79 protein-coding genes and 1 tRNA gene are annotated in these 81,243 nt (G+C 45.8%); 53 read left to right on the forward strand and 27 right to left on the reverse strand.

The genetic code is table 11. The features are described 5' to 3' along the window. Positions 1–337: 337 nt before the first annotated feature. The gene (locus tag QUA03_RS09650) at positions 338–1,453 is read right to left on the reverse strand and encodes an SPFH domain-containing protein (RefSeq protein WP_333211607.1); all 1,116 of its coding nucleotides are present in this window, start codon (positions 1,451–1,453) and stop codon (positions 338–340) included. Between the two features lie 318 nt (positions 1,454–1,771). Between QUA03_RS09650 and QUA03_RS09655 the strand changes: the two genes are divergently transcribed. The 3 genes from QUA03_RS09655 to vapC are packed head-to-tail and all read left to right on the forward strand — an operon-like array spanning position 1,772 to position 2,601. Then, positions 1,772–1,948 (forward strand): hypothetical protein, encoded by a 177-nt coding sequence (locus tag QUA03_RS09655; RefSeq protein WP_333211609.1) that lies wholly within the window; start codon positions 1,772–1,774, stop codon positions 1,946–1,948. Between the two features lie 57 nt (positions 1,949–2,005). After that, on the forward strand, positions 2,006–2,206 hold the full coding sequence (locus tag QUA03_RS09660) for a type II toxin-antitoxin system VapB family antitoxin (RefSeq protein ID WP_333211610.1): 201 nt from the start codon (positions 2,006–2,008) through the stop codon (positions 2,204–2,206). Beyond that, positions 2,203–2,601, forward strand: a complete 399-nt coding sequence (gene vapC, locus QUA03_RS09665) for a type II toxin-antitoxin system VapC family toxin (RefSeq protein ID WP_333211612.1) — start codon at positions 2,203–2,205, stop codon at positions 2,599–2,601. Before QUA03_RS09660 ends, vapC begins: the two co-directional genes overlap by 4 nt. Positions 2,602–2,937: 336 nt before the next feature. Here vapC and QUA03_RS09670 read toward each other — a convergent pair whose 3' ends face one another. Both QUA03_RS09670 and QUA03_RS09675 read right to left on the reverse strand, forming a co-directional pair. Then, a complete protein-coding gene (locus QUA03_RS09670; protein ID WP_333211614.1) occupies positions 2,938–3,693 on the reverse strand; it encodes a hypothetical protein in 756 nt (251 codons plus the stop codon). A gap of 112 nt (positions 3,694–3,805) precedes the next feature. Then, on the reverse strand, positions 3,806–5,182 hold the full coding sequence (locus QUA03_RS09675; protein ID WP_333211616.1) for a hypothetical protein: 1,377 nt from the start codon (positions 5,180–5,182) through the stop codon (positions 3,806–3,808). A 437-nt stretch (positions 5,183–5,619) separates the two neighbouring features. Here QUA03_RS09675 and QUA03_RS09680 point away from each other — a divergent pair, with 437 nt between their 5' ends. Genes QUA03_RS09680 through QUA03_RS09690 form a run of 3 tightly spaced genes read left to right on the forward strand, consistent with a single transcriptional unit; the run spans position 5,620 to position 6,654 of the window. Next, positions 5,620–6,123 carry a DNA-binding response regulator gene (locus tag QUA03_RS09680; protein WP_333211617.1) on the forward strand — a complete coding sequence of 168 codons (504 nt, stop codon included), beginning with the start codon at positions 5,620–5,622 and terminating at the stop codon, positions 6,121–6,123. Next, a complete protein-coding gene (locus tag QUA03_RS09685; RefSeq protein WP_333211619.1) occupies positions 6,116–6,475 on the forward strand; it encodes a type II toxin-antitoxin system ParD family antitoxin in 360 nt (119 codons plus the stop codon). Before QUA03_RS09680 ends, QUA03_RS09685 begins: the two co-directional genes overlap by 8 nt. Further along, positions 6,472–6,654, forward strand: a complete 183-nt coding sequence (locus tag QUA03_RS09690) for a type II toxin-antitoxin system RelE/ParE family toxin (protein WP_333211621.1) — start codon at positions 6,472–6,474, stop codon at positions 6,652–6,654. The genes QUA03_RS09685 and QUA03_RS09690 overlap by 4 nt, the downstream gene beginning before the upstream one ends. Before the next feature lie 155 nt (positions 6,655–6,809). Here QUA03_RS09690 and rlmD read toward each other — a convergent pair whose 3' ends face one another. Continuing rightward, positions 6,810–8,222: a 23S rRNA (uracil(1939)-C(5))-methyltransferase RlmD gene (gene rlmD, locus QUA03_RS09695; RefSeq protein WP_333211623.1), complete on the reverse strand. Its 1,413-nt coding sequence runs from the start codon at positions 8,220–8,222 to the stop codon at positions 6,810–6,812. Positions 8,223–8,245: 23 nt separating this feature from the next. Between rlmD and QUA03_RS09700 the strand changes: the two genes are divergently transcribed. Both QUA03_RS09700 and QUA03_RS09705 read left to right on the forward strand, forming a co-directional pair. Next, entirely contained in the window at positions 8,246–8,608 is a 363-nt protein-coding gene (locus QUA03_RS09700; RefSeq protein ID WP_333211625.1) for a hypothetical protein, read from the forward strand. 96 nt (positions 8,609–8,704) lie between these two features. Continuing rightward, entirely contained in the window at positions 8,705–9,190 is a 486-nt protein-coding gene (locus tag QUA03_RS09705) for an allophycocyanin subunit alpha-B (RefSeq protein ID WP_190655955.1), read from the forward strand. Between the two features lie 127 nt (positions 9,191–9,317). On the opposite strand, the gene QUA03_RS09710 is transcribed toward QUA03_RS09705, so the two are convergent. Continuing rightward, positions 9,318–9,701 carry a hypothetical protein gene (locus tag QUA03_RS09710; RefSeq protein ID WP_333211626.1) on the reverse strand — a complete coding sequence of 128 codons (384 nt, stop codon included), beginning with the start codon at positions 9,699–9,701 and terminating at the stop codon, positions 9,318–9,320. 118 nt (positions 9,702–9,819) lie between these two features. Here QUA03_RS09710 and QUA03_RS09715 point away from each other — a divergent pair, with 118 nt between their 5' ends. The 3 genes from QUA03_RS09715 to QUA03_RS09725 are packed head-to-tail and all read left to right on the forward strand — an operon-like array spanning position 9,820 to position 11,054. Beyond that, on the forward strand, positions 9,820–10,200 hold the full coding sequence (locus QUA03_RS09715; protein WP_333211628.1) for a helix-turn-helix transcriptional regulator: 381 nt from the start codon (positions 9,820–9,822) through the stop codon (positions 10,198–10,200). Between the two features lie 32 nt (positions 10,201–10,232). Continuing rightward, positions 10,233–10,634: a helix-turn-helix transcriptional regulator gene (locus QUA03_RS09720; protein ID WP_333211630.1), complete on the forward strand. Its 402-nt coding sequence runs from the start codon at positions 10,233–10,235 to the stop codon at positions 10,632–10,634. Between the two features lie 18 nt (positions 10,635–10,652). Beyond that, positions 10,653–11,054, forward strand: coding sequence for a helix-turn-helix domain-containing protein (locus QUA03_RS09725; RefSeq protein ID WP_172192721.1), 402 nt, complete (start codon positions 10,653–10,655; stop codon positions 11,052–11,054). A 127-nt stretch (positions 11,055–11,181) separates the two neighbouring features. On the opposite strand, the gene mazG is transcribed toward QUA03_RS09725, so the two are convergent. Both mazG and QUA03_RS09735 read right to left on the reverse strand, forming a co-directional pair. Next, the gene (gene mazG, locus QUA03_RS09730) at positions 11,182–12,009 is read right to left on the reverse strand and encodes a nucleoside triphosphate pyrophosphohydrolase (protein WP_333211632.1); all 828 of its coding nucleotides are present in this window, start codon (positions 12,007–12,009) and stop codon (positions 11,182–11,184) included. A 179-nt stretch (positions 12,010–12,188) separates the two neighbouring features. Next, positions 12,189–12,818 (reverse strand): metal-binding protein, encoded by a 630-nt coding sequence (locus tag QUA03_RS09735; protein WP_333211633.1) that lies wholly within the window; start codon positions 12,816–12,818, stop codon positions 12,189–12,191. Between the two features lie 72 nt (positions 12,819–12,890). On the opposite strand from QUA03_RS09735, the gene QUA03_RS09740 reads away from it, so the two are divergent. From QUA03_RS09740 to QUA03_RS09770, 7 genes are all read left to right on the forward strand, one after another. Beyond that, positions 12,891–12,962 (forward strand) — tRNA-Val (locus QUA03_RS09740). A 186-nt stretch (positions 12,963–13,148) separates the two neighbouring features. After that, complete coding sequence (locus QUA03_RS09745; RefSeq protein WP_333211636.1) at positions 13,149–13,532, forward strand: hypothetical protein; 384 nt, start codon at positions 13,149–13,151, stop codon at positions 13,530–13,532. 206 nt (positions 13,533–13,738) lie between these two features. Beyond that, entirely contained in the window at positions 13,739–14,818 is a 1,080-nt protein-coding gene (gene ygfZ / locus QUA03_RS09750) for a CAF17-like 4Fe-4S cluster assembly/insertion protein YgfZ (protein ID WP_333211715.1), read from the forward strand. A 174-nt stretch (positions 14,819–14,992) separates the two neighbouring features. Continuing rightward, positions 14,993–15,370, forward strand: coding sequence for a hypothetical protein (locus tag QUA03_RS09755; RefSeq protein WP_333211638.1), 378 nt, complete (start codon positions 14,993–14,995; stop codon positions 15,368–15,370). 99 nt (positions 15,371–15,469) lie between these two features. After that, positions 15,470–16,219, forward strand: coding sequence for a DUF72 domain-containing protein (locus QUA03_RS09760; protein WP_333211640.1), 750 nt, complete (start codon positions 15,470–15,472; stop codon positions 16,217–16,219). A 1,385-nt stretch (positions 16,220–17,604) separates the two neighbouring features. Then, complete coding sequence (locus tag QUA03_RS09765) at positions 17,605–19,110, forward strand: mannitol dehydrogenase family protein (RefSeq protein WP_333211642.1); 1,506 nt, start codon at positions 17,605–17,607, stop codon at positions 19,108–19,110. Then, positions 19,091–19,834, forward strand: a complete 744-nt coding sequence (locus QUA03_RS09770; protein ID WP_333211644.1) for an HAD family phosphatase — start codon at positions 19,091–19,093, stop codon at positions 19,832–19,834. The genes QUA03_RS09765 and QUA03_RS09770 overlap by 20 nt, the downstream gene beginning before the upstream one ends. A gap of 68 nt (positions 19,835–19,902) precedes the next feature. Here QUA03_RS09770 and QUA03_RS09775 read toward each other — a convergent pair whose 3' ends face one another. Beyond that, complete coding sequence (locus tag QUA03_RS09775; RefSeq protein ID WP_333211646.1) at positions 19,903–21,192, reverse strand: NAD(P)/FAD-dependent oxidoreductase; 1,290 nt, start codon at positions 21,190–21,192, stop codon at positions 19,903–19,905. A gap of 312 nt (positions 21,193–21,504) precedes the next feature. Here QUA03_RS09775 and QUA03_RS09780 point away from each other — a divergent pair, with 312 nt between their 5' ends. The 4 genes from QUA03_RS09780 to QUA03_RS09795 all read left to right on the forward strand — a co-directional run bounded on the left by QUA03_RS09780 (position 21,505) and on the right by QUA03_RS09795 (position 31,463). Further along, a complete protein-coding gene (locus QUA03_RS09780) occupies positions 21,505–23,001 on the forward strand; it encodes a mannitol dehydrogenase family protein (RefSeq protein WP_333211648.1) in 1,497 nt (498 codons plus the stop codon). A 115-nt stretch (positions 23,002–23,116) separates the two neighbouring features. Beyond that, positions 23,117–28,297: a PAS domain S-box protein gene (locus QUA03_RS09785; RefSeq protein WP_333211650.1), complete on the forward strand. Its 5,181-nt coding sequence runs from the start codon at positions 23,117–23,119 to the stop codon at positions 28,295–28,297. 21 nt (positions 28,298–28,318) lie between these two features. Beyond that, positions 28,319–29,761 carry a xylulokinase gene (gene xylB / locus QUA03_RS09790; protein WP_333211651.1) on the forward strand — a complete coding sequence of 481 codons (1,443 nt, stop codon included), beginning with the start codon at positions 28,319–28,321 and terminating at the stop codon, positions 29,759–29,761. A 121-nt stretch (positions 29,762–29,882) separates the two neighbouring features. Next, positions 29,883–31,463, forward strand: a complete 1,581-nt coding sequence (locus QUA03_RS09795; RefSeq protein WP_333211653.1) for a glycosyltransferase — start codon at positions 29,883–29,885, stop codon at positions 31,461–31,463. Here QUA03_RS09795 and QUA03_RS09800 read toward each other — a convergent pair. From QUA03_RS09800 to QUA03_RS09810, 3 genes are all read right to left on the reverse strand, one after another. Further along, the gene (locus QUA03_RS09800; protein ID WP_333211655.1) at positions 31,426–31,563 is read right to left on the reverse strand and encodes a hypothetical protein; all 138 of its coding nucleotides are present in this window, start codon (positions 31,561–31,563) and stop codon (positions 31,426–31,428) included. The genes QUA03_RS09795 and QUA03_RS09800 overlap by 38 nt on opposite strands. A 357-nt stretch (positions 31,564–31,920) precedes the next feature. After that, entirely contained in the window at positions 31,921–32,736 is an 816-nt protein-coding gene (locus tag QUA03_RS09805; RefSeq protein WP_333211657.1) for an FkbM family methyltransferase, read from the reverse strand. Positions 32,737–32,946: 210 nt separating this feature from the next. After that, positions 32,947–33,453: a hypothetical protein gene (locus QUA03_RS09810; RefSeq protein WP_333211658.1), complete on the reverse strand. Its 507-nt coding sequence runs from the start codon at positions 33,451–33,453 to the stop codon at positions 32,947–32,949. 137 nt (positions 33,454–33,590) lie between these two features. Here QUA03_RS09810 and QUA03_RS09815 point away from each other — a divergent pair, with 137 nt between their 5' ends. The 7 genes from QUA03_RS09815 to QUA03_RS09845 all read left to right on the forward strand — a co-directional run bounded on the left by QUA03_RS09815 (position 33,591) and on the right by QUA03_RS09845 (position 40,351). After that, positions 33,591–33,833, forward strand: a complete 243-nt coding sequence (locus tag QUA03_RS09815; protein WP_333211660.1) for a hypothetical protein — start codon at positions 33,591–33,593, stop codon at positions 33,831–33,833. 314 nt (positions 33,834–34,147) lie between these two features. Further along, a complete protein-coding gene (locus QUA03_RS09820; RefSeq protein ID WP_333211661.1) occupies positions 34,148–35,230 on the forward strand; it encodes an ATP-dependent 6-phosphofructokinase in 1,083 nt (360 codons plus the stop codon). A 263-nt stretch (positions 35,231–35,493) separates the two neighbouring features. Further along, positions 35,494–35,643 carry a hypothetical protein gene (locus QUA03_RS09825; RefSeq protein WP_333211663.1) on the forward strand — a complete coding sequence of 50 codons (150 nt, stop codon included), beginning with the start codon at positions 35,494–35,496 and terminating at the stop codon, positions 35,641–35,643. A 4-nt stretch (positions 35,644–35,647) separates the two neighbouring features. Further along, on the forward strand, positions 35,648–36,070 hold the full coding sequence (locus QUA03_RS09830; RefSeq protein WP_333211665.1) for a thioesterase family protein: 423 nt from the start codon (positions 35,648–35,650) through the stop codon (positions 36,068–36,070). Between the two features lie 379 nt (positions 36,071–36,449). After that, positions 36,450–37,898: a slr1306 family protein gene (locus QUA03_RS09835; RefSeq protein ID WP_333211666.1), complete on the forward strand. Its 1,449-nt coding sequence runs from the start codon at positions 36,450–36,452 to the stop codon at positions 37,896–37,898. Between the two features lie 155 nt (positions 37,899–38,053). Next, positions 38,054–38,662, forward strand: a complete 609-nt coding sequence (locus tag QUA03_RS09840; RefSeq protein ID WP_333211667.1) for a Uma2 family endonuclease — start codon at positions 38,054–38,056, stop codon at positions 38,660–38,662. 198 nt (positions 38,663–38,860) lie between these two features. After that, positions 38,861–40,351 carry a DUF697 domain-containing protein gene (locus QUA03_RS09845; protein ID WP_333211669.1) on the forward strand — a complete coding sequence of 497 codons (1,491 nt, stop codon included), beginning with the start codon at positions 38,861–38,863 and terminating at the stop codon, positions 40,349–40,351. 184 nt (positions 40,352–40,535) lie between these two features. Here the strand turns inward: QUA03_RS09845 and QUA03_RS09850 are convergent, their stop codons facing one another. Beyond that, a complete protein-coding gene (locus QUA03_RS09850; protein WP_333211670.1) occupies positions 40,536–41,225 on the reverse strand; it encodes a hypothetical protein in 690 nt (229 codons plus the stop codon). Positions 41,226–41,360: 135 nt separating this feature from the next. Further along, complete coding sequence (locus QUA03_RS09855; protein ID WP_333211671.1) at positions 41,361–42,203, reverse strand: TlyA family RNA methyltransferase; 843 nt, start codon at positions 42,201–42,203, stop codon at positions 41,361–41,363. Between the two features lie 222 nt (positions 42,204–42,425). On the opposite strand from QUA03_RS09855, the gene QUA03_RS09860 reads away from it, so the two are divergent. Next, complete coding sequence (locus QUA03_RS09860; RefSeq protein WP_333211673.1) at positions 42,426–42,665, forward strand: hypothetical protein; 240 nt, start codon at positions 42,426–42,428, stop codon at positions 42,663–42,665. Between the two features lie 253 nt (positions 42,666–42,918). Here the strand turns inward: QUA03_RS09860 and apcB are convergent, their stop codons facing one another. Next, positions 42,919–43,428: an allophycocyanin subunit beta gene (apcB, locus tag QUA03_RS09865; protein WP_293258696.1), complete on the reverse strand. Its 510-nt coding sequence runs from the start codon at positions 43,426–43,428 to the stop codon at positions 42,919–42,921. Positions 43,429–43,765: 337 nt separating this feature from the next. On the opposite strand from apcB, the gene glnA reads away from it, so the two are divergent. Further along, positions 43,766–45,187, forward strand: coding sequence for a type I glutamate--ammonia ligase (gene glnA, locus QUA03_RS09870; RefSeq protein WP_333211674.1), 1,422 nt, complete (start codon positions 43,766–43,768; stop codon positions 45,185–45,187). A 109-nt stretch (positions 45,188–45,296) separates the two neighbouring features. Here the strand turns inward: glnA and QUA03_RS09875 are convergent, their stop codons facing one another. Beyond that, positions 45,297–45,776: a hypothetical protein gene (locus QUA03_RS09875; RefSeq protein ID WP_333211676.1), complete on the reverse strand. Its 480-nt coding sequence runs from the start codon at positions 45,774–45,776 to the stop codon at positions 45,297–45,299. 37 nt (positions 45,777–45,813) lie between these two features. On the opposite strand from QUA03_RS09875, the gene QUA03_RS09880 reads away from it, so the two are divergent. From QUA03_RS09880 to QUA03_RS09895, 4 genes are all read left to right on the forward strand, one after another. Continuing rightward, a complete protein-coding gene (locus QUA03_RS09880) occupies positions 45,814–46,140 on the forward strand; it encodes a hypothetical protein (protein WP_333084935.1) in 327 nt (108 codons plus the stop codon). Beyond that, a complete protein-coding gene (locus QUA03_RS09885) occupies positions 46,137–46,370 on the forward strand; it encodes a hypothetical protein (RefSeq protein WP_333084936.1) in 234 nt (77 codons plus the stop codon). Before QUA03_RS09880 ends, QUA03_RS09885 begins: the two co-directional genes overlap by 4 nt. Before the next feature lie 303 nt (positions 46,371–46,673). Beyond that, positions 46,674–47,570, forward strand: a complete 897-nt coding sequence (locus QUA03_RS09890; RefSeq protein WP_333211677.1) for a ferritin-like domain-containing protein — start codon at positions 46,674–46,676, stop codon at positions 47,568–47,570. 176 nt (positions 47,571–47,746) lie between these two features. Beyond that, a complete protein-coding gene (locus tag QUA03_RS09895; protein ID WP_333211678.1) occupies positions 47,747–48,250 on the forward strand; it encodes a YbjN domain-containing protein in 504 nt (167 codons plus the stop codon). 98 nt (positions 48,251–48,348) lie between these two features. On the opposite strand, the gene QUA03_RS09900 is transcribed toward QUA03_RS09895, so the two are convergent. From QUA03_RS09900 to crtE, 4 genes are all read right to left on the reverse strand, one after another. After that, entirely contained in the window at positions 48,349–48,831 is a 483-nt protein-coding gene (locus QUA03_RS09900) for a hypothetical protein (RefSeq protein ID WP_333211679.1), read from the reverse strand. Next, on the reverse strand, positions 48,828–49,952 hold the full coding sequence (locus tag QUA03_RS09905; RefSeq protein ID WP_333211681.1) for an AAA family ATPase: 1,125 nt from the start codon (positions 49,950–49,952) through the stop codon (positions 48,828–48,830). The genes QUA03_RS09900 and QUA03_RS09905 overlap by 4 nt, the downstream gene beginning before the upstream one ends. A 216-nt stretch (positions 49,953–50,168) precedes the next feature. Further along, on the reverse strand, positions 50,169–50,627 hold the full coding sequence (locus QUA03_RS09910) for a divergent PAP2 family protein (protein WP_190658220.1): 459 nt from the start codon (positions 50,625–50,627) through the stop codon (positions 50,169–50,171). A 14-nt stretch (positions 50,628–50,641) separates the two neighbouring features. Further along, positions 50,642–51,568, reverse strand: a complete 927-nt coding sequence (gene crtE, locus QUA03_RS09915; protein ID WP_333211682.1) for a geranylgeranyl diphosphate synthase CrtE — start codon at positions 51,566–51,568, stop codon at positions 50,642–50,644. Between the two features lie 271 nt (positions 51,569–51,839). Between crtE and QUA03_RS09920 the strand changes: the two genes are divergently transcribed. After that, the gene (locus QUA03_RS09920) at positions 51,840–53,045 is read left to right on the forward strand and encodes a transposase (RefSeq protein WP_333211683.1); all 1,206 of its coding nucleotides are present in this window, start codon (positions 51,840–51,842) and stop codon (positions 53,043–53,045) included. 56 nt (positions 53,046–53,101) lie between these two features. Here the strand turns inward: QUA03_RS09920 and QUA03_RS09925 are convergent, their stop codons facing one another. Continuing rightward, positions 53,102–53,983, reverse strand: coding sequence for a LysR family transcriptional regulator (locus QUA03_RS09925; RefSeq protein WP_333211685.1), 882 nt, complete (start codon positions 53,981–53,983; stop codon positions 53,102–53,104). Positions 53,984–54,093: 110 nt separating this feature from the next. Between QUA03_RS09925 and QUA03_RS09930 the strand changes: the two genes are divergently transcribed. The 4 genes from QUA03_RS09930 (at position 54,094) to QUA03_RS09945 (ending at position 57,291) form a co-directional block, all read left to right on the forward strand. Then, positions 54,094–54,582 (forward strand): GNAT family N-acetyltransferase, encoded by a 489-nt coding sequence (locus QUA03_RS09930; RefSeq protein WP_333211687.1) that lies wholly within the window; start codon positions 54,094–54,096, stop codon positions 54,580–54,582. Between the two features lie 98 nt (positions 54,583–54,680). After that, positions 54,681–55,463 carry a methyltransferase domain-containing protein gene (locus QUA03_RS09935; RefSeq protein ID WP_333211689.1) on the forward strand — a complete coding sequence of 261 codons (783 nt, stop codon included), beginning with the start codon at positions 54,681–54,683 and terminating at the stop codon, positions 55,461–55,463. A 57-nt stretch (positions 55,464–55,520) separates the two neighbouring features. Then, a complete protein-coding gene (locus tag QUA03_RS09940; RefSeq protein WP_333211691.1) occupies positions 55,521–56,300 on the forward strand; it encodes a class II aldolase/adducin family protein in 780 nt (259 codons plus the stop codon). Between the two features lie 109 nt (positions 56,301–56,409). Continuing rightward, positions 56,410–57,291: a TauD/TfdA family dioxygenase gene (locus tag QUA03_RS09945; protein WP_333211693.1), complete on the forward strand. Its 882-nt coding sequence runs from the start codon at positions 56,410–56,412 to the stop codon at positions 57,289–57,291. Positions 57,292–57,546: 255 nt separating this feature from the next. Here QUA03_RS09945 and folD read toward each other — a convergent pair whose 3' ends face one another. Next, positions 57,547–58,416: a bifunctional methylenetetrahydrofolate dehydrogenase/methenyltetrahydrofolate cyclohydrolase FolD gene (gene folD / locus QUA03_RS09950; RefSeq protein ID WP_333211694.1), complete on the reverse strand. Its 870-nt coding sequence runs from the start codon at positions 58,414–58,416 to the stop codon at positions 57,547–57,549. 144 nt (positions 58,417–58,560) lie between these two features. Between folD and QUA03_RS09955 the strand changes: the two genes are divergently transcribed. Both QUA03_RS09955 and QUA03_RS09960 read left to right on the forward strand, forming a co-directional pair. After that, positions 58,561–58,992 (forward strand): DNA-binding protein, encoded by a 432-nt coding sequence (locus tag QUA03_RS09955; RefSeq protein ID WP_333165902.1) that lies wholly within the window; start codon positions 58,561–58,563, stop codon positions 58,990–58,992. A 195-nt stretch (positions 58,993–59,187) separates the two neighbouring features. Beyond that, complete coding sequence (locus QUA03_RS09960; protein WP_333211695.1) at positions 59,188–59,610, forward strand: NUDIX hydrolase; 423 nt, start codon at positions 59,188–59,190, stop codon at positions 59,608–59,610. Between the two features lie 100 nt (positions 59,611–59,710). Here QUA03_RS09960 and QUA03_RS09965 read toward each other — a convergent pair whose 3' ends face one another. Next, complete coding sequence (locus tag QUA03_RS09965) at positions 59,711–60,259, reverse strand: LeuD/DmdB family oxidoreductase small subunit (RefSeq protein ID WP_333042404.1); 549 nt, start codon at positions 60,257–60,259, stop codon at positions 59,711–59,713. A gap of 177 nt (positions 60,260–60,436) precedes the next feature. Between QUA03_RS09965 and QUA03_RS09970 the strand changes: the two genes are divergently transcribed. From QUA03_RS09970 to QUA03_RS09990, 5 genes are all read left to right on the forward strand, one after another. Beyond that, positions 60,437–61,315: a hypothetical protein gene (locus tag QUA03_RS09970; RefSeq protein ID WP_333211697.1), complete on the forward strand. Its 879-nt coding sequence runs from the start codon at positions 60,437–60,439 to the stop codon at positions 61,313–61,315. Positions 61,316–61,848: 533 nt separating this feature from the next. Then, a complete protein-coding gene (locus tag QUA03_RS09975) occupies positions 61,849–64,074 on the forward strand; it encodes a GAF domain-containing sensor histidine kinase (RefSeq protein ID WP_333211698.1) in 2,226 nt (741 codons plus the stop codon). Between the two features lie 443 nt (positions 64,075–64,517). Continuing rightward, positions 64,518–66,197, forward strand: a complete 1,680-nt coding sequence (locus QUA03_RS09980; RefSeq protein WP_333211699.1) for an AarF/ABC1/UbiB kinase family protein — start codon at positions 64,518–64,520, stop codon at positions 66,195–66,197. Positions 66,198–66,421: 224 nt separating this feature from the next. Continuing rightward, a complete protein-coding gene (gene galT, locus QUA03_RS09985) occupies positions 66,422–67,510 on the forward strand; it encodes a galactose-1-phosphate uridylyltransferase (protein WP_333211700.1) in 1,089 nt (362 codons plus the stop codon). A gap of 121 nt (positions 67,511–67,631) precedes the next feature. After that, positions 67,632–68,744, forward strand: a complete 1,113-nt coding sequence (locus tag QUA03_RS09990; protein ID WP_333211701.1) for a M24 family metallopeptidase — start codon at positions 67,632–67,634, stop codon at positions 68,742–68,744. A 276-nt stretch (positions 68,745–69,020) separates the two neighbouring features. On the opposite strand, the gene QUA03_RS09995 is transcribed toward QUA03_RS09990, so the two are convergent. The 3 genes from QUA03_RS09995 to QUA03_RS10005 all read right to left on the reverse strand — a co-directional run bounded on the left by QUA03_RS09995 (position 69,021) and on the right by QUA03_RS10005 (position 73,586). Next, a complete protein-coding gene (locus QUA03_RS09995) occupies positions 69,021–69,272 on the reverse strand; it encodes a TIGR02450 family Trp-rich protein (protein WP_242725377.1) in 252 nt (83 codons plus the stop codon). Between the two features lie 761 nt (positions 69,273–70,033). Then, a complete protein-coding gene (locus QUA03_RS10000) occupies positions 70,034–70,258 on the reverse strand; it encodes a hypothetical protein (protein ID WP_006635912.1) in 225 nt (74 codons plus the stop codon). A gap of 1,492 nt (positions 70,259–71,750) precedes the next feature. Next, positions 71,751–73,586: a caspase family protein gene (locus QUA03_RS10005; protein ID WP_333211703.1), complete on the reverse strand. Its 1,836-nt coding sequence runs from the start codon at positions 73,584–73,586 to the stop codon at positions 71,751–71,753. A gap of 281 nt (positions 73,587–73,867) precedes the next feature. Between QUA03_RS10005 and QUA03_RS10010 the strand changes: the two genes are divergently transcribed. The 5 genes from QUA03_RS10010 (at position 73,868) to QUA03_RS10030 (ending at position 77,699) form a co-directional block, all read left to right on the forward strand. Beyond that, positions 73,868–74,569, forward strand: a complete 702-nt coding sequence (locus QUA03_RS10010) for a V4R domain-containing protein (RefSeq protein ID WP_333084954.1) — start codon at positions 73,868–73,870, stop codon at positions 74,567–74,569. Positions 74,570–74,662: 93 nt separating this feature from the next. Further along, positions 74,663–74,929 (forward strand): hypothetical protein, encoded by a 267-nt coding sequence (locus tag QUA03_RS10015; protein WP_333211705.1) that lies wholly within the window; start codon positions 74,663–74,665, stop codon positions 74,927–74,929. Between the two features lie 170 nt (positions 74,930–75,099). After that, the gene (locus QUA03_RS10020; RefSeq protein WP_333211707.1) at positions 75,100–75,570 is read left to right on the forward strand and encodes a phycobilisome protein; all 471 of its coding nucleotides are present in this window, start codon (positions 75,100–75,102) and stop codon (positions 75,568–75,570) included. A gap of 57 nt (positions 75,571–75,627) precedes the next feature. After that, a complete protein-coding gene (locus tag QUA03_RS10025) occupies positions 75,628–76,290 on the forward strand; it encodes a V4R domain-containing protein (RefSeq protein WP_333211708.1) in 663 nt (220 codons plus the stop codon). 242 nt (positions 76,291–76,532) lie between these two features. After that, a complete protein-coding gene (locus tag QUA03_RS10030; RefSeq protein WP_333211710.1) occupies positions 76,533–77,699 on the forward strand; it encodes a pentapeptide repeat-containing protein in 1,167 nt (388 codons plus the stop codon). 17 nt (positions 77,700–77,716) lie between these two features. Here QUA03_RS10030 and QUA03_RS10035 read toward each other — a convergent pair whose 3' ends face one another. Continuing rightward, entirely contained in the window at positions 77,717–78,187 is a 471-nt protein-coding gene (locus QUA03_RS10035; RefSeq protein WP_333211712.1) for a phycobilisome protein, read from the reverse strand. A gap of 38 nt (positions 78,188–78,225) precedes the next feature. After that, positions 78,226–78,708, reverse strand: a complete 483-nt coding sequence (locus QUA03_RS10040; RefSeq protein ID WP_006635922.1) for a 2Fe-2S iron-sulfur cluster-binding protein — start codon at positions 78,706–78,708, stop codon at positions 78,226–78,228. A gap of 506 nt (positions 78,709–79,214) precedes the next feature. Here QUA03_RS10040 and QUA03_RS10045 point away from each other — a divergent pair. Further along, positions 79,215–81,152, forward strand: a complete 1,938-nt coding sequence (locus QUA03_RS10045) for a serine/threonine-protein kinase (protein WP_333211714.1) — start codon at positions 79,215–79,217, stop codon at positions 81,150–81,152. Positions 81,153–81,243: the final 91 nt, after the last annotated feature.

Raw genomic sequence — 81,243 nt, forward strand, 5'->3', positions numbered from 1 at the left:
AGCTGGATGCACGGAAACTGGCACGTCCAGTTCTAACTGAGAGGTGCTGGGGATAATACCCCACATCGACTCAACCAGGGCGGGGACTCTTGACAACGCGCCTACAGAAACCTGACAGATGAAAGCCGATAGAATTAATTTGTGTTTATCTGCTGTTTAAAAAAACATTCATATTGTTGACGGTAGATTCGGAATCTATTACTTTTATATCGTGATTAAAGCAAGTTACTTAGATTGGGATTTTGCAACCGCAGATGTCAGCAGATAAACACAGATGAACACCGATGGGATTTATCTGTGTTTATCTGCTGTTTAAACAAATCTTCATCTCTCTCACTCACGAATTTTGAAAGATCCATTTTTGGTCGCCGATCACAATTTCGCAGCCATTTGGCAGCCAAAAAGGCTCGTTAGCAGCCAGCCTCTGCCCACCCACAAAAGTGCCGTTGGAACTGCCGCTATCGACAAGCTGATACCGCTGTTTGCCAAGTTCGTCAGTGGCGCGGCGGATTTGAGCGTGGTAGCGCGAACTTTGCGGATCTTGTAATACTAAAGTGTTGGTTGGTTCGCGTCCAATTGTAAAGGGATTGGCCGTTAGGGCGATCGCCTCTCCAGAAAGTTTGTAGATTAAATATGCGGTTGTTTTGCGATCGCTGCTTGCGAGTACCGTTGGTGCAAGTTGGGGAGGATTTCTCCCAGGAGGGAGACTGTTTTGAGCAAGTTGTTGTGTCAGTTGTTGTAAATCTCGATCGAACCCTGCTGCTGTGTCTGAAGCTGGAAGACTCGCAGGAGAATTACCTGAAATTAAGTTTAACTGCTGTACGGGAGATTGAGGAACAATCGGACGGCCTGCTTCGGCAATTCTCATTTGCAGGGCGGCGGCATTTTCTGCTTCCTGTCGGGCACTCATTCCCTCAACTTGGCGAATAACTCCGTTGGTTTCGGGAAAGCTGACATCGCCAATTCGCACGTCTTCTAAGTTAAAACCTAGGGTATAAAAATCTTGGACGCGATCGAGCAAATTTTGGCGCAGCAACAGCCGTCCTTGACTAATAAGCTGTTGTAGGGGTATTTGCCCGATCGCTAATCCCATACAATCCTTAACTGCACTTGCTAAAACAGCTATAGGATCGGACAATTCCAAAGCAACCCGTTTCGGCTCTATAACTTGATAAATAACGGTCAGAGTGGCATCAATTAAAAATCGATCCTTAGACAAAAAATCTCCGTGCGACTGTACGTCCAAATTGCGGAGTTTGGTGTCTACGAGGACAATTTGAGACTGTTCCAGCAGGGGAAGGGCAAAGCTGAAATGTCGCCCGGGTTTTAGGGTACGCACGGCGCGGCCGTTTTTGACCAACAAACCCGTGTAACCCGCCCCTATAAAGTCCATACTAAACCCGGCCCAGCGTTCTGGAGTTATCGTTTGAATCAGGGGAGAAGCGTTGTTCATGGGAGGGAGTTGAGGGAGGGGAGATTCTATTTTTAGGGTAACAAATTGCTGGGGGCGAGCGATCGGGCGGTGTGCCGGTTCCGCAACCTCTATTCTATACTTCTGGACTCCCCCCGATTCAGGCCGGACTGGATCTAGCTTGCATCTAGTTGATGGTGGGGGCGATCAAAATACTGTTCGTAGGGTGCGTCTGATCCTTCAAACCTGTTGAAATTGAAATAATTAATGTCTAAGGCACCCTACCATTTGGTTTAACGGTGACTAAAGGTCAGTGATTTATTGGCTATACTTAAGGCATCATGCTAGTTAGTAAGTCAGATGAATACGATCGCGATCGCCCTTTCTGATGAGCGACTCCTGAAGTTACAAAAACTCGCCAACGACTTGAATGTATCGATAGAAGAATTAGTTTTAATAGGCATAGAAAACTTACTCCTCCCGCGAACTAAATGCAGAAAGCGATCGCCCATTGATAGAGTTTCAGTGCTACACTAAAATTACAGCATTGTTCGGTGGCAATTGCGTGATACCCTACTTGCACGAGGAAAATATATGGTAACTACGCTCGAAATTGACAACAATCTCCTTCAAGAAGCCCTTGATTTGAGTAACCATCCAACACCTACTACATTAATCGAAGCAGCTTTACGCGAGTACATTCAACGTCGCAAACAACTAAAAGTAATGGAATTGTTTGGTACTGTTGACTACGATGAAGATTATAACTACAAGCAACAGCGACAAACTTTATGAATGTTCTTGTTGATAGTTCCGTTTGGTCGTTGGCCTTGCGGCGCAACACAACAAATGATGCGATCGCTATTGTTAATGTACTGCGTGATTTGATTGCAGATGGACGAGTTGTTTTACTGGGGGCGATTCGTCAGGAGGTACTTTCTGGCGTACGCTACAAGGAACAGTTTGCTCGATTGCGAGAGTATCTTCGTGCTTTTCCTGATTTAGAGCTAACAACTGAAGATTATGAGTTAGCCGCAGAGTTTTTCAATACCTGTCGCAGTAATGGCGTTCAGGGATCAAATACTGATTTTCTGTTATGTGCCGTTGCTCATCGTCGCGGCTACACCATTTTCACTACTGATAAAGATTTTGAGAATTTCCGATCGCACATTCCTGTCGTATTACTATAAGGGTGATTTCTCAGTTTATATCTTAACTTAGGGATGCCGATCACACTTTTGGATTTGAGATGTCCTAGAGGCGATCGCACTTTCGGAAAAAGAACAATTGTACACCCAAGACATGATCAGACTGCTTTGAGCTATTGCGTTACAGGCTTCAAATCGATGTCATCGTTGGAAGTCAGTATTTTATATAAATGACAGGGGATGCCCGCTGCAATCAAAGTTTCCAGAGCGCGATCGAGCTTTGACGAGTCCTCGTAGATACCGACACTGAAAGTATCATCGCACTTTGGGAAAAAAGACCATCGCTCCTAAGAATAAAAGGGGCGATACCACTACATTTCAAAATCCAATAGGTGATGGTGGCACATCAGGCAACAAAGGAGGAGAAGGTTCTGGAGGTTGCCCTGGTGTATTTACAGTCCCAGGACTCTCAAGAAGTGGTTGATTAGGCAACAAAAGCCTTGCAGTTGTGATACTGGAAGCCGGAACATTATTCAGTTGGGCTAATGGTTCACCTGTACTTCTAAGACTAAGTAAGGTAAAAGCACTTGTCGATTCAATTAAAATATCACTGATACTTACACCTGCTGGTACTTGGATGAAATCGCTCCCATTTCCAAAGTCGGTGATGATATCTAAACCCCCACCTGTTGACAGTACAAATCTATCGTTTCCCTGTCCGCCTGTGAGGGTATCATTTCCCTGATCGCCTGAGAGAAAATCATCTCCTGCATCGCCAAAGAGTTGATCGTTGCCTTTGCCACCAAATAAACTGTCGTTTCCGTCTCCGCCTCTAATGATATCTTCATTGGCATCGCCTCGGATAGAGTCGTTGCCACTTCCTCCATCTAACTGATCGTTATCTTTGCCACCTATGAGCGTATCGTTACCAGCACCGCCGGAAATGCTATCTTGACCGTCGTTTCCCAGAATTAGTTCGCTGTCGGCAGACCCTATTACTGTATCATTGCCGCCGAGAACCCACACGCCACCTGGAATATTTGTTAGTTGTCCGGGGGATAGGGTGATAGATTCAGACGTGTTATCGCCGAGTAAGCGAATAAGACCATTATTATTGGTAAATGTTAATGTCATTTTTCTTCGCTCCTAAATGTTAAGTAACTAGAGATTGAGAGTTTTTAAATGGGATACAGTTAATATTGAAACCTAGCAATTAAACTGCATTTTTAAATTAACTACATCAACACTAATTGCTTAAATCTGCACCACCTACCGCATTATTCTCAAAAGGATTACGAGGAAAAAGAGCATAAAGGTCTGCATCTATTTTCTTGTTGTCGAAATATGTATCTGACCCCGGAACTGCTCCATTATAACTATACCTTGCTGTCGTACTAAAATAAAGTTGCAGCCAGTTATAATTATCAGGACTGAAAGTTTTAATGTCTGCTTTAACTTGACCTTTTATTTTCCAATATCCAGTTTCAAAAAATTTTCCAGTATCATTATTAGGGCTTAAACGATTAAGTATTTGTAACCAATTCCAATTGTCTTTATAAGGACCATAGTTGTCAATACTAAGAAACTTTGTTCCTGGGTTGTTAGTTTTCAAATTGATTTCTCCTCCGAAGTTAAAAATAGGGTTAGGAGCAATACCAACATTAACTTTACCACCATCAATTACAGTTGAGTTTGACCCAAGTCTGTCAACGACTTCTAATGTCCACTGCTCGGGATTTACAAAATCTCCGTTTCTTACTCCTAGCCATGATGTTAATGGAGGCACAGCATCTGTTGTCTTATTTCCTAAACTTTTACTATAGCCAAAGACTGTATAAGGATTAAGCAACCCGAAAATATCCTTTTTGAAATTATTATAATTTATAGTTAATTCAAAATTAATTACTTCGCCCTCAACAGGATTTGAATCAGACATATAGAATTTAGCATATGTTTGCCATTTAGCTAATTCCAAACCGAACTGATTGGATGCAACTGATGTAGCTGCATCGGTAGGTGTTTCAACAATAGTTTTATAATTTACAGATAGCTCTAAATCAATCTTTTGATTATTTAGCGTTATGGTCAATATATCGTCCTCACTCTTCAACCCCTGAAGCTCACCCTCACTCAACTCCTTCCCCTGAACAACCGCCGCAAAAATCGCCCCCTCATCTCCCGGTGAATCCGTAACATTCAACCGCGAATCAACAGAGTGCCCGATTTCTTCCAGCAACACATCCGCAACCGCCGCCGGATTCGCCGCATTCTGAGCCAAAAATTCCTTAGATAAATAAATCGTATCCGTCGCCCCAGCAAAACCCCCATTTGCCCCGCCAATCTCAGCAGACGAGACAACCTTCATCGGCGGGATATCACTAAAATCTCCCTGAAACCATCCTTCAGCTAAGGCTTTCGCACCCGCAGCATCCCAGTTTTCCCCAAAAGCCAAATTCATCTTCGCCACGAAATCTGGCCCGGCCGCAAACTTACTTAAATCCCCATAAACCTCGGACATCGCCTGACCTGTTAGCAAATCGACAGAGCTATCCGTTAAACTGCTGTTGGAGTCGCCGATCGCCCCATTAGCCATCCGGGTTAGCAAATCGTCAGGCAAGATCATATTGTCATAGGCTTCTGGCGTTAAAGTCGGGATATTAACTTCCTGACTAGCACCCCCGGTTAGGACGCGGTTAGCATCTAGCTGCGGGATAATAGCCTTAGTCGGTTCTAGGCTGGCATTCCAAGGGGCGATCGCACTTTCGTTATTAAATTCAGGCGTGAAAAAATTAGACACGTTATTCTCCCGTGTTGATTAGAGACAAGTACATAGACTTGCCCTGTGTTTGCTTAGATTAAATAAACTGTTTGTTGTAAAAGCCGATCAGCCGATCACGCCCATTGTTGAATCTGAGTATTCCTACTCGGCGTCACACCGCCCCAACAAACTCAACTATATCTGATGTATATAACAATACACTAAGCACAGCTAGCATACAACTAACAAACGCTAGCAGTTTCGGTTATGCTGACGTTAGCCACATCTCAACACACCCAAAAATGGCCTCAAAGGAAGACTTATTTGCCGAAGCAGCGAAACACTGGGACTTAGAAAGACTGTACCAAGCTTTTGCAGAAGCTAAACGGCAAATCTCTCCTCGATCGCGAAGGGGACTAACAGAAACAGAAAAACTTTACCTGCGAGGATTGCTTTCCGGTTGCAGTCCCGCTGAAATAGCCCGCCAACTGTTTCAGAGTTCCAAAAGTGCAGAGGTTTATTTATGTAAAACTTTATACCAATATGTTAAAAAAATCGCAGATGTACCTAACGAACCTGTAGGAAATTGGCGCAATATTTGCGATCGGCTAGAAGAAGCCGGATATAAAACTCAGTCTGCTCCTGAATTTAAAATAAATAATTCTATACCTACAGAAGCATTCGTAAAAATAGTTGGTATCGGTGTGATTGAGAAAAATACAATATCAATGGATATCAACATCCAATTAACATTTCCCTCAACTTCAGAAGCTCCAAAAACAGAAGATTTGGATAAAGATGGTTAGATGGGCGATCGCCCCTCAACAAACCAATCTAACTCAAGGGCGATCGCCTACAATAGAATCAACACTCCTCATCTCAAACACCATGCAAATTGTTTTGCCACCTGAAGTCGAAGCCCTCGTGCAGCGCCAACTCAGCAGCGGCAAATACAACAGCGCGATCGACGTTATCCTTGCAGCCATTAAACTACTCGAACAACAGCAAGATATTTATCAAGGACGACTGCAAGAACTCCAACAAGACGCACTGATTGGCCAGCAAGCATCCCAACGCGGTGAAGTCGTAGACGGTGCAACCGCAATGGTACAAATTCGAGCTAATTTGCGATCGCGTTACAGTTCAAAAGAAACATGAGTCCAAAATTTCGCCTCACTCAACCCGCAATCCAAGACATTGAGCAAATTGCAGACTACATCGCTAGTCGATCGGGACTCGATCGAGCCGATCGCTTTTTAAGCAATCTTGACGCTAAATTCGCCAAAATTGCTCAATTTCCCAATATTGGACGACAAAGACACGAAATTTTACCATAGCTTCGCAGCCTCTCCATAGACAACTATCTCATCCTCTATATGCCGAGCGGACAGGATGTAGAGATTTTGCGAGTTGTCAGTGGTTATCGAGATTTATCCGCCCTCTTCGCCGATGCTGATGATTGAATTTAACTAAACAACGATCGCCCTTTCATTCACCTCACCAAAAAAGCCGCACACTCAACATGAGAAGTCTGAGGAAAGAAATCCGCCGGCTGCACTCGCGCTAACTTATAATCCCCATTTTCGCACAAAATCTTGAGGTCGCGAGCCAAAGTAGCAGGCTTGCAGCTAACATAAACAATGCGATTTGGTTTGATTTCCTTGATAGCTTCCAAAACCGTGCGATCGCACCCTTTCCTCGGTGGATCTAACAGCACAATATCCGGTGTCAATCCCAAGGAAGGCAGCAAACTCTCTACAGTTCCCACCTGAAACTCGACATTTCTCACGTCATTTAACTCACCATTTAATGTGGCTTGTTCTATCGCCGCTGATTGCACTTCTAAACCTATGGCTATTTTTACTTGTTTTGCCAGGGGTAAAGTAAAAGTACCAATACCGCAGTAAGCGTCAATTAAAACCTCGTTTCCCTGCAAATTCAATTCCCCTACCATCACCTCTAACAACGCTTCAGCCGCCTCTGTATTTACCTGGAAAAAAGTATCGGCTCTTAGCTGAAAATTCATCCCAGCAAATCTTTCTCGTAGATAAGAACGACCCGCAATGCAGCGAGTTTCTGCACCAAAAATCACATTAGTTTGAGCGGGGTTTATATTCAAACAAACACCTACCAGTTGAGGATATTGTTTCAGCCACTCTGATGCTTGCTCTTCGAGTCCCGGCAACTCTCCAGTGCGAACTATTAAAGTTAGCAGCATCTCGCCCGTGCGCCGTCCGATCCGCAAGGACAAGTGACGCAATTCTCCTGTATGTTTCTTTTCGTCGTAGACTTGCCAATCCCGCCAGTGGATGTCTTCTTTGACTTCTTTTAACAAAGGATTGAGGCGCGGGTCTTGCACCGGACACTGATTTAGATTGACTAATTTGTGAGTGCTTTTTTGATAGTAACCTGCTTGGACTTGACCTGTTCCAGATATTGCCACAGGATAAGTCGCTTTGTTGCGGTATCCCAAAAATTGAGGAAATCCCTCGATTTTTCCAGTTAAAATTTCATCTACTTGCAGATTGCTAAATCCGCCAATCCTTTCTAAGGCTTGAATGATTTGATTTTGCTTGGCTGCAAGCTGATATTGATAATCTACGTGCTGCCACTGACAGCCACCGCACTTGTCGGCGACAATGCAGTTAGCTCGAATGCGGTGTTGGGAGGCTTCCAAAAGTGTGTCCAGCTTGCCTGTAGCATAGGTAGATTTGACTTGCACGAGGCGGACAAGGACTCGATCGCCCGTCACGGTATCGGGCACAAACACTACTAACTCACCAAAACGACCAACTCCGTCGCCGGTGTCTGTCAAGTCGGTAATCTCTATCTCAATCAGTTGACCTTGCTGGCAAGGGTTTGCCAATTTCGTCGAGTTTGGGGTGGGGAATTTAGATTTGGTCACAAGTAGTCGTGGTAGGATTTGATATGGTAATGCAATATCGCTCTCTCTTTCCTGAGATAAGTCGTAGCGAAGCGGGGTGTAAGCCATCGCACTCAAACTCAATTGCAGGCTGTCTTCCTGCTGCTGAAAGTCTTGGTGCTAAAGCCAAGCTTCGACCTGCAAGTCAAGCCTGCCGTGAGTTGCCCCGATCGAGCCTGTGCGATATGCTGTTGGGGCGAGCTAGCAAAAACTCGTTAAACAGTCAAAGTGTCTGCCGACATCAAAACTCTCAATCGCAGTTTTTGAGTTTTTCCCGCAGTACCCTGGAACACAGGGAAACGGGCTTGAACATCAAGCATAACGTTTGCGGAGATTTACCCGCTACTTCTAATGTTGATAAATGTTAGAAGCAAAGTAAATCGCCCAACCCAGAATCTCATCTTTAACGGATGAGAATGTCAATTAATCTTACTCTCAAATATCCTCAATTTTTTTGAATAACAATGAGCGTAGTTAGCCAACTAATTCTCCAAGCCGACGACGAACTTCGCTATCCCAGTACCGGCGAACTTCAAAGCATCAAAGATTTTTTTAAAACCGGAGAACAGCGGGTGCGTATTGCTACTGCGCTGTCTGACAGTGAGAGGAAAATTGTTGAAGAAGCTAGTAAAAAACTCTGGAAAAAACGACCTGATTTTATCTCTCCTGGGGGCAATGCTTACGGCCAGCGCGAACGGGCTTTGTGTCTGCGCGACTACGGCTGGTACTTGCGCCTGATTACCTACGGTATCTTGGCGGGTGACAAAGAGCCGATCGAAAGCATCGGTTTGATTGGCGTTCGGGAAATGTATAATTCTCTCGGCGTCCCTGTTCCTGGCATGGTCGAAGCTATCCGCTGTTTGAAGGAAGCTTCTTTGGCTTTGCTCAATCAGGAGGATGCTAAGGAAGCAGCTCCTTATTTTGATTATATCGCTCAAGCAATGTCTTAATTGCTTTGGTGATTGCTTTCATGAATGTGGCGGAGCATTCGCGGGTGATTTTTGGGGTGATTTTATCTCGCAATTGCTCGCAAATGTTTCGCTTCTGTTTTTGGAAAGGAAATCTGCCTCATTTTTGCTAGGAAGCAATGCAGTTTAAGCTTTCCCAGATGTTGAGTTCGTGTTGTCTTTCAATGCACATTTGAATTAAAAAGTCAAGTGTTTTTGGGAGAGATTGTTTTTTGAATTTCCGGCTGTCGTACTGAATGGATGTTTTGAGCTGCGAGAGTTCTCCAAGGGTGGGGCTGGTTTGGATATGATGGGCGATCGCATTTTGCCATTCTTCCAGCCTGCGGTAGCTGACAAACAGGCCGCCTCTATCCCGATGGTGGACGAAAACCACGAAAGCCCATGATTCGACTCGCTTAATCAGGTTTTGGCTGATTTTGAGCAGTTGGGCGATCGACCTGACGGTGATGCGGAGCTTTTTCGAGGGTTGGATGCGGCGAAATAGTGGTGTCATAGCTGTCTATCTACTTTGTTCCAACATTGTAACATAAGATAGTCAACTTGCAAACTTAAAAAATGAAACTAGAAAGTCAGGCGTGATAGCTTAGCTTTATGCAGATAGGTGATGACTGATGGTTGTAGCAGAAGCTAGGCGAGAAAAAGAATACTTGAGACGCAGATTTACTGATACCGGGCTGCGGCGGTTGGGTAAATTCCTGCGATCGTGGCGCGAAGCTAGGGGGTGGAGCGTTCACGAACTGAGTGAAAAGACCAAGCAGCATGAGGCTCAATTTTATAATATAGGGGGAGAGCCTTTGCCGAAAGTTTTGGGGGTCAGCATTGCAGGCATTTCGAGAATCGAAAATGGCTATTACAACAAGCCTGCACCCGATCTTTTGTGGCTGTTCCTCGATGTTCTCGAACCAGTTCACCCGGTTGAAAAGCGGTTGCTTACTCTAGAAGACTTACTGTTGATCGGAACTGAATTTTGGAACCCAAACGTCGAGGCGTAGGATTGACTTAATAGTTAAATTGGATCTGTAAAATGCCGGGATTTCTTGACTTTAAGGCTGTCGTCGATCGGGAAAAACTGCGCCCTGTGCGATTTACGGATACGGGACGCGGTAGATTGGGCAAACTTCTGAAAGCAGCTAGAGAGATTCGGGGCTGGTCAATTATTGAAACAGAAATGGTCACAAAAGAATACGAGGCCGCTCTGTTTCGGACAGCCGGAGCTCCTGTACCAAAAGATGTCGGTATTAGTAATGCTACTGTTAGTCGCTACGAACGCGGGAAGTTAGAAAGTTTGGATTGGCGATCGCTCTCTCTGTTATGCTTTGTCCTCAAGCCGATCGATCCGGTGACAGGGGAAGCCCTCGAACCGACAAATGCTTTATATATCGCGTGCGAACATCCCCCATACAACGATGCGAAGCTCTATGACTAGATTATTTGCAGATAGGTAATGTCAGGACTCTCTAACAAAGCTGTGGTAGACAAAGAGCAGGAATTGCGTCCCGTTCGCTTCACGGAAACGGGGCGGATGCGTTTGGGGAAGATTTTAAAAGCAGCAAGACAGACAACAGGTTGGTCTGTCAGCGAAACAGAGTTCAAAACAAAGGGATATGAAGAGGCGCTGTTCACAGCTACAAATCAACCCGTACCCAAAGATGTCGGTATCAGTGCCGCAACAGTCAACCGTTACGAACGTGGGAAGCTAGATAATTTGGATTGGCGATCGCTCTCTCTGTTATGCTTTGTCCTCAAGCCGATCGATCCGGTGACTGGGGAAGCCCTCGAACCGACAAATGCGCTTTATATCGCTTGCGAACATCCGCCGTATAATGACGCGAAGCTTTACGAGTAGTTGATTGCTGACATCGGGACTGATGCAACCAAATTATTGAGATTGGGAGTTTTGAACCGCAGATATTAGCGGATGAACACAGATGAACGCTGATGTCTTTTGATCTGTGTTGATCTGCGGTGATTGATTACCGATCGCCCTTTTGTTTAGCAATTAAAGCTTTAGCTTGCTGCCACAGAGATTCTAACTCTTCTGGGGCATAATCTGACAAAGGTCGATCGCACGCAGCCTCCACCTTCGCAAACCGCTGCACAAAGCGATCGTTTGTTCCTTGCAAAGCAGCCGACGGATCTAAATCGTACCAGCGAGCTAATTGAATCAACACAAACATAATATCTCCCAATTCTGACTGCTGCGCTGCCTTATCCTCGTGTTTGAGAGCGTGTTCAAATTCTGCCATTTCTTCGTGAAATTTATCCCAAACGCCCTCTACACTGTCCCAATCAAAACTCACTTCCGCAGCTTTTTGAGAGATTTTCATCCCGGCGGTTATCGGCGGCAAAGTGCTGGCATAACGGCTCATTTTCGAGGCTAAAGTTGGCGGCTTTTCCGCAGTTGTGCCTTTTTCTGCTGCTTTGATTTTTTCCCAGTTTTCGTTGACTTCATCCACACTGTTGAGTTCGACATCGCCGAAGACGTGGGGATGTCGCCGAATTAGTTTTTCTGTGATGCCCGCAGCTATTTCGGCGAAGGTAAATTGATTGGATTCGCTGGCAATTTGAGCTTGCAGAATTACCTGTAACAGTAAGTCGCCCAATTCTTCGATAATCGCATCTTTATCTCCTTTGCGAATCGCGTCGGCGGTTTCATAAGATTCTTCGATGATGTGAGGAATTAGAGTTTGGGGAGTTTGGGCTAAGTCCCAAGGACATCCGCCGTCTGGCGATCGCAATTTAGCCACAACTTCTATAAGTTCTGCGAGTGCTGTGAGCGATCGACTTTCAGAATTAGACATAATAATTTACCTTTTATATCAACCGCCAAGACGGTTATAACGTTGTTAAGAGATCCAACCATTGATTGTATTACTTCTTCTTCCTTCTTCCTTCTTCCTTCTTCCTAACATCCGTTACATCCGTTACATCCGTGGAGCGAATCCGTTGCCGAACTTCCTTCTTCCTTCTGCTGATTGTATTACTTCTTCCTTCTTCCTTCTTCCTTCTTCCTTCTTCCTTCCGCTATGGATTTGCTAGATGTGCGAGTGGGAGCTTTGATTTTGGGCCTCTTAATTGTCTTAGGAGGCCGCAACCCGCTCAATCCTTTCTTTTTGAATCTTTTGTAAGCCGAGCCGCCCCAATCGCTTAGATAGTGGCTCATAGCGCCTAATTCTAGACCGATGTAAACGGCTAAAATTTCGATGCGGTGTTCCCAGATCGATCGCCCGTAACTCAAAACCACATCCTGCCAATTCCCGCCTAAGTTCCCGGCTTTTTCGGCAATTGCCAATCCCAACATTCCGAAAACCGCGATCCAGATAGCGAGGTACAAGATTCGCAAAGCAGTGCCGATCAGAGGGCCGTGGGACAAAAAAGAGCGGTGGCGCAGGCTTTTTTGGTACGGGAGCCAAATGGGTTTGAACCATCCCCAGCGCTGATACTGGCACGAGTAGATATCCAAGTCGGGGCCAAACATCAGCCCGCCGAATAAGAAACTGCCGGAAACGAGCAAAGTCAGGTTGCTGCTCTGAGTCTGGCCAAAGGTGAGGGCTGCCACGAAGGGCAAACTCCACATGGTTATTTGATCGTGGGTGCGGCCAGAGGGCATTTAAAGTTTAGGATTTTTTTTACTTGATCTTTCTGAGTTACTGTGATATGATAAATCCCGGTGAGTGCAATTGGGTGATTAGCTCAGTGGTAGAGCGCCTGCTTTACACGCAGGATGCCGTAGGTTCAAATCCTACATTACCCATCCGATAACTCAATATCAACAGTTTCAGCCGTTTTTAGCCGTCAAGCCGAGAACGGCTGTTGCTGTTTAGGGTTGACTGTTGAATTTGGTGACGACTCAATTTAACATTCTGTGGCGGATGTCTCAAAAGTTGGCACCCAATGCTAGAAAATTAATTTATTGATTTTCTTTTTTAGAACCCTGTATATGAAGCCTAAAATAACTAGCCCGATCGCTTGGCAGCAAGCTGAACTGCTCATGCAGCCAGCGATGATCCGAGTGCTCGACAACATCCGCAAACAATTAGAGGAGTCAGTTTGGACGGGTACTTATCAAGAAGTGCAGATTCCCATTCCTGGCTATCAACTAATTTTAGAGCTTCAAGGCGAGCAAAGATGTATCGATATTTGGGAACTTTGCTATCGAGTCTGCTTTGTCAACTACCAGCCCGCCCACAGTCAAATCCAAAGCCAAGAAGTTGTAATTGATACTAGCTTGATTGATGATGAGACTGGCGATGTAGATTGGAATCGGCTTGATGCTAAAGCCAGCCAATTAATCCAAGAAATATTCACCAATTTGGGCAAATAGTCAGTTGTCAGTTGTCAGTTGAGAGTTGTCAGTTGAGAGTTGTCAGTCAACAGCCATCAGTCAACAGTCATCAGTCAACAGTCATCAGTCAACAGTCAACAGCCATCAGTCAACAGTCATCAGTCAACAGTCAACAGTCAACAGTCAATAGTCATCAGTCAACAGCCAACAGTCAACAGCCAACAGTCAACAGTCAACAAAATCTTATGATTCAAGAATTGCACGACATTCAAGCAGCGGCCGGTGCTACTTTTGTAGAGTTAACAACCAAAGAAATTGTGCCAGTCAGTTTTGGTAACGACGCAGAAGCGATCGCAGCAACTAAACAAGGTGCGGCTTTGTACGATCGCACTCACTGGGGACGCATTCAAATCTCAGACAGCGATCGCCTGCGGTTCTTGCACAATCAAAGTACCAATAACTTTAATATACTCAAACCCGGTCAAGGTTGCGACACCGTTTTTGTGACTTCCACCGCCCGGACGATCGATCTCGCCACCGCTTATTCTACAGAAGATGCCGTACTGCTGTTAGTTTCGCCCAACCGCCGCCGCCAACTGCTGGAATTGCTAGATCGCTATATTTTCCCAATGGATCGCGTCGAGTTAACAGATTTAACCGATACAACTGTTGCTTTCAGTTTCCTCGGCCCGGAAAGCACTCAACTATTAGAAAAAATAGGAGTTACCGAACTCGAAAATCAACCTTACGCTACTCACAAATTGATAAAAACCCCCCCTCTTTCCCCCCCTTACCAAGGGGGGGATGAAGGGGGGGTTCGAGTTGCGGTGGGTAGCGGTTTAGCAACTCCCGGATACACGTTAATTGCGTCAGCAAGCGATGCAGCCAACTTGTGGAAGGAATTAGTCAAAGCTGGGGCTGTACCGATGGGCGATCGAGTTTGGGAACAACTGCGAATCGAACAAGGACGCCCCGCAGCCGATTTTGAACTCACAGACGATTACAACCCACTAGAAGCCCGCCTTTTACACACGATTACCTATGACAAAGGCTGCTACATCGGTCAAGAAACAATTGCCCGGTTGAACACCTACAAAGGAGTAAAACAGGAACTTTGGGGCGTGCAGTTGAGCGATGCGGTTGAACCCGGAACAGGAGTCACAATCGGAGAGGAAAAAGTTGGCAAACTCACCAGTTTTACGGAAACTGAATCCGGCTTTTTTGGTCTTGCTTACATCCGCACAAAAGCGGGCGGCGAAGGACTGAAAGTGCAAGTCGGATCGGTGTCAGGGGAAGTAGTAAATGTACCTTTTTTGAGTTCGTAGTTGCGCTCGGTAGCCTGTTGACGCCGCAGCGCCCAAAACTTTTTTGTTGAGGTTGATTTGGGAAGAATGCTAATACCATAAATTTGCCCCAAGTCCTATCTTTAGATAGATTTGCAAACCAAAAACCGAAATTATTCTGTATTACAGTCGTCACAGAAAAAACAGAGTTTTTCAATGAAAAAGTTTACATCGCGCTTAGTTACAACTTGCCTGCGAGTTGGAATAATCTTTGCTTTAGGAATAGCGCTGATTTTTAGCTCCGAATTGGAATTGTCGGGCAACAAAATGCAAGCGATCGCTACATCTTTAACCCCTGAAGCTAAGTCTTACGAAGTTGCCCGTCCCGATCGCCCGCCAACAACCGATATCGAGAAGGGAGGAAATGATGCCGTTGACAATATCCGAGAAAAGCTGAATCTCGACCAACCGATCGCCCCCAGTACCAAAAAATTTATAGAATCGGTAAAAGATAACGTGGGCGAAGCAGTTACGCCGGGACAGGAAGCAGTAGAAAAAGCGGCAGAGCGAGGTAGGAGCGAGCGAGCCAAGTAATTCAATCGCATCCAGTTTTAAAATATCATATTCTTAGTCCGCCTGCGCGGACTTTGTTTGTTCAGTAGGGATTTCCAAATCCGAATCATGGAAGGGATAATGAACCCGGATTCGATTGTTCATATTGGCACTTCAGGTTGGAGTTACGACCATTGGGAAGGTGTGCTTTATCCCCACCAGCTACCGCCTCGCTCTAGGCTAGATCGCTATATCCAGCACTATCAAACCGTCGAAGTTAATAGCACCTACTACCGCTGGCCACCAAACACTACCTTTGCTAACTGGCGAGAGCGCCTCCCCCAAGGATTTTTGATGACCGTAAAAGCGCCCCGTGGTCTAACGCACTCCAAGCGTCTTTATTCGCCAGAAAAGTGGTTGGAACGCATGAGTGAGGGACTTCAATCCCTGGGCGATCGATTGGGTATTCTGCTCGTCCAACTCTCTCCCCAGTTCGGCTGCGATTTGGCCCGCCTAGCTTACTTTCTAGAACAGGTTCCCCCTTGGATCAAAGTAGCTGTGGAATTCCGACACCCAAGCTGGCACACGGAAGAGGTATTTTCGCTGCTGGAACGCGAAGGAGCGGCTTACTGCGTCATGAGTGGCGCCCACCTTCCGTGTATCCTGCGTGTAACGGGTTCATTCGTCTATGTGCGACTCCACGGCCCCGACGCCAACAATCTCTACGGCGGCTCCTACTCGGATGATGATTTGCACTGGTGGGCAGATCGCATCCACGAGTGGGAAAGTCAAGGGCAACCTGTGTTCGTCTACTTCAACAACGACGGAGAGGGAAATGCAGTGAGGAACGCTTCAAAGCTAAAAGCTTTTGTGGAGAATGGTACTTCATGACAGACTCTGATTGAGAGTGTCCCCATTCTTTTGGGCGCATTCAAAAACGCTCCGCAGTTCCTTGAAGCTGAATTAGAAATCGGAGGTGGCGTTCGTCTAGGTTATTGTTTGACGATCGCACTCACCCCGAACCCGCACATCCAACTCAACATCACCCAGCACAAGCCGATCGCATTCAACTCAACATCACGATCGCACTTTTGCTTCCATTTCAAACAAATCCCGCAGGGTGCGCTTGACCGAAAGGAAACACGAAATACTCCGTCAGTTTCTCGATGCAATCATTAAACGCTTTGTAGTAGCGTTTGAAGTACAGTTCCACCTTCCCTCAGTTTTCCCACAATCCCAACAAGTTGATGGCAACCTCTGAGTAATGGACTCTCACATCCCGCTGCACTTCGGCTATCCGTTCCTCAATTAGTCGAGTCGTAATTCCAATTTTAGAGAATGAGTGAGGAAACTTTAAAAATTTATGGACAGACTGAAACGGAATTGCAATGCTGTATCAGCCATCCGCTAGAGACAGGACTTTTCCAGAAAAGCGTTGTTTTTTGGACGTTTTATACACAAAAGCCAAACTCTAACTTAACTGCTTGTAGCGAAGTATACACTTGATTGTGGTTATAAGTCTCTCTAAAGAATTATTTGTATATTCTCCTGAAGACAGATGATAGCAGCCACCAAGGTAAATAACATACAAAGTGTACAGAGTTATTAGGTAATCTAAAGGCAGAATTTAAAAGTAGTCTATTTGCGCCCTGTAGGAAAGACATTCGACTTACGCACTTGCCCAAGCTAAACAAAGTGGCAGTATGTGGCGTACTCTTGTGCCTTAATTCAGGATAATGACTACTTTATATTTGATACTTAATTAATTAAGTTTACCTAATTTCTTGTTGTTCTGTTCTACCTATCCGACTCTAATTACCCTGTTGTTATAAGTACCTCTCAAGAATGGTTGGTATATTCTCCTGAATACGGAGGATAGCAGCGACCAAGGGAAATAACATCACAATCTACAGAGTTATTGGGGAATCTAAAACCAGAATTAACAGCACTCTATTTGCGCCTTATAGGGCATAGATTCGGCTTACGCACCTGCCAAAGTTGAACAAAGTTGCAGTAGGTCGCGTACCCTTGTGCCTTACTTCAAGTTAATGACCAATTGAGCTTTGATTCTTAATTAGGTTTACCTGATTTTTTCTTTCTCGGCTCTATCTGTCACACCCTAACCACCATCTGGTAATACGCTTCTTTGTAGATGGCACAAAGGATACCCGAAATTTTCGCAGTTTAAGACATTTGTGTTGCTTGTAGGTCATTGGGTATACCCAGACTGACCAATTTTCCTTTTACCCGATCACACTTATTTAATAAGAAGTCTCATGGTTAACTTACTCAGACCGCCCAGTGTTTCTTCAAGTTCTCGCTTCGGTACTGTAACTGGTTTGTGGAGGCAACAGTCTCTTTACGACAGGAGGGCGCTTAAGACTGGTATCGTCCATTTCGGGCCTGGTCGTTTTTTTAGGGGCCACCTCGCCTACATAATACATAACTATCTTGCACAGCAGGGTGCCCAAGAGCAGAGATGGGGGATTTGTGGGGTTAGCCTCAAGAGTCAACAGACCATTACTAGGTTGAAACCGCAGAGATTCCTTTACACTTTGACCAAACATTCTAGTTGCGCTCAAAATCGTGAGGAAGCGGAAGTTATCGGTTCTATCAGGGAAATAGTTAATGGTAGAGACAAGTGCGAGTATGTGCTTGAAAAGATGGCATCTCCTTCTGTGCACCTGGTGACTCTGACAATTACTCAAGGAGGCTACCACCTAGACAAGAATTTTAATCTCGACACAGCGAATGAAGACATCGCGCACGATCTGCAAAATCCTTCGACTCCAACTACTGCAATTGGTTTTATCGTAGAGGCGCTACGCAGACGACGCGATCGCAAAATGACCCCGTTCACCACACTTTCTTGCGACAACCTCCCAAGAAACGGGGATATCCTGCAAAAAGCAGTGCTAGCTTACGCTGAAGAGATCGATCCTCAACTTGCAGAATACATCAGGGATAACGCGGTGTTCCCTAATTCAGTGGTAGACAGGATTGTGCCTCAAGAACAGGAATCCGACTATAACTACCCCAGCCGACTCTTGCAGGTTCGCGATCGCGCACCCATTGTAACCGAACCATTTTGGCAGTTTGTCGTGGAAGACAAATTCACAGGCGATCGCCCCAAGTGGGAAGATACGGGGGTGATTATGACTAGCGACATCACTCCCTTTCTGTATATGAAGTCGAGATTCTTGAATGCAGTACACTCCTTCATAGCCTGTTTAGCTGTAAGAGCAGGTATAGAGTATATGCACGAGGCGATCGCCCTACCGGAATTCCACTTGTTTACTCGGCATCTCATGGACGATATCGCAGCAGCAACACCAGTGCCTCGCGAGATGTGTGAACAATATATGGAACAAGTGTTACTAAGGCTCAGTAACGAAGATATTCCCGATACTACTGAGAGAATCTCTTCAGAAACAGCGAGGAAAGTAGGCAAGTATATATTTCCGATACTTCAGGATGCCTATTGCCGAAAAGTCAGCATGAAGCGGATTATACTTCCTGTTGCGGCGTGGCTGCTTGCAGTCCGAGAAGAGGCGTGCGAGTCTGGTCAACCCTATCATGCCAAGGATACCCAAAGCGCAATTACAGCGATTCAAGAAGGCGCCGTAATTAGTGGGATTTTGGGGTTGGACAATTGCGAACACACAGAGGTCGTAGATAATGAATGCCAACAAGCTTTGCGAGATATCCAAACCCACGGACTATTGACTACGCTTAAGAATTACTGTGAGGGAGGTCTTTTAAATGAAACAGTTTCAGCATGATTTGGTGGTGCTTTTCGATCATGACGGAACAGTTGTTGACAGTGAAACCATAGCACTTAAGAGCGCATGGAGGCTGACAAATGAAGTGGCTCGTGAGTTCCCTGGCGCTCAACATTATGAGCTTGAGGACTTTGTTAAAAGCTTCGCCGGGAAACCCTACAGGGAAATACTCAAAAAGCTCTACCCAGACTCATCAACCAGTCTTAATGAGCGTGATATTGACTTTCTTGTGGCTGAAGAAGAAAAGAGAGCGATCGAACGGCTTACTGTAGAAGCAAAAGCGACGGTCGGAACGCCCCAAGTGCTGTCTTACCTGCGCGACGACGGAGTTGAATATGCGCTAGTAAGTAATAGCAGCTTACAGCGGCTGAGTGCTTGCCTTAGTGCTGCTGCCCTGACCGACTATTTCCCAAGCGAGCAGGTATTTAGCGCTCACAACTCTCTCCCTGTTCCGCGTCCCAAGCCGCTTCCTGACATCTACCTATATGCAGTGAAATGTCTGGACGCAGAAGTTTCCGATTGCGTGGCAATTGAAGATTCTATCAGTGGGGTAAGGTCTGCCGTTGCCGCCGGAATTGGGCAGATTATCGGTTATGTAGGGGGAACTCATATAAGCGAGGATGAACGAAAAAGCCGTGCAGATGCTCTTGTGTCGGCTGGGGCCGAGCAAGTTATTGATCGGATGCACGACCTTATCGGTCTATTATCACCAACCCCAGTGTAAAGACACGGGGCATCAGGCGATCGCTGGATGCCGTTAGTTAGGATGGTGAAAAATGGCGTTGCTGAATATCAAGAATTCTGGGCCATCGAATGCTTCACTTTATCAATCCAACCTTGGCTCAGACTCAACACCTGCGAATAAGACAAGTCCGTATCTAACACCAAATCAAACACAGACGGCTTAACTAAACGGGGAAACCATCGATGAAATAGCCTTCCTATCGTCAACCGCAAGAAAAACTCAACCACCAACAACTTAGTGCGAGGAAACGAATAATTTGATAACTCTTGCAAGGCATGGGCATCCGGGACTCGCTGCTGTGAAAACTGCGGCAAAACCTTCCCCCAATCATCCCCATACTCCTCCAACAATTGTCCCAAAATTAGCACATCTTCTAAGGAAGAATTACACCCCTGCCCAATCGAGGGAGACACCGCATGAGCAGCATCGCCAATCAGCAACACACTATCGCCCTCATGAAAGCGATCGCAGCGTACCGTTAGCACCTTTGCCACTGGACGCTTCAACAACGCTTCCGCTTCTTCCCACGACATCAACTGACCAAACAGCGGGAAATTTTCCTCAAAAAATGCCTTGACTTCTTCTTTCGTGGATAATCCTTCTAGGGGATTAGTCTGTGCATCAAAAATAATCACGCCATTCAACTGATCTCCTGGCTGGGGTACCATCAACATCCGGGTTTTATTATTCAAATTCCAGGCATGGATTTTATTCGGTTCTAACTCCACTCCAGCAGTCGGATTGAGCCGACTTAAAAACACCGATTTATAGGCATCTGGAACATAGCTTTGGGAACACGACAAGCCTGCATTCTCGACTAAATAGTCTCGAATTTGCGATCGCGCCCCATCGGCACCCACCAGTAGATCGTAGTGAACGGTAAAGCTATCTCCTTCTGAAGGTTTCAACATCACGGTTTTAGCCGTTCCATCCACAGCCGTACATTCACAGTTGAAATGTACTTTAACCTGATTTGGACTAGAGGTTTCGGTTAATTGTTTCAACAAAACCGTCACGAGGCGATTGCGATCGATTGTGAGAACCGGATTTTCACGAGGAATCCGTCGGGATTTGCCATTTTTCCGATAAATAATCGTCCCGTGACAGAACACACTTTGAGCAGCGATCGCCTCCTCTAACCCAGCAATGGCTCGAATGGCTTTTCTGCCCCGTTCCTGAAGCGAGAGCGGAAATGTGCGGTTTCCAAAAACATCAGTCAACCGAGGATCGGGACGACGTTCATAGATATCAATATGGTAGTTGCCCCGACGCAATAAATAATGTGCCAGTAACAGTCCAGCCGGACCCGATCCAATGATTACAACGTTTTGAACCATAGGGGTTTACCAAATAGGATGAGTTGATGTACCGAACTTTATTATGCTTCCCGGCAGAGCCCCGACTTCTGAATCAAATTGATTCAGGGCAATCAGGGTTTCAACAAAGAAGTGGGGGTCTGGGTGGTCTTTTTATCTGCGATCGGCAACCCCTGAAAAGTTAGATATTCTCAAGAATAGCTTGGGCGACAACTTCATCGGCGATCGGTTTTGCGATCGACTTGCCATGCAGATCCGCCAAAATATAGTCCACCTTTTTAAACCATCCTGCAATACTGATAATCAGCCGTCATCACAAGGTCATACATTAAGATGAACAGCAATACCAGCACAGACTCAACAATCAAGCTGAATCAAGCATCCCTGTCTCGTTTACCTGGAAACGTGCGCGTACCCAAGTACGATCGCCATCAAATTACTAATGGAATTGTGCATATTGGGGTTGGTGGATTTCATCGATCGCACCAAGCGCTCTATCTCGATGATTATTTCCATCAGAATCCTGGTAGTGACTGGGGAATCTGTGGGGTTGGATTGCTTGACAATGACTATGACAGGCGAATGCGGGATGCGCTTCTGCCCCAAGATTGTTTGTATACCTTAGTTGAGCGATCGCCTGAGAGCGATCGCGCTCGGATCATTGGTTCAATTACTCGATATCTATTTGCACCAGACAATCGTCAAGCAGTTATTGAAGCATTAGCCGATCCCAAATGCCGAATTGTTACTCTAACGATCACTGAAAGCGGCTACTACTACATTGAAGGAAGTGGCAATTTCGATGTAAACCACCCGACGATGCAGCACGATTTGCAACATCCTGACCAACCAATTGGGACATACGGTTTTTTGACAGCCGCACTCGAAAAGCGGCGTAAACAGGGGTTGGCACCCTTTACAGTCTTGTCCTGCGACAATATCCAGGGCAACGGCAACATGGTGCGGAAAATGCTAACTACATTTGCCCAAATGCGCGATCGGGATTTAGGAAGTTGGATTGCTGAACACGTTGCGTTTCCTAACTGCATGGTCGATCGCATTACTCCGCTGACAACCCCAGCAGATATCAAAATGGTGGCCCAACAGTTTGGTATTGATGATGCGTTTCCCTGCGTCGCGGAACCTTTCATTCAGTGGGTAATCGAAGATACCTTTTGTGCAGGCAGACCCGATTGGGAATCCGTTGGCGTAAAGATGACTAAGGATGTTCATCCCTATGAAATGATGAAAATTCGGCTGCTTAATGCCAGCCATATGCTGATTGGCTATCTCGGCTCTCTGGCAGGTTATAACTACGTTTATGAAGTCATGGCTGACCCTTTGTTTCAGCAAGCCGTTGCTAACCTGATGGATGAGGTGACACCTACGCTTCAACCCGTTCCGGGGATTGATTTAGACGATTATAAAAAAACTTTAATTGAACGGTTTTCTAATCCTAAAATTCGCGATCAGCTTCCACGCCTTTGCCTGAATGGATCGGCAAAAATTCCTAAGTTTGTTTTGGGATCGATCCGCGATAAATTACAACTTGGAGGTGCGATCGATTACCTAAGTTTGACGATCGCTGCTTGGTGTCGCTATCTCAATGCTTACGATGACCAAAACCGTCCTATCGTCATTGATGACCCTTTAGCAGACAACCTCACTCAACAAGCCCGCTCAGGTAAAACAGATCCCACTCCATTTCTCAGCCTATCTGAAATTTTTGGAGATTTAGTAAAGTCCCCACGTTTCGTCGAGGCTGTTGCTGACAAGTTGCGTAATTTGCATGAGTTTGGTTCTCAAGGAACGCTAGGCCGATTGTCGTAAGTACCATCTGCATCCGTATTGCCTCTGGCTAAAGCATCTATCTTAAGGTGGATTCTCCTGAGTGAGTCACTCAGGTTCAATGGAGAAGACCGTGTATGTATACGGATGAATCTTAATGAAGCGCGACGCCACAGGCAAGTTTCTTAGCAATTGGAACTCGGAGACGAAAGAACGAGTGAGCGTATCTCTCACTAATACAGCATGGCGATCGCTCGATAAAGAGGCTCACAGGCGAGGAATTTCTCGCTCTGAAGTCATTGAACGCTTTGCCCGCACTCTTGAAGGCGAACAGTTGTTCCCTGCCCAAGAAACTGAGGGCAAGGTAGCAATAATTCTGGAAAGCATTACGGATGCTTTTGTCGCCTTCGATCGCGACTGGCGCTACACCTACGTGAATGGGGCGGCGGCTCAAATCCTGCACAAAACACCAGAAGATCTACTAGGAAAGCACGTTTGGAATGAGGTTTTTCCTGAGCTAGTTGGTGCAATTCCCTATCGAGAACTCCATCGGGCAATGACGGAACAGGTTCCTGTTTCCTGGGAAGAATTTGGGGAATCTGTCCAGCGTTGGATAGAGGCGAAGGCCTATCCCTCGACTGCAGGAGTAGCAGTTTATTTTCGCGATATTACAGAACGCAAGCAAGCAGAGGCAGAACGAGAACGGTTATTGCACGAGCTTGAAATCGAACGCGCCCGATTTGAAGCCGTTTTGCGACAGATGCCTGCGGGTGTAATAATTGCCGATGCGGCATCCGGTAAGTTAGTTCTAGCGAACGAACAAACCAAGCAAGTTGTTGGGTATGACTATGAACAGTCGCTTGAGATTGAGGAATATGCACCCATTGCTCCCTTTGAAGCCTTTGGCTCAGATGGTCAGCTCTATGCCCCTCATGAGTATCCCCTGGCGCGATCGCTAAAAACCGGTGAGGTCGTTACCAACGAAGAGATGGAAATTCATCAAGATGATGGTAGCCGCGTCTTCATTAACATCAACTCAGCACCAATTCTAAATAGTCAGGGAGAGATTGTTGCAGCCGTTGTTATCTTCCAAGATGTGACGGATTACAAACAGGTTGAACAGGCATTACGAGAGAGCGAAGAACGCTTGCGATTGGCATTAACGGCGGCTCAGATGGTGGTCTGGGATATGGATTTGCCGACCAATCAGGTCGTGTGTTCTGCTAATGCTCTAGACGTTTGGGGTTTTCATGAAGGGACGGGAGAAGAGTTTGTTGCGCTCATTCATCCAGACGATCGACAACAGGTGCTCCAAGCGACGGTAGGGGCAATGGCTGGAGAACAGCCCTACGCACCGGAGTATCGGGTAATTTGTCCAGACGGCGTTGTGCGCTGGCTCAACAGTCAGGGACAAGTCTATCGGGATGAGACGGGGCAAGGAGTTCGCATGATTGGCGTTTCGGTTGATATTACAGAACGCAAACAGATCGAAGCAGAACGCGATCGTCTTTTAAAACGAGAACAAACTGCCCGACTCGAAGCAGAAAGCGAACGCAAGCGGTTGTATGAAATCCTGATGCAGCTCCCTGTCATGATTGGCATTTTGAAAAGTCCCGATCTTGTGTATGAATTTGCCAATCCAACCTATTTGCAAGGGACTGGACGCACTCCAAACATTATTGGTCAACCGATGCGGCAGGTTTTCCCAGAAGTAGAGGGGCAAATTTACTTTGACGTGCTTGAACAGGTTTATCGAACGGGAGAAACATTTATTCGGGAGGAGTCACCTACTTACTTGGATCGCAATGGCGATGGGGTGTTGGAAGAGGCATTTTTTAACTGTATCTTTCCGGCTTGGCGAGATGCTGAGGGAACCATTCAGGGCGTCTTAATTTATAACATGGACGTAACAGCCCAGGTGCGGGCAAGGCAACAGATTGAAGCATTACTGGCAGAACTTCAGCACAAGGAGAGACAGCAGCAATTTCTGATTGAATTGAATGATGCGATTCGTGCCATTCAAGACTCGAAGGAAATTATGTGGCGAGTGGTTAGCTCCGCAGGGCAACATTTCCAAGTCACTCGCTGTACCTACGGTGAAATTGATTCTACTCAGGAATATGTGATTGTCGATCGCGATTATTGCAATGGTGTAATCAGCATAGTGGGTAGACATCACCTAGATTCGTTTGGCCCTGAACTTATTGCTGAATTAAAGCAGGGCAAAACTATTGTCGTAGATGATGTCGATCGCGATCCTCGGACTGCCGGATCGGGGGCTGCTACCTTTGACGCAATTCAAACCAAATCTCTCCTATGTGTTCCATTGGTGAAAGAAGGGCGGTTTGTTGCATTGTTGGTGTTGCACCATGTCTCTGTTCGCCACTGGACGGAGGAAGATAGGATGCTGATGGAGCGAATTGCTGAAAAAACCTGGCTAGCCGTGGAGCGGGAGCGGGCAGAAGAGGAATTGCGCGAAAGTGAAGCTCACCTGCAACTGGCAGTAAGAATCGGACGCATGGGAACGTGGGACTGGGACATGCAGACTGATGCTTTGCTTTGGTCAGAAGGACACTTCACCATCCTGGGTCTACAACCGAATGAGTGCGAACCCACCTATGAAGTTTGGGCAAATCGGGTCCATCCGAATGACTTAGCAGAAGTTGAGGCGAAAGTTCAGCGAGCCATAGCTGAGAAGAAAGAGTATCACCATGAATATCGCCTGTGTTGGTCAGATGGCTCGATTCACTGGGTCGAAGCCAGAGGAGAGTTTACTTATGATTCTCAGGGAAATCCCAAGCACTCGATCGGAGTTGTCATTAATATCACAGAGCGCAAGCAAGCGGAAGAGGCGTTGCGTCAAGCCCTACAAAAGCTCAACTTCCATGTTGAAAACTCTCCAATGGCAGTTGTTGAATGGAATCGAGACTTTCGAGTCATTCGGTGGTCTGTTGGTGCAGAGCGCATTTTGGGCTGGAAAGCCGAAGAAATTCTGGGCAAATCTTTAACCGAGATACCTTTTGTCTTTGAGGAAGACCTAGAATCGGTGACTGAAGTCTGCCAACGGCTGGTCTATGGTGATGAACCCCATATTTTTTCATACAACCGCAATTACACCAACGATCGCAACATTGTGCACTGCGAGTGGTATAACTCCAGTCTCAGGGACGAATCGGGACGGATGATTTCGGTGTTATCGCTGGTGCTGGATGTGACAGAGCGGAAGTATGCCGAACAAGAACGAGAACAACTGTTAGAGCGCGAACGTATTTACCGTTCTCAGGCAGAAGCCGCACAGCGCCAACTGGCAACTATTTTTGACACGTCTCCGGTGGGACTTGCCCTGTTAGATGCCCAGCAGCGATTTATTGCTATTAATGAAGCATTAGCAGAAATTAATGGATTAACCCGCGAGCAACACTTAGGACATTCCATTTCAGAACTTTTTGGTCAATTCGATCCCCAAGTAGTTGAAGTCTTTCATCAGATATACACCACAGGAAATCCCTTCACTTCACCCAACTTTGCGGTGAATGTTCCCGGACGCAGCGATCGCCGTCCCGGCTATTACAACGTTTACTATCTTCCGACTGTTAACTTTAATAGCCAGGTAGAAGGCGTTCTAGTCTATGTGGTAGATGTGACGGAACGGGTGCAGTTAGAACATGCCCAACGCTTTCTCTCTGAGGCAAGTGCGGTGCTGGCATCCTCACTTGATTATCAAACAACTCTAGAGCGAGTCGCGCAGCTTACAGTGCCGGAATTAGCAGACTGGTGTACGGTTCACATGATAGAAGAGGATGGTGCGATCGAGCAGATTGCGGTTGCTCACATCGACCCTGCCAAACTGGAATGGGCATATCAGATGAGAGACAAGTATCCTCTGAACCCCGATGACCCTCGCGGTGCTGCATTGACCCTGCGAACTGGGCAATCTGACTTGCTGCCGGAGATTCCCGATGAACTGCTGGTACAGGCAGCGCGTGATTCAAAGCATTTGGAAATACTGCGGCAGGTTGGATTCAAATCGGTAATGACGGTGCCACTACGAACTCAGGCACGAATTCTAGGGGCCATTTCCTTTATCTCAGCCGAATCTGGACGACGGTATAGCTCAGCAGATTTGCAACTGGCAGAGGAATTGGCGCGTCGTGCTTCCTTGGCGATCGACAATGCTCAGTTATATCGGTTAGCTCAACGCGATCGTGCAAAAGCAGAAGCCGCTAACCGGATTAAAGATGAATTTTTAGCCGTATTGTCCCACGAGTTGCGATCGCCCCTCAATCCGATTCTGGGCTGGACAAAATTGCTACGAACAGGGCGACTAGATACCACAAAAACCCAGCAAGCGCTGGAAACGATCGAACGCAACGCCAAGCTGCAAGCCCAATTAATTGAGGACTTGTTGGATGTCTCGCGCATTCTGCAAGGAAAAATGACGTTAAACGTCGCTCCTGTGAATCTAGCGGCAATGATTGAGGCTGCACGGGAAACGGTACGACTAGCAGCCGAAGCCAAACACATTCAAATCCAAACTACATTTAATCCTATTTCAGGAACGGTTTCAGGCGATAGTAATCGCCTCCAACAAGTAGTCTGGAACCTCCTCTCCAATGCTGTGAAGTTCACCCCAACCGGAGGACGTATCGACGTGCAACTAGAGCAGGTTGGTATGTACGCTCAGATTCGAGTCAAAGATACTGGAAAAGGCATCCAACGAGAGTTCTTACCCCATGTGTTTGACTACTTCCGTCAAGAAGATGGCACCATAACCCGACAATTCGGCGGATTGGGATTGGGACTAGCGATCGTCCGTCATTTTACCGAACTGCATGGAGGAACCGTTCAAGCAGACAGCTTAGGACAGAACTTAGGGGCTACATTTACCATCCGGCTACCGTTAAACATCGTAGAACCGGAGCCCTCTTCTGATGACAGGCATCCAGAAAGTGCGGCAGACTTAGCAGGTATTCAGGTCTTGGTTGTGGACGACGATGCAGATATGCGGGAGTTAGCAGCATTCACCTTGATGCAATCTGGCGCACAAGTTGCCACAGCAGCTTCGGGGGCACAGGCGTTGACCCTCCTGAATCAATCTCTCCCGGATCTACTTTTATGTGACATTGGGATGCCAGAGATGGATGGTTATGCCCTGATTCGGCAAATTAGAAAGTGGTCCCCCCAACAGGGAGGCACGATTCCTGCGATCGCACTTACTGCCTATGCTGGGGAGATCAATCAGCAGCAAGCCTTAGCTGCCGGATTTCAGATCCATATCTCCAAGCCTGTCGAACCTGATGAATTGGTACAAGCGATCGCCCGTTTGCTAAGACACTAAATGATTTGAGGATTAGCTATCATGCTGCTTGGAATTGATTTAGGAACAGGCTCTGCTAAGGCATTGCTCCTAGCGACAGACGGAACCACTATAGGTGAAGGATCAACATCCTATCCTGTTCATGCACCCCAACCTGGATGGGCTGAGTCGGAACCAGAAGATTGGTGGTTAGCGGTTGCCTCGGCTGTTAGGAAGGCAGTGGGAAATCACGCTCAAGAGGTACAGGCGATCGCACTTTCAGGGCAAATGCACGGTGTTGTCCTAGCTTGGGAGTCGGGTCAGCCCCTGCGTCCTGCTATCCTCTGGGCAGATACTCGCTCTAGTGCCACGCTGAACACTTATCATTTGATCGATGCGGCTATTCTAGAGCGCTTGGGCAACCCGATTACGGCTGGAATGGCGGGCCCGACTTTGTTGTGGCTACGAGAACACGAGGCTAATGTCTACACCGAAGCGCGTTGGGCACTCCAGCCCAAAGATTGGCTGCGGTTACGCATGACTGGAGAAGTCGCAACGGAACCATCTGATGCTAGTGGTACTTTGCTTTACGATGTTGTGTCGGATAACTGGGCAGAGGATGCAATCTTAGCCCTGAATCTACGCTATGATTGCTTACCAAAAATTATCCCCTCTAGTGCGATCGCAGGCTACCTAACAACTATTGCTTCTGAGCATCTTGGCTTAAGAGTTGGCTTACCCGTTATTGCTGGTGCGGCGGATACGGCAGCGGCGGCACTTGGCAACGGGCTACTAGAGCCTGGTTTGGTTCAACTAACGATCGGCACAGGCGCTCAAATCATTACACCTCGATCGCAACCAATTATCGATCGTCATGGTCGTACCCATCTCTATCGAACCGCCCTACCTAACCAGTGGTACACCCTTGCAGCAATGCAAAATGCCGGGTTAGCGCTTGAGTGGGTGCGAGGTATCCTCGGCTTGAGCTGGCAGGAAGTCTATACTAAAGCGTTTTCTGTTCCCCCAGGATGTGAAGGGTTGACATTTTTGCCCTACCTCACGGGTGAGCGAACTCCACACCTTGATCCATATATACGTGGGGCATGGGTAGGGCTTGGACTTCATCACACACAGGCGCACCTGATGCGATCGGCTTTAGAGGGAGTTGCTTTTGCCTTGCGACAAGGTTTTGAGGCACTGGAGGCAACAGATTTTAAAGCGACAGAACTGCGTTTAGCAGGCGGTGGAACGGCAGAAATGCCTTGGAAGCAATTACTGACTGATGTATTGAGAATACCCCTCTATGCAACTACAGTTGCTGCGGCTTCCGCGCGTGGTGCTGCTCTACTGGCGGGTATCGGAATTGGCGTATACGCAGATGCTAATGACACCACCAAACTGGCAGCCACACCAATGCTTGCTGCCACTCCCCAATCAGTTGATCCAATCCTAGAAGAGGCTTGGTTTCGATATCAATCGCTTTATCCACGACTTAAAAAAACTTGATAGGAGTTATGCCTCAAGGAGGACGTGCTAGAACCTATCCACAATTTATTCTTAAGCTAAGACTCTTTAACATCAGTCAAATAAAATAACTAACTTTACTACAAGAGGAGGTAGATATTACATGAACATATTAGCTGGAATTAAGCTACCAAAATCAGCCGAGAGTTCGGATGTATATATACGGTGTAATGAATCTGCATCTATAAGCTACCAAGAAGATGACAAAAAAGTTGTTTTATCTCATGGTGGTGTTGTATCCTCAAATTCTTACTTTAATTCGTTTTACGAGAGATATTATACTCAATATACAACTCTTAGCTCTATCTACTATGTGCTAAAACTTGAAGGCGACTTTAAAGTTTGTGTTTACAGAGAATTTGATGGACAAAAAAACAAAGAAATAATTTCTGAAGAGAGCTTTGAGAAATGTCAATTCTCTGAGCCTGTAAAAATCTCACCAATAAATCTCCTTCAAGGCAAAAAAGCGGGCAGAATATATTTTGAAATAACTTGTTCTAGTGAACAGGGCGAATTTAAAGGGGCATGGATAGCAACTGATGAACGTAAAACTAGAGAAGTATCATTGGGGATTGTCATTTGCACCTTTAAAAAAGAGGACTTCATACAAAATACATTAACTGCAATTTTTCAAGATGAATTACTAGAAACTAAGGACTTTAAAGTATTCGTTGTTGATAATGGTAGAACTTTAGATGAAGCTGATTTCGGAAAGCCAAAACTGAGGCTAGTTCCTAATATAAATGCGGGTGGAAGCGGTGGCTTTACCAGAGGGTTGGTCGAAGCTTTAGAGGAAAAAAAATATTCTCACTTTTTGCTTATGGATGATGATATAGAGTTAGAAAGTGAATGTATTTATAAATTATTTCCTTTGTATGAATACGCCAAGTCTGATTTTGCTGTAGCCGGTGGACTGCTAAATTTACAGAAAAAGCATATGTTGTATGAAGCAGGAGCATCGTACAACGCCTATTCTAAAACTAGAGGATTTGGGCCTGGGGCATTAATTGCTTTAAATTATAATATCGATTTACGAGATTCTAATTCTCTCAACAGGTTGCTCAAGGAAGAAGATGTAGACTATGGCGGATTTTGGTTTTTCTCTTTTTCTAAGGAACTTGTTGAACAAACTCAATTACCGCTGCCTTTATTTATCAAAATAGATGATGTAGAGTTTGGTTTAAGAATAAAAGAGTTGGGCAATAACATTGTAGCTTTTCCATCAATGGCGGTGTGGCATCAACCAGCGGTGGCCAAGAATGTAAATTGGGAAAATTATTATTATATCCGCAATGATTTAATAGCTTATTCCATCCATTATTCTCCAGAATACATGGATGCAGTTCAGCATTTGACAAAAGTCATTCTTCAGGCTTTAGCAAAATTTGATTATAATCATGTAGAGATGGTTGTAAAAGCTTTTGAAGACTATCTAAAAGGGCCAGATTTTATCAAAAACTCTGATCCCGAAACCTTTCACATGAGCATTGTAAACCTTAGTAAAAGCTATAATAACCAAAATGAGGTAGATAAATTAGCTGGTACTAACCTTTTGACTAGGTGGTTTAAAGTTGCTGCTGAAGGTATTAATGAATGGTCATCCGTAAGTACACAATGGAAAAGTGCTTCAAAGGAAATGACATCTACTATATTTTGGCAGCAATACCTTGGGCTAAAGAACTAGAACTGAAAGCCTCCATTGGTTGATGGTTGACAGCTTCGACTGCCAGCAACTCAACAATCCACCACAAAAGCGCCTTGGGATTAATTGTGGTAGTTGACACTCCCCCGTAACAGCGTAGGGCTGTTTCGGGACAACCACGGGGGATTGCCCCTATGGAAAACTAGGCCTTTGTAGGGGCGGTGCCAAGAGTGCCCGCCCTCACCCACAGATGATGTCATGGGCATTTCAGGCATCGGGGCAACCACGGGGGGTTTGCGCCTACAAGAAAATGCAACAGCCCTGCCGCATTAGGGCATTCCCACTTTCTGATATCCAATGAAAGCCAATTTACAACAGATTGCTAGCTTATAGACGACAATAGCCGCATTTAGAAAACCAGTTTTTTAGATGTTGAGGATTAATTAAATAAGCGTGCGAAGTGCGACCCGGATTGGGTATCAGATGGAAGCAACTTGAGTTAAATGATGACATAATCTTCGCCCACAACAGATTGAGTGACCTGTGGTTCCGGCTCTACTGGGTCGCTGTAATGAGTGTCAATGTGTTTGATGAAACTTTCCCGATAAGCTTTGAGATGCGAGTTAAGTGCTTCGAGATCCTGCTCTCCTGTCGCGAAACCCCTCTCTCTTCTGAAGTGACCGGATTCCTTAACAAAAGCCATGTCAACTTGCCACAAAGCTTTATCAATCGGGCGATATGCCAAATCAACAATATCGTAAGCTGCGAATCCTTGGGACTTCATAAAACTCATTACATCATACATCTGACCGAACAAAGTAACTTCTACAATTACATATTCAGTCTGCTGCAAAATCTCAGTGGCTCCCGCTAAAACATCTAATTCCTGTCCGTCTACATCGACTTTAATTAAATACGGGCCTGGCAAGTTTCTTTCCCTGCATATTCCATCGAGGGTAATTGCTGGTATGTTTCTCAAATAAGGATTGGTGCTGTCAGTAGCGAGATTTTCATAAAGTGAAGAATGCAACATAGAGGGACAGACGTTAAGCGTGAAAACTCCAGCTTCTTTGGTCGCTGCCGCAATAATGTATTCTGCACTTTTGAGCTTGCGGCAAATTTTGGCTAGATAAGGTTCATTTTCGGCGATGGGTTCAATTAGCAAATGTCGCGCATCGGGGAAAGTTTCGTAAAGGTTAAAAGTTCCCAAGGCGGCACCGACATCAATCACAGTTCTTGGTTGAAAACCTAATTTTTTAGCCAGCAGCAAGCTGCCTGACATGGAGTTTCTGAGAATTCCTGTTTGTTGGTTCACAATTTTTTTTCTACTTTTTTGAAGGTATAGAAACGAAATGTCAAATGTGTGGAAATTTGGGTTAGTTTTTCACTTTCAAATATTTCTCTATTCTCTACAGTTTTTTAGTAATAGGCTTTTGGGTCTGTTCCACAAAAGAATTGATTTGTAATGGAACAGGCCGAAAAGCTTCTGAGATTGTTGCTAAATGTGAGTCAAGCCAACTTACTACTATTTCGCGGATTTCTGCGCCTTGTTTTCCGGTTCAACAGATTGCAAAGCTTCGTCGAGAATTGCCCGTGCTTCTTCGGCTTTACTTCTAGCTTCTCGATAGCGGACGTTAGCTTGAGCAAAGTTTTTGAGAACCTTGAAACCATCTTTCAAACGACCAATTTCCTCGGCACTCACAGCCTCATCTGTAAACAAAATGTCGATCGCCGCCCGGATTTTGAGGGCTTCTTCGCGGGATTCCATGACTTTCAATTTGAGACTTGCCAAATTGCTCAAAATCTGGACTGCTTCTGTAATCGCGTCCTCGCCGTCAGACGCAGCATCTTCGATATCCTTAACTTCAACAAACTGCTTGGGCCCAAATCCCTCCACGAGTTCCGTAGGCAGTTTGCCCTCATCCATGAGATCCATCAGCCGATCCATCGCTTCTTCGCGGGCTTTGGCTGAATCTTTCCCTTTGACAGTTAAAATAATTTCGGGGCTTTGAGGAAGTGTATAGCGAACCATATTTTGACAGCCTGTGCGCGAAAACAATTGAATGATATTTTATCTTTATTCGATCGCCAGTTGCAGCTATCAATCCGCTCCATTACCAACCGCTTGCCAAAACTTGACACATATACACTCAAAAGGAACCCTCGACAATGAAAGATAAATTTCTTAACTTTCTCAACTTGATTTTAGTAGCTGATGTATTTTTCGTCTTTGCCATTTTTGGGTGGTTTGTGATCGCCGTAGCAGGTCGATCGACCGGGGTGAATCTCGGTTTTGATTTGTGGTACAGTCTCTGGCAGCCCGTATTTAATCCCGCCCTGGGAATTCTTATGGGTGGTGCTATTCTCAGCGGTATAATTAACCAAGTTTCTAAACGCCTCAATTCCAAGTAAAATTGATGTTTTGTTGGAGACGGCGATTGGCGATGCTACGCAAGTTAGCGATCGAACTTGTAGGGCGCGTCAGAGATGAGGCACTAAATTAGGTCGATGAAGCTTGAAAATACATAAGTAGTCAAAAACGAGTGAAACGCTCCCCGAAGGAGCGATGTCTTATGAAAGCAATCACAAAAGTTATCAGAGCTTTACATTCTGTTACAGAGTAAACTTGATTTTCGCCTACGTATTTACGTCGAAAATCACGATTGGACGATCGGCATCTAAAAATATCAACTCATATTCAGAGTAACAAAAGTCGGGCATTAATTATGGGAGAACAAAAATGTATCGGTATCCTCACTAGCGGGGGTGACTGTGCAGGCTTAAACGCAGTTATTCGAGCCGTTGTCCACCGCGCAACGGGAACTTACAATTGGAAAGTGATGGGGATTCGTCAAGCCACCAACGGATTGATGAGTCGTCCCCCGGAAGCAATTCCCTTGGATATTGAGAAAGTAGACTCGTGGCTCACCATTGGCGGTACGATGCTAGGCACGACAAATAAGGGCGACCCTTTTGCTTTCCCGATGCTGGATGGGACTATACGCGATCGTACTGAGGACATCATCGAAGGCTATCATCAACTAGGTCTGGATGCCTTAATTGGCATTGGTGGCGATGGCAGTCTTGCCATTCTCAGGAAGATTGCTCTACAAGGCAATTTGAATTTAGTTGCTATTCCTAAAACTATTGATAATGATGTCGGAATTACCGAGCGTTCCATCGGTTTTGATACTGCTGTCAATATTGCCACTGAAGCACTCGATCGATTGCATTTTACTGCTGCCAGTCACAGTCGGGTCATGATTGTTGAAGTCATGGGACGCGACGCTGGACATATTGCGATCAGTGCCGGAATTTCTGGGGGAGCTGATATAATTCTGATTCCCGAAATCCCTTACAAAATTTCTAATATCTGCGCCCAAATCCAAGAACGCCAAGACCGGGGGAAAAACTACTGTTTAATTATAGTAGCGGAGGCAGTTCGCACTGAAGAAGGCGAGTTAGTAATGCACACAAATCGCTTAAGTCAAAGTCGATTAGGCGGAATTGGTCAGTATTTAGCTGATACAATTTCTGAGTGCAGCGGTGCAGAAACTCGCGTCACTGTTTTGGGACATATTCAACGCGGAGGAACTCCTTCATCGCTAGAAAGATTAATTGCTTCTGCTTTTGGCGTCGCAGCAGTTGATTTAATTGCCGAAGAGAAATACGACTGCATGGTATCTTGGCAAAAGCGGGAAGTTGTGAGCGTTCCTCTGGAAGATGCGATCGCCAAATACAGACCTGTAGACTTCGATGGTACTCTGGTTAAAACGGCCCGCGGTTTAGGGATTTGTCTGGGAGATTAAACAATTAGCCCTCCGATTTCTCAAAGATTGAGTCCGGGACGCACTCAGAACCAAGAAACCGGGTTTTTCAACCGAGACGGAGGGTTTTAAGCCAGTGTATTGTCGTAAAAAAACCAAGGTGATGACCAAGAATTTCAAAGGTGGTATCCGCCACGTGATTTATCCGTGGAATCAATCCAAAATCGAAAATCGAAAATCCTCCAGCCCCCGCTTTTATCTCGCGCAAGTCAATCGAAAATCTAAAATCTAAAATCTAAAATCGATTGACCGTCTGTACTTCCAGGACTAAGATTAACCTGGAAGCAGTGACGTTTCAACTATTTAGTGTAACGTGCAATCAGTTTCGAGCGAGTATCCACCCAGAGTGCGATCGCACTCGGAACTACAAAATACCGCAACAAGTGGAAAGGTGAGAAATTGACACCATTTACTACGGAAATTAGAGTGCGACATTATGAAATGGATGCTCTCGGTCACGTAAATAATGCTGTTTACCAGCATTATTTAGAACACGCTGCGATCGAACATTTAGAACATTTGGGATTTACTCTCGATCGCTACCGGGAACTGGGCGGCGTCTTTGTAATGCGGCGGATAGAGATTGACTATTTGCGATCGGCCGCCGCAGGCGATCGATTGGAGATATCCACTTGGATCGAACAAATGCGCGGCCCGCGCGCTGTCCGCCGCTACGAAATTCGCTTAGCTGGAAGTGACGAAATCTTGTTAAAAGCCGAGGCGCTTTGGGTTTGGGTTGAAGTTACCACCATGCGCCCGCGAGCAATTCCCAAACAAATAATTGATATTTTTCAACCGCAGTTTCAAGAATTACCAAAATAAAAGAAAAATAAACTATTCTGTTTGCAACATCCTGTAAAAATTTAGTGTTTGTAGTGAAGATTTAAGCCCTCTATTAATCATATCTTGCACCAGTGTTAATAAGCCTTTCACGGGCGGGTTCTCCGGTAAACCACACAAGAAAATTTACTCTTTGTGGACCAGGCATCTTGCCTGTTCTTGAGAATGGTGCAAGATGTGAGATATTCCCCATTTGTAGAAGTGCAAAAAGTTGATTGTGGCCGGGGCCGCAAATCCCGATGGCAAAAAGTCGGATCGCCCGCCTGCCAGTTTGGATGTCACAGAGGTACGATGGAATATAGGGAGGGAGGCCAAGCCGGCGAAGGTTAAGCTTGGTGACAATACCCACAGGAAGGAAAAAATGACACTTAACTTGCGGCGACCGATTTTAATAGGCGGAATAGGACTTTCAGCAGCGCTGTGGCTGCTGGAAACTCTACAGCATTCGGGTTCAGAAATGGGCGAAACGGCACTCATCGGCTTGGCTGCTGCCGGTGCGGGGTATTGGTGGTGGAAACAACAATCCCCCAAACTCGAACTCGCACTCCCGCAACCCCTGGCGAACCGGGAAGCAGCCGAAAAAGCGATCGCGGCTTCCGAAGCGGCAATTAAATTGCTAGCCTCAGAAGCTCAAAACTCCGCCGATCCTGCCAATCTAACAGCAAAGCTCGATCGGCTCAGAGCCGAATTAGATAGACAAGATTTACGGATTACCGTAACAGGCGGCAAAGCTGTCGGCAAAACTGCCTTAATTCAAGTTTTAAATTCTAATTGGGTCTCTCAACACTCGCAAAAGCTTAGTTTACAAGAAACAGCAGCGCTGTTTGCTAATACAAATGCCGATGCCAAAATCAACGGTGATTTAGTGCTGTTTGTAACAGCGGGCGACATCACAGATTCCGAATTTAAAACATTATCTCAGTTAGCGTCCGCAGGTCAGCGCGTGTTGCTAATCTGGAACAAACTAGACCAATATTTGCCAGAACAGCAGTCGCAGGTTTTGAACTCTTTGCAGCAGAAAATGCAAGGAATATTGGGGACAGAAGAGATAATTGCGATCGCAGCTTCTCCCAATTCTATTAAAGTGCGCCAGCACCAAGCGGACGGCACATTTAAAGAACGGATCGAAAATCAAGTCTCTCAACTCGACGCGCTGACGGAAAGATTGACTAAAATCTTAACTGAAGAGCGGCAACAGTTGGTCTGGGCGAGTGCAGTGCGCGAGGCTGCAAGTATCAAGCTAGAGGCAAAAACCTTATTAAATGCAGTCAGGCGCGATCGGGCAATTCCCATTATCGAACAATATCAGTACATCGCCGCCGCCGCCGTCTTTACTAACCCGGTTCCAGCTTTAGACTTGCTAGCAACAACCGCCATCAGTACCCAACTCGTAATTGACCTCGGCGCTATCTACCAGCAACAGTTTTCCTTAGACCAAGCTAAGACAGTAGCGGGTACTTTAGCTAATCAAATGTTTAAATTGGGATTAGTAGAACTGTCTACCCAAACTATTACTGGACTGCTGAAAAGCAATGCCGTCACCTATGTAGCAGGAGGCGCTGTGCAGGGAATTAGTGCAGCATATTTTACCAGAATAGCAGGACTGAGTTTAATTGAATATTTCCAAAGTCAAGAACTGGAAAATGCTCCCAAAGGCATTTTCAATCTCGACCAGTTGACTAAAACTTTGCAAGCAGTATTTACGCAAAATCAGCAAGTTTCCTTCTTGCAATCTTTCGTCAACCAAGTGGCGAGTCGCCTTTCATCTCAGGTATCTGGGCCCGAAACCGTTAAGTCGGCGGCCAATTAAGTAAAATAAAGGAACCGGCAAGATGCCTGTTCCACAAGACAGTTTTTCTGTTGTGGAACAGGCATCTTGCTTGTTCCACGGCAGAACCAGGCAACCAGTTAATATTTTCCTTCTTCCTTCTGCCTTCTGTTATACAATTAAATAAACTTTGCACGATGATACAAACTCAACCCAAAATACTAACCTTTGAAGAATTTCTAGAAGACAAAGCCGAGAACAGATGCTACGAACTTCACGACGGGGTAATGGTTGAAATGCAGCCAACAGGAGAACACGAAGATATCACAGCATACCTTGTTCAAGAATTTACGCTGCTCTACACCCAACTGCAACTTCCATACCGCATTCCCTCGAAAGCGCTAGTTAAGCCCCCAGCTAAAGATACAGGATATATTCCTGATGTTTTGCTATTAAACCGTCAGGCTTTAGCGTCGGAACCCTTATGGTTGAAGTCAGCAACAATCACCCAAGGAACATCTATCCCGCTACTTGTTGAAGTTGTTAGTACCAACTGGCGCGACGATTATCTCAAAAAGTTGGCAGATTACGAAATGATGGGCATCCTCGAATATTGGATTGCGGATTATGCTGCATTCGGCGGAATACGTCATATTGGCGACCCCAAAGAACCGACGCTTTCGGTTTGTCAGCTCGTGGACGGAGAGTATAGGATTAGACAGTTCAGAGGGAGCGATCGCATTATTTCACCTACATTTCCCAATATGGAGCTGAACGTCGATCAAATTTTCCGAGGCGGCGCCTAGTGTTAGGGAAAAGAACAGGCAAGATACCTGTCCCACAAAAATTTTTTGTTATTGTGGAACGGGCGGGATATCCCGTTCAATATTTTTTGGAAAACTCACAACAAAAAAATTATAAATTTATGAAAAATTGTATTAAAATAAGAAATAGGATTTATAATTCGACGATCAATTATACCTGCTTAACAAAGCCGATCGCCAATGGCTGACAATTCCCTTCAAGAAAATCGATTATCTCTTGCCCGTGCCAGTTTGCGCGAAGCCCTGGCGCGCTATTCCCACCTGCGCCAAGGGAAAAAAAACTCGAATAATACAGAATTAGAAGCGGCGCTGCAATATCAGTTAGATATTTTAACTTCCACCTCAGAAAAACTAGACCACAACATAATCCGCATTGCTACTTTCGGCTTAGTCAGCCGTGGCAAGTCAGCCGTATTAAACGCGCTTTTAGGTCATAAAATTCTGCAAACAGGCCCTCTCAACGGCGTAACTCAGTGGCCGCGTTCCGTGCGCTGGAGTGTGCCTTTATCATTCCTTGACAGCGAGGAATCTCCCCAACCCCCCCTGGCCAAGGGGGGGAAAGGAGGCGTGCAAGTAGAATTAATCGATACTCCGGGACTTGATGAAGTTGGTGGCGAAGTGCGCGGCGAAATGGCGAAACAAGTAACTCGTCAAGCTGACTTAATTCTCTTTGTCGTTGCAGGCGATATCACCCGAACTGAATATCAAGCGCTGTGCGAATTGCAAACAGCTCAAAAACCGGTGATTTTAGTTTTTAATAAAATTGACCTGTATCCAGAATTAGACAGAAAAGCTATTTACCAAAGTTTGCAAGCGCTGGGAAATTCTGAAGAGTTAGCAGCCACTGCGGTAACAGAGGAAACAGATAGCGAAAATTTGTCCGATCGCCCAAACAACCCATCTGATAAATCTACTGCCAAATCACCCGCTAAAACTTCCAAATCATTAGAAATAGTCATGGTAGCCGCCGAACCAGCACCGGTGCAAGTGCGGGTGGAATGGTCAGACGGAAGAGTCACTCACGAATGGGAGTCGCCGCCGGCGCAGATAGACGAACTCAAACATAAAATTCTCACAATTCTTAACAGAGAAGGTCGATCGCTCCTGGCTCTAAATGCTTTAGTTGAAGCTAGAGATGCCGAAGCAAACATTGCCCGTCACGTTCTCAAATTGCGACAAACAGAAGCCGAAGATTTAATCTGGCAATTTGCAAAATATAAAGCTTTGGCTGTCGGTTTAAATCCAGTGGCATTCTTGGATGTAATGGGAGCAAGTGTCGCAGATTTAGCCTTAATTCGCTCTTTATCCAGACTTTACGGCTTACCCATGACTGGTTACGAAGCGGGAAAACTTTGGCAGACCATTTTCTCCAGTGCTGGCGGCGTACTTTTGGGAGAATTAGGTAGCAGTTTTCTCTTGGGATTTGGCAAAAGTGCAGCCGCAGCGGCCCCGCACATCGGCTTTTCTACTTTTGCCGGAGTCGCTGTCACTCAAGCTAGTTTAGCAGCTTACGGAACCTATGCTGTCGGTCGTGCCGCCCAAGTTTATTTAGAAAAAGGCTGCACCTGGGGCCCCTTGGGGCAAGATACGGTAATTCAAGAAATTCTCGCCACCATCGAGCGTAATACAATTATCGATCGCTTGCAGCAAGAGTTTAAAATTGGCACTTAAAAATTGCCCTAGTAGTTGATTATGGTGCGTCAGGAGATGGTTATTTGTGATAATCGAAGAGCTAGGATCTGACGCACCCTACTAATTTTATTAGTCTACCCTTTTCAAAAAAGAATACAAATGTAGGTAAGCTCCAAAGCACGATAGCCCTCAGTGATTCCCACTTCTTTAATCGAAAATCGTATTACCGTCTCGCTATTCTCACACCTTCCCTAAAATGAGCGATCGTCGCAATTACCGCTATAGAAAAGTAAAATATTCTAATCAGCCAAAAACAAACCCGCATTGACCAAGTAACAATAGTCGGAGCAATACCTGTGAACTGTACAAATCTGGAATTAACTTTTTTTTCAAAGCTGTCAAGATCTTTCATCTCCGATTGTTTCGCCGGAATAACGGGAAACTGACCAGTATATACGTAATAACCGATAAAACCAGGCAATCCAACTTTTCTATTCAAAAATGAGTTAGTTAAGATTGCAGTTTGCGAAGGCGATAATTTATCCGATTCTTCCACTTTGTCCAGCCAAGAATTATATCGAATGGCTGGCGTAATCATGAAAACTAAGGGAACTATAACTATCAACACAGCAGCACTAATTTTGCGACCGTATTGAGGGTGTAAAAGCCTTGTCGCCACACCCACTCCCATACCGATAAATGCAAATATCAATATATTTAACAGTTCAATAATTTCGATCCCCCTCAACAAATCACCGATAATCAGAATTGTATATAATAATTTGTCAGCTAGTAGCAGAGCTGCCCACTTGATCAGCATTGAAACGCCTATAATAGTAGCTACAATCGCCACATACCCGATGGCACCTAGAACATACAGGAAAATGGAACCGGCTTGTTTGAATGATTGCATGGAATTATTCACTCTTGTGAAAGTTTAGGAGTCTGATTGACAAAATTTTTGAAAATTTAGAGCAATCTGGAGTTCCAAATTTGTTTTTTTAAATTGATTAGTTTGACATCTTGAAATCAAGCTAAAATCTACAATCTACAATCGATCGACAAGTTCCCGCGCGGCCGCTTTCGTGACTTGTGCGATCCGTTCTTTCACAACATCCTCTTCGATCGCCCTCGGCTCTGATTCTGGTTCGCGATCGATCCCCAACCATAAAAGATACTCGATATTACCGGCCGGGCCAAGTAAAGGCGACCACGTTAAGCCGCGTTGCTGCCATCCTAAAGCTGTGGCTGCCTTCCACACTTGAAAAATCGCATCAGCTTGAGTTGCTGAGTCTCGCACTACGCCTTTTTTCCCGACTCTCTCGCGCCCTACCTCAAACTGCGGCTTTACCAGCAACACGGCTTCTCGCGGTGGTGCCAACAATTCCCACAGCGCGGGTAAAATCTTATCCAGGGAAATAAACGACACATCTACTACCGCCAAATCTGCTGGCCCAGAGTCGCCGTAAAGCTGAGTAGCAGTCATGTACCGCAAATTGGTGCGTTCTTTCAAAATTACCCTCGGATCGTTACGCAAGCCCCAATCTGCTTGACCGTAGCCAACATCTACGCCGTAGACTAGGGCGGCGCCGGCTTGCAGCAAACAGTCGGTAAAACCGCCTGTGGAAATGCCCCCGTCGAGACAAATTCTGCCTGCAACGGGAATTGCAAAAACTTCTAAAGCTTTGGCTAATTTGTCGCCGCCTCTGGAAACATAGCGCGATCGCTCTTTAATCTGAATTTTTGCTGCAATGTCAACCTCAGTACCAGGTTTGTCAACTACCTGCTGGTTGATAGAGACTTTCCCAGTCCGAATCAATGCCTGAGCTTGCTGTCTGGAACTGCACAAATCTAGGCTGACCAATAAAGTGTCTAGTCGCTGTTTAGCCAAGGTTTTTAATCTGTACGGATAGGGTTAAGAACAGTACCAGATTAGCACTTACGCACAAGCCCCACTGCTAATTTTTGACGATTATTTTGGTTTTGCGATTGTCGCGAGGCGATCGCCCCCAGCTTACATGATGTGATTGAGATCGCTCTGAGTGTGTAGTTTTATCACAGATAAACATTCATAGAATCACACAATAATTTTTGTTACTAGCGGATGATTTATATGCAGCTAAAAGCGCTACAAATACCATCAGGGCGATCGACAATGAAAACAATTAACTTTCCTATCAGAAATCCCGGCACTTGTCAAGAAAATCCCCTCGCCTTCGTCAGCGGTGACATCATCCACATTCTTTACCCCAATGGCGAAGTAGAAGCAACAACCGTCGCACAAATCGATCTGCGCCAAACTAAAAATCCCCTGGACAAATGCCTCGTCTGGGGATGTGTTGACGATTTTTAGCACCAGTTTCAAACAAGAATGCAATTGTAGGGAAGCTCCAAACCCTTAATTCATAAGTCATTCCCAATTATTTAAATTTTTAATCTATTATTTTTAATCTATTATTTTTAATCTGAAATCTTTAATCTAGAATTGTATAACCCATAAAAAAAGATCGCTTGGAGGCGGTGAAGCCAAAAAAAGCGATCGATCCAACTGCTGCTAACTGCCAGCCACAAGTGCAATTTACTGCTAAAAGAATTAGCAAATTGACTTAAATATCTTGTTCGCTCAATTCGCGAATCATGTAATCAAAAGGCTGATCCAAAAAAGGCCCTACAGACAAGCCAGCAGCTTCCACCTGAGCCTTAACCATTTCCTTCATAATGCTAATCCCCATCACCGTCGGGCCAATAGGAACGCTTAGAGAATTGTAAGTTTCTCGCAAACCTTGCAGCACGCGCTCGTCGAGCACGTCGGTACTTCCAGCCACCAGGGCGTAAGTAGCATAGCGCAAGTAGTAGTCCATATCCCGCAGACAAGCCGCATAGCGACGAGTCGTGTAGGCATTTCCACCGGGACGGATCAGTTCGGGCTGTTCAGCGAATAGCTGGATACCAGCTTGCTTAACAATTGCCGCAGCATTGCTGTTAATCGCAGCCGCCGCCTGTACCCGTGCCGTGCCCGTTGCAAAATAAGATTTCAACCGATCGATACCATCTCGGTCTAAATACCTACCAGCAACATCATAATTTTCAATCAGGCTCGTCACTGCATCGCGCATAAGTTTCTCTCCCAAAAATCTTTATCAATACTTTGCTATCTGAGACAGACCGCCTATTGTAGACTACTACAAATCGGCGTTTGATTAAGATTTGAGATAGGATTTTCACGAAGGGTAGTCTATCCGTGGCAAACTGTCGTAAAATTCAGCCGTTTGCCTTGTATCTTCAGCCGAAAAATCCACAGGGCAAGAATTTCAAACTGCCCGGCCGCACTGGCCCCCTATTTCAGAATTTTGTAGCCCTAGATACAAAATAGTGGATACTGAAGGCCTACGATCGCCCAAACAGTCTGAAATCGGCCGATCGCCAAGAAACAACCAATATCAGGAGTAAGTCATGTTCCAGACACCCCAAGAAGCCTTAAACTACATAAAAGAAAATAAGATCCAGATCGTTGACCTCAAATTCATCGATATGCCGGGGATCTGGCAACACCTTTCCCTGTACCACGACCAAATCGACGAAACTGCATTCACAGACGGCGTACCCTTCGACGGTTCCAGCATTCGGGGCTGGAAAGCCATCAACGAATCAGACATGACGATGGTCATCGATCCGACCACCGCTTGGATGGACCCGTTCATGGCAGAACCGACCATCAGCTTCATTTGCAGCATCAAAGAACCTCGCACCGGCGAACCGTACAGTCGCTGTCCCCGCACCATTGCCCAAAAAGCCATAGACTACTTGCTTACGACCGGTATCGGCGATACAGCATTCTTTGGCCCGGAAGCAGAATTCTTTATTTTTGACGACGTTCGCTTCGACCAAACCCAAAATTCCGGGTACTATTACGTAGATTCGATCGAAGGTCGCTGGAATTCCGGCAAAGAAGAAGCAGGCGGCAACCTCGGCTACAAACCGCGTTACAAAGAAGGTTATTTCCCAGTAGCACCAACCGATACCTCTCAAGACATGAGAACGGAAATGCTGCTGACAATGGCAAAATGCGGCGTACCCATCGAAAAGCACCACCACGAAGTCGCCACCGGCGGTCAATGCGAACTCGGTTTCCGCTTTGCCACTTTAGTACAAGCAGCCGACTACTTGCTGACTTACAAATACGTAATCAAAAACGTCGGCAAAAAATACGGCAAAACCATCACCTTCATGCCCAAACCGCTATTTAACGATAACGGTTCCGGGATGCACGTTCACCAGTCGATTTGGAAAGACGGTCAACCTCTATTTGCAGGCGATCAATATGCTGGTTTCAGTCAAATGGGACTGCATTACATTGGCGGCATTCTCAAGCACGCACCGGCACTTTTGGCACTCACCAATCCCACCACCAATTCCTACAAGCGCTTAGTTCCTGGTTTTGAAGCGCCTGTAAACTTAGCTTACTCTCAAGGAAATCGATCGGCATCCGTGCGGATTCCGTTGTCGGGAACCAACCCCAAAGCCAAGCGGTTAGAATTCCGCTGTCCCGATGCTACATCCAACCCCTATTTAGCATTTGCAGCCATGCTGTGCGCCGGCATAGACGGCATCAAGAATCAAATCGATCCGGGCGAACCTTTGGACGTGGATATCTACGACCTTTCCCCTGAAGAATTGAGCAAAATTCCTTCGACTCCCGGTTCCTTGGAAGGCGCTTTAGAAGCTTTAGAAAAAGACCACAGTTTCTTAACTGAAACAGGCGTATTTACCGAAGACTTCATCCAAACCTGGATTTCCTACAAACTCGACAATGAAGTCAACCCGATGCGGCTGCGTCCTCACCCCTACGAGTTTGCTCTCTACTACGACTGTTAGAAAATTAAACATTAAAAATTAAAAGTTAAAACTGGTAATTATACCATTTTTAACCTGTGATTTTTAATTAATAAGAACGCCGCCCTTAAAAGCGGCGTTTTTTTGAAGTTTAGAACTTCTGGATCAACGCCCAGACTCTCCCGTTACCCGACACTATCTGGGCAACGCTGTTAGTAGTAGGGCCCATTGTAGCCTCAGAGACATCCTCTACAGCCCATTTATTTGCTTTCTCATCAACAATAAACAAATCGTCAGCGGTAGTGCCTTCCTGAACCCGATATATCTTATTCAAAATGAAACGTTGTCGCGCCTCAGCTTTTGGTATGCCCGTAACTTCATCAGGATCGATAGAGAGGGCACTGCCTTCTTTTAATGTACCTTTCGAGTTGCTTAAATTGCGATCGTCCCTTTGAGCAACCCGCACGCCGTGAAGCTGCAAACCAGGCTCAATCTCAGAGATATTTGAGATAGCAGCTACGGCCCCACTTTTTCCCAAACCGAGAACCGCTGCACTAACAGTCAAAATTAGCAAAAACTTGAAAGGATTCACTGTATTTATGCTCCTTCTTTTGTGAGATTCTGCACTCATTCTAAATTAGCAATTAGCAATTAACAATGACCAAACGATGTCCGATATTTTTGTGATGATCCGCAATCAGAGTAACGTCGCCATGACTTCAGTTGACGGCATTGCGTTTGTCACTTTACTGACTCAAGAAGGACGAGTGCTGGCCGAGGAGACAGTTGACCTGTTTGAAGCTGATGTGAATTTTGATAACCTGAAGCCGGGAAAATATACTGTAGTTGTCAGGCACGAAGGCGTTGAACCTCGATCGGCAACTTGTAGTGTTACAATCACCGATGAAGATAAAGTAATCATGCTGACATTTGTTTACCTGGAGCTAGAACGGGTGCTGCTCCGCATTCAAACTTCAACCGAAGAAAGACTATGACCGTGAAAGTTACTCCGCCAAATTCAATTAAAATGTTTCGTTATCGAGTACATTTCTTGGCCAAAGACCTCTGGAGGGAAAAAAACCCGGTTTGTCGGATGAATCTGGCTTTACAGTTAGCCGATGTGGCGACAACTTTGGCTAGGTTAGAAGTAGAAGAGGCGCGAAAATTTCAACAAGAGTCTGCTAGTGTTGAGGCTTCAGACTCGACGGAACCTGAAGAGTTTTGAGTGCGTGAGATTGCTTTCTGCGATCCGCGCCACCCTTGCGTGATAGCAGTTTAAAAAAATAATCTAACTGTATAAAAGCTCCCAACCCTGATAGTCATCAGTCATTTTTAATCTAAAATCTAACATCTAAAATGGTAGGGCTCGCAACACCAAATTATTTTCGTTGGTTGGGCTAGTAAAAAAATTGTCTGTATAAAATTGAATCTCCGTGCTAAACAATAACTTTCTGCCTTGGGAGGTAATTGGTTGTCGAAAAAAGTGCGTTACACTTATATAAGTATCTTTACAAAACAACATAAAAGCATGACTGTTGCCTATCCCCGCAAGCTTCGCAACGCTATGGGAGCGCGCGAAATTTTAGCTAATGTAGTGCGCGATCGCGAAATTCACCTGATCACCCTCAACCGCTACCGCTACAGCGAACAGCGCAGTTGCAAAGACCTCACCGACGTGATCGAACGGCTAGACGGGGAACCTGCCGAACTCGTGCGCGACCTCTCCCGGCATATTTCCGACGAAGCGCGACACGCGATGTGGCTCACCGACTTGCTGGTAGACCTCGGCCAAAATGTGGGAACGCCGCCGGGAATCTCCTACATTGACGAATTTGACCGCCTGCTGAACAAAGAGCAATACCGCAACCTCGATGACGGTATAATTGCAGTTTTAGCCGCAATCAATGTCACCGAAAAGCGCGGCTGCGAATACTTCTCAGCGCACATCCACGCCCTCAAACAGGCTCCCCAAACCGCAGAAAACGTCAAAATCCGCGAAACCATCGAAAAGATTTTTCCAGAAGAAGCTGGTCACGTCCGCTGGGGAAACCGCTGGCTGGGGTCCATAGCTGCCAAAAGCCCGGAACACCGCCAGAAGGTGGAACAGGCAAAGCGCAAGTATGTCGCGATCGAACAAGCAGCTTTTGAATCGGGAATGGATATCATGCTGGGGGCAGAACTCCGCCGCGTCACCCGCCTGGTAGACATTGCCAACACCATGCCGATGTGGGAACGCCCGCAATACCTGATGGAACGCTTGCCCGCAAGCCTGCTGGCCCCCGACCTACAAATGACCAGAGTCGATGTAGCTCAGCGCGCCTGGAACCGCGACCCGCAGGCATTTATGGAGAAATTGGTGCCCATGTTCCTCAACGGCTTGAATACCATTGAGAAGAAGCCGGCGGCGGCTAAGCCCAAGGCTTAAATACGATCGCGAACCTGGTTGAAACCGCTCTGCAAGTCAAACTTGCGTCTGCCTCCGAAAACAAGCGATATCTACTGGTTCCCAGGCATAGCCTCGGAACCAGTTATTTAAAGTCATAATTTTAAGCTTTAGCAAGTAAACTAATTATTGGAATAGTTTTCCATCTAAATATAATTATGACTACCAGCGAGCCGAACATACAAACAGCTTCCGCAGAAAGCCTATCGAGTGAAAGCGCGATCGCCTCTGAGCAGGTCGAAAAAGCCACAGCCGTCACCTATGCAGAAGAAATTGAAACTGTCATCGCCAGCATGGCTGTAGACCAAAAAGTGATGGTCGGTCAAAATGAAGCTGGCGGACATCTTTGGAAGTTTAAGTACGGCAGTGTTGAAGTGTTCGTGCAACTCACCGGCGAAACCGAAGAGGATACTTTGACTGTTTGGGCTTTTGTACTGCAGTTGCCAGCGAAGAATGAAGCTCAATTAATGCGGAAACTTCTAGAAATGAATTGGCTGTCTACTTTGGAATCTCATTTTGCCATTGTTGACAATCAAGTTGCGGTAATATCGACTCGAACCATCGCCGAAATCTCGGCAGGGGAAATTTCTCGGGTTATTACTATTGTCGCCACGATCGCCGATGATAATGACGATATTCTGCAAGCAGAATTCGGTCAGTAGTCATTAGGGTGCGCGACTTTTGAGCGAGCTACACTCAGCTAAATTATTGGCCGTCGCGCACCTGACATTTAAGTAGCGTGCGCGAGCTTTTGGTCTATTTATTTAAAGAGCAATGGTTTTACAAATGAAGCCATACGATCTAATTCTCCTTTGTTGTGTTTGAGAAGATTATGTCCCCATAACTCATTTGTGTTGTCAGAACAATCTTTTGCCAGAGCTTCTCCAATCTCCTCAAAAGTCTTTTTGATGTCTGTCCTTAGATTCTCTGGTTCAGATAGCACTCCCAGCACGAATACTCTTGCTTTTAGATCATCGGGAATATTACTTTCTACATAACTCAACCGATTTTCATTATCATCGAAATCAATGAGCAAAACCATCATTCTTTGTGGTAATTGTCGCATTTCAGACGCATACTTCTTCGTGAATTCCTCCACAGTTTTTTTCCAACCACCAGGAAGTGGCAGGACTTTAACAGCACGGTTATTAAGGTTTGGCGCAAGAAGAAATCCGTTGGCAATCTGGCGATTAGCATCATCTTCGGCCAACACATGAATGTGCGGTTTATACTTATTACTCATAGCTCTATGTCGCCACCAATCAAGGCATTTATCAGGTCGCCTTTAACAGACATCTCACTCAGCGGTCTGACTAAAGTTGGCTCTAAGTGGCTTTTGCGATCTAATACAAAGGTATTTTCATTTGAAAACTTGCGGATTGCTTCAGGATTATGCGATGTCACTAAGATTTGACCGCTATTTTTAAATGAGCGTCGCAGAGACATTACAAAATGTCCAACCTCCGATAAGGATAGATAGTTATCTGGCTCGTCCCAGAAGCAAAAAAGGGGACCATAAAATTTGTTTGCAGCCAAGACAACAGCGCAAAGAAAAAAGCATTTCTCCCCGTCAGATAAGTCATTAAATTCAATACTCAGATTGGCATTATTTGCTTCAAACCGAACAATCATGCTTTTCGAGTCTTTGCCGATTAGTTCATTCAGAAAATCCTGAATGTCAGGCATGACTTCTCGGAGATATTTATCAACCTGTGTGTAGGCGGCAGGATAGCGACTAAGTAACCCAGAAACCCACTCCCCAAAGTTTGAACCATCTCGCTTTGGCTCCAAAGTTTCACCGTTTGAGTCTCCAGTCATCAAGCTGGGAATCGGGGCTAAAATGATCATGCGAGCAAGCCAAGTTTTGAAAATATGAAGCGGATCAGCCTCAGATTGCTCCTGAATTACTGGCAGGGCAACAAGATGCCAATCAACCCGAAACTGAGCTTCACGATTTTGGGAGCTGGTGTGAAGAGTGACTTGGGCTTCTTTTCGAGAGTAAATTGGATCTCCTGCAACGAGCAGTTGCTCTTCAAAAACTCGAAGCTCTCTAAATTTTTCTGGTAAATCTAAGGCAAGGACATATTTGTATAATTTATCTTCGAGTAATACTTCTATTTCAAACCGGATCGGAACATCAGACCTTCCACGAGCGAAATCTTTCGAGCTAATAAGGTTAAGTTTTTCAAGGTCGCGCATTCTATTGATGCCTCGACAAATCTTCTGAAGAACTTCTAATGCAGAGGCAGTAGTTGATTTACCTGCACCATTTTTTCCAATCAAGAGAGCAGATGGCATTCCCTTTATGGGCAGTTCAAAGTTTTCTAGGCATCTGAAGTTGTGTACATATAGTCTTTGCAGCATAGCAAAACAATTCCAAGGAGTGGGAAGTGAAAAAACTTTTTGAACTTTTGGAAGTGCTTAATTAGGGGATAGGCATTGCCATAAACTTCCAAAAAGTTCGGGTGCTTTTCTGAGCTAGAGAGGGATGAGTTGCCGAACAATTAATCCCCGCCGCCAACTTTTACCTCCTACTCGTCAAAAAACACCACTGCCCCAAATTTACTCCGTACTTAAAACTTAATATGCAGGCCCTGCAATCCAAGCAATCGTGATTCCCAGCCCCAAACCTACAAGCACTTGAAAAGGAGTGTGTCCCAGCAACTCTTTCAGGCGAGCCTCATTAAGGTTGTGATCTTCCTCAAAAAACTCGTCAATAATTTGGTTGAGGATGCGAGCTTGCTTGCCTGCAGCTTGGCGAACGCCTGCTGCGTCGTACATCACAATAATTGCAAAGATCGCAGCGATCGCAAAGTCCGGACTTTCCCATCCCATCGTTTGTCCCACTCCAGCAGCCAAAGCGCCCACAAAAGACGAGTGAGCGCTGGGCATTCCCCCCGTTGTTACCAAATACTGAAGATTAAACTTGCGATTTTTGACCAACTCGATCGGCAACTTCATGATCTGAGCCGCCAGACAAGCGAGCAAAGCAACCACGAGTACATGATTGTTGAATATGCCGCTGCAAATTTCCTGCATAGTGTTTAGTATTTCTAGTTACTGCGGCTGGTAATAAAATCGGCGATAGCCAGCAGCGGTAGAGCTTTGCTCCCAAACACTGCCAATTGAGCCTTAGCATCAGCAACAAGCTGCGAGGCTTGGCGCCGAGACTCCTCAATTCCCCACAAACTGGGATAAGTGACTTTTCCTGCTTGAACATCTTTGCCAGCAGTTTTGCCCAGTTCTTCTTGGGTAGCAGTAATATCCAAAATGTCGTCAATGATCTGGAAAGCCAACCCAATATTTTGAGCGAAACGAGACAGCCGCTGCAAATCGGGAGCCGAGGCACCAGCCAGAATTGCCCCACAAACTACGCAGGCTTCTAACAGCGCGCCTGTTTTATGAGCGTGAATGTAATTCAAAGTTTCCAGAGAAACATCTGTCTTTCCTTCCGATTCCAAATCAACCACCTGACCGCCTACGAGTCCAGCAGAACCCGATGCCCGCGCTAAATGGGCGATCGTCTGCAACACCTGTTGGGGGGGTACGTTCTCAGTTTTAGTGGCGATAAATTCAAAAGCATAGGTCAACAAACCATCGCCAGCCAAAATGGCAATATCCTCGCCGTAGACTTTGTGGTTCGTCAGTTTGCCGCGCCGGTAGTCGTCATTGTCCATTGCCGGCAAATCGTCGTGAATCAGCGACATCGTGTGGATCATTTCCAAAGCGCAAGCTGTCGGAATTGCCATAGATGTAGTGCCGCCGGCCAGTTCGCAGCTAGCCAGACACAGGATCGGACGCAGGCGCTTGCCCCCCGCTAGCAGCGAGTAGCGCATTGCTTCGTAGATTTTCTCTGGGTAGATGACCGGGAGTGCACTGTCGAGAGCTACCTCGATCGCCTCTTTTCGATGGACTAGATAAGTAGATAAATCGAAAGAGGATTCCGGTTGGGACGAACCCATTTCTGTTGCCAATACCATCCCTTGCTCTCTTGTACTTAATATTTATATGGGATATTGTGAGCCGTTGGGGTCGCATCGTGCCGACTTTTACGGCAGTAGTTGCTCGAACTCCGAGCATCAATTAATCATTCTACGGGTGTTGTTGCACAGAAAATCTTTGAGTTTTGATAAGTTTGTCAAATTGCCAGTTAATCTAAAATTTACCAAAAATAATGGGTTTAAAGCCCCGTCCTTCTAGGATGGCTTTCTTTAACTGTGGTATACTTACGCTAGTTATGTCAGCGTAAGTATGCTTGTTTTTGAGGCAAAACTAGAGGGACAAAGCGAGCAGTACGAGCGGCTCGATGAAGCCATTCGTACTGCTCGCTTTGTCCGCAATAGCTGCCTTAGATACTGGTTGGACAACAAGGGGATGGGTAAGTACGAGTTGAGCGCCTATTGCGCTGTTCTCGCCGCATTGTTTCCGTTCGCCGGCAAACTTAATTCCCAAGCTCGACAAGCTTCTGCCGATCAGGCTTGGAGTTCTATCGCTCGGTTTTATGACAACTGCAAAAAAAACAAGCCTGGGAAGAAAGGCTTTCCACGCTTTAAGAAGCATCAAACACATGGCTCTGTTGAATATAAAACAACGGGCTGGAAGTTGTCGTTCGATAGACGAACTATCACCTTCACTGATGGGTTTGAAGCCGGAAGCTTCAAGATGTGGGGAACTCGTGACCTGCACTTCTACCAGTTTAAGCAGATTAAGCGAGTGCGTGTTGTTCGTAGAGCTGATGGGTACTACGTTCAGTTTTGCCTTGACCAAGAACGGGTAGAGAAGAGAAAGCCAACGGGTAAGACTGTTGGACTGGATGTTGGATTGACTCACTTCTACACCGATTCTGACGGTCAGACAATCGAGAACCCCCGTCATCTGAGAAAGTCCGAGAAAGCGATAAAGCGTCTTAGTCGTAAATTTTCTCGCACCACCAAAGGGTCGAAAAACAGAGTCAAAGCGAGAAATCGCCTGAGTCGAAAGCACCTCAAGGTAAGTAGGCAGCGTAAAGATTTTGCCGTGAAGTTGGCAAGATGCGTCATCCAGTCTAACGACTTGGTTGCCTATGAGGACTTGCAGGTGCGTAACATGGTTAGAAACAGACAACTGTCAAAGTCTATATCTGATGCTGCGTGGTCGGCTTTCCGTCAATGGTTAGAATATTTTGGCAAGGTGTTTGGTGTGGTAACGGTTGCCGTACCACCGCACTACACTTCTCAAAACTGTTCCAACTGTGGGGAAGTCATCAAGAAGTCTTTGAGTCAAAGAACACATCGCTGTCACCATTGTGGTTTTGTAATAGACCGAGACTGGAATGCAGCAATTAACATACTTGAGTTAGCACTCCGTACCGTGGGGCACATGGGAACGTTAAACGCCTCTGGAGACATCGACCTCTGCATTGGTGAGGCAACTCCTCAATGTAAGCCGAGTCGTGGAAAGAGGAAGCCCAAGAAGTGATTCTTGGAATCCTGCGGTACGGCCGGGGAGGATGTCAAAATCTCAAATATCAAATCTCAAATCCGCTGCTGCTGTCTGGCGACTTCCAAAAACCGCTGCACCGCCGCCGTTGGATCGCTGCGCCAAATTAGAGCGATCGCCACAATGCAGGTTGATTCTGGCAAAGATTTGTAAACAACCCCGCTGCGCTGAAAATTTTGCATCGACTCAGGGACGATCGCCACTCCCATCTCGGCGGCTACCAGACTCACAATGGTTTGCATTTGAATTGCTTCTTGAGCTGCGATCGGGCTAAAACCTGCTTGCTGACAAAGACTGACGATCGCATCGTACAATCCCGGAGCCTGGGAACGGGGAAATAGGATGAACGGTTCCGTGGAAAGTTCGCGTAATTCAAGATGCGTGCGATCGACCAAATGATGTGTTTCTGGCAGTGCCACGATCAGCGGTTCTCGAAAAATGATTTCAGAATTTATCCCATCTTCCTCAACCGGAGGACGCACGAAGCCGATATCAATTTGCCCGAATCGCAGCCGCTGCAACTGTTCGTTTGTCGTCAGTTCGTGCAGTTCGAGCTTGACGGCGGGACACCGAGTGCGAAACGCCTGCAAAATGGCTGGAACCACGTTGTGTGCTGCAGAACTCACAAAGCCGATCGTCAGTTGGCCGAGTTCGCCGCGACTTGTCTGCCGGCCGAGTTGAATTGCTCGATCGACTTGCTGCAGAATTTTCCCGGCTTCCTCGAAAAAAACCTGTCCCGCTGCCGTTAACTGCACCGTCCGCTTGGTGCGGCGAAACAGTTGAAACCCCAACTCTGCCTCTAAATGCTGGATTTGTTGACTCAGTGGAGGTTGAGCAATATGCAGTTTTGCCGCTGCACGAGTGAAATTCAGTTCCTCTGCAACTGCAATGAAATAACGCAAATGCCGAAGTTCCATAGCTCCCCAATCATTTATATTTTAAAAGTATAAGTTGTTAGTTAAACATATATTGGACATTTATGATGGCATTTAATACAGTGATTAATAGGCGAATTGAGAATTAAACAATGGCTAATTTGGATATCAAAATTAGAGAAGCAGAGCTGGCAGATTTGGAATTAATCCTGGATTTTATTTCACAAAAAAGCGAGTTTGATGGATGTAAAAATCTGTTGAAAGCAACAGCCGATAAATTGCAGGAAACCTTGTTTTGCCAGCCTCCGCTAGTGCGGGTTTTGTTGGCTGAAGTTGCAGGAACAGCGGTAGGCTTTGCTCTTTTTTATTTCTCATATTCAAGTTTATTGACGCAGCCGTGTCTTTGGCTTGATGATTTATTTGTCATAGCTCCTATGCGCGGTATGGGAGTCGGTACAGCACTGTTAAAGTCTTTGGCACGAATTGCTGAGTCCACAAATTGCGGGCGAATGGAATGGACTGTTAATACTGGCAATGCGCCGGGAATTGCTTTTTATCAAAAGCAGGGAGCGCGGATTTTGGAAAATATTAGGGTTTGCCGTATTGATGGAAGTGCGATCGCCCAACTCGCTAACAAATAATTTGATTGGTTGTGTGAAGAAGGTTTTTTGTTAACCGCAGGGAACACAGAGAAAATAGATAAAACAGATAAATAGAAGACAGATTTAGGGTAGTTATCATGGCACAAAATTCTTGGAATACCGCTCTTTATGAGGGAAATCATGCTTTTGTTTGGCGGTACGGTGAATCGCTTTTGGAGTTACTAGATCCGAAGGCGGGTGAACAAATTCTGGATTTGGGCTGCGGTACGGGGCAGCTAACTGAAAAAATTGCTCAAACGGGTGCTTTGGTGCAAGGTTTTGATTCATCTTTGTCAATGATTTCCACGGCAAAAGTTAACTATCCTCACATTAATTTCTCCGTCGCAGATGCGAGAAATTTTCAAGTAGAAAAGCCGTTAGATGCTGTGTTTTCTAATGCAGTTTTGCACTGGATTAAGCAGCCGGATGCTGTGATTAATTGTGTGGAAAAAGCGCTGAAGCCGGGAGGGTGTTTTGTGGCTGAGTTTGGCGGTAGGGGGAATGTGGATGCGATCGTCCGCGCACTTTTGAGTGTTTTGTCAGAAATTGGCTGCGAGGAGCCTGAAGCGCTTAATCCTTGGTATTTTCCGAGTATTGGCGAGTATGCTGGGCTTTTGGAAAAGCAGGGATTTGATGTGGGTTATGCGGTTTTGTTCGATCGCCCGACTCCCCTAGAAGGTGGCAGCGCGGGTATGGTAAATTGGATTGAAATGTTTGCTGGCGGGTTTTTGTCGGGGTTGTCTGATGATGTGCGATCGCAGGTAATTAACGCAGTTGAAGAACGTTTGCGCTCGGCGCTGTACCGCGATGGTAATTGGATTGCAGATTACCGCAGAATTCGCGTTGTTGCTGTCAAAAATTCCTATTTAAATTGTGTATGAAGATCAAAATTAGCTTAAAATCACCCAACCCTGTCAAATTCAGTTGACACGCCTTCTATGCCTACATTAAAAGAAAAAGAACCTCAATCCATCTTTGATCCTCCGACTTTTGCTAAGGTCGAGGAAGAACGCCGTCATCGCAAGCAGCGCCTTGCAGCAGCCTTACGTCTGTTTGGACACTTCGGGTTTAGTGAGGGCGTCGCGGGACACATTACCGTCCGCGACCCTGAACACCTGGATTGCTTCTGGGTCAATCCGTTGGGTAAACACTTCAGTCTCATCCGGGTCAGCGACCTGCTGCTGGTGAACCATGAGGGTGAAGTTATAGAGGGGCATAAGCCTATTAACACGGCAGCTTATGCAATCCATTCTCAAATTCATGCAGCCCGTCCTGATGTCGTGGCAGCAGCACACGCTCATTCAATTTACGGCAAAAGCTGGTCTAGCCTCGGTCGTCTCCTCGACCCCCTCACCCAAGATGCCTGTTCCTTCTACGAAGACCACAGCCTGTTTGATGACTACACGGGAGTAGTTCTCCAGCTTCAGGAAGGCAAGCGCATAGCAACAGCACTAGGAGAGAAGAAAGCCATTATCCTCCGCAACCACGGTCTACTCACGGTGGGTCATTCAGTTGATGAAGCGGCTTGGTGGTTTGTGGCAATGGAACGTTCTTGTCAGGCGCAGTTGATGGCAGAGGCGGCTGGCACCCCCATCCTTATCGACTCTGACAATGCTCGTCTGGCGCAGCGCCAGGTAGGCTCACATCAGGTAGGCTGGTTTAGCTTTCAACCGCTTTACGAATTAATCGTACATCAACAACCTGAACTGCTGGAGTAAAGCAGGTTTGATGTATTTTGAATCAAGGACTATTTAGAAATCTCAATGAATCGGCACTGATTGTTTCAACCACGCTCTGTACACAGTAGAAAATAGCTAGGAGATAGATATGAAGGTAAATACACAGCTTTTATCAAAAAATGTTGGTCAACAAATCATCAATACGGATAATATTAATATTTTAGACCTGGACAGGGAAGAAATTATTAACCTGTTTAAATCTTATGGTTTCTTGCTGTTTAGAGGGTTTGAAAATAGTGTTGACACTTTTACGCAATTCACTAACTCCCTTAGTAAAGATTTTCTAGATTACACCGGAGGCGTCTTTAATCGCCGAGTAATTAATGGGAATGCAACTATTTTAAGCGTCAATGATTTTAAGGACGAGATTAAATTACATGGAGAAATGTACTATCAGCAAGATATTCCGTTGATGCTTTGGTTCTTCTGTGCTCATCCAGCATCACAAGATGGTGAAACAATATTATGTGATGGGAGGCAATTTTTTAATGAACTGAGTAGTCCCCTCAAAGAGTTATTTAGCAAGAAAAAACTAAAGTATGTTGGTCATTTGAATAAAGATGCTTGGCAGAAGCAATACAAAACTAATGATTTAAAAGTAGTAGAACAGACCTGTATAAGGAATAATTTATTGTTGCAAATAAATGACGATGAATCCATTGATCTTCAATATATTTGTCCAGCAATACATCCTAGTAGATGTGGGAAATATCCGACCTTTATCAGCAGCTTATTGCCAGCAAAACATAGATATAAAAACACTGTTTTCTTTGAGGATAATTCAGAAATTACTGATGATATTGTTTCTGAGCTTAATGAAGTGGCTGATAGAATAACTACAGAGATATCCTGGCAAGCAGGGGATATTCTAATGGTTGACAATACTAGGATAATGCATGGAAGAAGAGCTTTCTCTGATCATCAACGAGATATTTATTTGCGGTTATGTTCTCCAGCGTTTCCATTCTAAATCCAACTCCACGCAATCACGGTAAGAGCATCTCAATCAGACTGGGAAAAAAGACTTGATAATTTTCATTATGTAGTCATCATTGATCGCAGCTCGTAGTCTTTTCTGGCGTCAGCTAGGCTTGAAAGTGTTTTTTTGATTGACAGCATTAACTGCAATATTTGTAGGTGCGTTGCTTCCTGAAAACTCGATTTTTTCACCCAATTTTTTAGCAGCGACGCACCCTAACTTAGGTGTACTTCTAATGACTAAAGACTACTTGATACTGTAACTCGAAACCGTATTTTCCAAAAGCATAGCAACAGTCATCGGCCCGATTCCTCCTGGCACCGGCGTGATAAATTCGGCTACTGTTTTAACAGCATTAAAATCAACATCTCCGGCCAAACGACTCGTACCGTCTGGATTGACGACGCGGTTAATACCGACATCAATTACTACTGATCCAGGTTTGACCATATTAGCTGTAATCATTTCTGTGCGGCCGACGGCGGCGATTAGAATATCGGCTTGGCTGGTAATCGATTCTAGGTTTTTCGTCCGCGAATGAGCGACAGTAACAGTGCAATCGGCTTCTAATAGCATCAGCGCCATAGGTTTACCTACCAAAATACTCCGTCCCAATACAACGGCATTTTTTCCTTTCAAATCAATCTGGTATTCCTGCAATAACCGCATCACTCCGGCGGGAGTACAACTTCGCAAACCTTCCTCCCCGCGCACGAGACGGCCTAAATTTACTGGGTGAAGTCCGTCAGCATCTTTGTCGGGGGCAATTTGGTACAGCAGCGAAATTGCATCTAAGTGCTCTGGTAGTGGTAATTGCACTAAAATGCCATCTACTCGATCGTCCTCGTTGAGCGCACGAATTGCAAGTTCTAGTTCGGCTTGAGTAGCGTTTGCGGGGTAATGCTGGCCGAAGGAAGCTATGCCAACTTTAGCGCAGGCTCGCTCTTTATTGCGAACATAGGCTGCGCTAGCTGGGTTGTCGCCCACCATCAGCACCGCAAGTCCGGGAGGACGGCCCTTTTGGGGTTGTAGGGTGCGGACTCGATCGCTCAGCTCGGTTTGAATCTTTGTCGCTAAAGCTTTGCCATCTAGTATTTGAGCAGTTTTGGCATCCATTGTAGACTCTGGGTTAGGGGCTGACGATTTTAGATTTTAGCTTAATCCTCGTCAAGGACTACACTAGAGAAATTTCTTACTTGCGATCAATTCTTGGGATTCTGTTAAAGTAAGTCGTATCTCAAATCTCAACTCAGTTGACCAATGACTACTGCAATTAAGCAAGTTTGGGTTCAAAGATTCTGCACCGGCTCTTTATCGCTAATCCTCGCCAGCGGTTTTTTCAGTTGTGGCAATTTACCTCTGTCTCAACTTAATCTTGGCTTTAATGTGGCTAGCATTGGCGACGTTCAACAAAAGCGGCAAGTGGATGCTGAAGTTTATCTTCGGGGAAAGGTAGAAAATCGTGCTCCGTTTGTGGGGAATGCGGCTTATCAACTTGAGGATGGTACTGGCAGTATTTGGATTTTAACCAAGCAAGATTTGCCCCAGCTTGGGGATGAAGTGTTGCTGAAGGGAGAAGTCCGCTACAAGAGTATTACTCTGAAGGAATTAGCCGGAAAAGATTTAGGTGAAATTTATGTTGAGGAAATGGAACAGTTAAAGCGCACTCCCAGTTCAGACAAGGGGAAATAGGCATTGGTTATTTGTTGTTTGTTATTTGATAATTGCTCTTTGTTCCCTCTTCCTTATTTAATATCTGAGGAATACTCCATAATTCATCCGTGTATTCGTGTTAAATAAATAATGACTAATGACTAATGACTAATGACTAATGACTAATGACTAATGACTAATAACTAATGACTACTGACTACTGACTAATAACACATGACTAAAATTCACGTTGCGATCGCGATTTTGTACCAAGACGGCAAGTTTCTCTGTCAGTTGCGAGACGATATTCCTCATATCAGGTATCCCGGACATTGGGCTTTGTTTGGCGGACACTTGGAACCGGGAGAAACTGCCCAAGTGGCTGTATTACGGGAATTATCAGAGGAAATTTGCTATGCTCCTGCAAGTGTTTCTTTTTTCTGTTGCGATGTCGAAAAAGATGTGGTTCGCCACGTTTTTCACGGACAACTTAGTGCGGATGTCAAGGATTTAGTTTTGCTGGAGGGTTGGGATATGAAGTTGTTGACCCCGGAGCAGATTCGGGCCGGCAAATGCTATTCTGAGCAGTCAGGAGATGTGCGACCTTTTGGCATTGCTCACCAGCGTATTTTATTGAATTTTATTGACTCGATTTGAGAAAATTTCCACGCACCCTAGATGGGAGCGGTTTGAGCAAAGAGATATTCGTAAGGTGGACGGCAGAGCCGTGCACCCTACATTGCAGGGGGTTTAACAGTTAAGAGCGAGCCGCAATCATTCCCGTCTGGCGCGCGTAGTCAAACAATCCTCCGGCATCAATTACGGGGCCTACTTCTCCTAAAGGTTTGAGCGAGAAAGTTCGATCGAGAGTGTGGTTGACAATTACCTCTGCTGTAAAGTCGATCGTCACTTCTTGGCCGGTTACAAACAAGTCGCAGAGTCGCTCGACTGATTCGATCGGGTACAATTCGCCAGTAGCCGAGCAATTGCGAAAGAAAATGCGTGCGTAAGACAAAGCCACCACTGCTGTGACGCCAGCGGCTCCCAGAGCTATCGGAGCGTGCTCCCGCGAAGAACCGCAGCCAAAATTTTCGCCCGCTATTATAATCGGATACCGGGTTTTCTGTTCGCCGGATTCGATAAACTTACCGTAGCGATCGGGCAACCCAATCATCGCATAACTGCCTAGTTTCTCGTACTCATCCGGCTTCGAGGGAACCAGGGTCAGGTATTCGGCCGGGATAATTTGATCTGTATCGATGTTGTCGTCTACAACAAAAATTTGACCGCTAATTACTTTACCCATAGTTTATTTCCTGTTAGCCTCGCTCGATGCTGTGGTGATAATTTTAAGTGGAACCGTATGCAAGATTTGCATCTGTTTATTTTAACCTGGCAGTGTCAGTGATAACCTGTATGAGTAAAAATTAGATCCGAGACTTTGGATTAACAATTAACAATTGCTAAGCGTCAAGATAGTTTTATGGCAAATCCAATAGATGACATTGCTCGACAAGCTCGCGAGGGCTCGGTTGCATCGATTATTCAAATCCTTAATGACGAACTGGCACTGATAGGGGTGAGGGCCCGAGCCGTGTTTGCAGACGGGGTGCTGCAACTGCTGTGCGAAGCTGCAACGCCCCAACTGCTCGAAGAGTCTAGTTTGGTCGATCGAGTCCGAGAAATTTTGGAACGCATTTCGCCCCACAATATTCGCCGAGTCAACATCAACAGCCGGCTTGTCCGAGAACACCAACTGCTGTGGCTGGAAGAAATTAGCCGCGATCCCGAAAATCAACTTTTGTGGTCTCAAGAAATTAAACTCCGAAAGCCGAATTTGTTCAAGCGTTTAGCTCTGAGCAACCATCACGAACGCCAAGCTCTCGCAGGCAAGCGGGCTTTGCCGAGAATGGCGATACCTCGATCGATGCAGCAACCGCGGCAATTTCAGCGCGGTATCGTCGGCGGCATCAGCTTGACCGTGCTGTTGCTCGCTGCAGCGGCCGCCATTCACAAAGGACTTAATTCCCAAGTGCCAAACAGCACCCAAGCCAGCACCCAAGCAGTTGCCAGTGCCCCTCCCTCGGAGGCAAAATCTGCTTTGAAAATTTCTAAGGAGACTGTTAATTCTGCTGTTGACTCTTTTGCCCAAGCAGTGCGAGTAGCCGAACAAGCAGCCACCGAGGGCAAAACCGCTCAATCTCGCCAGGACTGGTTAGTCGTAGCTGCTAAGTGGCAGCAAGCTTCCGATTTGATGGCCGCTGTGCCTTCCAAGCATCCCCGCTACACAACGGCTCAGAACCGGACGGCACTTTACCGCGAAAATAGCGATAAAGCCCAACAGGAAGCACAAAATAAGTAAGCAGGTAAGTCGGATAAATTTAACCGTAGAGTTTGCCGCGCTGCTCTGGGTGTTGTGGAAAATGAGTTTTTGAGTCAAAACTCGGAAACTCTCAGCTATAGTTATGAGTGATAATTTGGGGATTTTGAATTTTTGCGATCGGCATTACTCGATCGGCCGATTTGTATCAAAATAAAAATTTGTTAAGATCACAAACTTAAAGAGGAAACATCACAGGGTGAGGAGATGGGTGTCACTAAGCGGTCTCTAGAAAAACTTCATACTACTAATAACCGTCAAAATTAGCGGGAATGGCATTGATAATCATCCGGTAAAGGATGGTAGAGTTCATCCCGTACAGCTCCAAGGGTAAAAAACAGGAAAATAGAACTCGGTCAGATCTGGGTATATTTTTACATATCGATCGACCCGCCGACCGGCTGCACAAACACAGAAAGCAGGCTCATAACAACGGTCAAGCCGATAGTTATGGAAAGGTTCTAGATTGGCAGCGGGAGCCGGCTCAAACATCTTAGAATAAAGGCTTGGTTGCCATGATCGATCGCCAGGGAAATCAAGACTTTACTTCGATCGACCGATCGCCGTCAGAGTCTTGCACTGTGCATTTACCGCAAATCGCAGAACCAGTATCAGTCCCAAAATTTCTGGATCGTCTTATGCAGTTCCAGGTCGATCCTGCCCTTATCGGGCGACAAATTTGCCAAATTCTCGCGACCAGCTTTGATCGAGAACTCCTGCTGCTACAAATAGCCAATACTTTGGGGGTTGCATGGGGGGCAGATTTCTGTTTAGTTACTGCTGTGGTTGACCAAAAAGTAGTACATCCGAATGCTTACTGGCAAAATAGCAGCGATTTCCCCTATGTTGCCCGTGTTGCCGATTCCACCGAAACACCGGAACACCCCCAAACCCCTAGATTAAAACCGCCTAGCATATCACTCGAACATCCCGTTTGGGCAAACGTCCTAGCAGACGGCGAGATAGTGGCGATATCCGACTATCTTGATATTCCGGCAGCTTCATCGCCCAATTCCCCTGTGACTGCGCTGCCTTTTCGGGCAATTTTGGCAGGGCCTGCGCGATTTGGAGGGGCGGTAAATGGGATGATAATTGTTGGTAAGTCGCAACCTCACGAGTGGTCAGTAGCCGATCGGCAGCGCCTTGAAGCAGCATCAGACGCGATCGGCAGCGCGATTTCTCACATTCAAAAAACTCAAGAAATTGCCAGCTTAAACGAACAGTTACAGCAACAAGCTAAATACAAAAATCTTCTCAGGTCAGTTGCTGCCTCGATCGACACAAATTCAGAAGTCGATCGAATATTGCAGCAAGTTATTGAAAATACCGTCGATACCCTGGAAGTAGATAGAGGCCAAATCCTCCTATTGAAATATATAGATCCTCTATTTACAACTCGCTCGCCCAATCAAACTCCCAAAGCGAAAGTCGAATTAGTTTGCGAATCAGTTGTAAAAAAAGAGCCAAACAAACAGGCAATAGCACAAAGCGTAGTCGGCAAAAAAAGCTCAACATCCAAAACAAAAAACAAGGATAAAACTGCTAATTCCCAATCCAAAATCCCCAACTCAAAACCCAATAATTATCCCGCTTTTTGGCTGTCAGAATCTAATTTGTGTCACCAAGCATTCCACAGCGCACCCAAACCCCTCGCCCTCGCTGACGCAGGCGCATTAATCGGCAAAGAACAAGAGGCAGCCACAGAAATTTTGAAACTTCAAGGTATTCGTGGCTTGCTGCTGGTTCCCCTCACGCGCGGTAGTCGCCAGGAAACAGTTTTGGGTTTCTTGGTTTTGCAGCACTCGAAGCCGCGCGTTTGGAGCCCGGAAGAATTAGAAGTTCTCGAATCAGTCAGCGCTCAAGTGAGCAAGATGATTATCCAAACTCAAACGCTTAAAGAATTGCAAACCGTAGTTTTAGACAGAACCTCTCAGTTGCAGCAAAGTCTAGACCTGCAGGGGAAACTGTACGAACAATCTGCCAATCAGCTAGAGCAAATGCGGAAATTGAAGCTGATTAAAGACGAGTTTCTCAGCACTCTGAGTCACGAGTTGCGTACCCCCTTAACAATCATGAAGCTGGCGATTCTGATGCTCAAACAAGCTGAACTGCCGTCAGCGAATCGGACTAAGTATCTCGACATTCTAGAACAGCAGTGTTCTAAGGAAACTGCTCTGGTTAACGATTTGCTGGCCCTCAAGCAGTTTGAGCCTCAGCAAGTCCCGATTTCTCTAATCAAAATCGATCTCAACCTTTTATTTCAAGATTTAGTTAGGGATTTTGAAAAACAGTGGGCGGATAAGCAATTGACTCTTAAGGTGGATTTGCCCAAGTTGACCCCTTGCTGGGAAACTGATCTGGACATCCTCAATCGGGTACTGCTGGAACTGCTGACGAATGCTGGAAAATACTCTGCTTCTGGAACGGCGGTAGTTTTGGAGGCGTCTGAGGCAGCCGGCTATATTGTCCTGAGCATTTCTAATTTCGGGCGTGGCATTTCTGCTGCTGATTTGCCCCACATCTTTGATAAGTTCCGCCGTGGCACTGGCATTACTGACCAAGCTATCGCCGGTACGGGTTTGGGTCTGGCGCTGGTAAAGTGTTTAGTGCAGCACTTGAATGGTACTATTGATGTATCAAGCTGTCCGGTCGAAAGTTCAGAAGCTGACACTTTGTGGCGCACATCTTTTACTTTGACTCTGCCGCAATTTGCAGTGGCACTCTGTAATGTAGAAGAATAGTTCGGTTGAGAAGTTGCTGGGAATTGGCAGCGAATAGGCAAAATGAGAAGACTTGCCAGAAGAGAGAGATTTGGAAATGTCGTAAACACTACCAAGTCCTCTGTTTTGAATTGTTGATCTGGTTGCCGTCTAAATTGCCGGTTCTCGATTGCTGATTTTCCACAGGACTTATATTATGTCTGGTTATTGGCTCGTAATTAGCGTCTGTTTGTAGTGAGTACGACTGTCCTATATTTATGAATTAATCAGGACTTGTATTACTTACTAGGAACTTAATTATAATTGTATAGTCGGATTATGATATTACGCAGTATAGACCAAAGAAACTGAGTTTTTTAACTGTTTCAAAGGCCTACAACCCGTATTTTCGTACCAGCGGGTTTCTGCGTCCTGGATGGTTCCCTAAAAATTGTCATGGTGCATGGAATTTGATCGCCAATATTATGCTCACAAAAGCAGCACCTAAAACCCTGCGTTGGCAACGTTCTAAATATTCGCCACTGGCACGGCAAATAGACATTTTTGCAGCGGCGGGAAAGTTTATGTTTTTTTTGTGGTGGGACGCACTGCTGCAAAATAATTCGCCTCATACAAGAAGAATTCGGGCTCATTGGTTAGTCAATACTTTGCTGAATTTAGGCCCGACTTTTATTAAAATCGGGCAGTCTCTCTCGACTCGGGCGGATTTGTTGCCGCTTGAGTATGTGAAGGAACTCGAACAGTTGCAGGATCGGGTTCCTCAGTTTAGTTCCGAAGAGGCGATCGCTCTTGTAGAATCAGAGTTAGGCAAGGATATTTATGCTTTGTACCGCGATTTTGACCCGTCGCCCATCGCTGCTGCGAGTCTGGGACAGGTGCACAAAGCAAGGCTGCACACTGGGGAAGATGTGATTGTCAAGGTGCAGCGTCCGGGTTTGGAAAGTTTATTTGATTTGGATGTAAAGGCGGTACGCCAAGTGATGCGTTTTTGCGATCGCTATCTGCCTGCGACACGCAAATATGACCTAGAATCTATTTATCACGAGTTTTTTAAGATTTTATATCAAGAAATTGACTACCTGCAAGAAGGTAAAAATTCCGATCGCTTTAGCCATAATTTTCGAGAATATCCTCAGATTATTGTCCCGAAAGTCTACTGGCAATACACTACTAAAAAAGTGCTAACTCTAGAATATGCACCAGGGATTAAGGTGGATGACCGCATTAGTTTAGAGGCGATTGGAGTCGATATTGTGAAGCTCAATCAACTTGGGATTTGCTGTTATTTGAAACAGTTGTTAATTGACGGTTTTTTTCAAGCTGACCCGCATCCGGGAAATTTGGCGGTGACAGAAGATGGTAGCTTGATTTTTTACGATTTTGGGATGATGGCTGAGGTGAAGTCTCTGGCTAAAGACCAAATGGTTAAGACTTTTTTTGCTGTGATGAGAAAGGATACTGACGAGGTAATCAATACTTTAATTAAGATCGGCTTGGTTGAGCCGATGCCGGATATGATGCCGGTACGCAGGCTGATTGCTTTTCTGTTGGATAAGTTTATTGATAAGCCGATCGACTTTCAAGCTTTTAATGAAATTAAGAACGAACTTTACATCATGTTCGAGCAGCAACCGTTTCGCTTGCCTGCCGAAATGATGTTTATTATCAAGTCGGTGACGACTCTCGACGGCATTGCTAGAACTCTCGACCCTGACTATAATTTCCTAGCATCCGCTCAGCCTTTTGTCAAAAGTATTGCGGTGAGCAAGGGGCGAGGAAATGCGATCGGAGAATTGGCAAGGCAAGCGCGAAGTTTTATTACATATAAGTTACGGCAGCCCAGCAAATCGCAAGTTTTTCTCAAGCGTTTGGAGCAGCGAATTGAAGAGGGCGAACTGCAAATTAGAGTCCGAAATATCGAGAGCGAAAGAGCCTTGAAACGCATTAATTTAGCCCTGAAAACTCTAATTTTCGCTTGTTTGACTGGTTTTGTGTTTTTGTCGGGTGCTGTGCTGCTAGTGGGCGGATATCAAACGGGGGCGATCGCAGCTTTTGCGGTTTCGGGATTCGGTGGCTTGTTTGTGTTGCGATCGTTGTTAGACTTGTTGGTTAAGGAAAAGCTCGATCGAATAGTCGATCAATAAATATACTGGATAATTGGGAAGTGCGAGCGTAAGCTGCTACGCATTTAAATTGAATCCAGATCCGAGCTCTGGGGCCCGTTCCACAATAGCAGACGTTAGGCTGACGTTGGTACCGCCAAGTAAACTTGTTAACATAATTTGCGACTTTAGGTAGGGGCGGATTCTCAAAGCACGAAGTTATACTCCTAACATATATTAAACGCGATCGCCCGCCCCTACAAAAAATGTACGCCCAAAAATTGCTAAAACCAGACGGCCGCCCACTCACACTGTACAGCCGCTATCCAATCCCAGAAGGTATCGCGGCCGTAAGTCCCAGCAATGAACCCGTAGAGGCAAACCCCCACTTTCGCTGGCATCCTTTGCGGGGGGAATGGGTAGCATACGCCAGCCACCGTCAGGGAAGAACTTTCATGCCGCCGCCGGAATACAACCCGCTGGCAGCTACAATTAACCCTAAGTTTCCGACAGAATTGCCGCCGGGAGATTACGATGTAGCAGTGTTTGACAACCGCTTTCCCTCCATGACTTTGCAAGCCAAAAATGCACCGGGAAATATTGTAGAAACTTTGCCAGCTAAAGGCATTTGCGAAGTCGTTGTTTTTACTCAAGATCCGCTAGCTTCCCTCGGTTCTTTAGAATTATCTCACTTAGAATTGCTGTTAGAAGTATGGGCAGATCGCACTTCAGTTATCGGCAGCAATCCCGAAATTCAATACGTCTTGCCCTTTGAAAATCGCGGCGTCGAAGTCGGAGTGACTTTGCACCACCCCCACGGTCAAATTTACGCTTATCCGTTCGTGCCACCGGTGCCGGCACGGATGTTAGAATGTCAATCGGTTTACTATCAAAAAAATAGTTCCGGCTTGCTGCAAGATTTGATTCAAAAAGAGATTGCTGACAAACAGCGAATTATTTATTTAGACTCCGAGGCGATCGCCTTTGTCCCCGCTTGTGCCCGCTACCCTTACGAAGTGTGGATTGCCCCGATCGCCCCCGCTGCTACATTTATCGATTTGACGGAAAAACAGCGGCAATCACTCGCTAAGGCCTTAAAAACAGTCACCCTCAAATATGACGGTTTGTGGCATCGCCCGTTCCCTTATTTGATGGCTTGGTTCCAAGGGCCCACAGACGGAAAACCCCATCCAGAAGCGCATTTGCACGCCCAATTTTATCCGCCCTATCGATCGAGCGATCGCCTAAAATACCTCGCAGGAACCGAACTCGCCGCCGGAATGTTTGCCAACGACGCTTTACCCGAAGAAAAAGCTAAAGAACTGCAAGCAGTATCTATCGATTTTAGATTTTAGATTTTAGATTTTAGATTTTAGAAATTGTAGATTTTAGATTTGGGAAATGTTAACTAAAATCAGTGATTTTCTTCCTTCTTCCTTCTTCCTTCTTCCATCTTCCTTCTTCCATCTTCCATATATGATAAACTCATTAAACCCAGAAGTTGACAGCAAACTCGAATTCATCCGCAAAGCCTTAACCGAAACAAAAGCGATCGCCCTTCGCTTGCGCGGTACAGACTGGTTTGCCTGGGCCACCGCCGGCGGTTCCCATACAGTATTGCTAACCGCAGAAACCGGAGTTGCAGAAATATTAATTACTGCCGAAAACGCTTGGGTTATCACTGATGAAATCGAAGCTCAACGCTTGCAGGACGAGGAATTGCCAGCCAACTTTCAAATGCACATCTATCCTTGGGCAGATGTTTCACAGCGCGAAGCTTTTGTCAAAGAAATTACTGGTGGCGGTAACGTGATGAGCGATCGACCAATTTCCCAAGAAATGCCAATAATCGCATCTTTACAGTCTCGCAAACAGACAATGATGTCAAGCGAATTAGAGCGATACCGGCTAGTCGGGCGTTTAGCCAGCGAAGCGATGACAGAGGTACTTTCCGCAGCCAAACCAACATGGACAGAATATCAGCTAGCGGGAGCCGGTTCAGAGGCTTTGTGGGCGAGAGGTTTGCATCCAGCACTTACCTTAGTTGCTGGAGAAAGGCGTTTGCCGCTGTACCGCCACGCCACAGCAACCGCCGAACAAATTGGACGACAAGCAATGTTAGTATTTTGCGCGAGGGGATGGGGTTTGTATGCAAATTTAACTAGATTTGTCTGTTTCGATTTTCTTGGGGAAAAGCATTCGGAGTTGCACCGACAAGTCAGAGAAATTGAAGCCGCGGCGCTAAATTTTTGCCGACCGGGAGTAACGCTGAATGCGGTTTATGATACGCTTAAAACTGCTTATGAAGAGCAAGGATATCCTCAAGCAATTGCGGAACACCATCAAGGCGGAACTACCGGATATTTGGCGCGCGAAATTGTGGCCAATCCGGCAACTTCAGATATTTTGGCAGAAAATATGGCTGTGGCTTGGAATCCTAGTTTGTCGGGAGCAAAAATTGAGGATACGTTTTTACTTCACAGCGATGGAACGTTGGAAAATTTGACTTTTGATCCGAATTGGCCGAGTGTAGAAGTAGCGGGAAGGTTGCGCCCTGTGCCACTGGAAATATGGGACGATCAACCTTAGTCAATTTAACTTATCGCTTTAGAGAAAAAAAGTACGCTACCCTACAAAACGCATTAAATTGAGTTCGGATCGCCGTAATTAATGTTTTGTTACATACTTAGGATTTTTCCCACCGACTTACTTAAGCAAAAACGCTGCCACATAAGGGTTTCCCGAACTTGTAGTCATGTAAAAGATTTTTCAAAACCTGCAAAGTCTCACTCCGTATTGGTTTGGATCGGAACGATAGCAGCAGGCGGCGGAAGTTCCCTTCACTCTACCCCACAGCCCTGTCTTTTAGTCGGCAGTTTCTAGTTCCTCTAATTCTTGCGTAGACTGCCATCCAGCTTGCCAGAGCGATCGGTCTTTAAGCTGTGCGGCGTTCAGCCAAAAACGGACATTTGGATCGCAAGCCGCCACCATTTCTGCAAATACCCATTTACCTTCGTTTTTTCGGTTGACCACTTGAAAGTGTCGCCACCCCCAAGTTTTTTGGTGTGAAGTCCATCGGGAACCAACTAAATAAGGAAATTTTTGTTTTTTGCTCACAGTATTTTTGTGAAAAAATATATTAGAAAGCAAGTGAATTGTAATATAGCCATCCTAAATCCTTTGTGTAATTCTTGTAGGGGCAAACCCCCCCGTGGTTGCCCCCATGAGGCCGGGGTAGGCAAAGAAAGGTACTATCCCTACATCTTTGTACGATTTCTGCAAGGATTGCTATAACTCGTTCTGTTTGATGATATTAATTCCCTATTAAAGCTCGTCAAATCCTCTCCCCCTCTCCCCTTCTCTCGAACATACCAAATAATATAGATCCGCAGCAGCTTACATGAGAGTTCACCTAAACTCTATCTGCAAGTAGATGTGTTTATTGTAACTTGCAGCAGTTTCACATCGGGGTTCAAAAGTAAGGGCAGTTCAATGACTGCCCCTGTAATTAGTTATACCTATTGAATAGGATAATTTTTCAAGCGATCCACAAATAGCAAATTTATCCAGTACGAGCTAAATCGTGAATCTCAAATCTAAAAGCAAATAACCCAGGTTATAGTTGTGCAGAATAATCCTTTCTGTGAAACTTACTCAAATCTACTTTTAGAGCAGGTTTGACGTTCACTTCCTGTTTCTAGCAAGGCGGTCGGCCGCTTCTTTATCCACAGGCGTGTTTTCGAGCCCAACTTTCCCTACAAACATTTTTTCAATCTTAATCGTGTTTCATTGATCCTGTACAGCTCAATAAAAACGCACTTTTAGGTAAGATTGACTAATTTCTTTGATTCTGTCGCTACCTCTTGATGACTTTCCTGCTAAGGCTTTTGGCCTGATAAGTCCAGAGGAAGTTGGGGAAGTCGGAGGCGAACCGCATTTGTTTGCAGCCAGAGAGTGATAGCGTGCTTCCGTTGCGGCGTCACGTACTCTCCCGGTCGGATCACGCCAGCACAGACGCCGATGTTTTTAATAAGGGTTTCTCGCTCCGATGAACTTGCACCCTGTAGCAACCTGACTTGGGCTTTGATAAAATCCACGTTCATAGCTGAAAGTAAAAGTAAGTAAAGAACTCAGTTAAATAGCGATGCTTTGATTCCGATTGTAACTCTAAAACCACTTGGTATGAATCAAATTGATTCAACATCCCCATCCTGGGGATCGCGGGGTCTAGAGCTAGCCAACTTTATTTACTTTATCTGTTTTTGCTAGCAAAAGTGTCACTATGCTAGCAGTTTTGGCAGAATTATTTATAGTTAAGAACTGTTACAAATTTGGCTCGATTTCCACAATACGGCAGAGTTTAGTGCTAACGCTACTTTCCTGAACTCAAAAAGTTCAGCATTGTCTCCAACTCCTTGCCTTCCTAGGTTTTAGACTCCCCGATTGGGAAGCGATCGCTCCGGGAACATTCCTCTTCGATCGCCCCTCTTAACACCCCCACACTGCCACATCACCCTATTGATTTAGATCATCCCGTAGACTTGGCTGTGGACTATAACTTCAGGCATACGTGTTGTTACCGCGGCTACAATAAGCGAGCAAGTTTTTATTCTTGTTTCTCAAGAAAATATTTTTTGGATTTTCGTGTACCGCCCTTATTTGTGTTAATTAAGGCAGCTTTGTCATCTCCCGGCTAACGAAGACTCACAGCTTGCGAATCCAGATAATTTGTACTCTGTGGTGGTGAATCTGTTTCCTGAATTCATTGGGGGCGATCGCTCCTCCGCCAGAATTGCCAGTAACGGCTCATTTTGTATACTTCATAACAGATATGTCACTGTTCATAATTTAAAAACAGTACAAGTTTCAACAGTCTTCCATCCGTTTATCGCTCCTAATAGCCCACGAAGAGGGATAAAAAAAATTAACTCTGCATACCCAATTGTTTAAAGCGATTTTGCCTTAGCCACTTGCCTGAGACAGCAATTTGATATAGCCAAATTTGGTAATTATTTAAGTTTAAAATAAACTATAAACTTAGGTAATAAACATACTGAATAGAATTCAAAAATTAACTGTTTTACTTAATTTAAGATTAAATTATTAGGTCTAATTCATAATTTTTAGTAGACATTTTAACACCAATGCTTATTGTTAATAACAACTGATTCGTGACGGTGGAGGTGCAGATTTAGGGAACTTTGGACGTGAATTTAAAATATTAATTAACCGGGTTGCACAATTTGAGACCTTGTGGGGAGTAGGGTTAGGCGTCTCGCCTGCTCTGAAAATACACGCCTTCGGGCTCATGGGTTGATCGCAAAAAAACTTAAAATCATCACGCTATTATGTAACCCCCCATTAACAGCTCATACGATATCTTTTACTCTACAAAAACTAACCTACCAGGCAGCATATAAAATCCCCTCGCGCAGAAGCTGCGGAGGGGAAATGGTGAATAAAATTATTGGTTTTAAATTATCGATGTGTAGATCTCTTTTGGCAGTATCAAAAGGTACCGAGCGATCTATCGACCTACTTCGGCCAGTCGCTAAAATAATTTCCCGGTGGGAAACCGAGAAATTATCAACTAAATCAACCTTTTTTCTGCTGGCGTTGGAGCTTAGTTTTCCAATTGGCGATCTCCTTCTGAGCCGGCTGATAACTCTTAGTACCCGACGGCACCAACGAAGCAGCTTCAACTGCCTCTTTCAGCTTTCCTTGAGAGCCACGCAACTGAGCAATTTTGAGAATACTTTCGCTCCACTCTCCAATTAACTGTTGAGCTTCTGCATACTTCGGCTGACCGGGCTCAATTTTATTAGCTTGCTGGATGCCTTTACTGTAAGAAGAGGCAACCCCCCGCTTAATTAGACGCTTAGCAGCCGATAGCAAAGCAATATTTACATCTTGGTCTTTGGATAGCTCCTCCCACTGAGCGATCGCCTGTTTCGACTGATTGTAAACAGGCTGATTGACATCCGGCATCAATTTAGCCGCGCCGATCGCCCCCTGGAAATCGCCCCGAGCAGCCCGCCCGTTAGCTATATCCAAAATCGTTAAACTCCAGCGCTCAATATCCTGCTGAGCCTGCGGGTAGAGCGGATCGCTAGCCGGAATCGTTCGAGCCTTAACCACCGCCCTATTAAAACTAGAAGCCGAACCATCTTTGAGGAAAGTTTTCGCCTCAGCCCACACCTGCTGGCTGGATGGTGGCTGCTTGGTTCCAGTCCCCGCTTGCACCGCCCGCGGTTGGTTCTGCGATCCCCCAGTACCAGTAAATTTTTGAGATCCAGAGTTTTCGGCATTTTTAGCAGGCGATCGAGGATCTCCTTCCTGCTGACCAATAAAAATTGATTTGTTCGTCACAAAAACACCCAACAGCAGCACCAAAGCCGTAGCTGAACTCCATAAAACTAGCTGCTGCAAAAATGACTTATCCGACCCCCCGTTATGCTCATCCTCCGGCTTTTGCAAGTTCGGTCGATCGCTCCCCCCATCAGCCGGGCCCACAGCATTTGGTGGCGACACAGGTGGCATCTCAACCGACGAATCCTGAGCGTTGCGAACTGCCGGAGGCACATCCATTCGAGCCGTAGCCATTGCCATTTGCGGGCGATCTAACCCATCAGCCGTACCAACCGCCATATTGCCGTTGCGTCCTGCCAACGCAGCAGTTGGTACCCCTGAAGCATCGGGCAAAATCACCAAATTAGCCTTTCCTGGAGGATTCACCACCATCAAAGGTTCTTGTTTCGGACGCAAATGGTGGTCACACAGTTCCGGCAGTCGATCGCTCAAAAAACGGTCTAAACCCTTAATCGTCATGCACTGTCCCGATCGCAGCCCCTCCAAAAGCGCCGTCGTAAAAAACCCCTGACGCAAAGCCGAAGTTTCCCGCGAAACTTGATTCGGGCGGCAAGAAAGCACCGTCGGGATTTCCAGTTCCCGCGCCCGATCGACCGTTTGAGAGCCGATCGTTTCCCCCGCTTTCACAATCTGGCTGCGGTTCATATCAACGAGCACCAATACCGTTTCCGTAGGAGCGTTTTTCAGAGTATTCAACAGCAACTCTACCGGAATCCCTGTACCCTGAATGTCAGCCGGATTGCCGTCAACCGGCATCAAATAATCCTTACCTTCATAGCTGACACCGTAGCCACTAAAAAAACACCAGAGTAAATCTCCCTGTTGCACATGTTCCGCGCACAGGCTTTGGGTCAATCTCAGAATATTTTCCCGATTTGGATAGGTAGATTGACCCCACAGCGACGGCGAGCTATCGGTCATCAGCAGACATCCATCCGGCGCAAAACCCGCCTCCTCAGTCAAAAAACCGTACAGCGCCTCTGCATCCTCTTGGGCATAACTCAAAGGCTGGAGTAACTGATATTGATTGATGCCTATTGCAATACAAGCGTGATTTTTCATCCCCATATGCCCTATATATATAGTGGACAGCTTGCACAAAACGATAACACATACCCGTTTAAGGTTATACCCACTTTCGTCAGCACTCAGAGAGCAGTTGACCGCAGGCAGAACTCCCAACAAGCCCCCCAATTTAGCATCCTAGAATTTTTAATTTTTATATTGCAGTAAAAATTTATATCCTGTGCCTGCCTTTAGAAAAATAAAGTTAAATTGGATACACAGGCCCTTCTATTTGACTTTAATTTCACCAAACTACACCAAAAAGGAATAACCTGCCAATGGTCTCTACCGCCAAAAAAGAAATCTCCCCCCACAGCGAATCGTTACTGAAGCAAAATCATCCCAAAACTCACAGCCACTATAGGTTTCAGGATTTTTTTGCCTTCGATCGCCAGATGGGTACAATTGACGACTGGAATGAGTCACGCAACATTTTTACCAGCGAAGACTTCATTATCGGTTTGGTGGAGGGGCTCGAAGAAGAAGTCGGCCCCGCGTCCTCTGTCATCATGTATACTATTGGTTGCCAGTGGGGACTCCAAGATTCCGAATTTTTTCAAAAATGGTTTAGTGCCGAATACAGCCAGAACATTCGCCAGTCAAATCTCATGTTTCTGCTAGAAACTTGGTGGTGGCCTTTCACGGCTCAAGGTTGGGGTCGCTGGGAAGTGGACATGAGCGATCGCAAACACGGCTGCATCTTCATCAACCTCTTTGACTCAGCAGTTGCTCGCACATTGGGCGACGTAGGCAAACCGGTTTGTCACCTATACGCCGGTTTGTTCGCCGGTTTCTTCGGCTCTTTAGTCAAAAAGCCTCTGAGCTGCATAGAACTTCAATGTTACTCAATGGGAGAAACCTATTGCAAGTTCCTGCTGGGCAACCCAGATAAAATTGATGCAGCAGCATTTTGGCTCAACGAAGGTGCCAACGCCCGCGATATTCAAAATCGACTGCAACACGGTGAAATATTGCGGTAAACAACCTGGAAAGGCACATCCCCTGCCCTGCCTTTCCTCCCACCAATTTCGCGATGAAAGTGCGATGGTGGATTTCTCCAGGCAGGAAGAAAGATGAAAAGTCAAACTTCATGGTTGGACCAATCTGTCCAAGAATTCTTTGGTCACTATAATTGGCTGGGAAAATCTTTAGAAACCTCAAATGGCTCGACCCCCGGTCAACTTCTGAGTTTAACCCAGCCCGTAGCAGACTTTTTTCAAGCTATTTCTTGGGAAGGAATTCCAGAAGTAGGTGCCCTACCCCTACCGCCACCCTTGCCAGTAATTTCTATTTCTGAACAAGCAGAAGTCACCATTGATGACCTATTTGACCTGTTTTAATCTGTGTGCCAAATGGAAAATAAAAAATAGGGCAATCCCTCATCCATCTTCCCTCACCCATCTTTCCTCATCCCTCAAAATCCATTAGTTAAACCCGTTAAATCCCGTACATAGCTCGTTGCCGAACTTCCTTCCTTTTATCAATTACCGATTACCACTTAATTAAAATCATGCACCCTGAGATTGAGGCGCTGCTAGATCAGGCAGAAAACCGCTTTTTAAAAGGCGAAGAACTCATGGCTTTTAAGCGTCAAGCTGTAACCCTTGTTCAGCGCTTAAAAATTTACGAATTTTTGCGAGAGAAGGAAGCAAGCATCTTCCAACCAGTAGCCAACAAACTACAAGAAACATTCCCCGACGAAAAACAAGAAACCTTAGAACGATCGCTCAAACATTGGGTGTTAGTCTTGCGGTACTGCGCTATGGCTATGCTGCTAAACGATCAAAATTTTCTGGAACAGCGCCTTGTAGACTGGCTTTCCGGCATAGTCGCAGCCCACCAAACTCAAAAAATCGAAGCAACTGTTTGTAATCTGCTGCAAACTCGTTTAAAAGAATTGCTTTCCGAGCAAGCCCGGGCTATATTGCAACCATTTTTTGACCAAGCACAGTCAATTATTATTGACCAAGGTAATAAATAATCAGCTTTCTTCCCAATTTCCAATTTCCAATTCCCGATTCCCAATTCCCAATTCCCGATGATTAATATTGCCGACTTACTCAAACAGCCCCGACTACCGGGAAACTACTTTGCCAGCGATGCCTACGTCCGAGGCGACCTCGAACTCGGTCTCCTCGAAAACCGCCGGGGCGATCGGCTTCTAGCACTCCCAGAAACACTGATTCAAGCCATTTATATCGGCTTAGAACAAGAAACAGGTCAAGCCTCTCGCCTCGTGCTTTTCAACTGCGGTCGCTGGTGGGGTAAAAACTTCTACGTGCGTTTTTGCGAAGAAGTTAGCGAATACTACGGTCAGCCAGTTTCTGAAATGGAAATGGTAGAATTTCTTCAGTCCTTACAGCAGTGTTGGAAAACTCATGGATGGGGAACATTTGAATTTGACCCCAGCTATTCCGAACAGGGATTTTTAATAGTAAAAATTGCTAACTCTCTTTTTGCTAAAACAGCTCCCAAGTCTAAGCGACCAGCCTGTTTTTTAGAAGCAGGTATTTTAAGTGCGTTCTTTAGTCAGCTTACGGGTCGAGAACTTCACTGTCTGCAAACATCCTGCGAATCATTGGGTTCGGACTGCAACCGCTTTATTTTAGGGCTGCGCGAGCGCCTCCAACCAGCAGATTCTATGGTCGAAGAAGGAAAAGACCATGAAGCTATTCTCAGTCAACTTTTTCAAAAAAACTGACTTATTTGACAGCTATTAGTTTGTTGCTAATAGCTGTCAAATCGATTTTTGGGCAGCCATATTATCGACCGTATCATCAAAACTGTGAGTTAAATTATAAAAAAGCTCGTGAGTTAAAAAATAAGGTTTTAGCAATTCAAATAAAACCTGATGAGAACTAGCAGCTAGAAACTTCATAACTTACTCTAGAAACTCATAAAATTTAAAAGCCATCAAAACCTCAAACATTTTGCTAGAACTTAATGGACGCCAATGAACTTCTAACTCGATATGCAGCCGGCGAAAGAGATTTTAGACTGGCAAATCTGCGCGGCATTGTGTTGAGTCCGATCGATTTATACCGTTCCAGCGATGCCCCAACTCTAATTTTGGCAAACCTCAACCAACACCAGCAACGACCCTACTTAATCGGTGCGAACCTCAGCGGGGCGGACCTCACCAAAGCCCATCTGAGCCGAGCCAATCTCAGCAAAGCTGACCTCAGCGGAGCCAATCTCACCGGCGCCAACCTCATGGCAGCCAGTCTAAGCGGCGCCAATCTCATCGGTGCCAATCTCACCGGCGCCAACCTAGCAGGCTCTCATCTGAATTGGGCAAACCTGACCGGAGCAAATCTTCCCAATGCTAATCTCATAGGTGCTGATATGAGCGCCGCTAACCTCACCAAAGCCGTTCTCACCGAGGCTAATCTCAGTAAAGCATATCTGATTAAAGCCAATCTCAACGGAGCAAACTTCAAAGATGCTTACTTAAGTCTAGCGAGTCTGAAAGAGGCAGACTTGACCGAAGCACAGCTCACCGGAGCCGAATTATCCAAAGCCAACCTAGCCGGAGCCAACTTAACCCGTGCTAACCTCAGTAAAGCCAACCTGTTGAAAGCTAATCTCAGGCGAGCTAACCTAACTCAAGCCTATTTAAACGGGGCGTGCTTGATCGGATCAGACCTTAGCGAAGCTTGCTTGGATAGAGCCAATTTGTGCAAAGCAGACCTCAGCAAAACCTATCTGAGAAACATTACTTTGAATGGCAGTCACTTAAGCGGTATTAACCTCAGCGGAGCCGATCTGGGCGGTGTAGACTTGAGCCGCAAACTTTTAACTGGAATTAATATGGCAGAGGCATTGTTGAACGAAGCCAACTTGAGCGGTGCCTATCTGATGGAAGCTAACTTGAGCGGGGCCAACCTCAGCAAAGCCAACTTGAGTCTAGCCTACCTGCTCAATGCCGACCTTTCTAATTCTTGCCTGCATGAAATTAACTTGAGCAAAGCTAACCTGAGTAAAGCCAACTTGCAGAAAGCTGACTTGACAGGAGCCAACCTCCGGGGAGCCATTCTCACTGAGGCGGATTTGACGGGAGCGAAGTTGATTGGAGCCACTCTTCCTAACGGCACAGTTTATCGGCGTTAACTTGTCAACCCCCTTGATTATTTGCCGAGTAAAGTGCGGTTGATGTCCAGAATCGGAAAAAATAGGTTCCTTTCTTCCACTGTGAGATATTGTTTGAGAACCTTTTTCATCACATCGTAAGTCACGGTCGCACTATTTCTAACTTGAACAGCGCCTAAAATAGTTTGCAACCAAAGTAGTAGCCGATCGCGCAATCGTTCCGTATCATTAATCAACAGTGCTGCCGCCGAATGCCTCAACACCCGCACAATATCTCCACGGCACTTTTCAGTCATATCGTTAGCCCCCCGCCGAAATAAACCAGGGTCTAGAGAGAGCATTTGTGCTTCCACTTGCCGCATAATTTCTGTTTCAGAGGCTTGAATTTTTTTATAAGCACTCATCCGGTGATTCAAAGACTGAAAGTAGTCTTTCAAAAATTGGAGTTCTTCTGCACTGGCGTAGCGTCCGTCTGCTTCCATGCTCAAACGCGCAAGTTGGCTCAACATAGATTTTTCTCTACTACTAAAATACAAACATATCAGTTTTAAGCTTCTTTAGTCCGAACTAAATATTGTCCTACTTGAAAGCGGGTTTCATTAAGCTGTGTAACAATAGAACGAGTAATTAACTTTCCCGATTCTACAACTACTTGACCCGTAATTGGGTGTAATAAATCTTGCTGGGCCCGGCGGCCGATCAAAGCTTCGACATTTTCAATCGCATTAATGTACATCCCCGCAGGCAACTGTACAACCACACCCTCACCCATAATTTGAGCCTGACAAGCAAGTCGCGAATTGGCTTTAGCCGTAGTAATGACTTCCAACGTCCTTCTCTCGCGGCGGTTCATGTCCGACAAGCCTTCCATGCCTTCTTTAATGTAAACATGGCAGGTAGCGCACATTCCCCGCCCCCCGCATTCCTTGAGAACGTCTAAGTCTTTGGAAAGTAAGGCAGACAGGATATTCGATCGGGTTTCGACTGCTATTTCCTCCGCAATTGGATCTAGTTTAATAATTTTAACCATATTGATCTTTGCTCCTGTCAAGTTCAGTATTTAGCAAGTTACGATTAACTTATTTAAAGCGCAAAAAAAATTGGTTAACACTCAAAAAGGTTAAGATGCCTTGACGACAGCATCGGCTTCTGGATCTCTAGCCCCTATGGCATAACCGCACTTCTTTCTGTTTTGGTCATATCGCTGTTCCCTCGCCCCGATCCCCCAGCTTAGCCTTGAAAAGCTAAAACTTTAGATACTTTCTGGATGGCATTGAAAAAACTGTAATAGTCGCGATCGACTAAAATAGCAGCCACAGGTAGTTCCAGATCGGGTACCGGCATCCGGCAAGATTGATAGTGATTCCGAAGCTCAAGGATTTTAGTAGGTGCGACAGTGTGATCGCTCTCAAAGAGGCTGAGAATGAACCTGAGATAACATAGGCTGTACCTGGCGAGGGGTTCAAAAATTTGAATTTTTGTCAGAATTATTTACATATTTTAATACTAGCTCAAGCTTTTTCTATAATTAGACCGATGCAACATTCTAAGTACCGTATTTTAGGGCTAGTCGGACAAGGACAATTTGGTCGAGTCTTTTGTGCCAGCGTTCGAGAAGCTCCCGCCCAGGACTCCCGTCTCACCAGCCAACTGGTTGCTCTCAAAGAACTTAGTCATCAAAAAGCCCCAACTAGCGAATTCTTGCGAGAGCTGTGGTTTCTGATCACCTTGCAGCACCCGAACATCGTTACCTGCCGAGCTCTAGAACACACAGCTACAGGCAGGTACTTGGTTATGGACTACTGCGAGGGAGGAACCCTCCGCAACCTGCTCAAACAAGAGCGCCCCTTGCGTTTGCTCGAAGGTTTGCAGCTAGTCATGGAAGTTTTAGCAGGCTTAGACTACGCCCACCGCCGAGGCGTAGTTCACTGCGACATCAAACCCGAAAATATCCTCCTAACTTTAGGGGCCAAAGGTTGGTCGCCCCGGCTGTCTGACTTTGGCATCGCGCGTCGGCTGCCAGAAATTGGTACCACTCGCCTCCACCAAGAACTTTCTCCCGACGCTACCGTAGGTTCCCCCGCTTACATGGCCCCTGAGCGGTTTTACGGTCTTTTTTCTCCGATGTCAGATATATATGCAGTAGGCATTCTGCTGTTTGAATTGCTAATGGGCTACCGCCCTTTCGGGGGAACCCCCGGAGACTTGAGGTGGGCGCACCTGAATCAACGCTTGCAATTTCCCGACGCCATCCCCGAACCTTTGCAAGCAATAGTTAAAAAATCTTTAGAAAAGCTGCCAGCCCGCCGTTTTGCCAGTGCTTCCCAAATGGCTCAAGCTCTGCGACTGATCATGTACGACCCCGCTGTCAGGCAATTGGGCGACTGCATTATTCCTTGGGAAAGCCCCACAACCAGTAGTGATAAAAGTCTGAAGTCGGAAACTGACTCTTTGCTGGAAGTTGAAGAGGAAGAAGCATCACAGTCGGCTATTAATTTACTTGGGACTGCGCGCTATTCGCTTTCGCAGCCAAAGCCACTGATACTTCCTGCACCGTTGACCGCTTTAATTGCCACTGAAACGTATCTATATGCTGCTGTAGGTACAGAGGTCAAGGTTTGGTCTCAGCCGGGAAAACAGCTAGTTACAGGAGAAATTTCTACTTCTATTTCATTAATGGCGGAAATTGTGCGTGGCATTTTACCGAGTTCCCACGGCTGCTGCGTTCTTACTCCGCAAAAACTTTACTGGCTCAATGAGCGCTCTTGGGAGCCTCAGTGCCTGTTGGATATGGGTTTGAGGCAAGGCCCAGATGCTTTAAAAGCTGCTATTGACTCTCACTGCAACTGGTTGACAGTAGCGGTTCCCGGCGAACTGCGTTTTTATTCTTTAGCTGGAAACAGCACGGCGGGCGATCGGGAAAAAGCCCTGAAGCTGATCGCTACTGTGCCGTTACCAGAACACTATTTACCAGAATTAATGTTTTTGGATCGGCGACACGTCTTAGCCGTTTGGCCGGACAACGAAACAAAAAATCCCCAAACTATTTTTAGAGTTTACACTCGCCGCGGCACGCCGGTGGGTTCTGTGCGGTTATCTGCCAGCGTCGGACAGATCCTATTGACACCTGAGCCTTATACTTTGCTGGGAATTCCCCAAGGTGGTAAAGCGGCGGTGCTGTTGATGAAATTGTGGCCGCTCAAGGTAGCGCGAATTCCCCTGGAAAGTTTGCCCGTGTCTGCTTGTGTGGCTAATTGGGGATGGGTATTAGCAGATGTCGGGGGGCAGATAGAAGTGTTAAACAGTCAAGGAATTCAAGTAGGGAATTTTAGCAGCCCCTCCTCACCCCGGGCGATAGCTCCCTGGGGGAATAAAGGTTTGGTGATTGCTGTCAATACTGAGGAAGAGAGTCACTTGCACTTTTTAGATGTAGATGTTGAGGAGACCAACTCGCGCTCGCTCATCAAAGGCTGATAACTGGCGTAACTAGGGCTTGCTGAATATATCGCCCGCGTGTTACGTGGCCTGGGTTATTTGATCGCGCGCTCAATAGTAAAGTGCAAGA

The sequence above is a fragment of the Microcoleus sp. S36b_A4 genome, assembly GCF_036700645.1.
In the GTDB taxonomy this organism is placed as follows: domain Bacteria; phylum Cyanobacteriota; class Cyanobacteriia; order Cyanobacteriales; family Microcoleaceae; genus Microcoleus.

Coding starts and splice junctions, on each gene's coding strand:
- QUA03_RS09650 (WP_333211607.1), bottom strand. CDS start 1,453: ATGAACAACGCTTCTCCCCTGATTCAAACGATAACTCCAGAACGCTGG.
- QUA03_RS09655 (WP_333211609.1), top strand. CDS start 1,772: ATGAATACGATCGCGATCGCCCTTTCTGATGAGCGACTCCTGAAGTTA.
- QUA03_RS09660 (WP_333211610.1), top strand. CDS start 2,006: ATGGTAACTACGCTCGAAATTGACAACAATCTCCTTCAAGAAGCCCTT.
- vapC (WP_333211612.1), top strand. CDS start 2,203: ATGAATGTTCTTGTTGATAGTTCCGTTTGGTCGTTGGCCTTGCGGCGC.
- QUA03_RS09670 (WP_333211614.1), bottom strand. CDS start 3,693: ATGACATTAACATTTACCAATAATAATGGTCTTATTCGCTTACTCGGC.
- QUA03_RS09675 (WP_333211616.1), bottom strand. CDS start 5,182: ATGATCTTGCCTGACGATTTGCTAACCCGGATGGCTAATGGGGCGATC.
- QUA03_RS09680 (WP_333211617.1), top strand. CDS start 5,620: ATGGCCTCAAAGGAAGACTTATTTGCCGAAGCAGCGAAACACTGGGAC.
- QUA03_RS09685 (WP_333211619.1), top strand. CDS start 6,116: ATGGTTAGATGGGCGATCGCCCCTCAACAAACCAATCTAACTCAAGGG.
- QUA03_RS09690 (WP_333211621.1), top strand. CDS start 6,472: ATGAGTCCAAAATTTCGCCTCACTCAACCCGCAATCCAAGACATTGAG.
- QUA03_RS09700 (WP_333211625.1), top strand. CDS start 8,246: ATGGTAATGCAATATCGCTCTCTCTTTCCTGAGATAAGTCGTAGCGAA.
- QUA03_RS09705 (WP_190655955.1), top strand. CDS start 8,705: ATGAGCGTAGTTAGCCAACTAATTCTCCAAGCCGACGACGAACTTCGC.
- QUA03_RS09710 (WP_333211626.1), bottom strand. CDS start 9,701: ATGACACCACTATTTCGCCGCATCCAACCCTCGAAAAAGCTCCGCATC.
- QUA03_RS09715 (WP_333211628.1), top strand. CDS start 9,820: ATGGTTGTAGCAGAAGCTAGGCGAGAAAAAGAATACTTGAGACGCAGA.
- QUA03_RS09720 (WP_333211630.1), top strand. CDS start 10,233: ATGCCGGGATTTCTTGACTTTAAGGCTGTCGTCGATCGGGAAAAACTG.
- QUA03_RS09725 (WP_172192721.1), top strand. CDS start 10,653: ATGTCAGGACTCTCTAACAAAGCTGTGGTAGACAAAGAGCAGGAATTG.
- mazG (WP_333211632.1), bottom strand. CDS start 12,009: ATGTCTAATTCTGAAAGTCGATCGCTCACAGCACTCGCAGAACTTATA.
- QUA03_RS09735 (WP_333211633.1), bottom strand. CDS start 12,818: ATGCCCTCTGGCCGCACCCACGATCAAATAACCATGTGGAGTTTGCCC.
- QUA03_RS09745 (WP_333211636.1), top strand. CDS start 13,149: ATGAAGCCTAAAATAACTAGCCCGATCGCTTGGCAGCAAGCTGAACTG.
- ygfZ (WP_333211715.1), top strand. CDS start 13,739: ATGATTCAAGAATTGCACGACATTCAAGCAGCGGCCGGTGCTACTTTT.
- QUA03_RS09755 (WP_333211638.1), top strand. CDS start 14,993: ATGAAAAAGTTTACATCGCGCTTAGTTACAACTTGCCTGCGAGTTGGA.
- QUA03_RS09760 (WP_333211640.1), top strand. CDS start 15,470: ATGAACCCGGATTCGATTGTTCATATTGGCACTTCAGGTTGGAGTTAC.
- QUA03_RS09765 (WP_333211642.1), top strand. CDS start 17,605: ATGGTTAACTTACTCAGACCGCCCAGTGTTTCTTCAAGTTCTCGCTTC.
- QUA03_RS09770 (WP_333211644.1), top strand. CDS start 19,091: ATGAAACAGTTTCAGCATGATTTGGTGGTGCTTTTCGATCATGACGGA.
- QUA03_RS09775 (WP_333211646.1), bottom strand. CDS start 21,192: ATGGTTCAAAACGTTGTAATCATTGGATCGGGTCCGGCTGGACTGTTA.
- QUA03_RS09780 (WP_333211648.1), top strand. CDS start 21,505: ATGAACAGCAATACCAGCACAGACTCAACAATCAAGCTGAATCAAGCA.
- QUA03_RS09785 (WP_333211650.1), top strand. CDS start 23,117: ATGAAGCGCGACGCCACAGGCAAGTTTCTTAGCAATTGGAACTCGGAG.
- xylB (WP_333211651.1), top strand. CDS start 28,319: ATGCTGCTTGGAATTGATTTAGGAACAGGCTCTGCTAAGGCATTGCTC.
- QUA03_RS09795 (WP_333211653.1), top strand. CDS start 29,883: ATGAACATATTAGCTGGAATTAAGCTACCAAAATCAGCCGAGAGTTCG.
- QUA03_RS09810 (WP_333211658.1), bottom strand. CDS start 33,453: ATGGTTCGCTATACACTTCCTCAAAGCCCCGAAATTATTTTAACTGTC.
- QUA03_RS09815 (WP_333211660.1), top strand. CDS start 33,591: ATGAAAGATAAATTTCTTAACTTTCTCAACTTGATTTTAGTAGCTGAT.
- QUA03_RS09820 (WP_333211661.1), top strand. CDS start 34,148: ATGGGAGAACAAAAATGTATCGGTATCCTCACTAGCGGGGGTGACTGT.
- QUA03_RS09835 (WP_333211666.1), top strand. CDS start 36,450: ATGACACTTAACTTGCGGCGACCGATTTTAATAGGCGGAATAGGACTT.
- QUA03_RS09840 (WP_333211667.1), top strand. CDS start 38,054: ATGATACAAACTCAACCCAAAATACTAACCTTTGAAGAATTTCTAGAA.
- QUA03_RS09845 (WP_333211669.1), top strand. CDS start 38,861: ATGGCTGACAATTCCCTTCAAGAAAATCGATTATCTCTTGCCCGTGCC.
- QUA03_RS09850 (WP_333211670.1), bottom strand. CDS start 41,225: ATGCAATCATTCAAACAAGCCGGTTCCATTTTCCTGTATGTTCTAGGT.
- QUA03_RS09860 (WP_333211673.1), top strand. CDS start 42,426: ATGCAGCTAAAAGCGCTACAAATACCATCAGGGCGATCGACAATGAAA.
- apcB (WP_293258696.1), bottom strand. CDS start 43,428: ATGCGCGATGCAGTGACGAGCCTGATTGAAAATTATGATGTTGCTGGT.
- glnA (WP_333211674.1), top strand. CDS start 43,766: ATGTTCCAGACACCCCAAGAAGCCTTAAACTACATAAAAGAAAATAAG.
- QUA03_RS09875 (WP_333211676.1), bottom strand. CDS start 45,776: ATGAGTGCAGAATCTCACAAAAGAAGGAGCATAAATACAGTGAATCCT.
- QUA03_RS09880 (WP_333084935.1), top strand. CDS start 45,814: ATGTCCGATATTTTTGTGATGATCCGCAATCAGAGTAACGTCGCCATG.
- QUA03_RS09885 (WP_333084936.1), top strand. CDS start 46,137: ATGACCGTGAAAGTTACTCCGCCAAATTCAATTAAAATGTTTCGTTAT.
- QUA03_RS09890 (WP_333211677.1), top strand. CDS start 46,674: ATGACTGTTGCCTATCCCCGCAAGCTTCGCAACGCTATGGGAGCGCGC.
- QUA03_RS09895 (WP_333211678.1), top strand. CDS start 47,747: ATGACTACCAGCGAGCCGAACATACAAACAGCTTCCGCAGAAAGCCTA.
- QUA03_RS09900 (WP_333211679.1), bottom strand. CDS start 48,831: ATGAGTAATAAGTATAAACCGCACATTCATGTGTTGGCCGAAGATGAT.
- QUA03_RS09905 (WP_333211681.1), bottom strand. CDS start 49,952: ATGCTGCAAAGACTATATGTACACAACTTCAGATGCCTAGAAAACTTT.
- QUA03_RS09910 (WP_190658220.1), bottom strand. CDS start 50,627: ATGCAGGAAATTTGCAGCGGCATATTCAACAATCATGTACTCGTGGTT.
- crtE (WP_333211682.1), bottom strand. CDS start 51,568: ATGGTATTGGCAACAGAAATGGGTTCGTCCCAACCGGAATCCTCTTTC.
- QUA03_RS09920 (WP_333211683.1), top strand. CDS start 51,840: ATGCTTGTTTTTGAGGCAAAACTAGAGGGACAAAGCGAGCAGTACGAG.
- QUA03_RS09925 (WP_333211685.1), bottom strand. CDS start 53,983: ATGGAACTTCGGCATTTGCGTTATTTCATTGCAGTTGCAGAGGAACTG.
- QUA03_RS09930 (WP_333211687.1), top strand. CDS start 54,094: ATGGCTAATTTGGATATCAAAATTAGAGAAGCAGAGCTGGCAGATTTG.
- QUA03_RS09935 (WP_333211689.1), top strand. CDS start 54,681: ATGGCACAAAATTCTTGGAATACCGCTCTTTATGAGGGAAATCATGCT.
- QUA03_RS09940 (WP_333211691.1), top strand. CDS start 55,521: ATGCCTACATTAAAAGAAAAAGAACCTCAATCCATCTTTGATCCTCCG.
- QUA03_RS09945 (WP_333211693.1), top strand. CDS start 56,410: ATGAAGGTAAATACACAGCTTTTATCAAAAAATGTTGGTCAACAAATC.
- folD (WP_333211694.1), bottom strand. CDS start 58,416: ATGGATGCCAAAACTGCTCAAATACTAGATGGCAAAGCTTTAGCGACA.
- QUA03_RS09955 (WP_333165902.1), top strand. CDS start 58,561: ATGACTACTGCAATTAAGCAAGTTTGGGTTCAAAGATTCTGCACCGGC.
- QUA03_RS09960 (WP_333211695.1), top strand. CDS start 59,188: ATGACTAAAATTCACGTTGCGATCGCGATTTTGTACCAAGACGGCAAG.
- QUA03_RS09965 (WP_333042404.1), bottom strand. CDS start 60,259: ATGGGTAAAGTAATTAGCGGTCAAATTTTTGTTGTAGACGACAACATC.
- QUA03_RS09970 (WP_333211697.1), top strand. CDS start 60,437: ATGGCAAATCCAATAGATGACATTGCTCGACAAGCTCGCGAGGGCTCG.
- QUA03_RS09975 (WP_333211698.1), top strand. CDS start 61,849: ATGATCGATCGCCAGGGAAATCAAGACTTTACTTCGATCGACCGATCG.
- QUA03_RS09980 (WP_333211699.1), top strand. CDS start 64,518: ATGCTCACAAAAGCAGCACCTAAAACCCTGCGTTGGCAACGTTCTAAA.
- galT (WP_333211700.1), top strand. CDS start 66,422: ATGTACGCCCAAAAATTGCTAAAACCAGACGGCCGCCCACTCACACTG.
- QUA03_RS09990 (WP_333211701.1), top strand. CDS start 67,632: ATGATAAACTCATTAAACCCAGAAGTTGACAGCAAACTCGAATTCATC.
- QUA03_RS10000 (WP_006635912.1), bottom strand. CDS start 70,258: ATGAACGTGGATTTTATCAAAGCCCAAGTCAGGTTGCTACAGGGTGCA.
- QUA03_RS10005 (WP_333211703.1), bottom strand. CDS start 73,586: ATGAAAAATCACGCTTGTATTGCAATAGGCATCAATCAATATCAGTTA.
- QUA03_RS10010 (WP_333084954.1), top strand. CDS start 73,868: ATGGTCTCTACCGCCAAAAAAGAAATCTCCCCCCACAGCGAATCGTTA.
- QUA03_RS10015 (WP_333211705.1), top strand. CDS start 74,663: ATGAAAAGTCAAACTTCATGGTTGGACCAATCTGTCCAAGAATTCTTT.
- QUA03_RS10020 (WP_333211707.1), top strand. CDS start 75,100: ATGCACCCTGAGATTGAGGCGCTGCTAGATCAGGCAGAAAACCGCTTT.
- QUA03_RS10025 (WP_333211708.1), top strand. CDS start 75,628: ATGATTAATATTGCCGACTTACTCAAACAGCCCCGACTACCGGGAAAC.
- QUA03_RS10030 (WP_333211710.1), top strand. CDS start 76,533: ATGGACGCCAATGAACTTCTAACTCGATATGCAGCCGGCGAAAGAGAT.
- QUA03_RS10035 (WP_333211712.1), bottom strand. CDS start 78,187: ATGTTGAGCCAACTTGCGCGTTTGAGCATGGAAGCAGACGGACGCTAC.
- QUA03_RS10040 (WP_006635922.1), bottom strand. CDS start 78,708: ATGGTTAAAATTATTAAACTAGATCCAATTGCGGAGGAAATAGCAGTC.
- QUA03_RS10045 (WP_333211714.1), top strand. CDS start 79,215: ATGCAACATTCTAAGTACCGTATTTTAGGGCTAGTCGGACAAGGACAA.